96 protein-coding genes, 1 tRNA gene and 2 riboswitches are annotated in these 95174 nt (G+C 43.6%); of the genes, 30 read left to right on the forward strand and 67 right to left on the reverse strand.

Going from position 1 to position 95174, the window contains the following annotated elements:
* Positions 1–106 precede the first annotated feature (106 nt).
* The 7 genes from EP58_RS01120 to cyoE form a co-directional block, all read right to left on the reverse strand.
* Positions 107–1153 carry a SepM family pheromone-processing serine protease gene (locus EP58_RS01120; RefSeq protein WP_036089223.1) on the reverse strand — a complete coding sequence of 349 codons (1047 nt, stop codon included), beginning with the start codon at positions 1151–1153 and terminating at the stop codon, positions 107–109.
* Positions 1149–1649: a pantetheine-phosphate adenylyltransferase gene (gene coaD, locus EP58_RS01125; RefSeq protein WP_036089100.1), complete on the reverse strand. Its 501-nt coding sequence runs from the start codon at positions 1647–1649 to the stop codon at positions 1149–1151. The genes EP58_RS01120 and coaD overlap by 5 nt, the downstream gene beginning before the upstream one ends.
* Positions 1642–2214 (reverse strand): 16S rRNA (guanine(966)-N(2))-methyltransferase RsmD, encoded by a 573-nt coding sequence (rsmD, locus tag EP58_RS01130; RefSeq protein ID WP_036089101.1) that lies wholly within the window; start codon positions 2212–2214, stop codon positions 1642–1644. The genes coaD and rsmD overlap by 8 nt, the downstream gene beginning before the upstream one ends.
* Positions 2215–2286: 72 nt before the next feature.
* The gene (locus EP58_RS01135) at positions 2287–2568 is read right to left on the reverse strand and encodes a DUF2129 domain-containing protein (RefSeq protein ID WP_036080110.1); all 282 of its coding nucleotides are present in this window, start codon (positions 2566–2568) and stop codon (positions 2287–2289) included.
* Positions 2569–2583: 15 nt separating this feature from the next.
* Positions 2584–3033, reverse strand: coding sequence for a YlbF/YmcA family competence regulator (locus tag EP58_RS01140; protein ID WP_036089103.1), 450 nt, complete (start codon positions 3031–3033; stop codon positions 2584–2586).
* Between the two features lie 69 nt (positions 3034–3102).
* A complete protein-coding gene (locus tag EP58_RS01145) occupies positions 3103–4155 on the reverse strand; it encodes a CAP domain-containing protein (protein WP_036089104.1) in 1053 nt (350 codons plus the stop codon).
* Between the two features lie 122 nt (positions 4156–4277).
* Positions 4278–5186 (reverse strand): heme o synthase, encoded by a 909-nt coding sequence (gene cyoE, locus EP58_RS01150; protein WP_036089106.1) that lies wholly within the window; start codon positions 5184–5186, stop codon positions 4278–4280.
* Between the two features lie 325 nt (positions 5187–5511).
* Between cyoE and EP58_RS01155 the strand changes: the two genes are divergently transcribed.
* Both EP58_RS01155 and EP58_RS01160 read left to right on the forward strand, forming a co-directional pair.
* On the forward strand, positions 5512–6429 hold the full coding sequence (locus EP58_RS01155) for a COX15/CtaA family protein (RefSeq protein ID WP_036089107.1): 918 nt from the start codon (positions 5512–5514) through the stop codon (positions 6427–6429).
* 93 nt (positions 6430–6522) lie between these two features.
* On the forward strand, positions 6523–7245 hold the full coding sequence (locus tag EP58_RS01160; RefSeq protein ID WP_036089109.1) for a potassium channel family protein: 723 nt from the start codon (positions 6523–6525) through the stop codon (positions 7243–7245).
* Between the two features lie 49 nt (positions 7246–7294).
* Here the strand turns inward: EP58_RS01160 and EP58_RS01165 are convergent, their stop codons facing one another.
* From EP58_RS01165 to EP58_RS01240, 16 genes are all read right to left on the reverse strand, one after another.
* Complete coding sequence (locus tag EP58_RS01165; protein ID WP_036089110.1) at positions 7295–7708, reverse strand: VOC family protein; 414 nt, start codon at positions 7706–7708, stop codon at positions 7295–7297.
* A gap of 76 nt (positions 7709–7784) precedes the next feature.
* Positions 7785–8447 (reverse strand): MOSC domain-containing protein, encoded by a 663-nt coding sequence (locus EP58_RS01170; RefSeq protein ID WP_036089111.1) that lies wholly within the window; start codon positions 8445–8447, stop codon positions 7785–7787.
* Between the two features lie 68 nt (positions 8448–8515).
* Complete coding sequence (locus tag EP58_RS01175; RefSeq protein ID WP_036089113.1) at positions 8516–8839, reverse strand: magnetosome magnetite crystal formation protein family; 324 nt, start codon at positions 8837–8839, stop codon at positions 8516–8518.
* An 18-nt stretch (positions 8840–8857) separates the two neighbouring features.
* Positions 8858–9469, reverse strand: coding sequence for a YcnI family copper-binding membrane protein (locus EP58_RS01180; RefSeq protein ID WP_036089114.1), 612 nt, complete (start codon positions 9467–9469; stop codon positions 8858–8860).
* Between the two features lie 16 nt (positions 9470–9485).
* On the reverse strand, positions 9486–11099 hold the full coding sequence (locus EP58_RS01185) for a copper resistance protein CopC (RefSeq protein ID WP_052171322.1): 1614 nt from the start codon (positions 11097–11099) through the stop codon (positions 9486–9488).
* A gap of 192 nt (positions 11100–11291) precedes the next feature.
* Complete coding sequence (locus EP58_RS01190; protein ID WP_036089117.1) at positions 11292–11960, reverse strand: WxL domain-containing protein; 669 nt, start codon at positions 11958–11960, stop codon at positions 11292–11294.
* Positions 11961–12269, reverse strand: a complete 309-nt coding sequence (locus tag EP58_RS01195) for an LPXTG cell wall anchor domain-containing protein (protein WP_036089119.1) — start codon at positions 12267–12269, stop codon at positions 11961–11963.
* Positions 12266–12460 carry a hypothetical protein gene (locus EP58_RS01200; RefSeq protein ID WP_036089121.1) on the reverse strand — a complete coding sequence of 65 codons (195 nt, stop codon included), beginning with the start codon at positions 12458–12460 and terminating at the stop codon, positions 12266–12268. The genes EP58_RS01195 and EP58_RS01200 overlap by 4 nt, the downstream gene beginning before the upstream one ends.
* 8 nt (positions 12461–12468) lie before the next feature.
* Positions 12469–12681, reverse strand: a complete 213-nt coding sequence (locus EP58_RS01205) for a hypothetical protein (protein WP_036089122.1) — start codon at positions 12679–12681, stop codon at positions 12469–12471.
* On the reverse strand, positions 12671–13699 hold the full coding sequence (locus EP58_RS01210) for a WxLIP family cell surface protein (RefSeq protein ID WP_036089124.1): 1029 nt from the start codon (positions 13697–13699) through the stop codon (positions 12671–12673). Before EP58_RS01210 ends, EP58_RS01205 begins: the two co-directional genes overlap by 11 nt.
* A 16-nt stretch (positions 13700–13715) precedes the next feature.
* The gene (locus EP58_RS01215; protein ID WP_036089125.1) at positions 13716–15257 is read right to left on the reverse strand and encodes an AcpB/EbpR/MafR family transcriptional regulator; all 1542 of its coding nucleotides are present in this window, start codon (positions 15255–15257) and stop codon (positions 13716–13718) included.
* 241 nt (positions 15258–15498) lie between these two features.
* Positions 15499–16221 (reverse strand): GntR family transcriptional regulator, encoded by a 723-nt coding sequence (locus tag EP58_RS01220; RefSeq protein WP_036089126.1) that lies wholly within the window; start codon positions 16219–16221, stop codon positions 15499–15501.
* A gap of 94 nt (positions 16222–16315) precedes the next feature.
* Positions 16316–17020, reverse strand: coding sequence for a glucosamine-6-phosphate deaminase (locus EP58_RS01225; RefSeq protein ID WP_036089128.1), 705 nt, complete (start codon positions 17018–17020; stop codon positions 16316–16318).
* A gap of 13 nt (positions 17021–17033) precedes the next feature.
* The gene (gene nagA, locus EP58_RS01230; protein ID WP_036089129.1) at positions 17034–18173 is read right to left on the reverse strand and encodes an N-acetylglucosamine-6-phosphate deacetylase; all 1140 of its coding nucleotides are present in this window, start codon (positions 18171–18173) and stop codon (positions 17034–17036) included.
* A gap of 221 nt (positions 18174–18394) precedes the next feature.
* Positions 18395–19264, reverse strand: a complete 870-nt coding sequence (locus EP58_RS01235) for a PspA/IM30 family protein (protein ID WP_036089131.1) — start codon at positions 19262–19264, stop codon at positions 18395–18397.
* Between the two features lie 31 nt (positions 19265–19295).
* Positions 19296–19595, reverse strand: a complete 300-nt coding sequence (locus tag EP58_RS01240) for a lmo0954 family membrane protein (protein ID WP_036089133.1) — start codon at positions 19593–19595, stop codon at positions 19296–19298.
* 422 nt (positions 19596–20017) lie between these two features.
* Between EP58_RS01240 and EP58_RS01245 the strand changes: the two genes are divergently transcribed.
* Positions 20018–20263: a DUF3116 family protein gene (locus EP58_RS01245; protein WP_052164833.1), complete on the forward strand. Its 246-nt coding sequence runs from the start codon at positions 20018–20020 to the stop codon at positions 20261–20263.
* A gap of 64 nt (positions 20264–20327) precedes the next feature.
* Here the strand turns inward: EP58_RS01245 and EP58_RS01250 are convergent, their stop codons facing one another.
* Together EP58_RS01250 and EP58_RS01255 are read right to left on the reverse strand one after the other, a co-directional pair.
* Positions 20328–20531 carry a hypothetical protein gene (locus tag EP58_RS01250; protein ID WP_036089134.1) on the reverse strand — a complete coding sequence of 68 codons (204 nt, stop codon included), beginning with the start codon at positions 20529–20531 and terminating at the stop codon, positions 20328–20330.
* A gap of 105 nt (positions 20532–20636) precedes the next feature.
* Positions 20637–21095, reverse strand: a complete 459-nt coding sequence (locus tag EP58_RS01255; protein ID WP_036089136.1) for a DUF4064 domain-containing protein — start codon at positions 21093–21095, stop codon at positions 20637–20639.
* 165 nt (positions 21096–21260) lie between these two features.
* On the opposite strand from EP58_RS01255, the gene EP58_RS01260 reads away from it, so the two are divergent.
* A complete protein-coding gene (locus EP58_RS01260) occupies positions 21261–22097 on the forward strand; it encodes an alpha/beta hydrolase (protein WP_036089138.1) in 837 nt (278 codons plus the stop codon).
* The gene (locus tag EP58_RS01265; protein ID WP_036089140.1) at positions 22097–22981 is read left to right on the forward strand and encodes an alpha/beta hydrolase; all 885 of its coding nucleotides are present in this window, start codon (positions 22097–22099) and stop codon (positions 22979–22981) included. Before EP58_RS01260 ends, EP58_RS01265 begins: the two co-directional genes overlap by 1 nt.
* Before the next feature lie 45 nt (positions 22982–23026).
* Here the strand turns inward: EP58_RS01265 and EP58_RS01270 are convergent, their stop codons facing one another.
* On the reverse strand, positions 23027–24082 hold the full coding sequence (locus EP58_RS01270) for an AI-2E family transporter (protein WP_036089142.1): 1056 nt from the start codon (positions 24080–24082) through the stop codon (positions 23027–23029).
* 181 nt (positions 24083–24263) lie between these two features.
* On the opposite strand from EP58_RS01270, the gene EP58_RS01275 reads away from it, so the two are divergent.
* Both EP58_RS01275 and EP58_RS01280 read left to right on the forward strand, forming a co-directional pair.
* Positions 24264–24944 carry a FadR/GntR family transcriptional regulator gene (locus EP58_RS01275; RefSeq protein WP_036089144.1) on the forward strand — a complete coding sequence of 227 codons (681 nt, stop codon included), beginning with the start codon at positions 24264–24266 and terminating at the stop codon, positions 24942–24944.
* A gap of 4 nt (positions 24945–24948) precedes the next feature.
* Positions 24949–26145 carry a CynX/NimT family MFS transporter gene (locus EP58_RS01280; protein ID WP_036089146.1) on the forward strand — a complete coding sequence of 399 codons (1197 nt, stop codon included), beginning with the start codon at positions 24949–24951 and terminating at the stop codon, positions 26143–26145.
* Between the two features lie 440 nt (positions 26146–26585).
* Here the strand turns inward: EP58_RS01280 and EP58_RS01285 are convergent, their stop codons facing one another.
* From EP58_RS01285 to EP58_RS01325, 9 genes are all read right to left on the reverse strand, one after another.
* A complete protein-coding gene (locus EP58_RS01285; protein WP_036089148.1) occupies positions 26586–28223 on the reverse strand; it encodes a peptide ABC transporter substrate-binding protein in 1638 nt (545 codons plus the stop codon).
* Positions 28224–28373: 150 nt separating this feature from the next.
* Positions 28374–29567: a M20 family metallopeptidase gene (locus EP58_RS01290; RefSeq protein WP_036089150.1), complete on the reverse strand. Its 1194-nt coding sequence runs from the start codon at positions 29565–29567 to the stop codon at positions 28374–28376.
* Between the two features lie 24 nt (positions 29568–29591).
* On the reverse strand, positions 29592–30446 hold the full coding sequence (locus EP58_RS01295) for a MetQ/NlpA family ABC transporter substrate-binding protein (RefSeq protein ID WP_036089151.1): 855 nt from the start codon (positions 30444–30446) through the stop codon (positions 29592–29594).
* Positions 30447–30657: 211 nt separating this feature from the next.
* Positions 30658–31308, reverse strand: a complete 651-nt coding sequence (locus EP58_RS01300; protein WP_036064158.1) for a methionine ABC transporter permease — start codon at positions 31306–31308, stop codon at positions 30658–30660.
* Positions 31292–32323 carry a methionine ABC transporter ATP-binding protein gene (locus tag EP58_RS01305; protein ID WP_036089153.1) on the reverse strand — a complete coding sequence of 344 codons (1032 nt, stop codon included), beginning with the start codon at positions 32321–32323 and terminating at the stop codon, positions 31292–31294. The genes EP58_RS01300 and EP58_RS01305 overlap by 17 nt, the downstream gene beginning before the upstream one ends.
* A gap of 127 nt (positions 32324–32450) precedes the next feature.
* Positions 32451–32560, reverse strand: a riboswitch (SAM riboswitch).
* An 81-nt stretch (positions 32561–32641) separates the two neighbouring features.
* Positions 32642–32872 carry a DUF3006 domain-containing protein gene (locus EP58_RS01310; protein ID WP_036089155.1) on the reverse strand — a complete coding sequence of 77 codons (231 nt, stop codon included), beginning with the start codon at positions 32870–32872 and terminating at the stop codon, positions 32642–32644.
* 7 nt (positions 32873–32879) lie between these two features.
* Positions 32880–33971, reverse strand: a complete 1092-nt coding sequence (locus EP58_RS01315) for an MBL fold metallo-hydrolase (RefSeq protein ID WP_103034835.1) — start codon at positions 33969–33971, stop codon at positions 32880–32882.
* A 316-nt stretch (positions 33972–34287) separates the two neighbouring features.
* Positions 34288–34590 (reverse strand): HesB/YadR/YfhF family protein, encoded by a 303-nt coding sequence (locus tag EP58_RS01320; RefSeq protein WP_036064150.1) that lies wholly within the window; start codon positions 34588–34590, stop codon positions 34288–34290.
* 474 nt (positions 34591–35064) lie between these two features.
* The gene (locus EP58_RS01325) at positions 35065–35538 is read right to left on the reverse strand and encodes a Dps family protein (RefSeq protein ID WP_036089159.1); all 474 of its coding nucleotides are present in this window, start codon (positions 35536–35538) and stop codon (positions 35065–35067) included.
* A 178-nt stretch (positions 35539–35716) separates the two neighbouring features.
* Here EP58_RS01325 and EP58_RS01330 point away from each other — a divergent pair, with 178 nt between their 5' ends.
* The 3 genes from EP58_RS01330 to EP58_RS01340 all read left to right on the forward strand — a co-directional run bounded on the left by EP58_RS01330 (position 35717) and on the right by EP58_RS01340 (position 37439).
* Entirely contained in the window at positions 35717–36142 is a 426-nt protein-coding gene (locus EP58_RS01330; protein WP_036089161.1) for an Rrf2 family transcriptional regulator, read from the forward strand.
* Positions 36143–36226: 84 nt separating this feature from the next.
* Positions 36227–36964 (forward strand): SMI1/KNR4 family protein, encoded by a 738-nt coding sequence (locus tag EP58_RS01335; protein ID WP_036089162.1) that lies wholly within the window; start codon positions 36227–36229, stop codon positions 36962–36964.
* Between the two features lies 1 nt (position 36965).
* A complete protein-coding gene (locus tag EP58_RS01340; protein ID WP_036089164.1) occupies positions 36966–37439 on the forward strand; it encodes a low molecular weight protein-tyrosine-phosphatase in 474 nt (157 codons plus the stop codon).
* Positions 37440–37476: 37 nt separating this feature from the next.
* Here EP58_RS01340 and nfsA read toward each other — a convergent pair whose 3' ends face one another.
* The 4 genes from nfsA to EP58_RS01360 all read right to left on the reverse strand — a co-directional run bounded on the left by nfsA (position 37477) and on the right by EP58_RS01360 (position 40240).
* Entirely contained in the window at positions 37477–38214 is a 738-nt protein-coding gene (gene nfsA, locus EP58_RS01345; RefSeq protein ID WP_036089166.1) for an oxygen-insensitive NADPH nitroreductase, read from the reverse strand.
* 12 nt (positions 38215–38226) lie between these two features.
* Entirely contained in the window at positions 38227–38736 is a 510-nt protein-coding gene (gene trmL, locus EP58_RS01350; protein WP_036089226.1) for a tRNA (uridine(34)/cytosine(34)/5-carboxymethylaminomethyluridine(34)-2'-O)-methyltransferase TrmL, read from the reverse strand.
* Positions 38737–38741: 5 nt separating this feature from the next.
* On the reverse strand, positions 38742–39866 hold the full coding sequence (gene queG / locus EP58_RS01355) for a tRNA epoxyqueuosine(34) reductase QueG (protein ID WP_103034836.1): 1125 nt from the start codon (positions 39864–39866) through the stop codon (positions 38742–38744).
* Between the two features lie 303 nt (positions 39867–40169).
* A tRNA-Gly gene (locus EP58_RS01360) sits at positions 40170–40240 on the reverse strand.
* Between the two features lie 242 nt (positions 40241–40482).
* Between EP58_RS01360 and EP58_RS01365 the strand changes: the two genes are divergently transcribed.
* The 6 genes from EP58_RS01365 to EP58_RS01390 all read left to right on the forward strand — a co-directional run bounded on the left by EP58_RS01365 (position 40483) and on the right by EP58_RS01390 (position 46990).
* A complete protein-coding gene (locus tag EP58_RS01365) occupies positions 40483–42576 on the forward strand; it encodes an ArnT family glycosyltransferase (RefSeq protein ID WP_036089229.1) in 2094 nt (697 codons plus the stop codon).
* A complete protein-coding gene (locus tag EP58_RS01370; RefSeq protein WP_036089168.1) occupies positions 42573–43553 on the forward strand; it encodes a glycosyltransferase family 2 protein in 981 nt (326 codons plus the stop codon). Before EP58_RS01365 ends, EP58_RS01370 begins: the two co-directional genes overlap by 4 nt.
* A gap of 145 nt (positions 43554–43698) precedes the next feature.
* Entirely contained in the window at positions 43699–44310 is a 612-nt protein-coding gene (locus EP58_RS01375) for a TVP38/TMEM64 family protein (RefSeq protein WP_036089231.1), read from the forward strand.
* 9 nt (positions 44311–44319) lie between these two features.
* Positions 44320–45135, forward strand: a complete 816-nt coding sequence (locus tag EP58_RS01380; RefSeq protein ID WP_036089170.1) for a helix-turn-helix domain-containing protein — start codon at positions 44320–44322, stop codon at positions 45133–45135.
* Positions 45136–45215: 80 nt separating this feature from the next.
* A complete protein-coding gene (locus tag EP58_RS01385; protein WP_036089171.1) occupies positions 45216–46433 on the forward strand; it encodes a multidrug efflux MFS transporter in 1218 nt (405 codons plus the stop codon).
* Complete coding sequence (locus EP58_RS01390; RefSeq protein WP_036089172.1) at positions 46430–46990, forward strand: isochorismatase family protein; 561 nt, start codon at positions 46430–46432, stop codon at positions 46988–46990. The genes EP58_RS01385 and EP58_RS01390 overlap by 4 nt, the downstream gene beginning before the upstream one ends.
* 237 nt (positions 46991–47227) lie before the next feature.
* On the opposite strand, the gene EP58_RS01395 is transcribed toward EP58_RS01390, so the two are convergent.
* From EP58_RS01395 to EP58_RS01435, 9 genes are all read right to left on the reverse strand, one after another.
* On the reverse strand, positions 47228–49036 hold the full coding sequence (locus EP58_RS01395) for a glycoside hydrolase family 13 protein (protein WP_077917785.1): 1809 nt from the start codon (positions 49034–49036) through the stop codon (positions 47228–47230).
* Positions 49037–49054: 18 nt separating this feature from the next.
* Positions 49055–51460, reverse strand: coding sequence for a glycogen/starch/alpha-glucan phosphorylase (locus tag EP58_RS01400; RefSeq protein WP_036089173.1), 2406 nt, complete (start codon positions 51458–51460; stop codon positions 49055–49057).
* Positions 51461–51589: 129 nt separating this feature from the next.
* Entirely contained in the window at positions 51590–53017 is a 1428-nt protein-coding gene (gene glgA, locus EP58_RS01405; protein ID WP_036089174.1) for a glycogen synthase GlgA, read from the reverse strand.
* The gene (gene glgD / locus EP58_RS01410; protein WP_036089175.1) at positions 53014–54162 is read right to left on the reverse strand and encodes a glucose-1-phosphate adenylyltransferase subunit GlgD; all 1149 of its coding nucleotides are present in this window, start codon (positions 54160–54162) and stop codon (positions 53014–53016) included. The genes glgA and glgD overlap by 4 nt, the downstream gene beginning before the upstream one ends.
* On the reverse strand, positions 54152–55294 hold the full coding sequence (locus EP58_RS01415) for a glucose-1-phosphate adenylyltransferase (RefSeq protein WP_036089176.1): 1143 nt from the start codon (positions 55292–55294) through the stop codon (positions 54152–54154). Before EP58_RS01415 ends, glgD begins: the two co-directional genes overlap by 11 nt.
* Before the next feature lie 35 nt (positions 55295–55329).
* Positions 55330–57261, reverse strand: a complete 1932-nt coding sequence (glgB, locus tag EP58_RS01420) for a 1,4-alpha-glucan branching protein GlgB (RefSeq protein WP_206539779.1) — start codon at positions 57259–57261, stop codon at positions 55330–55332.
* 242 nt (positions 57262–57503) lie between these two features.
* Positions 57504–58499 (reverse strand): lipoate--protein ligase, encoded by a 996-nt coding sequence (locus tag EP58_RS01425; protein ID WP_036089177.1) that lies wholly within the window; start codon positions 58497–58499, stop codon positions 57504–57506.
* Positions 58500–58513: 14 nt separating this feature from the next.
* A complete protein-coding gene (locus EP58_RS01430) occupies positions 58514–59245 on the reverse strand; it encodes an MBL fold metallo-hydrolase (protein WP_036089178.1) in 732 nt (243 codons plus the stop codon).
* A 130-nt stretch (positions 59246–59375) separates the two neighbouring features.
* Positions 59376–60038, reverse strand: coding sequence for a class A sortase (locus EP58_RS01435; RefSeq protein WP_036089236.1), 663 nt, complete (start codon positions 60036–60038; stop codon positions 59376–59378).
* A 373-nt stretch (positions 60039–60411) separates the two neighbouring features.
* On the opposite strand from EP58_RS01435, the gene ltaS reads away from it, so the two are divergent.
* The 7 genes from ltaS to kdpDN all read left to right on the forward strand — a co-directional run bounded on the left by ltaS (position 60412) and on the right by kdpDN (position 69735).
* The gene (ltaS, locus tag EP58_RS01440) at positions 60412–62400 is read left to right on the forward strand and encodes a lipoteichoic acid synthase (protein WP_036089179.1); all 1989 of its coding nucleotides are present in this window, start codon (positions 60412–60414) and stop codon (positions 62398–62400) included.
* A gap of 128 nt (positions 62401–62528) precedes the next feature.
* The gene (locus EP58_RS01445) at positions 62529–63767 is read left to right on the forward strand and encodes a dicarboxylate/amino acid:cation symporter (RefSeq protein ID WP_036089180.1); all 1239 of its coding nucleotides are present in this window, start codon (positions 62529–62531) and stop codon (positions 63765–63767) included.
* A 429-nt stretch (positions 63768–64196) separates the two neighbouring features.
* Positions 64197–64265: a K(+)-transporting ATPase subunit F gene (kdpF, locus tag EP58_RS17850; protein ID WP_368665717.1), complete on the forward strand. Its 69-nt coding sequence runs from the start codon at positions 64197–64199 to the stop codon at positions 64263–64265.
* 19 nt (positions 64266–64284) lie between these two features.
* Positions 64285–65958, forward strand: coding sequence for a potassium-transporting ATPase subunit KdpA (kdpA, locus tag EP58_RS01450; RefSeq protein WP_036089181.1), 1674 nt, complete (start codon positions 64285–64287; stop codon positions 65956–65958).
* Between the two features lie 12 nt (positions 65959–65970).
* Positions 65971–68001 carry a potassium-transporting ATPase subunit KdpB gene (kdpB, locus tag EP58_RS01455; protein WP_036089182.1) on the forward strand — a complete coding sequence of 677 codons (2031 nt, stop codon included), beginning with the start codon at positions 65971–65973 and terminating at the stop codon, positions 67999–68001.
* A 13-nt stretch (positions 68002–68014) separates the two neighbouring features.
* A complete protein-coding gene (gene kdpC / locus EP58_RS01460) occupies positions 68015–68569 on the forward strand; it encodes a potassium-transporting ATPase subunit KdpC (protein ID WP_036089183.1) in 555 nt (184 codons plus the stop codon).
* A gap of 14 nt (positions 68570–68583) precedes the next feature.
* A complete protein-coding gene (gene kdpDN / locus EP58_RS01465; protein WP_036089185.1) occupies positions 68584–69735 on the forward strand; it encodes a KdpD-like non-kinase potassium sensor in 1152 nt (383 codons plus the stop codon).
* Between the two features lie 46 nt (positions 69736–69781).
* On the opposite strand, the gene EP58_RS01470 is transcribed toward kdpDN, so the two are convergent.
* Genes EP58_RS01470 through EP58_RS01480 form a run of 3 tightly spaced genes read right to left on the reverse strand, consistent with a single transcriptional unit; the run spans position 69782 to position 72342 of the window.
* Complete coding sequence (locus EP58_RS01470; protein ID WP_036089187.1) at positions 69782–70435, reverse strand: TetR/AcrR family transcriptional regulator; 654 nt, start codon at positions 70433–70435, stop codon at positions 69782–69784.
* Positions 70436–70450: 15 nt separating this feature from the next.
* The gene (locus tag EP58_RS01475; protein WP_036089238.1) at positions 70451–71617 is read right to left on the reverse strand and encodes an ABC transporter permease; all 1167 of its coding nucleotides are present in this window, start codon (positions 71615–71617) and stop codon (positions 70451–70453) included.
* Complete coding sequence (locus EP58_RS01480; protein ID WP_036089188.1) at positions 71617–72342, reverse strand: ABC transporter ATP-binding protein; 726 nt, start codon at positions 72340–72342, stop codon at positions 71617–71619. The genes EP58_RS01475 and EP58_RS01480 overlap by 1 nt, the downstream gene beginning before the upstream one ends.
* Positions 72343–72516: 174 nt before the next feature.
* Between EP58_RS01480 and EP58_RS17310 the strand changes: the two genes are divergently transcribed.
* Positions 72517–72645, forward strand: a complete 129-nt coding sequence (locus tag EP58_RS17310) for a type I toxin-antitoxin system Fst family toxin (protein ID WP_167333274.1) — start codon at positions 72517–72519, stop codon at positions 72643–72645.
* Between the two features lie 188 nt (positions 72646–72833).
* Here the strand turns inward: EP58_RS17310 and coaA are convergent, their stop codons facing one another.
* The 12 genes from coaA to EP58_RS01540 form a co-directional block, all read right to left on the reverse strand.
* Positions 72834–73754 carry a type I pantothenate kinase gene (coaA, locus tag EP58_RS01485; RefSeq protein WP_036089190.1) on the reverse strand — a complete coding sequence of 307 codons (921 nt, stop codon included), beginning with the start codon at positions 73752–73754 and terminating at the stop codon, positions 72834–72836.
* A gap of 75 nt (positions 73755–73829) precedes the next feature.
* On the reverse strand, positions 73830–74672 hold the full coding sequence (locus EP58_RS01490) for a TIGR03943 family putative permease subunit (RefSeq protein ID WP_036089192.1): 843 nt from the start codon (positions 74670–74672) through the stop codon (positions 73830–73832).
* Between the two features lie 15 nt (positions 74673–74687).
* Positions 74688–75707, reverse strand: coding sequence for a permease (locus tag EP58_RS01495; protein WP_036089193.1), 1020 nt, complete (start codon positions 75705–75707; stop codon positions 74688–74690).
* Between the two features lie 164 nt (positions 75708–75871).
* On the reverse strand, positions 75872–77200 hold the full coding sequence (locus EP58_RS01500) for a WxL domain-containing protein (protein WP_036089194.1): 1329 nt from the start codon (positions 77198–77200) through the stop codon (positions 75872–75874).
* Between the two features lie 161 nt (positions 77201–77361).
* The gene (locus EP58_RS01505; protein WP_036089196.1) at positions 77362–77808 is read right to left on the reverse strand and encodes a VOC family protein; all 447 of its coding nucleotides are present in this window, start codon (positions 77806–77808) and stop codon (positions 77362–77364) included.
* Positions 77809–77920: 112 nt separating this feature from the next.
* The gene (locus tag EP58_RS01510; RefSeq protein WP_036089197.1) at positions 77921–78994 is read right to left on the reverse strand and encodes an ABC transporter substrate-binding protein; all 1074 of its coding nucleotides are present in this window, start codon (positions 78992–78994) and stop codon (positions 77921–77923) included.
* Positions 78991–79800: an ABC transporter permease gene (locus EP58_RS01515; protein ID WP_036089199.1), complete on the reverse strand. Its 810-nt coding sequence runs from the start codon at positions 79798–79800 to the stop codon at positions 78991–78993. The genes EP58_RS01510 and EP58_RS01515 overlap by 4 nt, the downstream gene beginning before the upstream one ends.
* Positions 79797–80606 carry an ABC transporter permease gene (locus EP58_RS01520; RefSeq protein WP_036089200.1) on the reverse strand — a complete coding sequence of 270 codons (810 nt, stop codon included), beginning with the start codon at positions 80604–80606 and terminating at the stop codon, positions 79797–79799. The genes EP58_RS01515 and EP58_RS01520 overlap by 4 nt, the downstream gene beginning before the upstream one ends.
* 4 nt (positions 80607–80610) lie before the next feature.
* Complete coding sequence (locus EP58_RS01525; RefSeq protein WP_036089202.1) at positions 80611–81702, reverse strand: ABC transporter ATP-binding protein; 1092 nt, start codon at positions 81700–81702, stop codon at positions 80611–80613.
* A 14-nt stretch (positions 81703–81716) separates the two neighbouring features.
* A complete protein-coding gene (locus tag EP58_RS01530) occupies positions 81717–82259 on the reverse strand; it encodes a helix-turn-helix domain-containing protein (protein WP_036089203.1) in 543 nt (180 codons plus the stop codon).
* Between the two features lie 181 nt (positions 82260–82440).
* The gene (locus EP58_RS01535; protein ID WP_036089204.1) at positions 82441–84501 is read right to left on the reverse strand and encodes a Na+/H+ antiporter; all 2061 of its coding nucleotides are present in this window, start codon (positions 84499–84501) and stop codon (positions 82441–82443) included.
* Positions 84502–84515: 14 nt separating this feature from the next.
* Positions 84516–85112 (reverse strand): GTP pyrophosphokinase, encoded by a 597-nt coding sequence (locus EP58_RS01540; protein ID WP_052165020.1) that lies wholly within the window; start codon positions 85110–85112, stop codon positions 84516–84518.
* A 301-nt stretch (positions 85113–85413) separates the two neighbouring features.
* Here EP58_RS01540 and ytvA point away from each other — a divergent pair, with 301 nt between their 5' ends.
* Both ytvA and EP58_RS01550 read left to right on the forward strand, forming a co-directional pair.
* The gene (ytvA, locus tag EP58_RS01545; protein ID WP_036089207.1) at positions 85414–86187 is read left to right on the forward strand and encodes a YtvA family blue-light photoreceptor; all 774 of its coding nucleotides are present in this window, start codon (positions 85414–85416) and stop codon (positions 86185–86187) included.
* A 77-nt stretch (positions 86188–86264) separates the two neighbouring features.
* Positions 86265–86457: riboswitch (Lysine riboswitch) on the forward strand.
* Between the two features lie 106 nt (positions 86458–86563).
* Positions 86564–88051, forward strand: a complete 1488-nt coding sequence (locus EP58_RS01550; protein ID WP_036089209.1) for an amino acid permease — start codon at positions 86564–86566, stop codon at positions 88049–88051.
* A gap of 93 nt (positions 88052–88144) precedes the next feature.
* On the opposite strand, the gene EP58_RS01555 is transcribed toward EP58_RS01550, so the two are convergent.
* Entirely contained in the window at positions 88145–88603 is a 459-nt protein-coding gene (locus EP58_RS01555; protein WP_036089211.1) for a MarR family winged helix-turn-helix transcriptional regulator, read from the reverse strand.
* A gap of 192 nt (positions 88604–88795) precedes the next feature.
* Here EP58_RS01555 and EP58_RS01560 point away from each other — a divergent pair, with 192 nt between their 5' ends.
* Together EP58_RS01560 and EP58_RS01565 are read left to right on the forward strand one after the other, a co-directional pair.
* Positions 88796–89236, forward strand: a complete 441-nt coding sequence (locus tag EP58_RS01560) for a MarR family winged helix-turn-helix transcriptional regulator (protein ID WP_052164998.1) — start codon at positions 88796–88798, stop codon at positions 89234–89236.
* A gap of 44 nt (positions 89237–89280) precedes the next feature.
* Positions 89281–89811 (forward strand): YceI family protein, encoded by a 531-nt coding sequence (locus EP58_RS01565; protein WP_036089214.1) that lies wholly within the window; start codon positions 89281–89283, stop codon positions 89809–89811.
* A gap of 1275 nt (positions 89812–91086) precedes the next feature.
* Here EP58_RS01565 and EP58_RS01575 read toward each other — a convergent pair.
* Complete coding sequence (locus tag EP58_RS01575) at positions 91087–91761, reverse strand: DUF1129 family protein (protein ID WP_036089217.1); 675 nt, start codon at positions 91759–91761, stop codon at positions 91087–91089.
* 142 nt (positions 91762–91903) lie between these two features.
* On the opposite strand from EP58_RS01575, the gene rarD reads away from it, so the two are divergent.
* Together rarD and EP58_RS01585 are read left to right on the forward strand one after the other, a co-directional pair.
* The gene (gene rarD / locus EP58_RS01580; RefSeq protein WP_036089218.1) at positions 91904–92812 is read left to right on the forward strand and encodes an EamA family transporter RarD; all 909 of its coding nucleotides are present in this window, start codon (positions 91904–91906) and stop codon (positions 92810–92812) included.
* Between the two features lie 154 nt (positions 92813–92966).
* A complete protein-coding gene (locus EP58_RS01585) occupies positions 92967–93599 on the forward strand; it encodes an NAD(P)-dependent oxidoreductase (RefSeq protein ID WP_036089220.1) in 633 nt (210 codons plus the stop codon).
* A gap of 67 nt (positions 93600–93666) precedes the next feature.
* On the opposite strand, the gene EP58_RS01590 is transcribed toward EP58_RS01585, so the two are convergent.
* Complete coding sequence (locus tag EP58_RS01590; protein ID WP_036089222.1) at positions 93667–94308, reverse strand: DUF5105 domain-containing protein; 642 nt, start codon at positions 94306–94308, stop codon at positions 93667–93669.
* 137 nt (positions 94309–94445) lie between these two features.
* Positions 94446–95087, reverse strand: a complete 642-nt coding sequence (locus EP58_RS01595; protein ID WP_052164999.1) for a DUF5105 domain-containing protein — start codon at positions 95085–95087, stop codon at positions 94446–94448.
* Positions 95088–95174: the final 87 nt, after the last annotated feature.

Raw genomic sequence — 95174 nt, forward strand, 5'->3', positions numbered from 1 at the left:
AAATGATACATCATATTTTGCCACAGCAAAACACCCCAAACGTTAGATTTTTGGTCTAACTTTTGGGGTGCACATCACAGCGCGATCAAGGATTTTTTCTGTCTCGCTATTTCTCTTTCAATGTCTTCAAATAATCCAATGCATCTTGGAACGTCTTCACAGGGACGACTTTCATCTTAGAATCAATCGCTTTCGCCGTCTTCACTGCATCCTCATAATTGCTTGCAACACCAGGTTGCGCCTTTTTCATTTCAGGCGTTATCGTATCATCTGGCGCGAAGAAAATCTCCACATCATCGCGGTCCGCCGCTACAATTTTCTGGTCAATGCCGCCGATTCGCCCAACATTGCCATCTACATCAATCGTACCAGTTCCTGCAATATTATGCCCTTTCGTCCAGTCCGTTTTGCCGAAATGATTATAGATTTCAAGCGTGAACATCAAACCAGCAGATGGCCCACCAATTTTCTCGGAATCAATCGTGATTTTCGGATCCGTCACTAGTTTTTGATCATCCACAAGTGAAATCCCGATTCCAGGCGTTCCTTTTTTGTCGATATCGATTAATTCAACCGATGCTTTTTCAGACTTGTCTTGGTGTTTGTAACTCACTTCGACCTTGTCCCCCACTTTTTTACTGCGTACATAGTCAATAAATTCCGCGCTCGATTCAAATGATTTCCCATCGATTGCTGTGATTAAATCGCCAGCTTCCAACACTTTTGCCGCTGGTGCATCTGGCATGACACTTAAAACATACACGCCGCGATATTCGATTTTTACCGATTGCCCTGCTGCTTTGTATGCCACTTGAATCGCATTATTTTTAGATTGGTTCATGAGTGATAACTGACGAACATTGTACTCCTCATCGGTCTCATTTTCCCCGCGGACATCTGATTCTTTCTCAATTTCTTGGTACGGCAACATTTTCGCCGCTAAGTATGAATAAATATTGGCCTGCCCCATCGCGATTGTCACCAACCGAAAAACGCCCTCACTATTGCTCGGATGCCCCTCCACCGTCACTAGCGGACTCAATTTATCTGCACTGCCCGGTCGCGTCACATAATATGGCAATGGCACAAAAAATGCTACAGCCAACGCCAACACAATCAGGCCGGCTAAAAATTTTTTCCAATTCTTTTTAATCATCTTTTTTCTCCTGTATTCCTAGTTTATTTAACAACGCTTGGTGCACAATCGGTGGCACTAATTCCGCAATATTCCCGTTATACTGCGCCACTTCCTTCACAATACTCGAGCTGAGGAAAGAATACTGCGAACTTGTCATGATAAAAAATGTCTCGATATGATCATCCAACACGCGGTTCATCGATGTAATCTGCATCTCATATTCAAAATCACTGACCGCCCGTAACCCGCGCACAATCACGTCTGCCTCTTTCTTCTTCGTATAGTCCACCAGTAAGCCCGACGCACTTTCCACATGCACATTCGGCAAATGCTTCGTCACCTGCTCCATCAAATAAATCCGCTCGTCAACATCAAACAGCGACTTCTTCGACGAATTATTTAAAACCGCCACATACAACACATCAAAAACCTTCGCAGCACGCGTAATAATATCCAAATGACCATTCGTAATCGGATCAAAACTACCCGGACACACCGCCACTTTATTCATTTCCAGCCACTTCCTTCTCATATTCGAAAATCGAAAGCACCGTAATCCCGTAGCGCTCTTCCCGAATTTTTTTAAATCCAGCAACCTCATCAGGCAAAACCGCATCCGCGTCATGCTCACAAATCGCAAGCGCTGCGTCATTTACCAATTCAAGCTCCGAAAGCGACGCCATCAACTGCTCCAGCTGCTGTTTCTTGTAAGGCGGATCCAGAAAAACCAAATCAAACGCCCACTCATTTTTAGCCAAAACCTTCAACGCCCGTTTCGCTTCATTTCTAAAAATATGCGCCTGACTCTCCAAATGACACGCCGACACATTCAAATGCACCGTCTTAATCGCCGCCTGCGCCTGATCGATAAACACACACTCACTCGCCCCACGACTAAGCGCTTCGATACCAAGCCCGCCACTTCCAGCAAACAAATCCAGCACCTTTTCCCCATCAAAAAAAGGCCCAATAATCGAAAACAGCGACTCCTTAATCTTATCCGTCGTCGGCCTTGTATTCGTCCCCGGCACCGCCTTCAAATGATGCCCTTTACGTTCTCCTGCAATAACTCTCATATGTTATGTACCTCCAATATAAAACAGCACAACCCAGCCTTGCAAAAGCAAAGCCGAATCATGCCGCTGTTATTAAATACTAATTTGTACGTCATCCATGCGGTCACGGAATTTCATATCTTTCTTCGATTCGTATTCGGTGTTTAAGAATGGCCGATACGAGAGCTCCACACGTTTTACATAATGGAACCGCGTTAATTTAGCAGCAACTTCTTCTATCTCTGCCATATCGCAATATAAAACCGCATATTTTAATTTCCTAGAAACGTAATGCACATTTCCAAACCGCTTTAAAGAACGTACTTGCTTCAAATGATTCATCCAAATAATGATGGATTGACGTTCATTCTCCATTGCCTTTCCCCCTCTTTAAGCTGAACAGCCACAACCGCCGCCTGATCCGCATCCTCCAGTAGAACAAGAAGATTTCGTTTCAAAAAACGGGTTTCCAGTTGGGACTTTAATATTTTCCGAGACAGCATCTGCCAAAATAAAACTAATTTCGTCGAGCAAACTTTGTAAATCCATCTCCGCTTGCCGAAACGCCGCGACATGTTCATCCATATCAACATCACGTTTATACTGGCGAGCCAGACGATTCACTTCTTTATAATCTGGATGATAGCGACCAAAACGTTGCACTTCATCGTATTGTTCCTTTATCTTTGCCAAGCGCTTAATACGCTGTTGTGTAGGTAAACTCGTCGTCATTTGGTGCAGACATTCACGATATTGATCCGCTTCCGCCGACGCCAAAATCATCGATGCAAGGTCATCTGACATGTCAAGCAAAGCCAGATTTTCCATTGTAGCAAGCATGTTGCCACCTTCTTTCCATCGTAAATCAAATTACATGCTCCATTATAGCACGATTCACCGAAAAACGCTTTACTTTTGCAAGAAGTTCTGCGTATAAAATTTCCGATAAGTTCCAGCTCCCATATCCGTAAAGCTATTATCAAATAGGTTTTTGCGGTGCCCAGCCGAGTTTAACCAGCCTTCCACCGCCGCGGGGCCATCCAAATAATTGGAAGCAATATTCTCCGCCGCCTTCTGATAATCGATATTCGCGCGATTCATCCGATCGGCAAGCGTCCCGTACGTCGGCGAATCATGATCAAAATACTTGTTCTCATACATGTCCACACTATGCCCGTACGCCACTTTCGCAACATCCTCATTCCAGTCTAGTTGCTTCTTACCATAACGCTCGCGGAATATATTCGAAATATCAAAAACCTGCTGATCCGAGGCCTTATCCACCTTATCCCACTGTTCATCCGTCACCGTATCCTTAAAAATATCTCCTTGATACGTCATCTCATACGGATGCATTTTTATAAGCGATAGTTTATTAAAATACCGAACGCTAATCACTTTCGACTCAAACTTATCAAAATTTACCTGCGCATAAACACCGTTCCCCAAACTCACAAGCGGGCGAATATTCAGCTCGTCCTCCGACAACTCAAAACGATAATAATTATCCTCATAATTAAATGTAATCTCCGACTGCAATTTCATATTCAAAAAAACTTTCTCCGTCGGCATATCAATCTCAAATGGCTTCATCGGCAACTTATCACCCAGCGCATAAATCGTCTGCACCTTCTTGTTCGCCACACCGACCTGCATATACTGATCATCCGTTTGGTGGAAAATATAATTCTGATAACTATATGGAGAAGCATCGATTCGCTTCGGATCACCATATTTCTTCACAAGTAACGCCACATCTTTATTAATATAAGCCGCTAGACTCGCTTGGGTCTCCGCTTTAGGGTCACTTTCCGTGGTTTTATTTTTGTCCACATTTCCTTGCTGCACTGCCTTGTCATCCACAGAATTCACATCTGTAGGTGTTTCAAAAAATAGATCCGTATAGTAGCCCACAAAGAGACATACCACTACCACACAAATTGTTCGTAAAATAAATCGCATAGACTTCTGCACTCCTTCATGCTACTCCCTCTATTGTATCGGCTTTTCCCGAAAATTACTAGTAAGAAAATCTACATTTTTTCGCATAATAAAAGCCCAACTCTAAAGTCAGGCTCCACTTCTTATAAAAACACGCCGATAATAACCATCGATACGAAAAGAATCGTCATGTAATTAATCGAGTACACAAAACTAATACGCGCCCATTTCATACTGTCTTCCATCTTGAATCCATAGATACATAGCGCCAACCAAATCACATTCAAAACGGTGGCTAGAATCACGTAAACGAGACCCAACTCCCACATAAAGAATGGCAAAATAGTTAATAAGACAACCCAGAAAAGCGTGCTCCATTTCGTCCGTTCGATACCTTTAACAACAGGTAACATCGGGATTCCAGCAGCCTCATACTCCTCTTTCCGCTTAATCGCAATCGCATAAAAATGCGGCGGTTGCCAGCAGAACATCACAAGGAATAACATAATTGGCACAGCGCTAAATGTTGGCTCTACTGCAAACCAACCAATAAGCGGTGGCACAGCACCAGAGAAGCTACCGATAACCGTATTGCTGACCAGTTTCCGTTTTGCCCACATCGAGTACACCACGACATACAAGAAAATACCGATTAGACCGATAACTCCCGCTTGCCATGTTGTCATAAATAGCAGTGCCTCACCGACAACACCAAGTACCGCAGCCACAAGAAGCGCCCGTTTCCCTGAAATTTTACCCGTCATCGTTGGGCGGTTTTTCGTCCGTTCCATAATCCCATCAATATCGCGATCGATAACATTATTAAACGCACCCGACGCAGCAACGACCATTCCCGATCCCAAAATAGTAAAAATAAGAATATCGAGATTTTGAATAAAAGAAACCCCTGTTAACTGAAATGCCAGCCACATACCCGTAAAAGCCGTAATCGTGTTGGAATTAACAATCCCAATTTTCACAAGTTCCGTAAAATCTTTCACAGTGAACTTCGTAGCAGCGCCAATATTTGCCGTCTTCTCCATTTGATTCACTTGTTTTCCCCCTTAACTTCTGTTGCACTTTAAAACATTATTCACATAGACAATCACGCCTACATTGCTTATTTGTTCACAATCTCACTATGAACTCCATCCTAACCATTATCGGAAATAAACACCCTATTTGTCAAGCCTTTGGACTTCATTTGAGCACGAAGAACTGTATCTGTAACTTTTGGTTCTCCTTCATATTTCACAAGCCGTGCCCTTTACTTACACTAACAAACAAGTTAAAATAAGATGGTATATGGCAATACAAACTATTTTTGTATGCTCAGTTTTTAATTAATACATATCTGAAGGAGGAAACCATAAAAAAATGAAAACTTTTCTAAAAGTCTGGTCCGTCCTAACAATCCTCTGCATGACGTTCGTTGTGTTTGGTGGCGCGTTAGTAACGAAGACCGGTTCAGCAGACGGATGCGGGAATACGTGGCCACTCTGTAACGGTCAATTTGTCCGCCTAACAGACATCACACCCGAAAAAATTATCGAGGTTATGCACCGACTCACAACAGGAATTAGCTCGATTTTCGTTATTGTTTTAGCTATTTTAGCATGGATTTATATTAAAGATCGTCGCGAAACGAAGCCATTAGCTATTGTCGCCGTTGCTTTCCTAGTATTGCAAGCCTTTATGGGCGCCGCGGCCGTTATGTGGGGCCAAAACCCGTATATCATGGCGCTCCATTTCGGTATCTCTATCATTTGTTACGCTGCCATCGTGCTGCTCTGCCTGCTTATTTTTGAAGTGGACAATAAGTTCGACGCGCGCAACATGGTCATCGGCACGAAGCTAAAAGTCAACATCTACCTGCTCACCATCTACACTTACCTCTCTGTCTACACAGGTGCGCTCGTTCGTCACGAAAAAGCCAGCCTCGCGGTTCCAGCCTGGCCCTTTGAAAATGGAAAATTCATCATGCCGACCAACGTGCAGGATTACGTGCAATATTTACATCGGTTCGCAGCACTCATCCTCGTTGTCTGGATTTTATATGTCACGTGGATTGTGTTCCGCGAATATAGCCACTATCGCGTATTGAAATATGCGATGGTACTTGAAATCATCTTTGTTGCGGCTCAAGCATTTACCGGAATCATGTCTGTCGTAACAAACGTGAATCTCTATGTGGCACTAGCGCATAGCTTAATTATCACGATGATGTTCGCCTTGATGACTTATCTCTGCCTACTTGCTAGTCGCAGTAAGCAGAACAGATTACGTATTAGATAACACGAATAAAACCGCCAAACTCGCGTTCCAGATGAGTTTGGCGGTTTTTTGTGATAGAATAGATTATTATATCACCAGAAAGTAGGGAATCGGTTGAAAGCTCCACGTCGCACACTTTATTACGAATTGTTCATGCTTTTGTTAGTCCTGCTCTCCGTCCTGACTATTCCAATACATAGCAAAGCAGTTACTATTCTGAACACCGTTATCTGGGCTGTTTTTACAGTCGATTATTTCGCGCGTTTAATCCGTGCAGAAGATAAGAAAACATATATCAAAACGCACCTATTTCAACTCATTGCGATCTTACCGCTATACAGTTTCTTCCGTCTAGCTCGTATCGTTAGTTTGTTTCGGATACTTCAATTAACAGCCATTGGCAGACGCTACATTGCTCCACTTTATAGTTTCCTGCGCACAAATGGCTTCAATCGAGTGATTAACACGTTCGTGATCCTTGTCATCGTGATTCCAATACCGCTTATTCTTGTAGAACCAAGTATCAAAAACTACCCAGACGCCATCTGGTTTTCCATTGTAACAACAACGACTGTAGGTTATGGCGATATCGTTCCAGTCACAGGATTCGGTCGTTTTTTGGCGATTCTCCTGATGCTATTTGGAATCGGCTTCATCGGGGCACTAACTTCCACCATTCGTAGCTTCATTACAAACAACAAAAAACAACTCAGCAGCTCCGAAAAAATCACAAAAATTACGCGAAGCATCGAGCAAGCAGGTACCTTAACAGAAGCCGAAATCACCATGATTCAAACTTTCCTTCACAGCAAAAAAACACCCGAAGACACGCCATAAAAAAAAGAGTTTGCGACTCGTCCTACAACGAAACGCAAACTCTTTTTTGTTACTCAGATAAATTGAAAGACCAGCCAACACCATATTTATCCGTTAATTGACCGAATTTTTCTGACCAAAATGTTTTCTGTAATGGCATAATTTTCGTTGCGCCATCAGATAAAGCATCAAAATAACGCGTTAATTTCTCCGCATCCTTTGTATCCAACACCAGTGTTACATTATTTCCAGGGATGAACTCCATGAAATCAGGTGTATCCGAGAACATCACTGTGTCCCCTTCAATTTGAAGACTCGCATTCATGACTAAGTTTTTTGTTTTTTCGTCTATTTCAGGTCCGCCTTCTTCCTTGATTGAACCGTAAGTCATCAAATCCGTACACGTCGAACCAAATATCTCTCCATAAAAATCCAATGCCTCACGAACCTGATTCTTCATATTGATATATACACCTAATGTCATCTTTATTCCCACCTTCTTTTGATTTTACAACGCTTTCATTCGCTAAAATTATACCATACTACTAAAAAAAATAAAATTATTCCTCATTCACCATTGCCAAATTGATTAAACGCGTCTCCACATCAAAGCGATAGCGTTCAGCTAAGGCTTCCACTTCCAAAATACGGATCATCTCTTCTTCCGTGCCGTGTCCGTGAAGAATGTTTTCGTGACAATACGCAATCGTCACTAAATCATCTGGGCGTTCAATACATTCCACCGTATCTCCAAGGCAAATTTCCCCGACCTCAATCGTACGGCATAAATACCCTGTATAGCCTGTATTTCTAACTTCTTTGAATAATTCAGATAAATCATTGCGTTTTCCAATCGTTGCACACGGATTACGCGCCTCTGTTACTTGAATAATCGCTTCCCCAATTCTAAAAACATCACCAATGCAAACATCTTTCTCAAGCATTCCTGTTACTGTCAAGTTTTCACCAAACGCTGCAGGTGGCAACTCGATTCCAAACTGCTCATTCCAACGCGCGTAGTGTTCTGCGGGGTATATACAAACGGTACGATCCACTCCGCCGTGGTGTCTCAGGTCATGTTGCCCATCGTCTAAAAAACCATATTGCGTCAACATTGCTTTCTCAACTGGCTGCTTTACAATTCCCGTCATCATCGACTTCTTCTTGCCGACCGCCATCTCTTTTGGTTTACCAATAGCAAGTCCAATAATTTTCCCTTCCATGTCTTCACCCCTCTGATGCTTTCAATTTAACAAAAAAACGCCGAACTTTCAAGCTCTGGCGTCGTTTTTTATATTTTATTCACGGAGACCTTCACAATTCTGACAATAATCCAAATGAAGATAACCACGTTCACCACAACAATCACAAATAGCATAAACAGTACAATAAACGTCGTTCCTGAGCTATCTCCCGTTGAAAATCCGTACAAACCAACCACAATTAAAAACAAAATGTTCAGCGCTGTTGGAACTAAATCCACAAATAATACCGTTTTTGCATGTTTCTTTACATACTCCGATTTCACAAAAATCCAAACCAGCGCTGGAAAAACAATGGGTAAAAAGAAATGGCTAGCATAGGAAAGTATCGCCCAAACCTTATCGCTTGTCAAACATATCAAATCCTTTCCTTATTTTTTGCGTTTCATCACAAAAGTCAAAAGAGCTAGAACGAGTGCCAAAATAGCGATGCCTAGAGAAACCCATTGGATCACAGAAGGGCTTTCCTTGGCGTCATCCGTCTCGCTTTTTTCTGTCGCTTTTTTGCCGTGAGAATCTGTGGCGCTATCCGATACGGCTTTCGAAATCGTCGTTGTGGCGTGCGGATAATCAGCATCCTCATTTCCCGTCCACTCCACAATCGAGCCGTCTTCATAATACTGATAAGCATTCCAATCCACCGTCCCAGCTTTATCTGGATTTTGCGCAACGAAACTAAAACGCTGGAATTGGCCGTTTTGAATGCCGCCACCAGTCGCCGTCCACGTCACCGTGTTCTCCGTTTTATTCACGACAACATTCCAACCAGGAACCGGCTCATACGATTGAAAAGCCACGCCCGCCGGCACTTTTACAACCACTTTCACCGTTGCACTCTCTTTTTCCACCGGTACTTTCACTGTATACGTTTCCCAAGCACCCGTCGTCGATTCCGTTGGCGCCACCGTCACATGTGCGCTCGCAATCACAGGCGAAATCATCAACATCGCCCCCGCCAATAAACCTGTCACTAATTTTCTCATACTATCCTACACTCCCTCATTGTTTTATTTTTATGGTAAAACTTTTGTCGATCTCTGAGAAGTCCTTACTAAGCGCATGAACCTTGATTTCCCAACGCCCTGTCGCATTCAAATATAGTCCACTTGCCGCATATTCATTTTGTGCATTCTTTTTCGCTTCAAACTCCGTCGATTTCTTATTACCAGATGGAACGGCGGTCAACGTCACCTTTTGAAAATCCGTCCGAACTTGTCCATCTTGATCCGTGAACACGACAAGAAACGTATTATCCCCAACGACTGCCGGAGCAATTTTTAGAGAAACGAACCCAGAATCCGTCGCCACTTTTTGCGAGAAAGCTTCTGGTGGGGCTGGCGGTGGTGTTTGTACATTTGTCAAAAACGCCGCGACACCAAGAATCACCAAGCCTATGCCAAATTCAGCAATAATCGTTTTTGCCGACATCATTTTTCCTGTTTGTCGCATGTATAAATAGTGGATCAAACCAAGCGCTCCCATCACGAGAAACAGCACCACTTTCACCAAGATGACCTTCCCGTATTCCGTCGTAAATAGTTTCGCCATCGACCCTAAGTTCATCACGCTCATCAGCAACCCGCTCACGATAATCATCCCGACAAAGCTCGCAGCCCAAGGACTAAATCGGTTCCACGCGACCTTCGCCTCTGGTTGTTTTGGCAAGAGTAAGAACAGTACGACAATGCCGCCTACCCAAGCAGAAGCACTAACAAGGTGTAGAAAATCCATTGGAATCGCGATTGTCTTGTCTGGACTCCCTGCCGCATGCCCCTGCATCGCCTTTGCAAATAATAGTACCATAAACAAAGCAAGCGGTACTAGCCAAATCCAAAGCTTGACGATTCTATTTTTCTGGAAAATAAGAAACAAGCTCACCATCAACATTAGCAGGCTCACCATCTGAACCAGCCACAAATGTCCAATTCCCGAGCGCTGCACTAATTGCCCCATCGCCGCGAAATCCCAGCCGTTCCCACCTGTATAAATCTGAACTTGTAAAGGTAGAAATAACAGGAATCCAATGAGGAGTAGCCCGAGCCCCACATACAAAACACGAACCGCTCTCTGACGCAATTTTGGACTGACTTCTCCTCGGTAAAGCGCCAAGAAAAATAATAATACCCCTGCGGCTAAACTGAATCCTATGTATAAAATAATCTTCACAATCGTACTTGGCCAGGAAGAAGTCGCACTCGCCGTCGAAGCACTAGACGCCATAAAACCTTGAGTCGTTTCGCCAACTTTAAAAGAAATAACCCCTGAAACCGGATGCCCATCCGCCGATACAACGCGCCATTCCGCACTGTACACATCATCAGGTAAGCCGTCCTGTAGTCCAACTTCCACCACATGATCATTTTCCGAATTGATAAACGCTTTTCCACTCTCCACACGACGACCCTCAGAATCCCTCACAATAACAGAAGGATACTCATTTTGAATCATCTCTGTGAACGTCAAAACCACTTTTTTCGGCGACTCATCCAATGACGATTGATCCTCCGGCGTCGAACTTTGCAAATACGCATGCGCCTGTGCTACGGTAGTTGGGACACAAAACAAACACACCGCGATAACCAATCCAACACCCCACCACCAAAATTGCCTCATCGCTCTCAGCCCCCTTCTTTTCACAAAAACCATCTACCCTCTAAGATACCATGCAACTTTTATTTACGAAATTAATCTGCTTCACAAAAAAGCCGAGAGCCTCATCATGCAGACTCTTGACATTTTTTCATCTTCCAAATTCCCAAATCCATGTGTACGCGGCACGAATTCAAGTTTTTGAAAAATTAATTATTAGACAGAAGGATCCGCAACGATGTTCCAGTGAAGCGCTGCATTATAATCCCCAGCCTTCGCATCAGTCGGAATCACGAGCGCAACACCGTCCGTGCCACCAAGCAAAATCGAGTTAGATCCCATACCACCATTTTCGTCAGCAATCGCGATATCGATTTCATCCCCATCACCATGAAGTTTTCCACCAACTGCCGTGATTTTGTCATCAGCACCGTTATATACCGGCTTAAACTGCAACTCGGCACCTTGAACTAGCTCACCAGTTTGCGCTACTTTCAATGTCCAGCCATCACCAGTTCCACGCAAATCAGCTACGTTAATAAAAGCCGGAATCGCGTTTTCTCCAACGACATCATCTTTCGAAAAAATCGTTTCCTCTCTCCCCGTCAATGTATGATCATCAAAATTCAAATCCGACACATAGTTAATACGCAGCGGTCCTTCATTTGGATTCGTTGGCTCTAGGGGAATCTCCGGTAATTCTGGATCAATCGGATTGGTAATCGGTGGATCAATAACACCCGTTCCCGGTAACACATTCACCGTCGCCTCACTCGTTGCTTTGTCCGCCCCGTCAAATTCCGCGGCACCAACACCAGCCGCAAAAACACTTATCGTTACTCCAAAAACCGCTAACCCTGTCATCATTTTCTTTTGCTTCGTCATCTAATTTACCTCTTTCGCTCGCTTATTTTCTAGTTTCCTTAAGTACAATCCACCGAATAAAATTAATATTCCGCCTATAATAACTAAGAAAACAGAATTATTTACATCTCCCGTTACAGGTAATAAAACATCTTTTCTTGGCATCTCTTTTGGCACTTCCACTTCTTGTTTCGGTTGCTCCAAAATCCGAATCGTCATATCCGACTTGCCCGTAGTAGCCTCCACATAGGAATGCCCTGAAATAACGAGTGAAGCGACAACTATGAAAAGTATGCCCTTACCTATACCCGAATTTCCTCGCCTAATCAAAAACTCACCTCCTTTCCTGCCAATCTTGCCGCAATATAGGAACCCTGTTCCGTATATCCTTTAAAAACAACATACCCATCATGAAACTCCGCCTCAATCAAACCAATATAATCCAAACAAATCATCTGATCGTACACGTCGCCTCCGAAAGTCTGCTCTTCCTTATCCTGCAAAAATAATAACCCCTTCATCGTTTCACCTACTCTGGTCGTAAGTATAGTCCAACATCCCATTCATCAATATTCCTGACCTTCACCGCATCAAAACGCTGGAATTTCTTCTCTAGCATATGCCGTGGACTCAACTCCCCGTGATCATGAACCGCAATCCAACGATTATGGCGATTATTACGCCGATCCGTAAACTCTACCTGAAAAATAGCAATATCATCAAAATGGTGGTCAACTCTCATTTTCCTCACTCCTCGATTTTATTTCTAATTTCTTCTTCGTTTGACGCTGCTTCCAAAACAATACCATCACAAGACCTAGTAAAATAATGATAGCCACAACAAAACCTATCGTCGACCAACCGCCCTCATCCAAATCCAACGCCGTATTATTCAAATCATCCGCGGTCGCCTTATCTATTTTAAAATCGCGTTCCCAAGACCACGTATCTTCCCCAGACGTCGCTGTCAGTTTCAATGTATAATTTCCGGGTTTTAGCGGCTGATCCCGCGTATGAATCGCATAATCAAAATTAGAATTCGGTGCCATTCTCAACTTTTCAGATTTTTGCTCAAATAATGCTTTCGTCCCATTTTCACGGTAAACCTCGGCTTTAATCGCTAAATCCCGCAGAATAACCGCTTGATCGTTTTGTAAATTCGCCGTGATTTTGTTGCGATAATTCTGTTGCGCCGCCTTGATTTCACCTAAATGCAAATCTGGCTTGACCACCGTGTCGTTTTGCGAAAGCACCACGCCAATCGTATAGGAAAATCGATTTTGCAATTTGGCACCCGCATCATGCGCAGCTTCCTTCTCCGAAAACACAAGGCCACCTAATATAACGCCATCCTTCGCCACGTCTGGCATCTTCACCTTGATTTTGGCCTTCGTTTCCGTCTTTGCTTTCACAATAATTTCCTGATTCACAACCTCCGCAATGCTTCCAAATCCATGTTTCAGCGACTCATCGACCGGCTTATCCGTGGCATTATAATCCACAATCCCATTGCCATTCGTAAAAGCACTATTTGCCACAACCAAAATCGTTACATCCTTATCCGTCGCATTACGGAGCACCACTTCCAACTCCTGCTGTTGCCCAGGCCTCATTCTCAAATCAAAATAACTCGTCGCCTCGCCTCGCTGATTCTCCGGTAACACAGCTTTAACCGAAAAAGCCGGTTCCTGCGCAAAAACTGGCGCGCTCATCGTGTACATACCTATCAAAAACAGTAATACTAGTATTGTTTTTTTCATAAAATCCTCCGTTATCTTATCCTGTAATCAAGTTCTCGCTGTAAGCATCATACGTCATATGCATAATATCAGAAGGCATATCCACAATCAGCTTATTAATAAATTCCAACTCCCGAACCGTCGGAAAAGGTGAAATCCGCAACGATAAACAATTATTCAGGCTTTCATCAATATCATAATTATGCAAAAATATATCCACGCCACGCTCCTGAATCGCCGCTTCCGTCACCTCTTCATTAAACAAGAAATCATACTTTACACCGTGCGGAATATGTTGTCTCACACGCGTCATCAAGTAATTCATATATGTCGATTCCCCAGAAAACGAAAATAATATCTTCTTATTTCGATAGTTCTCTTCCCCGCGATACGCACATGTCAGCATCGTTAAACTCACAGCAACATCCTCACGATAGGCGATTGGCAAATCTTTCACATGTTCATTTTGCGTTAATTGATTCAGCCAGTATCGATACGTGTACGGATATTCTGATTTCGTATATACATTTAACTCGTAGGAATTTTTCTGAAATACAGCCGTTATTTGAGTAAGTAACACGAGATTTTCCGTAAAAGCAATGAAGCTCGTACGTGCATGTTCCAGCTTCCCGTCCGGTATTCCCAAATGCTTCAAATGCCGCTCCTCAAACAAATCCTCATATATTTTCACGCACGCATTATCCCGGCGCATCCGAAAGTGCTTCCCATCATTCAGCTTATAAACAACACTATCCAAACAAATAATGTACGCATACACCATCTCATCCTCTGGAATATTGACAAACTCAAAATTCGCCATCAACTCATCCGTATATAACTGCTGGAAAATCTGAAAACTTTTTTTCTGCGTAATCTCCTCTTTCAACGCAGGACTGAGTTTGATATAGTTTCCATTTTCAAGCCTCTGCGTAATGACACCCAGCCAAGATACCACGCGATGATAATCCAAGTGCAAGACACGATTTAAACGTTTTTCCGCTTTTTCCAATATTTTTTTATAAAATAGCGAAATCACTTTCTTATCCTCGGCACTCGTAGACATCACATCCGTTTGTTTCCGCTGATTCAAATAACTAAAATAAAAACAACGAATATCACTTTCCTTGCCGCCAAGTTGCAGCGGAGCCGTTTCCAAATGCAGCTTATACGGCTTAATAATTTTCACAAGTGTATTCGTGTAACGACGCAACGTCATTTCCGAAATCCAAAGCTTCTCACTCCACTGCGCCACCGAAAAATGCTCCCCGCGAAACATCGCATCCAGAATTTGAAACAGCGGACTATTCCCAATAAAGCTTTGAATAAAATCACTGATAGAAAAAGTCGCTTTCCATTCCAGTAAAATACTCTTATTCCCAATATTGGCGAGCCATACACCCTCTGGAAACACATCTTCTAAAATTTCCAAATCCTTTTTCAGCGTTTTTATACTGACATTGACCACATCTGCTAATTCCTCGATTGTGCTTGGATGGCGAGACTTTACAAGATAGTCTAACAAAATAACTAATCGCTTATTCTTTTTATCTGTCAGCAAGTCTAAATATAGTTTGTTCATTTTTTCTCCTCCTCGCAAGAACCTTATTATTTCATTTTTTAGGTATGTTTTTCAATAACTTTTTTTTCTTCATTTTGGAATAAAGCTATACTTTGTGGCTAGTGAAGTAACCCCAGACACCTGCAACTAGTTGATAATTCAATATCTCTTACAATCGTCCCCTTCTTTATACCATAAAAAAAGGCAAAATAAAACTGGAATAGCAGAGACACCGTTTCCCGTCTCCACTATTCCAGTTCTGTTATTGCTTCACTCTCGCTACAAATTGAAAACGATTTCCAACATATTGCGAACGCGTAAATTCAAATGGTCTACCATCTTGTAAAAACGTAATTTGGCGTAATTTCATCACCGGTGAACCGAGTTTCACATCCAAATACGGCGCGACTTTTTCAGAAACGAGTGCTGCCTCCATAATCTGCTCGGCTTCCCCAATATTTTGACCCAGCTTCGTTAAAATAGCCTCATAAAGCGAATCCATGATATCTTCTTTATTCAACAACGACGCAATATTTTCTGGGACAACAACGACTTCAAATAAAATCGGTATTTTATCACCGTAACGTATCCGTTCAATCCGCATCACATTGCTATTTTCCGGTAATTGTAGCGCCTCACGTTCCTGCGTACTTGCAGGTCTGATGCCGTAAGAAACAATCCGCGATGATGGCGTTTTTCCCTCGTGTATCATTAAATTCGTGAAACTGGTCACCGCTTCTAAATGTTCTGTCATCTTTTTCTCCGCGATATAGGTCCCAGCACCAACCCGACGTTGCAAAATGGTATCATCTACAAGCCCTTGAATCGCCTGGCGAACCGTCATTCGGCTCACATGAAACATCTCCGCTAACTGCCGCTCCGCTGGAATTGCTTTCCCAACTTGCCACGTACCATCTTCAATTTTCTGCTTAATCTCACCTTGAATTTGAATATAGATCGGAATCCCCGACGACTTATCTATCATCATTTACACCTTCTTTTTTGTAGAAGTGAATTATAACATACAACACCAAGCTACGCCATTCCTAGAACGATTTAGCTTGGTGCTTTTTTATTCCTTATAATAAAGATGCTGCGGCTTTATCTACAACAATCGTCACGTCTGGGTGGTTTTGCAAGACAGAGGCTGGGATACTTACGTCCACTTTGCCTTCCACCGTGTCTTTAATCGCTTGTGCTTTGCTTTCGCCAAATGCCAGTAAAATAATCTTTTTAGCGCCCATAATCGACTTGATTCCCATCGAATATGCATGTGTCGGTACATCTTCTTCGCGCTCAAAATAAATCTTGTTTGATTCGCGTGTTGATTCCGTTAGCAAAACTTTATGCGTTGGCGTTTCAAATGGCGTTCCTGGTTCGTTAAAACCGATATGCGCATTCGTACCGATTCCCAATACTTGAATATCAATTGGGTGATCTGCCAAAACTTGCTCGTAACGTGCACATTCAGCTTCCCCATCTTCCGCCAAACCGTCTGGCAAATAGCTTTCTTTAAACGGCTTTTTCGAGAACAACGCCTCATTCATATAGAAATGGTAGCTATTTGGGTCTTCTGCTGAAAGACCAACATATTCGTCCAAATTCACAGAAACCAAGTTCGATGTATCCACATCACTAGCCACAAACTCTTTATATAAATCCGTTGGCGTGCTTCCTGTTGCAAGACCTAACGTTTTTGCTTCACCAGCTTTAATGGCTTTCTCAATCAGTTGAAAAGCTTCTTTTGACGCTTCTGCTTTTGACTCTTTGACAATAATATTCATGACTTATTTCCTCCTATTGTTTGCTATGTTTTTTCCCGAATGAATAGGTTGCTTGAATTTCAAGCGCATCATTCAAAAGATTAAAGTCAGCATCTTTATCTACTGCAATACCGCCTTTTGAATCTAATTTAAATTCTTCTGCTTGGTTCACCGAAGACATCAATACAGCATCCTCAATCGAACAGCCAGTAAATTTCACCATGTTACGGAAAGCATCATCATACGTTAAGACACTTCCAGCAAGCGTTCCATCTTCCAAACGCGCTTGGCGATCCTTCACAAATACTTTTTGACCACCTAATTCATAGTCACCGTCCGGCATTCCTTTTGCACGCATTGCATCCGTAATAATATTGATACGTTTCGGACCCTTCACATTGTATGCCAGTTTAATCATGTCAGGATGCACGTGAATGCCATCCACGATCAACTCGGCATGAATGCTCGGTTCCAGCATAACGTGCCCGACAACGCCTGGTTCGCGGTGATGTAGCGGACGACACGCATTGTACATATGAGTCGCATGGCTCGCCTTACTGTGAATCAACTCCGCACGAACCGCATTAGAATGACCCACAGACGGCACAACACCAAGTTCGATACAAAGATCCTCAAAAGCTGGTGACGTGCTGTGTTCTGGCGCATATGTCACCAATTTAATCCGTTCCCCACTTGCCTTAAACCATTTTTTGAAAAGTTCCAAGTCAGGCGCGGTAATATATTCTTCTGGCTGAGCACCTTTAAATACAGGCGACACAAAAGGACCTTCCAAATGAATGCCGCCGATTAAAGGCTCGTCTTTCGCTACCTCGTCAATGACTTTCAACGCGTTCTCAATGTTTTCACTAGATTGCGTCATCGTCGTTGGGAAATACGTGGTAATTCCTTCGTTCAGCATACCTTGTACTTGTTTTTTTAATTTCACAGGGTCGGCATCCATCGCGTCGAAACCAAAGCCACCGTGCGAATGAACATCGATAAATCCTGGTACTAACTTCTGACCTTTGGCGTCTACAACTTCTTCGCCTGCCACTTCTTGATAGCTTGTCATCGGGCCAACTTCACGCACAGTCTTATCGAATCGCACAAAACCTTCCTCGATAACGGAATCGCCTGTGTATACTACTGCGTTCTTGATTACTTTTGAAGTCATTAAAAAACATCCCTTCTATAACTGGTCTATACCAATTATTATACAACTTATTAAAAAAAATGCAACCTCTTTACGTTCTTTCTTTACCCCTGATTCTAATAATTATGCGTTCACATGGTGAAAATAAGAAACACAATCCACTGTTTTCAAGCCAAAAATGTATAATAAAAAAGATACAGCACTTCTCCAATTCGAGAAAGGCTGTATCTTCGTGTGATTATTTATTCTTGCTCTTTTTTATCTTCGTTTGGTACGTCTTTCTTTTCAAGTTCAGGAATAAGGACTTCTTTTTCTTCTTCAGGCTTATCTTCCTTCGCTTGCTTCTTCGCGTCACGCTCCAAGTCCTCTAACATTTCTTCCATCGAAGCATTGTCTTTTTTCTTGAAGTTTTGTTTCTCACGCTCGATAATTTCATCGACCATTTGCGTGAAATCTTGTGTTTTTCCTTTGATTGCTTCTTTACCTTTTGCTGTTTTCTTCTCTAATTCAGCCATTAATTCATCAAACGTTTGCGATAATTCGCTTGTCATATCCGCTTGTTTTTTAGCCGTATTAGCAAGGTCGCGTTGTTTTTGTGCTTCATGATAGTCTGTTACACTGCCCCAGCTCATATCGTGGATGACTTTATCCATTTTTTCAGCTGTTTCGGCTGCATTTTTTTCAGCTGTTTCGGCTAAATGTTGTGTTTTTAGGTTTTTCCATTTCAAGCGCATTTCGTGCATTTTTAATTCTAGCTTCTCTAATTGCTCAGAAGCGTTGTCGTAGTGGCTTTGTGTTGTTGCCAACTGCTCTTTATATTGCGCTACTTCTTCTTTTGCAAAGTTCGCTAATTTTGTTTCGCCAGCTTCTTCCGCGATTCCTGCTTGATATTCGCGTTTTTCGATGTATTTTTCGATTTCTGTGCACTCTTTATAGAATAAAGATTTCAGCTCGCGTTGTTTGTCAACGGCACGCTCGATATCCTTCATTTCTTTCTTCGTTTGGTCCATATAATAGGATACGGAATTACGTTTCTTCTCTTCACGTTTCTCTTTCATTGCGTCCCAGTCGTTATTCACTGCTTGTTTGAATTTATTAAAAAAGTTTGTCATTGTTTTTTCCTCCAATTTGTTTAGTATCTATTTAGTAATCAAATGTATTCGTGTTTGTGGTTTTGCGCTTATTCTTTGTTAAGAAATAAATCAATGCTACGACAATGGCTACTGTGAGAACGCCGTGCAAATTAGATAAAATGATTAAGGCGCCCACACCGATAAGTACGCCGTACAGAATCTTCTCGCCTGTACTGTTTGCTATCATAAATTGTCTTAAAGCCCAATAACCAAGTGCAGCTCCAAGCGCCGCCATAATCGCGGGCCAAAGGAAAACAATGATGGCAATAATAAGTGCTGCGACTAATACTCCAATAATAATTCCTCTCATGATTATGTCCTCCTTGCTTTACTATACAACTATCATAAAATAGATTCCGCATTTCAGTAAGCTACTCGGGTTTGAACTTTCACTACAACTAGAGTCCTACTCATCTTCGCCATTGCTACATATTATGTATACGATATCCTCTTAACTATACCAAATATAGCCCTAACTTACTAGCTCCTCTTCCACCATTTTAGTTAGTAAATTAACTCTTTTGATTCGTTCGATACACTTTCTATCGATTCTGATTTTTTTTTTTTCTTTACAAAGGTTATACTCGAAATGGGGGTGATAAATCAATGAACTTATTGATTCTCTAAGTATCGGGGGTGATTGTTAGTTTTATTACAAGACAGACTTTTTGACGGATATGGATAGAGGATATTGCACGAGTGGGATGAACAGAAACAGAGGTGAAGGGGAAAATGAAGCGAGATATAAATAAACATCTGACTACTATTTTAAAGCATCTAGATGATGGCGGTCTGTCATTAACAAACTTCAACAAAGCAAGTACTCAGATAGAGAGAAAAACAAACCTTAGCAAAGATATAATTTTGGTTGTCCTCTATACGTTGGAAAGTTATGGTTATGTGTTTCGAGTATATCATTTGGAAGATATAACCTACCAAATTACACCGAAAGGGAAACGACTCATAGAAAAAGATTAGACATGCCGAGATGAAAAAAAGCCTACCGCGTAAGTGAAGATGCTTAGCGGTAGGCCATAGTACGCTATTTTGTTAGCGCCTGTCTCCTATTTTCATACGCAATGCTTGTCATCGCGCCTTCTGAAATCATATTGTTTTCCTCCAAATCAAGCGCTTCTTTTCCGTCCTCAAATGACTCTATTGTTTTTTGGTTCCATAATACATAGGCGATAATACCGCCAATCGCGCCTATTGCCGTTCCGAGCAACACCCAATTCTTCTCTTTCATGCTGTGCACCTCCCCTTCCTCATCGCTATCCTTCTTCCTTTTCCCACTCTATATGAAAATAAACCGCATCTACGAGAGACACGGTTTACAAAAATGAATCGTATTCTAGGCTATGAATGGATCTTTTGGCTTGCGGACGAAGCTTAGAATTGCTGCAATAACGAGCAATAATCCAGGCACGAATCCAGCAACGACAAAGCCGCCGATAGTTACAATAATACCTGCAATCAAGAACATAAATCCGGCAAGTACAGGTTTCTTATTCCCCGTAATACAAATCAAGCCAATAATCAGCAAGACAGTGAAAACAATCGTTGCGATGAGTGCTAAAATGGCGTATGTATGCACCATATCAAGGATTTGCTTGGCACTTGGGACATCTGCTACAGCAATTCCTGATTCCTCTAAACTTTGGTAATAGCTTCTCGTGAAAGAATCTACACCCTCTTTTGTACTGGCTGCACTGTCTAAAATAAAGCCGATCGCTGTAAAACCAACTAAGGTTACTAATCCGAAAAGCATACCGATGACAGCTAAAACAACCTCTGCTGTACGTTTAATCATATTATTCTACTCCCTCATTTCTTACGTGTTTGTTTTTAGTATACTATAAATACATTCCGGTGTAAAAATAAAGATGTCTTTTTTATAGGATAGAAGATGCGTTTTTCCGAAAAACCTTGTATACTTTATAAAGATGTTGTTATTTTAGAAAAGAGGATTTGGCCTATGTGGAAAAAAAGTTTATGGATGGGACTGTTATCAGCTATTTTTGTTGCGGCTTCCGTACTACTATTACTGCAATTGAACGGAACGCATCGTGAGGTGAATCAAAGTGCGACACCGACCATTTTTATTCATGGGTATCGCGGGACGGATCGATCGCTCCATGGGATGATTCGTCGTTTCGACCAGAAATATGATTGGGCCACGGATGCTTTAACGGTCAAGGTTAGCCCCACTGGTGATATTTCTGTAAAGGGAGCCTATAATGGCAAGCAAGCGGATAACCCACTTATTAATATTGTTTTTGCTGATAATCGAGCGACGGTGACGCAACAATCCTTGTGGACGAAAAAAGTGATGCGTTATTTGGAAGACCATTATGATGTGACCAAATTTAATGCGGTTGGGCATTCGATGGGTGGTGGCGCTTGGGTTTCTTATCTAGCTTCTTACGCGAATAACCCTGATTATCCTGAGGTCGAGAAGATTGTCTTTTTGGCGGTTCCATTTTATCCGGAAGAGTATGTGAATGGCGACCAGGAAGTGGATTTGCAAAACGCGAGTGCAATTCACACAAAGTTTGCCAAGCAGATGGAACAGAAGCTTAAGACTACGACGCGTATTATGATTATTGGTGGTAATTTGGAAGATGGCTCGAACAGTGATGGCGAGGTCAAAATTGATAGCGTGATGTATGGTAAAAAGCTGTTTGCGAATCAATATGTAGAGGCGCATACACTGACGGGTCCAACGGCCAAACATAGTAACATGCATGAATTACCAGTAGTGGATGAATATGTCGCGAAATTTTTATGGGGATTTAAGGAGTCGACGAAATAATGAAGAAGATTTTAATCGTATTTACTGTTTTAGCGGTCTTTGCTGTGGGATTTGGTTTTATCTTCGCCACGCATGATGCAGCGGAAAAGAAGCCTCAAACAACGGATAATTCGGTGAAGAAAACGGCCACAAAAGACGCGGCGGTAAAAGTAAAAAGTATCGATACACCAACATTATTCTTACACGGTTATTCGGGAACGAAGAACTCGATGGGGCACATGATGGATCGGCTCGCTAGAAATGGGGATGCTACACGTTCCCTCGTTCTTTCCGTCTCACCGGAAGGCAATGTGAAAGCGACTGGTGACTGGGATAAGTTTGCGACAAAACCGCTGATTCAGATCCTGTTTGAAGATAATAAGAGTTCTTTGACCAATCAAACGATCTGGTTGCAAAATGTAATGCGGACACTCAAAAATGAGTATCATATTCCTACTGTGAATGTCGTTGGTCACTCAATGGGTGGCGTTGACTGGGCGAGTTATTTGGAAGAAGGCAGTGACAGAGACGATTTTCCAACGGTGACAAAGCTGGTCGCGATCGGAGCTCCTTTTAACGGGCTGGTCATTGGTGAAGATGGCAAAACGGCGTATGACTTAACGGCGAATGGTCCTGAAACGAAAACGGAACGGTATCAAAATTTTATGACGAATAAAAAAGCACTACCTGCTACGCTGGAAGTTTTGAATATTGCTGGGGATGTGCAGGATGGTACGAAAAGTGATACGAGCGTCTCGCTAGCCAGCGCGTTATCTGGTAAATTTATTTTTGATCAGGTTGCTAGTTATAAAGAGCTAGTGTTCACTGGAAGTAAGGCGCAACATAGTAAACTACATGAAAACAAAGAGGTTGATAAGGCTGTGAAACAATTTCTCTGGTCCTAAACAAAAAGGCGCTGCGTCCAATGATACCGGATGCGGCGCCTCTTCTTATTTCGCTTTCTTCTTTTTGAAGCCCCAGAAACTGCGGCTTTTTATTTCGGCTTCATTTCCGCGTACACCTAATACATCGAATAGGAATACAACGACTGGAATACCGACGATCAAGCCCCAGACGCCGAAGAAATGCTCGGAGAAAATTAGGATGATGAAGGTGTAAAAAACCGGTAAATCCGTTTTTGATGACATTAGTTTTGGATTGAGGATGTAGGTTTCAATCGAATGCACAATGACGATCGTGATCAGGATGACAATCACGTCTGTAAGGCCACCTACGGAATAGGCGATAATCGACAGCGGGATGCACGAAATGATAACGCCCGCAACCGGAATCAAGCCCAGCAGGAATACCATAATGGATAACGTCAGCACTTGCGGGAAGCCCATCGCGATTAAGGCAATCGTTGTCAGCACTGTGTTTACGATGGCAATTAGAAATTGAGCTTCTAGAACAACGCCAAATGTGCCAACAAACTTCTTGCCAAAATAGGCCACTTCACGGAACACAGCTCCCATTTTGCTCGTTAGGAATTTGCTTGAGAAATGAACAACGCGTTCTTGTTCCAGTGAGAAAAATAGGCTTAGTATCAGAGCCATGAAGAAGGCAATCCCAATGCTACCAATGCCGCTTAGTGATCCAATAATGAATTTCAAACCAGAATTGATATACGCTTTAACGTTGGAATCGTTGAATAAATTCATCACATATTTAATAAAATCGTTATTTCCGGGGTTATTATAGAATTTCATAACACCGTTGAATGTGGACACGATTTGCTGGATGATAATCGGCAAGTAATGCGTAAAGGCGATATACAAGAATATCACAATCAATATGTACAAGACAATAACGATTAATTTCCGCGGTACTTTCACCCACCTTAAAATCACTTTTTCTAGTCGCGTAATTAAAAAGGTGAAGATAAATGTTAATAAAATCAAGTCTATCATGCTTCTCACTAAATAGAGTACAAAAATGAGGAGCGCAAAAATAAGAACTCGTTGTAATCCAGTATTTAATTTAAATTTCTCCCATAGTTCTTCCATAGAACACACTCCTATCGCTTCTTATCATATTCTAGCACATTTTTGCCGATCATGAAAAATTTAGTTAATTATTCTACTGAAAATTTGAAAAAGAGTGCTTTCAGGGCTTTACATTTGAGTAAAAAAGTTGTAACATATCCTATGAACCAATCATCCTACCTTTAGAAGGAGTGTCGCGATAATGCTACATAAATTACAAAAAAAATCACTGGTTGAGCAAGTCTCTAGCCAGATTCAAGAGATGATTAAGAACGGCGTCTGGCGCATTGGGGATCGCTTGCCTAATGAGGCGGATTTGATGGAACAGTTTGGCGTCAGTCGGAATACGTTGCGCGAAGCCATCCGAGCTTTAGTTCACGTCGGGCTACTTGAAGTGAAGCAAGGCGATGGGACATTTGTTCTGGCAACAAGCGAACTAAGCGCCGTACTACAAAAAAGAATCCAGAGCGCTGCGGTACTGGAAATTTTAGAGGTGAGGCATGCACTTGATCGGGAGGCTGTTTCATTAGCTTGTTTACGGAGAACTGAAGAAGATTTAGCTCAGATGGCTAAATATCGCGATCAGTGTTTGCAATATACGACGGAAAATAATTTGGAGAAGTTTGTGGAAGCGGATTGGCAATTACATCAAACCATTGCTGCGGCCTCCTATAATCCCCTTTTGATTGATATGTACGCGCATTTATTTGAGGAAATTCAGATGTCGATTACGAGCACGACGGAAATGAATGATGCGAATGGTGCTGGTCATAATGATCTTATTTTAGCGATTCAAAATCAAGATGCGGCCTCGGCTGTGCATTGTGTAGATATGTACATTTCGCACTTTAAGCAAATTGTGTTACCGAAGAAAGGAGAGTGACGTAATGGACGAGGAAAAACGGAAAATGCGGCGTCGTATTTTTTTAATTATTGGCATTTTACTTGTAGCAGCAAACCTTAGGGCTCCAATCACCGCGCTGAGCCCATTGCTTAGTTATGTTCGCGTGGATTTGCCGCTATCCAATACGATGACTGGGTTTTTGACGACGTTGCCACTCCTTGCTTTTGCTGGCTTGTCCCCTTTTGTGTCTAAATTGGCGCGAAGATGGGGGATGGAGTTTATTGTCTTTTTTGCGGCTTGTTTGATGGTTGTGGGGAGTCTCATTCGCCCGTTCGGCGGGATTCCGTTGCTTTTATTTGGAACGTTTCTCATCGGGCTAGCTATCGCAGTTGGGAATGTGCTGTTACCGAGCCTCATCAAAAAAGAGTTTCCTTTTAAAATGGGATTGATGACGGGGATGTATTCGATTTCGATGAATGTGTGCGCGATGTTGGCATCAGGCATCAGTGTGCCAATCGCGGTGAATTCTGGATTCGGTTGGCGAGGGGCACTCGTTGTATGGTCCGGTTTCGCGATTATCGCGCTTCTAGTCTGGTTGCCACAGTTGAAATATAATCAGAAAAGCCTCCCTCAAGCTGTAGCGCAAAAGCCTAGACAGAGTATTTGGCGGTCCCCTTTAGCTTGGAAAATCACAATTTTCATGGGGATGCAGTCGACTTTATTTTATGTCATGGTCGCTTGGTTGCCATCGATACTTATTAGTCAAGGAATGGCGAGTACGCAGGCTGGTTTCATGTTATCGTTATTCCAGCTCGGGATTATTCCGTTTACATTTATCGTACCGATTATTGCCAGCAAAATGAAATCGCAGCGACCAATCGTTATTATGATGACGGTGTTATTGCTTGTTGGAACCGCTGGGCTAATATTTGGCGCAGGTGATGTCTGGCTTGTTGGTCCATCGGTGTTTATGATGGGTGTGGCTTCTGGGACGGCTTTTAGTGTGTGCATGATGTTCTTTAGTTTGCGGACGTCAACGGCAACCGAAGCTGCGGACTTGTCTGGAATGGCGCAATCGGTTGGGTATTTACTCGCCGCTGCTGGCCCGACGTTGTTTGGTGCGCTTCATGATCTGACGGATAGCTATACCGTGCCGCTTGCGATTATCGTGGTTGCTGCATTGTTGTTATTTGTAATGGGAATGGATGCTGGGCGCGATAAGAAAGTTTTTGGGAGATAGGAAAAAGGCTAGTAGAATATCCAAACAAGACAAAATCGCCTTACCCGTTTTTGGGTAAGACGAGAATATTGCTTTACACAAATCGAGCGAAAGCGTTTGTATTCAGGGGATTTGGTGGAATGAGGATGGCAAACTCATTCCATTCTTTTGCATATTGAGGTTCTAATTCGCTTTGCTTCAAAGAACCACAACAAAGCGGAGCATACTGGTGTATGTGATGACTGAAAGCAGGGAGAGGGTAGTTTCCTCGACCATGCGAGAAGTTAAGCGAAACGGCTCTTGTGTAGCAGAACCGTAGAGATGTACCGCATCCTTGTTCTAAATATAATGAAGGACCGCCTATTCGCGATGCTCCTAGGCATATTGGGGCTGTAACTCATTGCATTTCGAACAGCCCCAACAATGCGAGCGCTTGTCGCCGATTTATTTGGGTTATGCATTTATTTTTCTAGATATGCCCATCTAAAGCTGTATGGTGCGCCGAAAAGATGTTTTACTACGCCTTTTACGTATGGTTTTTCAAGGACGGCTGTGGCGTTTTGGTATAATGGTGCGATTGCTGCGTCGTCATCGAGTAGCACTTTTTCGGTTTGGAGCATGGCTTGCCAACGGGCTTCTGGATTCGTCGCAAGTGTTGTGGAAATATCGGTTGTCAATTTGTCGTAAGCTGGGCTTGAGTAGCTCATATTGTTGTAGTTGTTGTCTGTTTGCCAACTTGCGATGTAGGTCATTGGGTCTTTGTATGCTGGTGCCCAACGCGAAAGTTGAACCGTATAATCTTGCGCCTTATCAAGTGCTAGCCTGTTTTTGTAAGGCACTGTTTTTAAGTTGATTTTGAGCCCGTCGAGATTGGTTTGTAGCTCGCTTTGAATGAACTCGAGGGTTTTCTTCGCGAATTCTTGGTCGTCACCTACTAGTTCGAGCGTGATTTCGCTTTTACCGAGTTGTTGCTTCGCTTTCGCAAAATGTTCTTTGGCTTCTGCGACGTTATATGTGAGGTGATCGCCACTATCTTCGCGGAAGTCTTTGCCTGTTTTCGGATTTTGGGCAAAACCGTTTGGAATTTCGCCGTTAATTGGTACCGCACCATTCGCGATGACCGTGTCGGCTAGCGCTTCTTTGTTAATCGCTTTTGCAATCGCTTTTCGTAATTCTACATTCGCAACATCCGATTGTTTTTGATTGAATTTTAACCAATATACGTAGGAATCGGGTTCTGCAACGAATTCTTTATTGTCTTTGTATTGGCTCGCGTAATCGCCTGTTAATGGGGCACGGTCAACTTTTCCTGTGTTGTAGAGATTGACTGCTGAGCCTGGTTCTTTGGCTACTTGGACATCGATGCGATCTAATTTGACGTTTTTCTTATCCCAGTAGTTATCGTTTTTGATGAAACTCCAGCTTTTGCTTGTGCCCGACCAATCGGACATTGTGAATGGGCCGTTGTAAAGTAAATGATCGGAATCTTTGGCAAAGTCTTTCCCTTCTTTGCTCACGTAAGCCTCTTTTTGTGGATAGAACGGGCCGAATGTGAGTAGTGAGTTGAAGTACGGCACGGCCTGTGTCAGTTGGATTTCGATGGTTTTGTCATCCAGTGCTTTCACGCCGAGTTCTTTTGGATCTTTTTTACCGTCGATAATATCGCTTGCATTGGCAACGACATCGCGGTATAAAAAGGAATACTGGGCGCCCGATTTTGGATTGACGACTTTGCGCCAAGCGTAGATGAAGTCATCGGCTGTGAGATCTGATCCGTCTGACCATTTCGCGTTGTCGCGGATTTTGATGGTGTATATTTTTTGATCTTTACTTATTTGAGGCATGGCTTCGGCTGCTGCTGGGATGATTTGGTCCTTGGAATCAAGCGTATAAAGCCCTTCAAAAACTTGATTCATCGCGGTGAAGCTGACGCCGTCTGTTGCAAGTGATGTGTCCATGAGTGGAATTTCTGTGGATTCGATGACGCGCAAGACTTGTTTATCTGAGGCATCGCTCGCCGTGTCTTTTCCTCCTCCGCATGCTGCTAATACGAACATGCTGGCTACTAGAATCAAGCTGATAATATATCTTTTTTTCATATGTAAAACTCCCCTTTTTTGTGTGACTGTTTCTATCATACGCTATTTTGACGCGAAAATAAATACCTTTTTCTAAATTAATAGAATTATTTTATAATGTTTATCACGTTAAAGGAGATAAGCAGTTGACCTATCTCCTTTTTTGGCAGACTAGATTTGTTTTGTATCTTCGTATTCTTGTTTTATATCGACTAATAGCGCTTCGTTCGTGTAGAGTTCTAAAGCGGTTAGCGCGAGCAGTTTGGCGCCTTTGATTAAGGCCTTGTCTCCAGCAGCGGATCTTGCGGCTTCGCGGAATTCAACGGTATGCCCAACGAGGTCACTGGAACCAATTTTGATATAAGGGTGGATGGTTGGGATAACTTGGCTAATGTTTCCTGCATCTGTGGAACCAATGCCGCGACTATCGGTAATTAGCGGTTCGTCTAGTTGCTCCGCGATACGTGCGAACAGGCGATTGAACTGTTTATTAATCAGGAAATCATCGACGCCATTCTGGATATTCGTCACTTTAAACGTTGTACCAGTTTGAATCGCAGCACCTTCTGCGACTTGAATGACGCGCTTCGTGATATCATCGAGACGGCGACGTTTGTCAGCGCGCGTGAAAAAACGGGCACGGGCGTAATCTGGAACGATATTCGGCGCTTGACCACCATCCAAAATAATGCCGTGAATGCGCACATCGGAGGTCACGTGTTGACGTAAAGCATTGACGCCGTTATAAAATTGGATAAGGCCGTCCAGTGCGTTAATGCCATCTTCTGGGTTAGCCGCGGAATGGGCTGGTTTCCCGAAGAACTCGAATTCTAAAACGTCCACGGCAAGCGATGGTGTCGTTAACGCGGAGTCGCTGGATGGATGAATCATGAGCGCGGCATCAATACCTTGGAGGAGATTATGCTTCACAAAGCTTCCTTTCGCACTGCCATTTGGTCCACCTTCTTCGGCTGGCGTTCCAAGTACGACTACTTCCCCACCCGTTTCCTCGATTACTTCGGCGAGTGCGATGGCTGCGGCAACGCTCGTTGTGCCAATGATGTTGTGCCCGCATGCATGTCCAAGCCCTGGTAGCGCGTCATATTCCGCTAAAAAGGCAACTGTAGCGCCTGGCTTCTCTGCTTTTTTACGAGCGAGGAAAGCGGTTTTGTGGCCTGCTACGTCTAATTCCACGGTGAAACCAGCTTTTTCAAGGATGGTCGCCAGTTTTTCGCTTGCGTAGAATTCTTCGTTGCCGATTTCTGGGTGGTCGTGAATATCGTGACTTACTTCAATATAGAAGTCTTGATGCGCGTCAATATTTGTTTCAATGGCCTCAGACCATGTCAGTTTTGCTTGTACCATGTGCAACGCCTCCGTATTTCGAATTTATTTTTTTGACCACGTTTCTTTATACGTTTCTAGCTCATCAAGCGGGATAAATGCTGGGATGGAGCTACCTTTATATGTTTTTTCGATAAATTTCTTCATGTCATCGGAGTGGTAAATTTCCACAATTTTTTTCAAAGCTTCGCGATCTGTGTCCCCTTTTCGAACGGCAATAATGTTAATATAAGGTTTCGCCGTATCTGACTCTAGGAAAATCGAGTCTTTCAGCGGGTTCAGTTTCGCCTCAACAGCCACACCGTTATTGATTGTTGCCGCATCCACATCGTCTAGCGCGCGCGGAATTTGACCAGCTACCATTGGCTTAATATCGAGCTTTTTCGGATTTTCTTTGATTGCTTCTGGTGACCCGTTCCCATCAAAATCATCAACCAACGTGATAAGTCCCGCCTCTTGCAGCAAAAGCAAAGCACGGCCGTAGTTCGTAATATCATCAGGAACAGCGATAGTAGCGCCATTTTTAATATCCTTAATGTCTTTCACTTTGTTCGAATAAACGCCCATTGGAGCAATGACCGTCGAAGCAAGCGGTACAAGATCTAGCTTATTTTCTTTAATAAAAGAATCGAAATAGGCAACCGTTTGAAAAGCATTCGCATCCAAGTCCCCGTCAGCAAGCGCGCGGTTCGGCAAGACATAGTCACTAAATTCTTTCAATTCGATATTAATACCATCCTTCTCAGCAATCCGCTTAATTTCAGGCCAAGTCCGATCCCCAGCACTCACACCAATCACCAAATTCTTCTCGTCCCCCTGCGCCTTCTCATCTGAACCACCACAAGCCGTAGCAACAACAGCCAACAATACCAACGTCAAAACTAAAACCAACTTCTTCATCCAAAAAACTCCCCTATTATTTATTATTTTATCTTTTCTTAAAATCATGTTTAAGTGTCCTTCACGATTGAACCTCCAAACGGAGGTGGCGCCGAGAAATGCTTAGATTCTAGGCAAAGCCGAGCAACGGAGTGGAGCGTACGATTTGTACGAGAACCCCGTAGCACAGGTTTTAACGACGAAGATGAGCGTTTCTCGGCGTCGCCGGCGCCTAACGGCGGCGGATTTTGCGAGAAATGAAGTTCCCCAGCGACTGGACACTTTGGACAATAACGACCAAAATAATGACTGTAACGAGCATCGTGATATTATCATAACGCTGATACCCATACGTAATCGCCAAGTTTCCAATCCCGCCTGCACCAACAACTCCTGCCATTGCCGTAGCACCAACGAGACCAATCGTCGCGGTAGTTAGCGTCAGAATCAATGAGCTAAGACCCTCTGGCAACATAAATCGCCATATAATTTGCCACGCGTTCGCGCCCATCGCTTGAGCTGCCTCGATAATCCCTTGATCCACCTCTAAAAGCGAGTTTTCAACAAGTCTTGCAATGTAAGGTCCTGCGTAGAAAACAAGTGGAACAATCGCGGCTTTCACGCCAATGCTCGAATCGACGATGAAACGCGTCACAGGAATCAATGCGACTAGTAAAATAATGAATGGCACCGAACGCAAAATGTTGATAATTGGGTTTAAAATATTGAAAATCACTGTATTTTGCAAAATGTGACCTTTTCGCGTTACGACGAGTAAGACACCGAGTGGTATCCCTATAAGGCAAGCAAATAAGAGTGACCACGTAACCATGTATAGCGTTTCAATAAATGCCGTGCTTAGCTGTTCAGATGTGACTTCCATGCGCTCCCACCTCCTCTAATTTGACATTTTGCGTCGTTGCGTAAGCGAAGGCTTTTGCGATTTCTTCTGGCTCACCTGTGACTTCCACGATCATGTAGCCAAACGCAATCGCCTGAATTTCAGAGATATTCCCACTTAGGACGCTGACATTGACGTCAAATTGTTTGGCAATATTCGAAAGTAGCGGATTTCCTGATGATTCTCCCACAAATGTGAATTTCCAAACGGTTGCATCGTGATTTTGAATCAGCTTCAGTGCGCTGGCTGGAATATCGTCATTGATTACCGTCTTGACAAAGTTTTTCGCCGTTTGGCTTTGTGGTTTTGAAAAGATATCGAATACTTTGCCTTCTTCGATAACTTTACCGCCTTCCATCACCGCTACTCGATTGCAGATTTCGCGTATCACGGACATTTCGTGGGTGATGAGCAGAATCGTGATATTGTATTCTTTATTGATTTTTTGTAACAGTTCGAGAATCGCGCCTGTTGTCTCTGGATCTAATGCGCTCGTTGCCTCATCGCACAGGAGCACCTCTGGATTTGTTGCGAGTGCACGTGCAATCCCGATACGCTGCTTTTGGCCGCCGGATAATTGGTCGGGATAATTCTTTGCTTTATCTGCTAAGCCAACAAAGTCCAACAATTCCAGCACTCGCTTTTCGCGTTCTTTTCGGTTTGTATGTATTAAAGCTAGCGGTATCGCGATGTTATCGAAGACCGTTTTGGAATTCAATAAGTTAAAATGTTGAAAAATCATGCCAATCTTTTTTCGTTCTGCGCGAAGTTCTTTGGATTTTAATGTTGTTAAATCGGTTCCTGCCACAGCCACGGAGCCTTTTGTGGGCCGCTCCAGTAGGTTTACCGTGCGAATCAAGGTACTTTTTCCTGCGCCACTAAAGCCCACTACGCCGAATATGTCGCCTTTTTCGATGGTTAAGCTAACGCCGTCTAACGCGGTAATTTCTTTGCCTCCGCTTTTGAATGTTTTTGTTACATTTTTGAATTCGATCATCCTATCACTCCCTTAATTGCCTTACCCACAAAAAAATCTCCCCTTAAGTTAATAAGAGGAGATTCTAGTCCAAACATCTATGTACCGAATAATTATACAGTCATATGAATGCAGTCTTTGTCGTCTCACCTTATCTACCAAGCAAATGGAATGCTTGTTGGAATTGGCACAGTATCAATACATGATCTGTTGCCGAGGTTTCGTAGGGCCAAATCCCTCCACCTCTCTGGATAAAATGTGTAAGTCGTTATTTATTTTTTATAACTATATCGTGTATTTCGGATACTGTCAACCACTTTTGGAAAAGTTCTTTGTTTATTAATCGTTTTTTCTGCGCAATTGTTCGAGTTTCGCTGCGATGCGTGCTTTGTTTTCCGCTGTTGTTTGGGCGTCTAGTGTGATTCTCGTGCCATCGATTAGAACCGAACTGCCTTCGTGAATATTTTTTGGCAGTTTGGTTTGTGGGATTGTCCATATTTGCTCATCTGGTTCGAGTAGAAAAACCGCTTTTCCATCCTCGATACGGTCTAAAATCGCTTTTTTGCTCATGGTACACCTACTTTACGGTTGCTTTGCCTTGTTCTTTGATTTGTCGAACAATGCCGTCGCCTATTCCGTTTATTTTTTTCAATTCGTCAATTGATTTATATGGTCGTTCGGCTATAATTTTGTCTGCTAAAACGGGGCCAATGCTCGGTAGATATTGCAGTTCTTCTGCGGTTGCTGTGTTAATATTAATTGTATTTGGCATCGGAACCGCCTCGCCTGGTTCTTCTGTTGTTTGTTTGCCAGTGCTATTTCCAGGTTCCGGTGTGCCGGATTTTTCTGTCGCGACGTGGATTTGTTTGCCATCCGTCTCGATTGTTACCGTTCCTTCGACATCCGTTCCATACGTTTTGATATCGCGATCCTTGAGCCACTGAATGACTTCGCGGTGCGGGTGCCCGTAGGAATTTCCTTTTTCAGCAGAATACACGGCGACTTCCGGTTTGACTGCATCTAAAAAGTACGGCTGATTCGATGTTGACGAACCGTGGTGTCCCAAATCGAGAATCTGGGCGTTTAAATCTAGGCCGCTGTCGACCATTTCTCGTTCGCGTGACTTTTCTGCGTCTCCTGTAAAAATAGCCGCAATATCTTTGTATGTTAGACGAATCGCGATGGAATCGTTGTTAGCGTTATCCGATAATTTATCCGGACTCAGCACCTGAATCCCAAACGGTCCGAATGTAGCTTTTTCACCGCGTCTTGGCTCCTTATATTTCGCGTCCGAAGCCAGAGCGGCATCAATCACGCGCTCATAAATCGAGCTATTGAACACGAGTCCATCCATCCAAATTTCTTTCGGCTTATACTGTTTGATGACTTTATCCGCGTTGCCAATATGATCTGAGTGCGGATGTGTTAAAAGCAACAAATCAATTTTTTCGATATTCGCTTTTTCTAGATATGTCAAAATCCGATTATCGTCATGGCGGCCAGTATCAATCAGAATCGTTGTGCCATCATCGGCTTGAATAAGCGTGCTATCCCCTTGCCCGACGTCAAAAAAAGTGAATTTCGCGCCGTCTAACGTATTTTCGGTAACGCTGGATGTTTGTGTATTATTTGAGCATCCACCAATAAGCATGACTAAAATAATCCCCATGATGCTCCATTTTGCTAATTTCTTCAAAATCTCAACTCCCTAATTCTCTTCCCCTTAGAATAGCAGAATCGCTTCTTGGAGTAAAGAGTTGCCGGAAAAGTTGGGAGATTTACACCAAATAAAACGAGCCCTATAAAGGACTCGCCAAAATTTCGAAAAACCACTTCACATGATTTCCTACCAAACCTCAGCGGATCGACAAATGCTTAGTTTCTAGGCAAAAGCACTGTTCCAGTGCGGAGCGTACTAAAGTACGTGAGCGCTGAAACAGTGCTTTTAACGACGAAAATGAGCGTTTGTCGATCCGCTGAGAGATTTATTTTACTTTCTCGAAAAATTTGAAGGTTACTTCTTCGCTTTTTGGATTGTAATCAATGATCCAGTCATGATCTTTAAAGTACCAGTAATCATGATCTTCTACGTAGAATAAAATATCGCCGATTTTGTGTTGCAATGCCATTTCCGTGGGTTTTTCAGATACTAATCCGATTGAAAAACCAGGATGTAGGGAACTGTTGGAGCCACCATATTTTGCGAATAATCTAATTCCATTTCCATCGGCCGTGTTAAACTCATTTCTAAACCAGTGTTGTGCTTGATCGCTTACTTCGATTTGCATTGTCATCACTCCTCTTCCCTATTTCGATTACTGCAAGGATAGCAGATATCTACTCACTTCGCATGTATTTTGCTTACAACTAGATAACTGTATGTACCACTTTTTTTGAAAAGTTAAACTTCTTTTTTGATAAAAGCTTAAAATATAATTTAATACCTCAGTATGATTGATAGCTAAACACGACAAAAAATCGCCAAACCTATTATGCCAGGTAAGACGAAAATTTTGCTTTAAACAAATCGAGCGAAAGCGTTTGTATTCAGGGAGTTTGGTGGAACGAGGATGTATCACATCCTTGTTTTAAATATCTAGAAGGAACGCCTATTCTCGATGCTTATAGGTATAACTCATTTCGAACAGCCGGGAAGGATTACATGCTCGCTTCGCTCTCATGCATATTGGGGCTGTAGCTCATTTCATTTCGAACAGCCCCAACAATACGAGCGCTTGTCGCCGATTTATCTGGGATATAATCTATTTCTCTAGAGGTCCTTTTCCTAGGAAGGCTTTGAACATCCAGATATGTTTGTCAATCGATGCTTTGAAGCCGATGAGCATGTCTTGTGTCACGTCGTCGCCTTCTTTTCCTGTTAGTTCGATGCCTTGTTGGTATTCGTCACGTAATAATTCTAACGTGCCAACAAGATCTGCCATGAACTGCTCGATTGTTTTTGGTTTTGTGTATGGTGCTTCTTCTACGCTTGCGTTTTCTGAAAACTCTTTTAGGGTGGAGAATGGTGCGCCACCGATTGCTAGTAAGCGTTCTGCCACTTCATCCATTTGTTCGCCGAATTCGCTGTAAAGGTCATCCATTTTTTCGTGCAGTGTGAAGAAATTGTGCCCGCGCATGAACCAGTGGATTTGGTGAATTTTCACCGTAAATACGTTTAAGTTCGCCACCTGATGGTTTAAAAATTCTTTTGTGTCTACTGAATTGATTGTTTTCATTTATAATTCTCCTCCTTATTTATAATAACTATTATCTAATAACAATTATAAACTAGTTTTACCGATTTGTCCAATCGTGTTATGCCTCACAATCACTTGTACCACTATGCGTCATTTTAAAACATGGTTGACATCTTCTTATTTTGTAACTACAATGGTTACAAAGGAGTTGGTTTGGATGAAAATAAGTAGCCGTTTCACCGTTGCTACCCATATTTTATCACTAATTGCTACCCAAGAGCCACCATTAACCTCTGAACGAATTGCTGGGAGTGTTAATACGAATCCAGTTGTGATTCGGCGCATCAGTGGTCAGCTGAAAAAGGCTGGGCTTATTGCAGTCAAGGCTGGGACTGGTGGCGCGACGCTTTTGAAGCCTCTCGATCAAATCACGCTTTTGGAAGTGTATAAGGCCGTGGATAGTGTCGAGGATGGGGAATTGTTTCAATTTCATGAGAATCCGAATCCGCATTGTGAGGTTGGAGCGCATATTCAAGGTGCGATGGAGCAGACATTGCGTGACGCACAAACCGCGATGGAGCAGGTTTTGGCGGATAAAACGATGGCGAATGTTGTGGAATCGATTCGTGCGGAACTGGCATAAAAAAAGAACGGAATCATTTTTGATGTTAAGGCGCGTCAAAAATGATTCTTTTTGGTATACTGGGTGTAGAAAGAGGTGAATCGGATGAGTATTTGGTTGCGTGGGGCGAGTCCTGCTTTGGATAGTGAGATCGAGACTTGGGAAGAAACGCATCATCTTTCGCTACCGGGCGGATATAAGGATATGTTGCGTGTACATAATGGTGGTTTGCTTGCGAAAAATCATTTTCCGGTTGCGGAGCCGACGTCGTATGGACTCGCGGATGCAGAAATTTATTCGATCGCGGGGCTTGATGGGTTGCAGCGCCACATTTTGGAGGAGCAGGATGTGGATTTGCCGGGTAATCAGGTGTATTTTCATCAAGATGGGCATCGGTATATTGGGCTCGATTATCAGACGGCGGAACCGCGCGTGATTTATGTGGATTTCGAGACGTTGCAAACGCTTGTTGTCGCGGAAAATTTTGCGGATTTCGTGGAATCGCTGTACTTTTCTCCTTTTGATGTGGCTTTTGCGCCGAATTATCCGCTTGAAAAATTGGAGCAGATGTTGGCAATGGCGAATGTGCAGAAGGCGTTGGAAATTTTGCAGTTGCTGGAGGATCGTGCGGAGAAGGATTGGTATTTGACGCAGATTGATGGTTTGCTTCATTCTGAGGAAGCGCCTTTTCGGCAAATCGGGGTGACGTTGCTTGAGAATCAGATTTATTATTTCAGGAGAAAATTGGATGCTACGCGTGTTGATGAGATGTTGCGTTGGCTGGAATCACAGCATTTTTGGCCGGAAAAGGTCGCGGAGTTAAGAAAGGAATGGGAGGATTAAGATGGTAGTTCGTGTGTTGTTTGTGTGTTTGGGAAATATATGTCGGTCTCCGATGGCGGAAGGAATGTTTCGTGCAAAGGTTAATGCGGCGGGGCTGACGGATCAGATTCGAATTGATTCGGCGGCGACGGGAAATTGGAATTTAGGTAATCCGCCACATCGCGGGACGCAGCAAGTTTTGACGAAGCACGGCATTGATTATTCGCAAATGCGTGCGCGCCTTATCGGTCAGGATGATTTTTCTGATTTCGATTATGTGATTGGGATGGATAGCTCAAATATGGCAGATTTGGAGGCGTTGAAACCGCTGGACAGTGATGTTGTCCTGAAAAAATTGATGGACTTTGCGCCTGATGAAAAAGAGTCGGAGGTTCCCGATCCTTATTATACGGGGAATTTCGAGGAAACAGAACGGCTTGTGAGCGCTGGTTGTGAAGGGCTTTTACACGCAATTCGTGAAAAATTCGATATGTAACAAAAACGACGATTCAGGCTCGAATCGTCGTTTTTTCTTATTTTTTTCCAAGGTTCTTGCTCGCTAGGAAATCTTTGATATCCTGTCTTGTCGTGTGTCGCAAACCGCGTTCGATTTGATCAGTCCAGCCTTCTACGCGTTTACCACCCGTTCGCGCGGCATAATAATCGCGAATCGTCGCGTCATAGTTTTTGAAGTCTTCCATGTCTTTTGGTTGATAGTGATTTTCGTGGTAGACAAGTTCCGTCGCAAGCCTTGGTTTGGGTTCGGAACTCGTTGTTGGATGGCCAATCGTCAGGCCAAATAAGGGTGTCGCGTAGTCCGGAATATGTAGTAATTCGGAAACTTTTGCAAGATTGTTTCGGATTCCGCCGATGTAACAAATACCTAGCCCCATCGATTCTGCTGCGATTGCCATGTTTTGAGCGGCCAGTGTTGCGTCCACGGTTGCCACGAGGAAACGTTCCATCGTTGACAGCGATTCTGTGTCTGCACCGCGCGCCTTCCCGATTTCATGATGCCTTGACAAATCTGCGACAAAAACGAAGAATTGGCCTGTTTTCACGACATAATCTTGATTTCCTGCAATCACAGAGAGCTCCTGACGCAGTTTTAAATCGGAAACACCGATAATCGAGTAGGCTTGCACAAAACTCGACGTAGAGGCCGCCTGTGCGCTTTTTACAAGCAAAGCAATCTCGTTCTCCGTCAATGCCTGATCCTTGAAATCACGCACCGAATAATGACTTAAAATTCCTTCAATCGTTTCGTTCATTGGACTCATCCCCTAGTCTTTAAAAATTTTACGATCATAGTGTGGCAGTTGATCCAGCGTCCCGAACTGTTGTTGACGCAAGCATTCATAAATCAAAATAGCCGCCGTATTCGACAGATTGAGCGACCGAATATGGTCTGTCATCGGAATCCGCAAACACGTATCCTCATGCGCCTCTAAAACCGCATCCGGCAAGCCCGTCGTTTCCTTCCCAAAAATAAAGAAGTAATCCTTATTCGTGTCTCGATAATCCACATCACTATACAAATGGCGTCCAAATTTTGTAATAAAATAAAATTCGCCGCCCGCATTCACTTCAAAAAATTCCTCTATCGAATCGTAGTATTTCAATTTCACGTGATCCCAATAATCAAGCCCAGCCCGCTTCAACATCTTGTCATCCGTCGAAAATCCGAGCGGTCGAATCAGATGCAAATACGTATCTGTCCCCGCACATGTTCGTGAAATGTTCCCTGTATTTGCCGGAATTTCCGGTTGATAAAGCACAATATGATTTGCCAATTTCTTCACCTTACTCCTATTAAATTCTTTGCCCGCGTCATTTCTGCTACAACTTCTGCGTCATCGTCATGCGCCTGCATCAACGCCTGTTCCGCGTCTGCCCCGCCAATTTTTCCGAGTGCCCAAGCCGCCGTTCCTCGAATAACCGGTCGCGGATCTTCCGTCATACACCGAATCAGCTCTGGCACCGCCGTTTTATCCTTATAGCGCGCCAACACAATAATCGCATTACGCTGAATCGGCTTCTTCCCACGCCACGAGCCCGCCATCGGACCAAATTTTCCCTTGAATTCCTTATTCGAAATCGACAAAAGCGGCTTCAATTCAGGTTTCACCAATTCCGGATCAGGCTCCATCGCCTCGTGAAAATGGAAATCATGCCCACGATTATACGGACACACCACCTGGCACGTATCGCAACCGTATAACCGATTATGCAACACTTCGCGATATTTTTCATCCAAAAAGCCTTTCGTCTGGCTCAAATAACTCAGACAAATTTTCGGATTCATCTTCCCTTCCCCGAGCAAACTCCCCGTAGGACAGGCCTCCACACACTTATTACAATCGCCACACAAATCTCCCATCGGCTTATCCGGCGCTAAAGGCAAATTCGTCAGCGTCTCGCCCAAATAAACAAATGAACCAAACTCCGGCGTTATCAAAAGCGTATTCTTAGCACGCGAACCAAGCCCAGCCCGTTCCGCCACTGCAACATCGGAAAACTCTCCCGTATCCACCATCGATTTAAAGCGAGCCTCCGGAACACGTTCGGTGATAAAAGTCTCGAGTAGCATCAATTTCTCACGAAGCACCGTATGATAATCCGTTCCCCACGAAGCCCGAGAAAAAACACCACGACGCGCCTCTTTCCGGCTCACCGGCTCATTCTTCATTTTCGAAGGATACGCCAACGCAATCGCAATAATCGACCGTGGCTCCTTAAAAATCAGATCAGGATACACACGCTCATCGATATTCGGATGTTCAAAACCAGTTAAAACATCCTCCTTCGCCGCGACTTCCAGCCTTGTTTTCAATTCCAAAAAAGGATCAGCCGAAGCAAATCCTATTTTTTGAATACCTATTTCATCTGCGTACTCAATGATGTCTTGTTTTAATCCGTTCATATCTATATTCTGCAAGGTTCGCACCTCAGTTCTTTTTATCTTGTTTTTTTGTCTTTTTATCTTTTGTCTTTTTGGGTAAGAGTTAGATATGGCTTTAAACAAATCGAGCGAAAGCGTTTGTATTCAAGAAGTTTGGTGGAAGCCGGAAGCGGAGCGTACTCGTGTACGTGAGAACCGGAAGTCCACCAAACTTCTTGAATGCGAACGCTTGCCGCCGATTTACAGCGCATATGATCCACACAAAAATAAAACGCAATGCTTCGCTTATAAAGGTCGAAACACTGCGTTGATAACATATTTAAGAGCGGGTGATGAGAATCGAACTCACGACAACAGCTTGGAAGGCTGTAGTTTTACCACTAAACTACACCCGCATAGTTTAGAACAAGTTGTTCTAGCAACATTTAATATATTATCACTACTACGCGTGTTTGGCAAGGGGTTTTTTAAAACTTTTTTCAAATTCTTTTCGAAAAGCTAAACGGAGTTGAAATGCATCTATTATTAGACTACTTCTTCCCTCCTAAAATAAACATTTAAAACTATGTTCCCACTCTGTTCACTCATTTTTCACATTTGCCAGATACACTGGGATTATCAGTAAATGAAGGAAGTGATGGAAATGGTGAAACAACGACGGATTGATTGGTTTTTAATTGGTATTGCAGTGCTCGCTGCGTTTCTGAATTTTTGGGCTGTATGGAATGATGATACGGTAAACCCTTATTATACGGCGGCGGTTACGAGTATGACGGAGAATTGGTCTAACTTTTTCTACGGGGCGCTTGATCCTTCTGGGTTTGTAACGGTGGATAAGCCGCCTGTCGCGCTCTGGTTACAAACGATTAGTGCTCTTATTTTTGGGATTCATGGATGGAGCGTTATTTTACCGCAAGCGCTCGCAGGTGTAGCCTCGGTTCTATTACTTTATTTCCTCGTAAAACCGACATTTGGTAGCTGGGCCGCTCGAATCGCAGCACTTGTAATGGCTACGACGCCGATTGCTGTTGCAGTTAGTCGGACGAATAACGTAGATAGTATTCTCGTTTTCGTACTATTACTAGGTGCATGGGCGTTATTTAAAGCAGTACGCAGAGGAAAAATCGGCTTTTTATTATTGGCATTCGTTTTAATCGGTGTCGGATTTAATGTCAAAATGTTACAAGCTTACATGGTTGTTCCCGCCTTTTTATTATTTTATTTAATCGCAGCAAAATTAAACTGGAAGAAAAAACTGCTACATTTGGTGATTGCGCTCGTAATGATGCTCGGTGTTTCCGTATCATGGGCGGTTATCGTGGACAGCACCTCAGCGGACTCACGACCTTACATCGGCAGTAGTCAGACAAACTCCGTGTTAGAGCTTGCATTTGGCTATAACGGGATGGAGCGACTTCTAGGGCAGGAAACTGGTATGAGTACTGGTGGCGGTCAAGATGGAGCAAATGTACAAGCTGGAGCACCCGGCAGCTCCACTAATAACGACAATATCGCACCTGACGCAAGCACGGAATCGGCTCAAAATGGGCAATCAATGTCCGGTCAACCGCCACAACCTCCAAGCGGTTCCACAAATGGCATGAATGGCGGTGGTCCTGGTGGAAACGGTGGCGGCCCTGGTGGCGGCTCCAAAATGATGGGTGGTACAGGCATGTTTGGTACTGGTACAGCCGGCCCATTACGTCTTTTCCAAACGGCACTCGGTGATCAAATCAGTTGGTTATTACCAATGGCATTGTTCGGCACGGCGGCTATTTTCATCGCTAACTGGAGTCGTAAACGTCGCTTCTTCCAATGGAATACGGAGCAAAAAGAGATGGCTTTCTGGGCTGCGTGGCTTATTCCAGTTGCCGGATTCTTCAGTATTGCTGGCTTCTTCCATCACTATTATTTAATCATGTTAGCTCCTGCAATCGCAGCGTTAACTGGTGCTGGATTTATGGCCCTACTCAAACTTTATCGCAAAAATAAAGGCGTGCCTGGTTACTTATTACCAAGTGCAGTAGTCGCAACAACAGGTCTACAAATGTTCTTCATCGCACAATATTCGATGCTTTGGATGGGATTCGTCGGCGTGATTGGTCTAGGTCTTGCAACGACACTATTCATCGTGAAGCATAAACAACCTGCATGGACTTCTTGGATCGCCGTAGCCTCCTTGGTTGCGCTCCTTTTAGCCCCGACTTATTGGGCATTAACGCCGATGATGTACGGTGGCAACAGCGCGCTTCCAGAAGCTGGTCCACAACTGAAAACAAGTAGTGGTGACGGTTTTGCCGATGCAACGGTGAACGAAAAATTGATTTCCTATCTAGAGGAAAACAGTAGCGGAACGGAATTCTTATTTGGAACAACAGATGCTTCCACAGCAGCACCTTACATTATCAAAACTGGTGAATCCGTGATGGCACTTGGTGGGTTCAACGGCACCGATCCAATTTTGACAGTGAAGGAATTGAAGCAAATAATCAAGGATGGCAAAATAAAATACTTCTATTTACCATCGAATAATAAGGCGAGTAATTCAGATGTTGTGGCTTGGATCGAGGAAAATGGTATGAAAGTGGATAGCTCGGAATGGAGCGACGAAACGACGACAGATGCAACAACGAGCGCGACAACAGGGGGAAATTCGCAACGTGGCGGCATGCAAGGTGGACAATCTGGTGGCACACTCTACAAACTGACGGAGGAGGATGGAGGACAATGACGAAAAAAATCTCTGTGGTTATCCCGCTCTATAATGAGGCAGCGGTCATGGAACAAACGTATCAGCGCTTGAAAAATGTGATGGAGCAGTTGGCCTTGGATTACGAACTCCTCTTCGTGAATGATGGGAGTAAAGATAAGACGCTAGCCATCGTTCAGGCGATTAGTTTCGCCGATCCACACGTGAAATGCCTCGCTTTTTCTAGGAATTTTGGGCATCAAGTGGCAATCACGGCTGGGACGGATTACGCAAGTGGCGATGCGGTCATTATTATCGACGCTGATTTGCAAGATCCGCCAGAGCTAATTCTAGAAATGGTGCATAAGTGGCAGGAAGGTTACGATGTCGTCTATGCGCAACGGTCAAAACGAGATGGTGAGACTTTATTCAAAAAATGGAGTGCCAAGATGTTCTATCGGATGCTGCATAAACTGACAGATGTGGAGATTCCCGTTGATACTGGGGATTTCCGCCTCATGGATCGAAAAGTTTATACGGAGCTGAAAAAGCTGAATGAGAAAAATCCATTTGTTCGTGGTTTGGTGAGCTGGCTGGGCTTTAAGCAGATTGCAGTAGCATATGAACGTGATGCACGGGCGGCTGGAGAAACGAAATATCCCCTCAAAAAAATGCTCAAACTCTCCATCGACGGTATTACTTCTTTTTCCCACCAGCCGTTGAAACTAGCGAGTTACGCAGGTGTCGTCTTATCGGGCGCTGGTTTCATATACATGTTGATCGTGCTGTTTCAAGCGTTATTCACAAGCACGACGGTGAGCGGTTGGTCTTCGATGATTGTTATTCAGTTATTGTTTAGCGGATTTGTCCTCGTGATTCTAGGTATGATTGGCGAATATATCGGTCGGATTTACGATGAGGTCAAGGATCGACCGCTGTATATCGTCGCCGAACAGTATGGCTTTGAAAAATCGCGCGTGCAGAGTGAAGCAGTATTTATGAATCAAAAAGCGAATTAACCAGACGCAAAACCATAGTTTCTCGTGATGCCCAAATATCGCGGAAAATATGGTTTTGTTTTGCTTCAGTAGCTTGAAAATGCAATTTTGCGGGTATTATGAGAAAATAATAGAAAACTGTTAGGAATTGGGTGGGGTAGCTATGATAGATTGGTATAATTCGATGAAAGAGTTTTTCTCATATGATAATGTGATGCAGTGGATGCAGTCGTATCGGGCATTTGGGCCGTTATTAGCATTTTTCTTGCCGTTTATTGAAGCTTTTCTGCCATTTTTACCGTTCTCTTTGTTTGTGATTGTCAACGTGAGCGCGTACGGTTTATTTTGGGGCTTCGTGATTTCGTGTAGCGCGGCGATCCTTGGGAGCTTGTGCGTCTTCTGGATTGTGCGACGGTTCGGGCAAACTCGTTTTTTGCGGTTTGTGACGCATCATCGGCACGTTCGCAAAGTCATGGATTGGATTGATGAACATGGATTTGGTCCGATTTTTATTTTGCTTGTGATGCCGTTTACACCGTCTTCTGCAGTCAATGTGGTCGCTGCTTTGTCGGAAATCCGCTTTTTCCAATTTTTGATGGCGCTTATCGGTGGGAAAGTGATTAAGGTTTTTGCGATTAGTTACATTGGATATGATCTGCGGGACATCTTGCAACATCCTGTGAAATTGCTTATTTTGATCGTGATTGTCGTTGTTTTGTGGTACGTCGGCAAGCGGTTGGAGCGTTGGATGGGGTCGAAAAAGAAGGATATCGTTTAGGAGGTTAGGATGAACATACATGAGCTATTTTTTCACATTCATTATTGTAACGGCGGTGGTTCGAAGTTGATTTTGGCGAAAAAGTTGACGCGGACATTGCAACACCATGCGTTGATTCTAGTGACTAGCGGGACTGGTACGTATGACATTGCGGATAAAGTCGGGACTTTTCGTGAGGGAACGCTTTTCTATATGCCTGCAAATGTGTCGCATTCGATCGAAACGAGCGGCGCTTCCCTGTTTACCGTTCATTTTAGTTACGCGCGTGTTGGATTTAGCGATACCGCTTGGACGATTCAGCCGGAACAAGATTTGCTGGCTTTTTCTCCTGTGATGGCACTTCAAGATTATTATGCTGTGAGTGAAACTTTTGAGAAGTTAGTTACTAGCTGGCACGCAAAGTTACCTGGCTATGAATTTGTGGCCAAAACATTCTTACAACAACTATTTCTCGCGATTGATCAGAATCTTCGGGCACAGCATAAAAATGACGCCACGCGTTTAAAAGTGGAGAGGGTGATTGCTTATATGCAAGACCATGTGCAGAAAAACGTTACGCTCACAGAACTGGCGAATCTTGTCCAGCTCTCCCCTACTTACTTATCCCGAATTTTCAAGGAAACGACTGGCTATTCTGTGATTGCTTTTTTCAATAAAATGAAGGTGGATTATGCGAAAGAATTGATGATGAACGGGATGAAAAAGGTGAAAGATATCGCCGGACAGCTTGGTTTTAGCGATGAATTTTACTTTAGTCGGCTTTTTAAACAGCTGGAAGGAGTCAGCCCAACGGAATATTATCATAGGAATATCCATGGCTTTTAAAATTGTGCATGGATTAGCGATGTTTCCTCGTTTATACTTAGGTTGTTATTGTCTAAGATAACAAAAGGAGATGCGGTCACATGCCGATTTGGAAGCGAAATTTAATTGTTTGTTGGTTTGGAACGTTTGTTACCAGCATCGGGATGAGTCAGATAGCTCCTGTTTTACCGCTTTACATAAAGCATCTCGGCGTTGATAATACGGCGCTTGTCGCTCAGCTAGCCGGCGTGACATTCGGCATTACTTTTATTATGTCCGCTATTTTTTCACCGATTTGGGGGCAGGCGGCGGACCGATTTGGGCGTAAACCGATGTTGTTGCGCGCAAGTCTTGGGATGGCGATTATCATTGGCTGCATGGGATTTACGCACAACGTCTATGAACTGATTGCTCTGCGTACGTTGCAGGGTGTCGTAACTGGATTCGCAACAGCTTGTACAGCACTCGTCGCCACGCAAACCGATGAGGCGCACGCGGGTTGGGCACTCGGAACGCTTTCGACTGGCGCCATCACAGGTTCGCTGCTCGGTCCACTCGTCGGCGGCATCATCGCGGAACATTTCGGTTTGCAAAATGTCTTTTTCATGACTGGCGGACTCTTATTCGCGGCTTTTATTTTAACGGCGCTGTTCGTGAAAGAGAATTTTGTGCGGTCGGAGAAAAAAGTGATGAATACGAAAGAAGTTTGGCGTGCTTTGCCGAACAAAAGCTTTATTTTGACGATGTTTGTGACTTTTTTTACGCTGACTTTAGCGCTTTACTCAGTGGAACCTATCATCACAGTCTATATGCAACAACTATCGAGGGGGGCGTCGCATATCGCGCTACTTTCAGGGCTCGCATTCTCTGCGTCAGGCCTAGCGAGCATCCTTGCAGCACCGCAACTCGGCAAACTTTCGGATAAAATTGGGGCACAACGCGTTATTTTCGTCGCCCTGATTGTGGCGGGTGTCGTTTTTATTCCTCAAGCCTTTGTAAACCATCCGTGGGAACTGATTGCGTTGCGATTTATACTTGGTCTCGCGGTCGCCGGTCTCAATCCTTCCGTCAATATTTTGATTAAAAAAATGACACCACCGGATTTCACTGGTCGCGTCTTTGGTATCACAAATTCGGCGGGTTATCTAGGAATTTTCATGGGATCGGTTTTTGGCGGTCAAATTGCGGCATGGCTCGGCATCCAATACGTCTTTTTCATTACCAGCGCCCTGCTTTTCGTCAACGCTGTCTGGGTTTATTTTAAAGTGTATAAAAAGCTAAATGTAAAACACCAACTAGTAAAGGAGCAAATAAAATGAATTTATCAATCGAAAAAACAGCACTTGTCCTCATCGACTTACAAAATGGAATTATCGGACATCATAGCGCGCCGTATACGCCAGAAGCTATTATCGAGCGTGCAGGAGCGCTAGTCAAAGCCTTTGTAGAAAAAGGCGGATTCGTGGTATTAGTTCGTGTTTCGACGTTAGATGGGAAAGATATGCTACATCCAATAACAGACACGGAGCAAGGCCCAGCCTCGTATCCAGCAGGTTGGGATGCGATTGTCCCGGCACTTGCGGAAATAGATGGCACGTATACGATGACAAAACGGCAATGGGGCGCGTTTCATGGTACAGACCTTGATTTGCAATTACGTCGCCGTGGTATGGATACGATTGTGCTCGGTGGTGTGTCTACTGGCATCGGCGTGGATACGACAGCCCGCGAAGCCTTCCAACTTGGCTATAATCAAGTTTTTGTGGAAGATGTGATGGGCGCTGCGAACAAAGAAATGCATGATTATGTATGCCAAACTATTTTTCCAAGAATCGGAAAAGTACGGTCTAGCGCGGAAGTTATTTCGTATCTATAAAAAAGAGACGATGCAACATGTATGTTAGAATGCAGCAGACTGTAGAAAACTGCTTTACATGATATTTCTCCAAACTTCAGCATGTCGAAAAATACTTAGTTTCTAGGCAAAAGCGAGTACCAGAGCGGAGCGTACTGAGGTACGTGAGCACTGGAACGGAGCTTTTAACGACGAAAATGAGTGTTTGTCGACATGCTGAGCATGTATTTTAGAATGCCGTAACTTCTCTTTTTCACTCTAGATGAAGAAAAATCCATAGGCTGCGATGCTCGTTTCGTGAATATTCGCGGCTTCTAAAACCGGCCGCCAGTCATCGCGCTCTGGATAGATTGTCGTCACGTCCACTTGTTGCTCCTGGCCTGTTGGATTCATCACAAATAGGTGCCAATTATCGTCGTCAATGTAACGAATCACGCCGAATAATGGGCCTAACGCGAATGGATAATACCGACCTTTTCGCAGCGCTTCATGCTGGTTTCGAAGTCGAATCGCCGCATGGAAAAAGTCGCTAATATCAGCGTCTTCACGCCCCCACGGATAAAATTTGCGATTATCAGGATCGGCACCACCTGTAAGCCCCGCCTCATCTCCGTAATACACGCACGGCACACCAGGCAACATCATCAAGAGATAAATCGCCAAACGCAACTTCGCCTTATCTTCCGACAGCATCGTAAAAATCCGCGCGGTATCATGCGTCCCGATATTATTCAAGTTCGCCTGCAACGCCTCATTTGGATAATTCTCCTTCAATGCCATCATTTTTTGCGCCGCTTGTTGTGCCGTCAAGCTTCCGTTAATCAAGTCAATAATAATTTGGCGGAACGGGTAGTTCATCACGCCTTGCAACATACCACCCTCTAAATAATGTCGCCGGTTATCATACGCAATTTTGTTCGTGGCATCTTCCCAAACCTCACCGATTAACACGCGATCTGGATATTTCATCAACGTCTGGCGAATCCCGCCAATAAACGCATCCGGAAGCTCATCCGCGACATCTAACCGCCAACCAGCAATCCCGCGCGACGTCCAATAATCGATGACACTATCCGATCCACCATAAATCAACCGCTGAAAATCCGCATCCTGCTTGTTCACAACGGGCAAATTACTAACGCCCCACCAAGCATCGTACTGATCCGGAAACTGGTGGAACGTAAACCAAGAATGATACGGCGAATCCACGCTTTGATAAGCCCCAACCGAATCAAAATTCCCATACCGATTAAAATACACACTATCCTCACCAACATGGTTGAAAACGCCATCTAGAACAACCCGCATCCCCATCTCGCCAGCCTTATGAATCAGCTCCGCCAAAATCGACTCATCGCCAAACATCGGATCAATTTTCTTATAATCAGACGTATCATATTTATGATTACTCTTCGCCTCAAAAATCGGACTCAAATACAGCCCCGTGATGCCGAGCTCCTTCAAATACGTCAGCTTCTGCGTAATCCCGTCCAAATTCCCGCCAAAGAATTCCCAGCGCACAATTTCACCTTGCGCATTTTTAATATAATAAGGCGTGTCCTCAGATCTCGCATAAATAAACGAATCCGGCTTCGGCGAGCGCACATGATCATCCGCATTAAAAAACCGATCCACAAAAATATGATAGAAAACCGCATTCTGATACCATTCTGGCGCCTTATCCGCATACTGGAAACACGTCAGCTGATACGTGCACATATCATGATAATTCTCCGTGAAAAAACCTTCCCCACCATGCAAATCATGATTATTAAAATAGTACGTCGTCCGCGTCTGCGTATCAAAATCCTGCTGAATTTTAAAATAATAAAAATAAAGCCCCGTTGCCGCATATGGCTGGAAGGAAACCTGGTAAGCATTACCCTGCGTAGGGTTCATCTCAAAACTTTGCTCCTCCATGCCATCTTTGTGAATCTTAAGTTCCACTTTGGAAACGTAAGGAAGCGCGACATCGATTCGAAAATCAATCGTCGCGCTCACATTCACTGCGCCAAAAGGTCGTTTGTAAAGCTCATTCCATGAATCAAATAAGACTACTTTCACCACTGGCTAAACTCCCTCTCGTCACAGATTTTTATTGTGGTGCACATTCCAAATCTCATCCGCATAATGCATAATCGTATAATCCGACGAAAACTCGCCCGCATGTGCAATATTCAAAAGCGACATCTGATTCCACTTCTTCCGATCACGATACAGCCCGTCAATCCGCGACTGCGCGTGCACATACGACTCATAATCCTTCAACACAAAATACTCATCATTGTACTTCAAAAGCGAATCAAAAATCTCGCGTCCTTCCGCCTCAATGTTCGGAATCGTTCCATCAACCAGCGCATCCAGACAACGTTTCAAGCGCGGATTGTGATCATAAATCTCCTGTGAATGATACGAATTAGAATCATAAAAATGATACAATTCCTGATCCTGCATCCCAAACAACAGCATATTCTCATCGCCTACTTTATCCCGAATTTCCACATTCGCCCCGTCAAGCGTCGCAAGCGTAATCGCCCCGTTTAGCATCAATTTCATATTACTCGTTCCCGACGCCTCTTTCGTCACAAGCGAGATCTGCTCACTAATGTCCGCCGCTGGAATAATTTTCTCCGCCAATGTCACGCCGTAATTTTCCACAAAAACGACCTTAATTTTGTTATCAATCGTTGTGTCGTTGTTGATCAAATCCGCCACCGCATTAATCAGCTTGATAATTTCCTTCGCGTACGAGTAACTCGGTGCCGCCTTCGCCCCAAAAATAAAGACGCGCGGTACTATCTCTTCCTCCGAATGCGTTTCCTTCAACTTCAAATACAGCGATAAAATATGCAGCACATTCAAGAGTTGGCGTTTATACGCGTGAAGTCGCTTGATTTGAACATCAAAAACCGCATTAGGATCAATCTCAATCCCCATCGCTTCCTTCACGTAATCCGCCAACCGTTTCTTATTCGCCAATTTGACCTGTTCTAATTTTTCAAGCAGAACCGTGTCCTCTTTAAAGGCTTTCAGTAAGTATAGCTCATTTGGCTTCTTCTTCCATTCGGTGCCGATATAGTCGCTAATCAAATCGCTCAAACCTTCATTGCTCAGAAGCAACCACCGGCGATGCGTAATGCCATTCGTCTTATTATTAAAACGAGCCGGATACGCCAAATAAAAATCATGCAGCGCCTTCTCTTTCAAAATTTCCGTATGCAGCTTAGCCACACCGTTAATACTGTGGCTACCAATAATCGCCAAATGCGCCATGTGAATAACGCCATCTTGAATCACCGCTGTACGATGCGTAAAATTCTCCCCATAAAGCGGCGTCATGCTTTCCAGATGTCGGCGATTAATCTCACAAATAATCTGGTAAATCCGCGGCACTAGATTCGAAACCATTTGCTCCGGCCACTTCTCAAGCGCTTCCGCCATAATCGTATGGTTCGTGTACGAGCACGTTTTCATCGTAATCGCCCAAGCAGCATCCCAGCTCAAACCCTCTTCATCAAGCAAAATCCGCATCAATTCAGGGATACACATCGTCGGGTGCGTGTCATTAATATGAATCGAAATCTTCTCCGCCAAATGCTCCATCGGCACGCCCAGCTTCCGGTAATACCGAATAATGCTCTGCACACCCGCCGACACGAAAAAGTACTCCTGCTTCAAGCGTAGCAAGCGACCATCATAACTCGAATCATCCGGATAAAGCATCTCTGAAATACTATGAATCGACTTCCGCCGCTCTTCCGAAAAGTAATCCATTTCCTCACTCGGCGGAATTTCAGCCGACCAAAGCCGCAAATTGTTCACCGTGTCATTTTCATAACCCGTCATTGCCGTATCGTAAGGCACTGCCAAAATATCCTCCGTATGCGCATAAATCGGCTTAATATTGCCATCCTTGTCCTCTTCCAAATGCACATCACCGAAAAAGCGCACAATCTCCGCCTTATTCTCGCGCCGCGTTTCCCACACATTCGCATGTCTCAACCAATCATCCGGCAGCTCCACTTGGTAACCATTCACAAACTTCTGCTTAAACAAGCCATAGCGATACCGAATCCCGTTCCCATTTCCAGGCACATCACACGTCGCCATCGAATCCATAAAGCAAGCCGCCAATCGGCCTAGCCCGCCATTTCCAAGTCCAGGATCCGCCTCAATCGCCTCTAAACTGGCAAATTCCACGCCAAGCTCCGCCAATCCCTCACGAACCGTATCCAAAATTCCTAAATTCAACAAATTGCTTTTTAATAACTTCCCAGGTAGAAACTCAATCGAAAAATAGTAAACTTGCTTTGCCTGATCCTGCTGATATTCCTTCTTCGTCTGCATCCAATTTTGAGCCGTGTACTCCTTGACTACACTTCCCAATGTGATGTACTGTTCCAATGGCGTCAAATCATGAATTTCAGAGGCATAAAGACTCGTCAATGCACGACTATACTCTTTCTTAAAATGCTCCTTACTAATTTCCAATATGATTCCTCCTTATCGGGCTTAAAAAAACTATGTGTTTCCGCCAAACCACAAGCGCGGCGACAAATGATTAGATCCTAGGCAAAAGCGAGTACCAGCGCGGAGCTGATCGTGTGTCGCCGCGCTTGATCAGTGTTCCTCGTAAATACCCTTATACTTTTCCGCTGAAACTTTCCAGCTGAAATCCTTGTTCATCGCTTGTGTCACGAGTTGTTGCCAGACAGCGGGTTGCGTATCATAAAGCGCGATTGCCGATTCCAAAATATTTCTGAAAACACCAGCCTCATAATTATGAAAACTAAAACCAGTTCCCTCTCCTGTATACTGATTAAAAGGCTGTACGGTATCTTTCAAACCACCCGTTTCATGCACAACAGGAAGCGTCCCGTACCGCATCGCAATCAACTGCGCAATCCCGCACGGTTCAAACCAAGACGGCATCAACAACATGTCCCCAGCCGCATACAACTGTTGTGCAAAACCAATATCAAAATCAATATTCGCCGACATTTTTTCAGGATACACATGCTCGAAAAAGCGATACGAATCCTCAAAACCTGTCTCGCCCATGCCAAGAATCGCGATTTGAATATCCTTTTGCAATAACGCATCTAGGCTTTCCTCGACTAAATGGCATCCTTTTTGATGGGTTAATCGCGAGACCATGATGATTAGCGGCACATCCGTACGAACCGGTAATCCCAAACGTTTCTGCATCGCCGCCTTATTCGCCGCTTTTCCAGACATATCCGCCTGACTAAAAGCGTTTGGAATGAGCGGATCCCTCGCCGGATCATTCAACTCCTGATCAATCCCGTTCAGAATCCCCGTCAATTTCCAAGCATTCGCGCGAAGCAAACCATCCAAACGCTCCCCATAAAGCGGCGTCTGAATTTCCTGCGCATAGCTCGGACTCACCGTCGTAATCCGATCCGCAAACTGAATCGCGCCCTTCATAAAGTTCACATCATCATAATACTTAATCCCGTCCTCATGCCACGTCTGCATCCCAATCCCGAGCAATTCCTCCAACACACGCGGCGAATAAATCCCCTGGAACTGCAAATTATGAATCGTGAGCACCGTCCGAATCCCGCGATACGCCTCAATCCAATGATACTTATCCGCAAGTAGCAACGGAACAATCCCTGTATGCCAATCATTCACGTGTAGCCAATCTGGAATAAAATCAATTTTCTCCATCATTTCACAAACCGCCATCGAGAAAAATGCATAACGCTCTGCATCATCATAATCCCCATACACATTCGGGCGGTCAAAATAATACAAGTTATCAATAAAGTAAAACGTCACACCGTCACGCACCAGCGTCTTCACACCACAAAACTGCTTGCGCCAACCAACGTCCACCGTAAACTGCGTCACATCAACCATCTCATCCTTAAACTCCTGCGCCATCTTCGTGTGAAACGGCAACACCACGCGAATATCCACGCCCTGCTTCACCAACTCTTTCGGCAACGCATACGCCACATCCGCCAAGCCACCCACTTTCACAAACGGAAAGACCTCCGCTGCTGCAAATAAGACTTTCATCCGACTTCCGCCCCTCTGCTCGTCTCAATCTGTTCATCCTTTTTAACCACAATCGGGTTCTCACGCGTACCTATCAACTCGACACCCGGCGCAATCACGCTCTTCTTATCCGCAATCACGTACTCCAATCGCGCACCCGCACCGACTCGCGCACCCTGCATCACCATCGAATGCTTCACACGCGCGCCCTCTTCCAGCACCACATTCCGAAACAGAAGCGAATGCTCCGCCGATCCACGCAACAAGCAACCGTTCGCGACCAAGCAATCCTTAACATCCGAATGCTCCGCGTAAAAAGTTGGCACCTCGTTCTTCGCCTTCGTATGGATTTTCTGATTCTCTTGGAACAACGCCGACAAATGACGATCCTCCAACATATCAAAATTCCCTTCAAAATACGAGTTCACCGAATAAATTTGGCGCAAATAACCCGTATACTCAAACCCATTCGCATTCGTATGTTCCACCGCCTGTTTCATCACCGCATCCAGCGAAAAATCACGCCCGGTTTCCCGATAATTCGCAAGCAATTTCAACAACAATTCCTGCTTCAACAAATAAATTTCCAAGCTAAGCGCACTACTTTCAGTCACCCGCTCCGATTTGCCCACTTCCTCATGCGCCAAAATTTTACCTTCCGGCGTCACATCAAGCGTCATCAAATTCTCATGATCCCCCGCCTCAATCGGCGCCGTTAGCTTTTTATAAACGACCGTAATATCCGCTTCCTGCTGCTTATGATGTTGCAAAACACCCTTCAAATCGATATTACAAATCATCTTACTTCCCATAATAACCACGTATTCCGTCGCCGATTTCGTCAAGAAGTTCAGGCTATTATCATAATTCTCCTGCGAAAAATCATCCGCATTCCGCTCATCAAACACGAACAAACCACCGTACATCGTGTTCAAATCCCATTCCTTCCCGCTCCGAATATGATCAAATAACGAACGATTATTCTCATTCAAAAACATCGCAATCGTATTGATACCAGCATTCGTCATATTCGACAACGGGAAATCAATCAAGCGATACCGACATGCAAATGGCATCGCCGCAAGAGGCCGGTTTTTCGTCAAAGGCTGCAGTCCTTCTTTATTTTCCGATAAGTTTAAGATTCCACATATTTTATTAGCCTTCATCTTCCGACACTCCTATCATTTCATGGTGACCAACAACCTCAATCTCGTCGCCACCCAAAATTTCCACATTATCCGCAATAACCGCATTTTCGCCTACAATCGCGCGTTTTAACACGACATTTTTCCCAATCACCGCATTTGGCATGATGACACTATCCTCAATCACGCTATTCTCGCCAACCTTCACATTTTGCGACAATATCGAATGCTTCACCTGCCCATTAATAAAACAGCCATCCACAATCAGCGCATTTTTCACATCCGCCTGCTTCGTAATATGCTGTGGCGGCGCAATCGGGTTTTTCGAATAAATTCGCCATTCCCTATCCCGAATATTCAACTCGTGGCAAGGATTAATGAACTCCATATTCGCCTCCCACAAACTCGAAATCGTCCCAACATCCTTCCAATAACCCGAAAAACGGTACGCGAAAATAGGCTCGCCATTATTCAAATACGCTGGCACGATATTTTTACCGAAGTCACTCATATCAATATTTTTAGACTGCGCATCTTTCAAATACTGCTTCAACAAACTCCATTTAAATATATAAATCCCCATCGATGCCAAATTACTCTTCGGCTCAGCAGGTTTCTCATCAAACTCAATAATCCGCTCCGTATTATCCACGTTCATAATCCCGAACCGCAACGCCTCTTCCATCGGCACCTCAATAACAGCCACCGTCAACGCCGCATTTTTCGCCTTATGATAATCGAGCATTTTCTCATAATCCATTTTATAAATATGATCACCCGACAAAATAAGCACATACTCAGGATCATGACTATCGATAAAACTCACATTCTGATGAATCGCGTGCGCCGTCCCCTTAAACCACTTCTCACCTTCCAAACTAAGATGCGGTTGCAAAATCGTCACGCCACCATTTTTATAATCCAGATCAAAATAAGACCCATCTCCAATATGATCGTTCAACTCGAGCGGCTGGTACTGCGTCACCACGCCCACCGTATCAATCCCTGAATTCGAACAATTGCTCAGCGAAAAATCAATAATGCGATATTTCCCGCCAAACGAAACAGCCGGTTTTGCCATCGTTTTCGTTAAATCGCCGAGCCTTGAACCTTGTCCACCTGCTAAAATCATTGCAATCATGTCATTTTTCATAATTATCTGGGACTGCTAACGAAAGCAAATCCCTCTCACCGCCCTTTTTTATATCCTTTTATCCGTTTCGGTTTTATAATCAGTACACTCATTGCTGGCATTATTACTTCAATACTATAGGCTTGCCCGTTATGCCCCTCATGACTCGTGCGCATTTCCGGCTGAGCCACATGCCACGTTCCGCCAAAATCATGCGACTCCGTATTCAATAGCTCCTCGTAAATCCCTTCATAAGGTACGCCAATCCGCACCCGCTGTCTTTCCACTGGCACAAAATTACACGCCACAATCAAGAAATCGCGAGGCTTTACACCTTGGCGAATAAACGTCAACAACGACTCATCCCGATTATCCGCATCCAAAATCGCCATTCCTGCCGGATCATGATCCAGCTCAAACAACGCCCGATGCTCCACATAAATCTCATTCAACGTCCGCACAAAAAACTGATACTGGTGATTCAAATCCTGCTCCAAATCCGTCCATTCCAATTCCTCCGCAAACTTCCATTCCAAAAATTGCCCCGTCTCATTGCCCATGAAATTCAATTTTTTCCCAGGGTGCGTCATCAAAAACGCCTCCAACGTTCGGATCCCAGCAAATTGATTATAACGATCGCCTGGCATTTTGTGCATCATCGACTTCTTGCCATGCACCACTTCATCATGGGACAGCGCCAAAATATAATTCTCCTTAAACATATACATAAACGAAAACGTCACGAGGTTAAAATGATCCTTGCGAAACAACGGGTCCATCTCGAAAAATTTCAAAATATCGTTCATCCAACCCATATTCCACTTATAATTAAAACCAAGTCCGTTCGTGTCCACCGGCATCGTCACACCAGGATAAGCCGTACTTTCCTCCGCGATCATCAACATATCCGGATACCGCTTAAAAACCTCGGTGTTTAACTTTTGCACAAAAGCGACACCCGCCTTATTCACGTTGCCGCCATCCTCGTTTGCTTCCCAATACCCATCGTCATAATCCAAATAAATCATGGCAGACACCGCATCGACCCGCAAACCATCCAAATGGCACATCTCAATCCAAAACAGCGCATTCGAAATCAAAAAACTATGCACCTCAGCCTTAGATAAGTCAAAATTAAGCGTTCCCCAGCGCACATTATCCGCCTGAAACGACTTCCAATACTCAAATTGCGGCGTCCCATCAAAATAAGACAACGCATTATCATTCCGGCAAAAATGCCCCGGCACCCAGTCCATAATCACGCCAATATTCGCCGCATGACACGCATCCACAAAGCCCATAAAATCTTCCAAGCTCCCGTAACGCGCCGACAATGCATAATATCCCGTAATCTGATAGCCCCAAGACGCGTCCAGCGGGTGTTCCATGAGCGGCATAAACTCAATATGCGTAAAGCCCATCTCCGCCACATAAGGAATCAACGTCTCCGCAAGTTCCGAAAACGTGTAAAACTCCGCATCTCTGCCATCCTTTGGTTTCCGCCAAGAACCCGCATGAACCTCATAAATATTCAGCGGCGCCTGATACACACTTTTGCGCTTCCGCTTCGCCATCCAGCGCCCATCCGACCACTTAAAATCCGGTAATTTCGTCACAACCGCCGCATCTTTCGGCCTCGTCTCAAACGCCAATGCATACGGGTCCATTTTTAATTTCCTGTGCCCATTCGCATCTTCCACCAGAACCTTATAATGCTGTCCCGGCTCCGCATCCGTCGAAAACCCTTCCCAAATCCCAGTCTCACCAATTTTCCTCAATTTCATTCCAGCATCCCAATCGCAAAAATCGCCCACAATGGCAATTCCCCTCGCGTTAGGAGCCCAGACACGAAACGAGAATCCTTCCTTACCGCGTCCATCAACTGCAAACTGACATCCCATCAGCTGATAACTCTGAAAATGACTCCCCGTATTAAATAAATATGTATCCGCTTCTGACATGTTCCCGATCTGCAATTTATTGCTCACTTCACCACACCCTTTTTGAATAATCTGTTTTTTCTCTTTCTCAAAACAAAAAAATCATTCTGTCGCGTTCATTATGAAGTCAATCGGAAACCGTCAAACCTAATTTCCTTATTTCTAATATACCAGATTTCTTCCCTTTTTGAAAATAATACCACCAGTAAAATATATAACATTTTCATATTTTTAGAAATACGTCCAAAATAAAGAGCCTAAGCGCCGTAGCCTAGACTCTCCCGTCCTATTTAATAAACCAAATCTAAAAAATCTTCCATTGTAATGTTACCAAAATAATGTTTTATCTCCACATCGGATAACGCTTTTTCAATCGCTTTTCGCTCGTAATTAACACCACGAAGCTTATCCTCAATCTCCGTCACATCGCCAACCCCGAAGAAATCACCGAAAATTTTCACGTCCGCAATCACGCTCTTCACAACGTCAAGACGCACATCGATGCCACCGACTGGAAAGCGCTTCGTCCGCTCCAAGTTAAACTTAGGTGACTTGCCATAATTCCAATCCCAGTTATTATAACGCTTCTCAGAAATCGCATGAATCTTCTCCCAGTCCGCCTCCGTGAGCACATACTCCTTCACATCCGCGACATTCTCCACATCGAAAATATCGAGCAACAACAAATCGCGAAACTCCTCCGTCGTCATCTTGTTTTCCATGAACTCCGAAATGTTCGCAACCCGGCTACGCACCGACTTAATGCCCTTCGATTCGATCTTATCCTTGCGCACCTTCAGCGACGCCACAACATGATCCAAATTCAGATCAAGCATCAACGTTCCATGTGAAAACATCTTGCCCTTCGTTGCAAATTGCGCATTCCCAGACACTTTGAAGCCATCAATCAGCAAATCATTGCGCCCTTTCAACTCTGCATTCACACCTTGCTTCTTAAGCGCCGTCACAATCGGCTCCGTAAATTTCGCGAAGTTGTGGAACGAATCCCCATCATCCTTCGTAATAAAGCTGAAATTCAGATTCCCCTCATCATGATAAACCGCGCCACCGCCCGATAAACGACGCACAACCTTGACGTTATTTGCCGCCACATATTCCGTATTAATTTCCTCAATCGTATTCTGATTCCGCCCAATAATAATCGACGGCTGGTTAATATAGAACAGCAACACCGGCTCATCCAACTCGAGCTCCGTCAAAATAAACTCTTCCACCGCCAAATTTATCGTCGGATCCAACACATTCTTATTATCAATAAAATACACGCCTTACGTCCTCCTTAAAACTCAATAATCAGGCCTTTTTCAGCCAACACAATTTGCCCATCAAATGCCGACGCCGCTTCCGCTTTTAGCGTCGCCAACTCACCAAACTGCGGCAAATGCGATAACAATAACGTCTTCACGCCAGCATCCTGCGCCAATTTTCCAACTTCCGTGCTCGCCATATGAATCTGACTTTTCCCAGCCAAATCCTTATAAAAATTCGTGTCCGCCATCAACAAATCCGCCCCCTTCGCAAAAGGAACAAACGACTCCTGATACGCCGAATCAGCCGTGAATACAAACACCTTCCCATTCGCCTCCATCCGCATCGCATAACAAACAACCGGATGCACCGTCTTCAAAAACGTGATCGCAAAAGGCCCAACATGGAGCGGCTTGTTCGGATCATACGCCATACCCTCCGACACATTTGGCATTGAAAGATAAGAGAAGCCACGCGTATCCTCATCATGCCCATACATCGGCAACACCGGAACATCCGCGTTCATCCCACCAATCAAACGATAATGCTGCAAAATCCCAACATCCGCCACATGATCCGGATGATAATGCGAAATAATCGCCGCATCAATCTCGTTCGGATCCACATAATTCTGCATAATAGAAACGGCACTCGCACCGACATCAATCAATAATTTAAATCCATCCTCTTCCAATAAATAACTTGACGTTCCCTCATCCACTTTCGGAAAGCCACCCCAATGACCAAACACAGTCAACTTCATGCCGCCACGTCCTCTCTCGATTTAGTTTACCTATTTATCATACACTAAAACGGAGGTGGAGGGTAGATTTTGCGACTGAAAAAAACACGCCACACAGAACCAAAATCCCATGTGACGCATTCTAAAAATCTTATTCAAAATACTTTTGTTTCGCTTCTTTCGTCAGCTTCTCTGTCGAAACCAATTTCCCAGTCGCGATAAAACGTTGATCGGTCTCTGTCGCAACATCACACGTGACTAGCGTAATCTGCGGTTCTTCCGTGTCATCAATCACGCCGACTTCTGTATCTTTCACGATTTTTGTATTTGTTACTTCATAGGTGTACAGATTCGTCAAATCGGTCAAATACACTTTGGCGCCTTCTTTCACATTCATTACTGGGCCAAATAGCATCGAACCGTTGCGCATATGATGTCCGGCAAGTGGGTAATTTCCTTTCCCCATCACCTGATCTGATCGCATTGTCGTCGCACCAGCAAGTAGGTTCGCTGTGTTTGTCCCTTTTAGGACCATCAAACTGAGGTCAACGCTCGGAATGGCAATCGAGCCTACAACGGCATTTTTGTCATAATCTGCGGCACCTTTCACCACCGATGTCATCGAGGGCAATTCGACGCTCGCAAAATCAAAGTTCGCGTCTCTGTTATTATTTTTTTCAAGCGTTTCTGCACTGTAATTCGTTACCGAGTCCCGTCCACTTAGGTACTTCACAATCCCGCTTTTAATGAACGGCGAAAGTACAAGAAGTAACCCGACTATTAAAATGATAATGGCAATCGTTTTCTTCAATATATATTCCTCCTTGCTGTTCTTTTTATTATATAGTAGGTTTAGTGTCAAATGCAACCTAGAAAAGTGTTCGATATTATTCTCTACGTTCTTTTTTATACACGTAATCTCCTTCCTATATTCCCCAGTCTATTTCCAAATAAACCACCCAAGATTCCCCCTCCGAGCATCGATATTCCGCGCCGTTGAGGCATTCCTAGATGAACTCGGTCTCTAGACGCATGTTTTTTAGTTTTGTTTTTGTTAAAGTTATGTTACAATTAGATTAACTTGGGTTTGGAATTAGCGTAACGCTTCTTACATATAGAGCCCAGTTTTTTTTATTCTATTAAAGATGAAAGTACTTACTCACACAGAGTATTAGGAGAGGTGAACTATGAACGAATGGAAACAAAAAGTCCTCAGCTTCTTAAGTAAGAACTACGGATTTTTTATTCTAGCCGTCATTCTATTCTGGCTAAAAACGTATATTGCTTATCAAACGGAATTTAATCTTGGTATCGAGAATGCCATGCAACAATTTTTATTACTTATTAATCCGCTGAGTTCGGCTGTGTTCTTTATGGGACTTGCCTTATTTGCGAAAGGTCGACGCTCGTTTGTCTGGATTATTATCATCGATTTACTATTAACTATCGTCTTGTTTGCGAACATGGTTTACTACCGGTTCTTCAGTGATTTTATTACGCTGCCAAACATTAAAGAGGCGTCAAGCCTTGGCGAACAGAGTGGTAGTATCGGCGCTTTAATGAACTGGACCGATGCGCTTTACTTCTTGGATATCATTTTCCTGATTGGTTTATTGGTATTCCGTGTTGTGAAACCGAACAAAGAAGCGCGTATTCGTGCTCGTAAAACAGTTGGTGTGTTGACGCTAGGTGTGGCGATGTTCTTTGCTAACTTAGGTCTTGCTGAAATCGATCGTCCTGAGCTGTTAACGCGTACTTTTGACCGGACGTATATTGTGAAATATCTTGGTATGACGAACTTCCAGCTGTATGATGCAGTGAAAAGTACACAGAACTCGACGCAGCGTGCCCTTGCTGATAGTAGCGATGTCAATGCCGTGTTGAACTATACAAAATCGAATTATGCCGCGCCAAATCCAGAATACTTTGGTAAAGCGAAAGGCAAAAACGTGATTTACATTCACTTGGAGAGTTTCCAGCAGTTCTTGATTGGTTACAAGCTTCATGGTGAAGAAGTTACGCCATTTATCAACTCGTTCTTTAAGGACAAAAATACATTTAGCTTCACGAATTTCTTCCATCAAACTGGACAAGGAAAAACTTCCGATGCCGAAATGATGCTTGAGAATTCTTTATTCGGACTTCCACAAGGTTCTGCCTTCTCAACAAAAGGTAAGAATACGTATCAATCAGCGCCTGCGATTTTAGGTCAGCAAGGTTATGATTCAGCGGTTTTCCACGGTAACTATAAGAGTTTCTGGAATCGCGACGAAATTTACAAGCAATTCGGTTATAATCATTTCTTCGATGCCAGTTATTATGACATGAATGAAAAAGATGTTTCCAACTACGGTTTGAAAGATAAGCCTTTCTTCCAAGAATCAGAGAAGTATATTCAAACACTGAAACAGCCGTTTTACGCGAAGTTTATCACGCTGACGAACCACTTCCCTTATCCGATTTCGGAGGAAGAAGCAACGATTAAACCAGCAGAGACTGGTGATGCTTCCGTGGATAGCTACATCCAAACCGCGCGTTATTTAGATGAATCTGTGAAAAGTTTTGTCCAGTATTTGAAGGATAGCGGTTTGTATGAGAATTCGGTTATCGTGATGTACGGCGATCACTACGGTATTTCTGATAATCACGCGCAGGCTATGAGTAAAGTGCTTGGTACGGATTACGATGCTTACCAAAACGCTCAAGCGCAACGTGTGCCATTCATGGTTCGTGTTCCTGGTGTGGAAGGTGGCGTGAAAGATACCTACGGCGGTGAAATCGATATTTTACCAACGCTTCTTCACTTGCTAGGTACGGATACGAAAAACTACGTCCAATTAGGTAATGACCTGCTTTCTAAAGATGCGAAACAAGTCGTGCCATTCCGAAACGGCGATTTCATTACTCCTGCTTACTCGATGATTGGTGGCAAGTTCTACAATCAGAAAACAGGTGAGGAAATCACAACTGAGACGGACGCTATGAAAGCAACGAAAGACAATGTAGCTAAAGAGCTCGAACTTTCCGATGAAGTGTTACAAGGCGACCTGCTTCGTTTCTACACACCGGAAGGCTTCAAGAAAACAGATCCTTCGAAGTACAACTATAACAACAAGAATAAAACAATCAGCACAGACAAAGATAGTACAGACGGCACTTCGACTGAAACTAAATAATCATCCAACCTCCCGTTCTAAGAAACTTTTAGGATGGGAGGTTTTCTTTTGCACTTCTTTTAAAAAGCGCTTCCCTTTCGTGCTTTAAAATGCTATTCTAGAAAAAGATAAAGGGAGGTTTACTACATATGAAAATACTGAAAAACTACGCATTCAGCTTATTCTTAATCGCTGGAATTATCGTCGGAGGTGCGGCTGGCCTTATTTTTGGAGATAAGACATCGGTGGTTCGGCCGATTGGGGAATTATTTCTTAACTTGATGTTTGTCGTGATTGTGCCGCTGGTGTTTTTGAGCGTTTCGAGTGCGATTGCGAACATGCAAGGAATGAAGCGGCTTGGGAAGATTATGGGGACTATTTTTGCGGTATTCTTTACGACGGCTTTGATTGCTGCGGTGATTGCGTTTATCGGGACGACGATTTATAATCCGCTAAAAGGCGTGGATATGACGCAGATTATCAAGAACTTGCCTGCTGCTCCAGAGGCGGCTAGCTCGACAATTGGCGAGACGATCGTCAAAACGTTCACAGTGCCTGATTTTCTGGACTTATTCTCTAAATCTAACTTATTGCCCTTGATTGTGTTTTCGATCCTCTTGGGGCTCGCTACGTCGATGGCAGGCGCGAAAGGAAAACCAGTGGCTGATTTCTTGAACGCTGGAACGGAAGTTATTTTGAAAATGGTGAAGGTGATTATGTACGCCGCGCCGATTGGTCTTGGTTGTTACTTTGCAGATACAGTTGGAAAACTCGGACCGCAGATTATTAATGGTTATTTGAATTCTTTCTTACTTTATTTAGTACTCGCGGTTATTTATTATTTCGGCGCTTTCACCTTGTATGCTTTTATCGCGGGTGGTCCGCTAGGTGTCAAAGTTTACTGGAAAAACGTTATTACACCTTCGATTACAGCGATTGCTACATCATCGAGTGCGGCGTGTATTCCGGTTAACTTGCAGGCGACGAAAAAAATGGGTGTGCCGGATGATATCGCTGAAACGGTCATTCCTCTTGGGGCTAATACGCATAAGGATGGCTCTGTGATGGGCGGAATTATCAAGATTATCTTCCTGTTCACGTTGTTTGGGAAGGATATGACTTCGCCGATGAGCATTCTTGCAATTATTGGTGTCGCTTTCCTTGTTGGTGCCGTCATGGGCGCGATTCCAAGTGGCGGTATGACTGGGGAATTGATGATTTGTGCGGTGTTTGGTTTCAATCCTGAGCTCGTTGGGACGATTATGATTATTAGCACTATAATTGATATACCTGCAACATTATTGAATTCCACAGGAAACACGGTTTGTGCGATGCTTGTCAGCCGATTTGTGGAAGGTAAGAATTGGCTTTCGAAACAGTTTGCTTAGATTTACTTGCAAGGCGAAGAGAGGTTTTAGGACTTCTTTTCGCCTTTTTATTTTGCCTAAAATGGAGGCTCCTCCCCGATTCAAAAAATTATTCAAAATTATGGTTTACTTTTCTCAGATTTAGGAGTATGATATGTCGCATAGCTCGAAATAGAAATAATAGTTCACTTTATGAAGTACTGGTATAACTAGATTTCCATGGTTTTTCGGCAGCTATATTTTCGTTTAAAAATCGATTTTTAACAAGTGCATATGGCGTGAATCACAGGATACAGAACTTGTATTTCGCGATAAGAAAAGGGAGATGAAGCATCGTTTAGCTAGTTCCTTACTTATGATCCGCGGATGATGAATCTGGGGTGTTTTTTTATTGGAATCTAGCTTAAAACTTAGCCTAGGGAATTGTGGGAGGTTTATTGGATGATACTAATGCTGGTATTTGCGATTTTGTTGTTGGGTTACTTGGTTTATGCGTTAATCCATCCGGAGAAATTTTAGTTGAGGGAGATAGGGAGACATGGAGATTTTACAAATTGTTGTTGTCATTTTGATTTTGTTTTGCTTAATCAAGCCGCTTGGGACTTACATGTACAAGATTTTTGCGGGGGCACCGACAAAGGGAAATCGCTTTTTTGAGAAAATAGAAGCCGGGATTTTTCGGTTGGCTGGCTTGAGCGAGCGCCCTGCGATGACTTGGAAACGGTATGCTTTTTCGCTCGTTTTAGTCAACGGGATTTTGATGATTGTTGGTTTTGTGATTGTTCTTATGCAAGGGCTTTGGGCGAATCCTGCTGGTTTGAAGGGGCTTGATCCGACGCTTGCTTTTAATACGGTGATTAGTTTTATGACGAATACGAACCTGCAACATTATAGCGGGGAAACGGCGCTGACGAACATGACGCAGATGATTTTTATTACGATGATGATGTTTACGTCGGCGGCAACTGGAATTTCGGTGGCAATTGCTTTTATTCGTGGGATTACGAGTAAGGGCGAGACGCTGGGCAATTTTTATGAGGATTTCACGAAGGCGATAACGCGCTTATTGTTGCCACTGGCTTTTATTTTGACGCTTGTTTTGGTTGGGCTCGCGGTACCGCAGACGTTCGCGAGCTCGCATGTGGTGACGACGCTGGAAGGTGTGAAGCAGACGATTGCGCTTGGTCCGGTGGCGTCGCTTGAGGCGATTAAACACTTGGGCACGAACGGTGGTGGCTTTTTCGGGGCTAACTCGGCGCATCCTTTTGAGAACCCGACGCCGCTCACGAATGTGCTCGAAATGCTGGCGATGTGGTGTATCCCTGCTTCCTTGACCTACACGTACGGCCGCTTCGCTAAAAATCAAAAGCAAGGCTGGGTCATTTTTTCAGCGATGTTTGTCTTGTTTATCGTGTTTCTCGGACTTATTTTCATGTCGGAAAAAGTGGGAAATCCGGTGTTGACGGAGCTTGGTGTTTCGAACGCGCAGGGCAGCATGGAAGGCAAGGAAATGCGATTTGGACTTGGTGGTTCTACGTTGTTTAGTACGATTACGACGGCGGCTACGACTGGTTCGGTGAATAATATGCATGATACGTTGACGCCGCTTGGTGGTATGGGGACACTCGCGCTAATGATGCTGAACGTGGTGTTTGGCGGTGACGGTGTTGGCTTGATTAATATGTTGATGTACGCGATGCTAGGCGTGTTTTTATGCGGGCTTTTGATTGGTCGCACACCTGAATTTCTCGGTCGCAAAATTGAGCCGCGCGAGATGAAGTTGATTACGCTGACGCTTCTGATACATCCGATTATTATTTTGATCCCTACTGCGGTGGCCTTGCTTACATCAGCAGGAACGGATGCAATTTCCAATCCTGGTTTTCACGGGATGACGCAGGTTTTATATGAGTTTACGTCTTCTGCTGCGAACAATGGTTCGGGATTTGAAGGGCTAGGCGATAACACGGCGTTTTGGAATATGACGACGGGTATCGTGATGTTTTTAGGTCGGTATCTCTCGATTGTACTTTTACTCGCAGTCGCTGGTTCGATGACGCGTAAGCAGTTTATCCCAGAAACGATTGGTACTTTTAGAACGGATAATGGCTTGTTTACTGGAATTTTAGTGATGGTTGTGCTCATTATCGGCGCCCTCACCTTCTTGCCCGTTCTCGTACTTGGACCGATTGCAGAAAGTTTAACTTTATAGGAGTGTGTGAAAATGGAGAAAAAAAACGTATTATTTAACCGCGAAATGATGCTCACTGCTATAAAAGATAGCTTTGTGAAATTAAATCCAGTAGCGATGATTAAAAATCCAGTCATGTTTGTTGTCGAAGTTGGGACTTTTATTGTCCTATTGCTCATGCTTTTTCCGCAATTTTTCGGAATTAGCGCCTCGGTTGGCTATGAGTTGACGGTATTTCTGATTTTATTCGTTACGATTTTATTCGCTAATTTTGCAGAGAGTTTGGCGGAAGGTCGCGGGAAAGCTCAGGCCGATTCGCTCAAAAAAACGAAGCAAGATACAACCGCAAAACTTATTCAAAAAGATGGTTCGGTGAAGGAAGTCGCGGCCTCGACATTGCATAAAGAGGACATTGTGCTTGTCGAAATGGGCGATTTGATTCCGAGTGATGGTGAGATTATTGAAGGGCTTGCCTCGATTGATGAGTCCGCGATTACTGGGGAATCCGCGCCTGTCATTAAGGAAAGTGGCGGTGATTTTGCCTCGGTTACGGGCGGTACGATGGTGCTGAGTGATTCGATTAAAGTTCGGATTGAGAGTAATCCCGGTGAATCTTTCCTCGATAAAATGATTTCGATGGTCGAAGGAGCTAAGCGTCAAAAAACGCCGAATGAGATTGCGCTCACGATTTTGCTGATTACACTCACGATTATTTTTATGATCGTTGTGATTACGCTCTATCCGATTGCTCGTTTTAATGGTGTCGAGCTGTCGATTCCAACGCTTGTTGCGCTACTTGTTTGCCTGATTCCAACGACGATTGGTGCTCTGCTTTCGGCGATTGGTATTGCTGGAATGGACCGGGTGACGCGTTTTAATGTCCTTGCGATGAGCGGGAAAGCCGTGGAGGCTGCCGGTGATATCAACACGATTATTTTGGACAAAACGGGAACGATTACGTTTGGAAATCGGATGGCGAGTGAATTTTTGCCTGTGGGTGGTCATTCGGTGGCGGAGATAGCTGAAATTGCAGCGATAAGTTCGCTAAAAGATGATACGCCAGAAGGTAAGTCGGTCTTGGCACTCGCAAAGCAAATGCACATCGCGTTCCCTAGTGATGACGCGCAAATTGCTGAGGAAATCGAGTTCCAAGCAGAAACACGGATGAGCGGCATTACACTACAAGATGGTCGCAAAATTCGAAAAGGCGCGGCGGATTCGATTAGCCGCTGGGTCGAGAGTCTTGGTGGCATTTTGCCCGCAGAAATGCAAGAAGTTGGGGATAGCATCGCGCGCCTTGGTGGTACGCCGCTCGCTGTCTCGGTTGATTCGGAGGTTTACGGCTTTATTTATTTGAAAGATACCGTGAAACCTGGAATGCAAGAACGATTCGCCGAGCTCCGAAAAATGGGAATCAAAACGATTATGTGTACCGGTGACAATCCATTGACCGCCAAAACGATTGCGGCAGAGGCTGGCGTCGATGATTATATCGCAGAATCAAAACCCGAGGATAAGATTCAGGTCATTAAAGATGAACAAGCGCTCGGCAAACTCGTTGCGATGACTGGCGACGGAACCAACGATGCGCCGGCTCTGGCTCAAGCAGATGTCGGTCTCGCGATGAATTCTGGAACGATCGCTGCAAAAGAAGCGGCTAACATGGTCGATCTCGATTCTGATCCAACAAAAATCATCGAAGTCGTGTCGATTGGTAAGCAGTTACTTATGACACGTGGCGCGTTGACAACGTTCAGCATTGCAAATGACATTGCCAAATACTTTGCGATTATTCCAGCCATGTTTGCCATCGCGATTCCTGCCATGGACAAGCTGAATATTATGCAACTCGACTCCCCTACTAGCGCGATTATTTCGGCACTGATTTTTAACGCCGTCATTATTCCGATTTTGATTCCACTCGCGATGAAAGGCGTCAAGTATGTACCGATGAAAGCTAGCAAACTGCTTAAAAAGAACCTATTCGTCTACGGACTTGGCGGCGTCATTGCCCCATTTTTCGGTATTAAAATCATTGATATGGCCGTTTCGGTCTTTATGTAGGAGGGAAAACAAGATGAAAGCACTACGATTATGTCTCGTGTTCACCGTCATTTGCGGGCTGATCTATCCGCTCGCTGCAACCGGCGTCGCACAAGTTATATTTCCAAGCCAAGCGAACGGTTCTTTGATTAAAAAGGATAACCAGGTCGTCGGCTCCAAATGGATCGGTCAAAATTTTGCATCAGAAAAATTCTTTCACGGCCGCGTTTCATCGATTGAAAATGATGCCAGCGCAAGCGGTTCGATGAATTTAGCACCATCAAATCCAGAACTGAAAAAACGCGTGGAAGCATCGATTAAGCGTCTAGAAAAAGAAAATCCATCGATGCCACGCACGAATATCCCTGCTGATTTAGTCACGAATTCAGGCTCAGGACTCGATCCTGATATCTCGGTTGACAGTGCAAATTTACAAGTCGCACGTGTTGCCAAAGCAAACAACCTAAAACCCGACGCTGTTCAAAAGCTGGTAGCAAATAACACGACAACGCGCTCCCTCGGTATTTTTGGTGAACCGCGCATCAACGTTCTTGAACTAAATCTAGCCTTGGAAAAACTACTTGATTAAGGAGGTCCACCGCCATGTCCGAAGAAGCTGATTTTTCCTTTCGCCGTAAAAGTCCAGAAGAAATCCTTGCCGAAATCGAGCGCTTGAAAAAAGGGAAGCTGAAAATCTACATCGGCTCGGCTCCGGGCGTCGGCAAAACCTATCGGATGCTCTCAGAGGCTCAAGATTTGCGTAAAGAAGGCATCGATGTCGTTATCGGTCTTGTGGAAACGCATAATCGCCCAGAAACAGCAGCCATGATTGGTAATCTCGAAACGATTCCTTTAAAAGAGATTCCCTACAAAGGCACCGTTTTCCAAGACCTAGACGTTGAAGCGATTCTAGCACGCAATCCAGATGTTGTGGTGATTGACGAACTCGCGCACACCAACATCCCCGGCTCCAAGCATAGCAAGCGATATCAAGATGTGCTCGAAATCCTCGATCATCGCATTAATGTGTTATCCGCCGTCAATATTCAACATTTAGAAAGTCTACATGACGCTGTGCAAACCGTTACCGGTGTCAAAGTTCGTGAACGTATTCCCGACCATCTTTTGGACACAGCAAGCGAAGTCATCCTGATCGACGTCTCCGCTGAAACGCTTCAAAAACGGCTTCGTGAAGGAAAAATATACGCCAGTCATAAAATCAACCAATCACTCGAAAATTTCTTTACGCAACGCAACTTGTCCGCCCTTCGTGAAATGGCGCTTCGAGAAGTTGCCGATGACGTCGATGACAAAACGGACAAAACCGAAGCAAAACTCCGCGCTGCTGCCGTAAATGAGAAAATTCTTGTTTGCGTTAAAAATGACGACAATGCAGAAAAACTAATCCGGCGTGGCTGGCGAATTGCCAATCGCTTGCGTGCCGAGCTATTCATTCTAACCGCCATACCCGGGAGCCTTAGCGATTTAGATCCCTATACACGTAAAAAATACGAATCCTGGAAAAAACTTGCGAATGAATTCGATGCCCATTTTCTAATTGAAACAAACCATAATCGCAAAATTTTCAGCGTCATTACAGAGGTGGCCAAAAAACATCACATCACGCAAATCATCCTGGGTCAATCGGTAAAAACACGATTGGAAGAGCTCACAAAAGGCTCCGTTGTCAACGCGATTATGCGAGAAACAGACGGCATCGATATCCACATCGTCGCAGATTCCAGAAAAAACTAAAGAAACAGGGTGGATATGCTAAATCTGGCGCATCCACCCTGTTTTGTTAACTAATACCATTTAAAATACAACTCACCGTCCGCTCAATCTCCGCCTCATCGTCCCACTCCGCGCTCGGCATAATCATAAACCGCGTCACCAAAAAGCCAACAATATTCGTAATCAACGTCCGCATAATCGTACTATTCGGCATCTCATTTATTTCCCCACGCTCTTTATAAAAGCCAATAATCCGATCAAACTGCCCCTTCACATGCACCATAAATACCCTCGAAAACTGATCCCGCATCTCCTCGTGATACAGCAATTCCTGCATATAAATCTTGATCACCTGACTATTCTCTCGCGCAAACTCAAACCGATTCCGAACAAGCGTCATTAAAAAAGTCCGAAAATCAGGATATTCCTGCTCAAAAACCTCCGCCACAAAAGCCTGCGCTAAAAACGGAGCCACGCTATCAATCATAATCGGCACCGTAATCGAGGTCAACAAATCCTTCTTCGTCTTATAATGCCTAAAAATCGTCCCCTCTGCAACACCAGCACGCTTCGCAATTTCACTCGTCGATGTCGCTGCAAAACCACGTTCCGCAAACAATTCAATCGCCGCCGCCACGATTTTTTTCTGCTTCTCACTCATTTTTTTATCCTGCTCTGCCACCTCTAACATTTGCGTCAGAATGTCCTTACTTTCCGCCATCGCCGCCAGTCCTTCCTATATTTTACGATATTTTTTCAATGCAAAAATGTTTAGAATCATGAATACGAGCGCAAATCCGACCAAAATGTAGAAATCCGTTGCAAAACCACTGAATCCTTCTCCTTTTACCATAATCGACGTCAAAGCATCCGCACCATAATAAAGCGGCATAATGTGAGCGATCCACTGCAACCAATCCGCCATGCCCTCCAGCGGGAAAATCCCACAAAATAGCACTTGCGGCACAATCACAATCGGGATAAACTGCACAATTTGGAACTCATTATTCGCAAACGTCGACAGCAAAATCCCGAGCGTCAAAGCAACCATAGCCAGCATCAACGTGATCAGCAAGACATACCAAATCGACCCCATCTGCACCATATCTAGCACATGAATCGAGTACAGCGCCACAATAATCGACTGCGCTAGGGCAAAAATACCAAATCCGAGCAAATATCCCGTTTCCAGCTCCCACCGCTTAATCGGCGTCGCCATCAACCGTTCCAAAGTCCCCGTTGTCCGCTCCCGCAAGAAAGAAATTCCAGCAATCAAAAAGACAAAGAAGAAAACAAAGAACCCAATAAAAATCGGTCCAATCGTATCAAAAAACGTCGTGTCCGCATCCCCGTATATATACGCCGTGTCAATCGATAACTGCTGCTGTTCTGGAATCTTCAAATTCACCGCCGGAATATCCAATTGTTGCCCTGTTTGCGCCGCATACTGTTTAGCAATTCCCGCCAACGACTGCTGTATCTTCGCACTCGCCTCCTGCATCGAAACGCCCAGCTGCTTCATCGCGTCCTTTTGCTCCGCCATCAAAGCCGCCTGCAATTTCATCTGAATCTGCTTACTAACACCAGGATCACTATTCTCAAAAGTCAGCATCACATCCGCGCCATCCTGCTTCACGAAAGCATCCAGCCCGTCTGACTTTATCGTCCCCTTCACGTCTCCAACAGAGCTATACTGCTTCACCGACATATCCGTATCCTTGAGCTGCGTTACCATCGATGACGACACACCTTCCACGCCAATTTTCGGCTTCACCGTATCCCCATCAAACAAATAATTAATCAACGTAATCAAAATAAGCGGCGCAATAAACATCAAAGCCAGCGTCCTTTTATCCCGTCTAAACTGATTCGCAATCCGCTTCACAATCGCCATAACTCGCATCATGATTTCGCACCCCCGAATTGTAAAAAGGCATCTTCCAATTTCCCAGTCGACGTCTGCGCTTCCAATTCCGCTGGCGTCCCAACCGCGATAATTTTCCCATCACGAACCATCGCCAACCGATCACATTTCTCCGCCTCATCCATCACATGCGTCGTCACGAGAATACATTTGCCTTCCCCCTTCAACATGTCCAGTTCCTCCCAAATCGACTTCCGCAATTCCGGATCAATCCCAACTGTCGGCTCATCCAAAATCAGCACATCAGGATCCTGCAACATCGAAATGGCTAGCGACAAACGCCGCTTCATCCCCCCCGAAAAATCGCTCACCTGCTTATTCAATTCCCCTTCCAAATTTACAAGTTTCGCCGCATACGCAATCCGTTCCTTCCGTTTCGCCCCTTTAAGCGAATACAACGCCGCAAAAAACTCCATGTTCTCCTTCGCCGTCAAATCAATGTATAGCGCATCCGATTGCGCCATGTAACCAATATTGGCAATCACACTAAGATCCGGCATCCGCTTATCCAGCACCGTCACCTCGCCAGAATCCCCTTTTTCCATTCCGACAATGACTTTCACAAGCGTCGTTTTCCCAGCCCCAGAAGGACCAATCAATCCAAAAATTTCACCCTTCGCCACTTCCAGTCCAATATCCGTTAAAATCTGTTTTTTCCCGAATGACACATCAAGATCTGCCACCCGAATCGCTACTTCTCCCATTTCTAAAACCTCCTCTAGGTTAAAAACCGAAAATGAGTGATTACTCACTTTTATTTTAACCTAAAAAAAATAAAAGTAAAGTAAAAAGCTGTAAACAGGGGTAGAAAAACATCCAAATGCATTAGAATAAAAATTTACAATAAAGACTTAATTTAGTCAGGGAGGCGTGTTCCATTGATTCTGATTTTTTCCAGCATTGTTGCTCCGATTCTTGTAGGTATAACGCTCGTCACTTATAAGTATTGGTTAGAACATCGTGGCAAATCGAGCTCATATTTATGTACAGCAATTAGTCACGTATAACCACTAAAGGATTACATGTTCACTTCGTTCTCATGCATATTGAGGCTCTAATTCAGCAAGAAATGCTTCATAAGAGCCACAACAAAAGCCCCGACGTCTCTAACCAGATTCGGGGCTCTTCTGTGTGTCCATTGATTCTTTTTCCTAACACCATCTTAACACATTTTTTCCTTTTTCAACACCTTGCGCTACTTCCTTAAATAAACATCCGATATCAAATGGTCTGCGCCTTTTTTCAAAATAAGTTGGGCGCGATATTTCGTCCGTTCAATGTTTTCCCTCAAATTCACGCCATTAATTTTATCCCAAGTATCTAAGGCGAACTGGCGTGCTTCGGCCTCACTGATTTTTGTATAGCGGTGGAAATAGGAGCTTGTATCTTGAAAAGCGGTCTCGCGCAGCATGAAGAATCTCTCCAAATACCAACGCTTAATCTCGCTTTCTTCCGCGTCCATATAAATCGTGAAATCAAAGAAATCACTTGGAAAAACGGCTTGTTCAGGGTCCACTTGCAACACATTAATCCCTTCTACAATGATGATATCCGGCTGACTAATCATGCGCGTCTCCTCCAAGATATCATACGTAAAATGCGAATAAAGCGGCACTTCTACGTTCTCCTTATTACTTTTCAAATCGCTCAAAAAAGCAACAAACCGACTCCGATCATAGCTCTCTGGAAAACCTTTACGCTCCATCAAGCCTTTCTCCTCGAGCACCGCGTTTGGATATAAAAAGCCATCCGTCGTGATCAACTCGACTTTACGCGTTTTCGAAAACCAGCGATCAAGCATGATTTTCAGCACCCGCGCCGTTGTACTTTTGCCAACAGCCACACTACCTGCGATACCGATCACGAACGGTGTGTGCGTCGCATGTCGTTTCAAGTATTCCATTTTTTCACCGTGAATGAAGATTTGCTCATGATAATGAATCGCGAGTAATTTCACGAGTGGTAAATATATTTCAGCGATATCTTCGAGTGAGATTCGGTCGTTTAAACCACGTATATCTTCCAATTCTTCCGCCGATAACATCTGGTCTTTACTTACTTCCAGCTTACGCCAATCCTCGCGCGGAAAATGAAAGTAGGGGGAATAATGATTCATAGTCATTCCATCCTTCTCTAGTTTGTTTTCGTTTTCACAGGTTTAAGCATAACGTATCTGACTCGATTCCGCAACCTAATATTTGCGATAAACATACACATCTTTCGGCTTCGGAATTTCACCGTATTTCGTCACCTTGACAGCCGGGATATCCATTTTAAAAGGAGCATAGTATTCCTGCTCAATCACGCCGCTCACCTTCACCCACGTATCATTACTCAGGTCCGTCTCCTCATCCGGCATATGCACAAGCATTCCGTAAACGCCAGAATCCGCAACACAATGAATGATGCCAAAACGGAATACAAACAAATTCGCGCCCTTCGTCACCGGATCGTTATACACAAAGCCAGTAAATTCAACCCGCTTCCCTTCAAATTCACCAGGATAACTATAAATAATTTCCATCGTCATCAAATAATTCTCATCCGTTACCTTAATTGGATCCTGATCAATAATTTGGGTCTTCTCTTTCGCAATCATCTTCTCATAATCAGACTTGCCAAAATAACCACTCGTATCCGGCTTCAAAAACTGATTCATCGCATACGGATCATCGCCCGCCGCATTATTTTTAGGAAAATGGAATCCTTTTGCATCCACAATCGTCGAATTCAGCGTCGCAATCGGAAACATAAATCCAGCAATCAGCGGATAAACAAGCAGTCCATACACCAAAATCTTTTTCCAAAACGTATTCTCGCCGTCATGCGTGTGCCCCATATGCGCATGATCCTGCTCCAAATCCTCGTCGCGGAAAATCATGATAAGCTGCACCAAACCGAGGAAAAACGCAGCAATCATCGCAGCTAGAGACAAATAGGAGTATTTCATATTAATATACTTACTAATATCGCCCGTCACGTGCAGTTGCATCAAGTAGAAGGCGAATCCGAATAAAATAAACACACGAAACATCAAAACGCCCTCTTTCTAAATAAATAATGCATAGACAAACACCGTCACCGTAACGCCGATCACGATAAATGCCACAAACTTCGCTTTAAAAGTCGCCAGCATCATCATGAGATTTTTAATATCGAGCATCGGTCCAAAAACAAGAAACGCAACAATCGATTGCGTCGAAAAAACACTGCGGAAAGAAGCACCAATAAACGCGTCCGCCTCCGAGCAAAGCGATAAAACAAACGCCAAAACCATCATTAATAGGATTGACAAAACTGGCCCGTGCCCAATCGAAACGAGCGTCGACGTCTTAATATACCTCTGCATCACCGCCGCTAGTAACGCGCCAAACACAAGAAATTTCCCAACTGAGAAAAATTCATCCACCGCATGTTGCAACGTATGCCAAATCCTATCTTTCATCGGCATTTTAGCATCATCATGACTATGATCGTGATGATGCTGGTGTGCCGTCTCCATTGGCATCGTATGCGCCGTTCCCGAAGCAACCGCCCCGCCCATTCCGGCAATCGCCATCACAGCAGGTGCCTCAGCCTTCTCCCTGCGCTCACCCGCCGTTTCATACAATAGAAACTTTTCCTTCAAACCCTCACCTTTATAAAAATAAGCAATCGCGTTCCCTACAACCATCGCGACGACTAAACTCCCTAAAACACGAAGCAGTGGCACTTCCCACGTACTTCCAAACGCAACATAGGTCGAAAATAGCACGACTGGATTAATGATTGGCGCCGTCAACATAAACGCGATTCCCGCATGAAGCGGTACCCCTTTTGCAATCAAATTCCGGACAATCGGTACTATCCCGCACTCACACGACGGAAAAAGCACACCGATAACCGAACCAACAATCACCGCTAAAAATCGATTTTTGGGTATAATCTTAGCAATAAACGCCTCAGAAATAAACATTTGAATGAAACCTGCAATAAAAACACCAATCAACACAAACGGCAAAGCCTCAATCATAATCGAGATAAAAATCGTATTCATTTGTAAAAAAGAATCTGGTAAATTTTGAAACATATGTTCACTTCCTTGCCTCTTTCAGTTTTGCTAAGCTAACCTCTTGATTTTATGCTTCTTGGGGCAAGAAATCAAGTTGTACATGTCATTTTGAAGTCATACAAATAAAGATAGTAAGTAAAGCCAATGTATCGCGACTCTACCTACCATCTCTCTATACTTTATTAACCTCCAATTTGTACATCTAAATCATCCACTTCTACGTAAGCACCATACCCGATTTTTGTCCTCCCCCAACTACTTTCATATTTCAGTTTATTTACGTTTCCTATTACATCAACGTTAAATAGTTGATGATTAATAAAATAATAAGTCGTGCTGTTGCCGTCTAGTCTCACACCAGAGAGGCTAGAATAGCTACCTGTTGAATTGCCAATCAAATTTCGTAATTGGAGTGTTGCTGCGTCTATCCATTTTATTTCGAGTAAAGCTACATCATCAGGACTCAGTATGCTTAATGTTCTACCAAGATTTTGATTGTGTGCATTAATACGTTCCAATGGTTTAGAAGAAATCGTAGGAGCCCAATCTGATAATATTTTACTATTCATTATTTGATTCCCACTAATATCCACGGTGACCAGTTTTGCTAGCTTTGTTGCTGGAACAATGCCCTCGTTCGTAATTCTGTTGTTATCCAGTTTTAGCGTCTTTAAATTGCTTGCATACTCGATTCCTGTTAAATCCACAATACCTTTATCCAATGCTGTAAATTCCGTTAAGGTTTCCATCTTTGTTTTTGTGATTTGATTGTCATCCGTTACACGAAGCGCCTCTTTTATAGCTGTGCGCAAATGACTATCGGGAATTTCGACTACTTCATCTGGAATGGTCGTCGATGGATCTGCGACGATATTCCAGTTTAAGGAGGCTTGCTGTTTCCCAACCGTGGCGTCTTTCGGAATCGTTAGCGTCACGCCGTCCATTCCGCCAAGTAACGCCGAGTGACTCCCCATTCCAGCATTTTCTCCTGCAATCAGTAAATCTATCTCATCGCCGTCACTAGCAAGCTCGCCACCGACCGTCTCGATACCTTTGTCAGCGCCATTATATTCTGGTTGGAACCCAAGAACACCGCCACGAACAAGCTCACCATTTTGCGATACTTTTAAAGACCAACCTTCTCCAGTCCCACGTAAATCGGCAACATTGATAAACGCTGGTAGCTCTTGATCGGTTTTCGTCTTCACTTTTTCAGCGTGTAGCGTTTCTTTCCGACCCGTTAATGTGACATCGCCAAAATTCAAGTCTGATACGTGGTTAATTCGCAATGCACCAGGATTCGGATTGATTGGGTCAACTGGCACGCTAGGCTCTCCTGGATCGATTGGATTTGTGATTTCAGGATCAGTCGTGCCTGTCCCTGGTAAAATTCGAATGGACGCCTCGCTTTCGGCACTGTCTGGTCCATCAAATGTTGCTGCTAACACCGAATTTCCCGATGTTGTCGTAACCAGTAAACCAGTCATGACAATGATACTTAATTTCTTCATAAATGTGTCGCACTCCTTTAAAATTTTACTTTAAAGGTTAATGATACCTGTACGCTCACCGTTCCGCCATCACTTCTTTTACAGTTTTTCGGAAAATTACGATAGAAAAAAGCAACGAGCATACATCTAATTTTAGATTTATACTCGTCGCCTTTCACATGTTATTTAGCAAATCGCGAATACGGTTGCGCGTGGAACATCCATGTTAAACCGTATTTATCTTTAATAATACCCATTCTACCGCCCCAGAATTGTTCTTTTAGCGGGTCGATAATTTCTACACCACTTTCTGTGACATTCTTGTATAGCGTCTCTAGTGCCGCAACTTCTTCTGCGTCTTCTGAATTGAAATCAAGCATCAACGTAACGCTTGAGGAAAACGGTTCGCCTTCACCAAAACGGTCGCTACAGAAAATCGTATTTCCCAACACAACAAATCCGCCATGAATCGTTGTATCTTCTAAATTATCTGTTGTTACGCCCCATTCTTTCGCCATGTTCGCATCCATTTTCATGCGCTCCAATAAAGTTGCTCCAAACACGTCTTTATAGTATTCCATCGATTCTTTCGCATTTTCAAAACTTAAATAGGAATGTAATTTTGCCATCTTATTTTCCACCTTTCAAATGAAGTTACATCTGGATTATAAGGGATGGATCGATGAATTACAATCTATAACCTAGCTGCACACAAAAGTTGGGTGATTTCACAGAAATGGTCTACTTACGATACATTTTGAATTCCAAGAATAATTCATTATAATGCGCCAACATTTTCTTTCCTAGATTATCGTAAACCTCTAAGTTTTTCAATTGGTCTAGGTCTGGATAGAAGCGTTCATCACTCGAAATTTCTTTTGGCAAAAGTTTCACCGCGGCTTCATTTGGCGTCGCATAACCAACATATTCCGCATTTTGCGCTGCATTTTCAGGTTTTAGCATGAAATTGATGAATTTATGCGCCCCATCGACGTTTTTCGCAGTTTTCGGGATGACCATATTATCAAACCATAGATTCGAGCCCTCTTTTGGAATCACGTACTCCAAATCCTCATTTTGGTCCAGCATCTCGGCAGCCTCACCAGAGAACGTCACCGCAACTCCGGCCTCATTTCCAGCCATCAAAATCTTGATTTCATCCCCAACAATCGCCTTCACATTCGGCGTCATTTCCTTCAATTTCATCAACGCTTCCTGCAATTGCGCCTCATCCGTACTGTTCAGCGAGAAGCCAAGGCTGTTCAGTCCCAGCCCCATCACCTCACGCGCACCGTCAATGAGCAGAATCTGATTTTTCAATTCCGGGCGCCACAAATCATTCCAACTCGTGAACGGGATGTCCTGAATCATTTTCTTGTTGTAAATAATGCCCAGCGTGCCCCAGAAATACGGCATCGAATACTTGTTTCCCGGATCAAACGACAAGTCCATAAAACGCGGATTCAAGTACTTCATATTCGGCAATTTCGCCTTATCGAGCGGAATCAACAAATTCTCCTCCCGCATCTTACTAATCGCGTAATCACTCGGCACCGCGATGTCAAACGTTGTCCCGCCTTGCTCAATCTTCGTCATCATCGCCTCATTCGAATCAAACGTCTGGTAAATCACTTTGATACCAGATTCTTTTTCAAATTTTTTCAGTAAGTCGGGGTCCACATAATCGCCCCAATTGTAAATTGTCAGCGTGTTGCCGCCTGAATAGCCTTCCGATTTGTTCAGCGAATACGTCAGCACCATCATCAGAAGCGCCGCAACAACGACCAGACCAAAAACACGAACTAATTGCTTCATTTTTTCGGCACCTCCATCGCTTGTGCGGCCTTCGCATTGCGCTGATTAATGAAGTAGTAGCCAATCACGAGCACAATCGTAAATAGGAATAGCAAGGTCGACAACGCATTAATCGATAGCGAAATCCCCTGGCGCGCCCGCGAATAAATCTCTACAGAAAGCGTCGAAAAGCCATTTCCCGTTACGAAGAAAGTCACCGCAAAATCATCGAGTGAATACGTTAAAGCCATAAAGAATCCGGCAAAAACACCAGGCGAAATATACGGCAAAATCACCTTGCTAAGCACGTTCCACTGGCTTGCTCCCAAGTCACGCGCCGCATCAATCAGCGTCGGACTCATCTCTTGCAATTTTGGCAAAACCATCAAGACGACAATCGGAATACTAAACGCAATATGCGATACGAGTACCGAAATAAAGCCCAGTTTCACACCTAAAATCGTAAAGAAGATCAGGAACGAAGCACCAATCACAACATCCGGACTAACGATCAGCACGTTGTTCAAGCTCAGCAATGAATTTTTGGCAAACGGGCGCGGCATGTAGCGAATCGCCAGTGCACCGAGAACGCCAAGAATCGTTGCTACAACAGAAGAAAGTAGCGCAATCACGAACGTATTCAACACGATGATTAACAGTCGCGTATCCTGAAATACTTCTTTATAATAATCCCACGTAAAGCCACTAAAATGATTCATCGTTCCGCCCGCATTAAAGGAGTAGAACATCAAATAGAAGATTGGCGCGTACAAAACAAAGAATACGACGGCTAAATAAATTTTTCCCAACTTGTTATTTTTCTTCATTTCACCGCCCCTTTCTTCCGTTTGGCACCACTTACAAACATAATAATAAACATCGCAATAATCAAGAATACGCCAATTGTCGAGCCCATTCCCCAGTCCTGTGTCACCAAGAAATGCTCCTCAATCGCAGTCCCAAGCGTAATCACCCGGTTTCCCGCAATCAGACGCGTAATCATAAAGAGCGACAAGGCCGGAATAAACACCGCTTGACATCCCGCTTTGACCCCATCTAGCGTAATCGGAAAAACAACCCGCCAAAAAGTAGTCCAGCGCGTAGCACCCAAATCCTGCGCCGCGTGTGTGAGCGACGGATTCATCTCCTCGAGTGCATTATAAATCGGCAAAATCATAAACGGAATAAAAATATACGTCGACACAAACAGGAAACTAAAGTCCGTAAACAAAATCTGCTGCGTGCCGATCCCGATAAATTCTAAAAACTTGTTTGCCGTCCCGTACGTCCCAAAAATCCCCATAAACGCGTAGGCTTTCAACAACAAATTAATCCAAGTCGGCAAAATAATCAACAATAACCAAAGCTGTTTATGCTTCAATTTTGTCAAAACGAGCGCCGTCGGATATGAAATCAATAAGGTGAATAGCATAATCAAAAACGCATACCAGAACGAGCTCACCGTCATTTTTAAATAAACCGGCGTAAAGAAATTCACGTAATTCGAAAACGTAAAGTTGCCATCGATATCAAAAAACGAATAGTAGGCGATCAACACGATCGGCGCAATAACAAACAGCAAAATCCAAAAGGCATAAGGAATCAGATAAAAAGTCCGCGCTCGTCTCGTCATCTCATTACGCCTCTTCGTAACTTTCTAGACGGGCATCAAACTCTTCTTCGGTTTCCCCAAGACGCATAATATGGATTGCTTCTGGATCAAACGCCAGTCCTAATTTTTCACCAATTCGTGCTTTTTTAGTCGAATGCACAAGCCACTCATTCCCGTCCTCATCGATACAACCAATCTCATAGTGAACGCCGCGGAACAAGACCCAGTCAACCGTCACGCGCAGATTCCCTTTTTCCTCCGCCGTAATTTCCAAATCCTCCGGTCGAATAATGACTTCGACAACCTCATTCGGATTGAAACCTTGGTCGACACACTCAAACCGGCGTTCCACAAACTCGACCTCGAAATCCTGCACCATTTTACCAGAAACGATGTTCGACTCCCCGATAAAGTCCGCCACAAAGCGATTAATCGGCTCATCATAAATGTCCATCGGCGTCCCACTTTGCTGAATCTCGCCCTTATTCAACACAAAAATCTCATCGCTCATCGCGAGCGCCTCTTCTTGATCATGCGTGACAAAAATAAACGTAATGCCAAGCCGACGTTGCAAATCACGCAACTCATATTGCATCTCCGTCCGCAACTTCAAATCAAGTGCCGACAACGGCTCATCTAGCAAAATAACTTCCGGCTCATTCACAATCGCGCGCGCAATCGCCACACGTTGACGCTGACCACCAGACATTTCCGTAATCTCACGCTGCTCATATCCCGCCAAATTCACAAACCGCAACGCCTCCGTCACTTTTTGCTGAATCACGTCTTTCTTCAATTTCTTAATACGCAACCCAAAAGCCACATTCTCAAACACATTCAAGTGCGGAAATAGCGCATAATCCTGAAAAACCGTATTGACCGGTCGCTTATTCGCCGGAATATCATTAATCACCTTATCATTCAGAAAAATCTTGCCATCACTTGCCTCCAAAAAACCAGCAATCAGCCGCAAAATCGTCGTTTTACCACAACCAGACGGCCCGAGCAGCGTATAGAATTTCCCTTTTTCAATCTCAAAACTTACATTATCAAGTACTGGTGGATCATTATCGAACTGCTTTGTCACATTTTCAAAGCGAATAATTGTTTCTGCCATTTGCGTCTTCCTCCTTACAAATACGAATCCGTCGCCACCAAAATCAGCGTCGCCGGCACGTCTTCCTCATTACAAATTTGGTGTTCATCCGAAGCATGGAAATAAATTGCCTCGCCTTTTTCCGCCGTATATATTTTCCTACCTAATTTGATAGTCACTTTCCCCTCTAACACATAGGCAAACGTCTCTGATAACGAAGGCTCAAATTGTTTAAAAGCCCCTTTTCCAGAGAGCGTTAAATACACTGGTTCGATTTCCTTCTCGTTCGATTCAGGTACCAACCACTTTACTTGATACCCTTTTTCCTCATCTTCAAAAAAAGTATGCTCACTCGCGCCGTACACAACCTTCTGCTCCTGCTCTTCCTCATCAAAAAATTCTTTCGGCGTACAGCCCAGCACCTCTAAAATATCAAATAACGTTTCAATAGAAGGCGAGCTCAAATCGCGCTCCAACTGTGAAATATAGCCCTTCGTCAGATCCGTTCGCTCCCCAAGCTCTTCCTGCGTCAAATTCTTGCTAAGTCGTAAATTCTTAATCCGCTTGCCAATATCCATAGTCGCAACCTTCCCATTAGTTTAGTAGAAGTAAACTCCGAGTCATTATTGTTTAGTAATAGTAAACTCCATGTTTACCACAGCACCGCTAATTATACATCATTCCCCCCTACAATCGCAATACTTTTTTTGCAAAAAAACAAGCCTGTGAAAGTTTGATACTCCCATCAGGCTTGCCTATTCAAGCTAATTCTTCATTTCCAAAATAATACGTTTCATATAAATTCAAGTTCTGCCTCAACTCACGCGCCAAATCCCTTGAAATTTTGCCTTGTTCAAATAGGTTTTGGATAACATCACGTTCAATTTGAACCGCTTGAAGTTGCACATCTTTTTTCGCTTGCTCGAATTTCTCCCTGGATTTGATACTGCCACGTTCTTGACGCATCTGCTCCATAATCCGTTTATTCTCATTGATGAGCGGCCAAATCACCGCTTGGTTCGTATCGTTCAACAAAGCCATCAAGTTCTCATTGACAACACGCGTATTCTTTTCACGCAAATCCCTAATCTCGCCAATCATTTCTTGGTATTGTTCCGGATTTTGCTTCATCTCGCTCATTCTTTCCTTCGCCTTTTGCCACTGCTTCGGATGCATCACTTGGCGCATCAGCCGTTTGAACATCATACCCATCATACCAGAGCGCGAACGGCCTCTACCTGATAGGGCTTTTTCCATCGCATCTAGATAGTTATTATAACGATTAGCCGCCTGCTTACTAGCCTTGCCCTGCGTCAACAATTTCTCCGTATTTTGCTTTTCCCACTCTACAATTTGTAATCGCAAAGCATGTTGCTCTTTATCGATTTCTCGTTGTTTGCCCGCATCTATATCTTCTTTCTGAATAGCACGCATACGCCCGCGGTAATCGTCCATCACAACCTGTGTCGCCGCCTTGTTTTCCGATGTTATTTCTCGATTTAATTGCTCTACGACATGCCGACAAACGCTCAGCTTCATTGATTTCTCCGCGCGAGGACTATCCGACTGACTCTCATCTTTTCGAGCTAAAATCGGTAAAATCGCCGTGGCAATAATCAGCGAGCATAAAATAACGCCGGATGCGATGCAAATAATCAAAGATCGCTGCGGAAACGGACTGCCATCTCCGAGTACAAAGGGAATCGAGAGCGCCGAAGCAAGCGTTACCGCGCCACGAACACCGGATAAAGAGGTAAGCACCGTCGCTCGTAAATTCGGCTTACCCAAATCATTTCCCTTCATCAAATGCGGAATCAGCCAACCTAAATGAATCCACAAAAAGCGAATCCCAATCAAGCTAAACGTGATGAGAAGGACGTAAAACACGACTTGCCAGTTACTCACGCCCGAATTTTGCCAAACGACTTGAATAATATCTGGCAATTGTGTTCCTAAAATGATAAAAACTAAACCGTTCAACACGAAAATAATAACCGACCACGTACCTTGTGAAACCACGTTCAATTTCACCGTCATCGGATCCATTTTCCGCTTCTCGAACGCATGCATAATCCCAGCCGCAACGACCGCTAAAATACCAGATACATGCAGTTCCTCCGCCACCAAATAAATCACAAATGGCGTCAAAATTTGAATCAACATATGTAGCGTAACATCCTCCATGCCCAAACTACGAATCCATTTTAGAAATTTAAATTTAATGAAAGTCAGCACGAGACCGCAAATAATCCCGCCAACCGCGATAATCACAAAGCTAACCGAAGCACTCCAAATCGAGAACACTCCCGTTACCATCGCCGCAATCGCAAATTGGAAGGCAACCAAGCCCGAAGCATCGTTCATGAGCGCCTCGCCCTCTAAAAGATGCGTGATTTTTTTCGGCAAATCGATGCGTCCAGAAAGCGAACCTACAGCCACAGCGTCCGTCGGTGCAAGTGCTGCTGCCAGTGCAAACGCCGCCGCGAGTGGAATCGTTGGAATCATCCAGTTGACAAAATACCCAATCACGAGCACCGTCACAAACACAAGCCCTAACGCCAACATTAAAATCGGCGCGCGCAGGTTCCACAACGCCTGCCGATCCGTTCGCTTCCCATCATTAAATAGCAATGGCGCGATAAAAAGCACCAAAAACAGTTCTGGATTCAATTTCAACTCGAACGCAAGCGGCATGCAAGCCACCAAAACACCCAATCCGATTTGTATCAACGGTATCGACACAAACGGAATGAACCGGTTTACAACGTTCGAAATTAAAATCGTCGCCAGCATGATTAATACGTAATAAAATATGTCCACCCTTTTTCAACCCCTTATTCGCCTTCAACCTCAGTTTTATATTGGTCAATTTCGTCATTTAAATACTTCATTTTCTCATCTAAGTGCTGGATAATTGCCGCAGCTTCATAAAGTTCCTGCGTCAGATGCGCCGGCGCCGTCGATTTATATTTATAGTAAATCTTATGCTCCAAACTCGCCCAAAAATCCATCGCAACCGTTCTAATCTGAATTTCCACACACATTTTGCGCGAGGTATTCGTCAAGAAAATTGGCACTTCACAAATCAAATGCAGACTCCGATACCCATTAGGCTTTGGATTCTCCACATAATCCTTCACATTCAAAATAGTCATATCATCTTGGTTCGCCAACATCTCATAAATCTTATAGATATCCGACACAAACGAACACGTCACTCGGATGCCGGCAATATCATGCACATGCTCATAGGCATTCTCCGGCGTAATATCAAGTCCTTTTTTCTCCAATTTCGCCGTCAAACTCTCAAAACTCTTCACCCGTGATTTCAAATGCTCCATCGGGTTATAATCATGCAGAAACTGAAACTCATCATTCAATATTTTTAATTTTGTATTCACTTCTTCTAAGGCAAAACGATGCATTAACATCACATTACGCCATTCTTTCAACTCATTTACGGAAGGTTGTTGTTGCACAAAAATTACTCCTCTCTCCACTTCACTATTCTACCCTCCTATGTTACTACATTTTGCACATTTTCGCACAGTAATTCGTCAAATAAAAGAGCTTTCTTACTATATTATCATCATTTTATCAGAAAAAAAGCTATTTTTAACAATACCGTACCTTTATGAACGGCAGATGAATTTTCCAAAAAGCCATTTCTATTTGCTGTCATTTTTGGTATGATGGACATATCTAAAAATCGAAAACGGGGGCTTGTTTGGCATGTTAAATAAAGAAGCAGAGTTGCAATTCAATATTATTCTAAAAGCATTAAATATGACCAGTGTTGGCGTTATCATTACGGACGGCGATTTACCGAAAAATCCAATTATTTATGTGAATAGCGGCTTCGAACGAATCACCGGCTACACCTCCGAAGAAGTTATGGGGAAAAACTGCCACATGCTCCAAGGTCGCAAAACAGACAAATCCGCGCTAGCTAAAATCGGCCAAGCCATTAAAAATCGCACAACCGTAAGCGTCTTCCTCCAAAACTACCGCAAAAATGGCGATATCTTTTTCAATGAATTGACGATCGATCCGATTCACGACGAAGCATCTGGGAAAAACTACTTTATCGGCATTCAACGAGATGTCACGCGCGAAGAAAAATACAAAATGCTGCTCGAAGATTCGATTGAAGAAATCGTCAAAATGTCGACGCCAATCGTTCCCGTCCAAGAAGGCGTCGCTGTTCTTCCCTTAGTTGGCGCATTATCGACAGATCGCTTTGAAGAAATGACGCAAAATGTAGCTTCCTATCTTGAGGTAAGTCACATCGATTATTTAATTATGGACATTTCTGGGCTAGCTGATTTCAATGAAGAAGTGGCCGCGAATTTGATCAAATTTTTAGCCTTAACGAAATTAACGGGCGTGAGCCTCATGTTGACCGGTGTTTCCCCACGATTCGCGATGTTGATGGTTAATTACGACAATCGCCTACCAAGCATTCCCACTTACAGCACCGTTCGTGAAGCCTTAAAAAACGTTTAAAATACAAAAAAGCCTTGCAATTCCTCGCTATATTCGTTACTATAGAACATGAAAACTTAATAAAATCCTCATCCAAACGGTGAGGTAGAGGTTGCGAAATTCACAAGTAACGCTGACGAGGTGCATCACACACCGATGACTCATCGCGAAAAGGATGCTCGCCGAAGTGAAGACAGGTGTATGACTGCTCTTTAGCTGGGACTGTTGTCGAAAGAAACAGGACTGCCGTTTTTGCCATTAGCTTGACGAAACGGATGTGCTATCTAACGCTTTTTGATGTTGGTATCTATAGACTGATCTCGAAAGAAGCACACGGGATCGGTTTTTTTGTTCCCAAAACCTCATTTTCAAACAGAGAAGAAAGGGAGTTTTACTTGTGAAAAAAGAACATCAACAAGGTCACATTCGTAGAGATTTAAAAACGCGTCATTTATCGATGATCGCGATTGGGGGCTCGATTGGAACAGGATTATTCCTAGCGAGCGGAAATGCCATTGCAGTAGCAGGTCCCGGCGGCGCACTTGTCGCTTACGCTGCGATTGGCTTAATGGTTTACTTTTTAATGACGAGCCTCGGGGAAATGGCGACATACATGCCTGTCTCGGGTTCCTTTAGTACGTATGCCTCCCGTTTTGTTGATCCAGCATTTGGATTCGCACTCGGCTGGAACTATTGGTTTAACTGGGCGATCACACTTGCCGTTGATATTTCAACTGCCGCACTCATTATTCAATTTTGGTATCCAGATGCACCGGCTTGGCTGTGGAGCGCCGTATTCCTATTGCTCATATTCGGCCTAAATGCCCTATCCGTCAAAGCTTATGGGGAATCAGAATACTGGTTCTCGATTATCAAAGTAGTCACCGTTATCGTCTTTTTAATCATCGGTGTGCTAACGATTCTTGGTATTCTTGGTGGTCATTTCATCGGTTTTGAGAACTTCACAATGGGAGATGCACCATTTAACGGTGGATTCTTCGCGATACTCGGGACCTTCCTGCTCGCCGGTTTCTCCTTCCAAGGAACGGAGCTCGTAGGTATTGCAGCTGGCGAAAGCGCGACACCTGAAAAAAGCGTGCCTAAAGCTATTAAACAAGTATTCTGGCGTATCTTACTCTTCTATATTTTTGCGATTTTCGTTATCGGGATGATTATTCCTTACACTAGTCCAAATTTACTTGGCGGCGAAGCAACAGACGTAGCGATCAGCCCGTTCACGCTCGTTTTTGAAAAAGCTGGTCTGGCCATTGCAGCCTCTGTGATGAACGCGGTTATCTTGACGTCCGTGCTATCCGCTGGTAACTCAGGACTTTATGCTTCGACGCGGATGTTATGGTCCATGGCAAAAGACGGGAAAGCACCGAAATTCCTATCCAAAGTAAACCGCCGCGGGATTCCGATGGCAGCTCTTATTTTGACAACAATTGTTGGTGCAATGACATTTATCACGACGTTAAGCGACAATGGTGCCGTTATTTACACTTGGCTTCTAAGCGCATCTGGTCTGACCGGTTTCATCGCTTGGGTCGGCATCGCGATTAGTCATTATCGTTTCCGACGTGCATACGTGAAACAAGGTCTGAACTTAGACGACCTGAAATATAAGGCCAAATTCTTCCCATTCGGCCCGATTTTGGCGCTAGTACTGTGTTTATTAGTTATCGTTGGGCAAGATTACAACGCCTTCTTACATCCAGATATTACAAACCCACAATGGTGGCAGAAAATCGCGATTTCCTATATCGGATTACCGATTTTCCTAGCATTTTGGCTTATTTACAAGTATACGCAAAAATCAAAAGTGATCCCACTCGACGAATGTTCTTTTGATGAACACTCATATGCAGATGGAAAACGTGACTGAAAAAAGCAGATTGGCTTGATGCCAATCTGCTTTTTTCAATCTCTCAATGCGCTGACATTTGCCGTCTTCGATAGAGACGTTTCGCAGTTTTTCCTAGTCTGTTTTTAACAAACTTTCAATTCTCCGGTTAATCTCAATCAACTTATCTATATCCGCATCATCGATTTCATCCAACGCTTTCATCATGGCTTTATAAGCAAAAGCGTTTTGCGTCGAGCGCTCTGACATCTCTTTGCCCTTTTCCGTCAATTGCAAGCGCCAAGCATCTGCGTTTTCCACGAATTCCGTATTCATTTTTTCGACTAGTCTGGCGTGAACTAAGCCATCAACATTTGCCGAAATGACTTCTGTCGATGTGAATAGTTTCTTCTTTAAATCATCTACCGTCGATTCTGGACGTCCATACAAAATATTAAGTATCGCCATTTGTTGCAATGACAGGCCTAAACTCAATGCGTTCTGTTCCGCATGTTTCGCGGTAATCCGGTTGATTGCCCAATACGAGCCCAACACGTCCCGTACCCGATTTACTCTATCTTCACTCAATTCCATCTATCATCACCTCTTCCTCTTCTATTTTACGCTACTTTCTATTATACACAATCATCTTTACATAAACTTAACGAAATCCACTTTTTTTAAAATTTTTTTCTAAATCTCTTGACTTACTTTTTATAAGTATGTTATTATTTGTTTGTAAGATATTTCGATATTAAAACATTTTGTTGAAACGAGGTGGTTTCCTTGGACAATGTTGATCTGAAATTGTTTACCGTTTTGTTAAGATCAGCAGGCTGGATTCAAAAACTCACGGCCAGATTGGTCGAGGAACATGGTATTACGCCAAGTGAATTCGGTGTTTTAGAGCAGATTTATCATCTTGGACCACAACAACTGCAAGCTATCGGTCAGAAAAATCTGATTTCAAACGGCAACACGACGTACATGGTCACCAAACTTGAAAAGAAACAATACTTAGTTCGCACAGCAGACCCGAATGATCGCCGTATCATTTATGCAGAGCTAACAGAACAAGGCACAGCTTTCATCAGCAACTTATTTCCGCAGTTCGAAGCATTGATAAAAGCACAACTCGATGTGTTAGACGAGGAAGAGAAGGAAACCTTAATAATGGGACTAAAAACAATCGGTCTAAACGCCGAATCCCACTGGCGAGCAAAATGAAGATGGCGCCAACAAAAAATTATATTAATTGGAGGAATTTTAAAATGACAGTAGAAAAATGGAATGTAGACCCAGCACACAGTTCAATCGAGTTTCAAGTAAAACACATGATGGTATCTAAAGTGAAAGGCGTTTTCAAAGATTTCAGCGCTGATTTAACGCTTGATCCAGAAGACTTAACAACGGCTAGCCTAACGTTCACCGTTGATGCGGCGTCTATCGATACGCGTCAAGAAGCGCGCGATGGTCACTTGAAGAGCCCGGATTTCTTCGATGTTGAGAACTACCCATCGATTACTTTTAAATCTACTAATATCGTTGCAGATGGCGGTAACGAGTACAAAGTGACTGGTGATTTGACGGTTCGTTCCGTTACAAAACCAATCACGCTAAATGTGGAGTACGAAGGAACAAGCAAAGACCCAATGTCAGGCAATATGGTTGCTGGCTTTGAAGGAACTGGAAAATTCAATCGTAAAGACTTTGGCCTAAATTACAACGCAGTACTTGAAACTGGCGGCGTACTGATTGGCGACGAAGTAAAACTTAACATCCAAATCGAAGTTTCCAAATAATGCAAAAGGTGAAGTTAAGACGCTCAATCTACAATGGTACCTATAGAATGGACACTTCAAAAAAGAAGTGCATTCTATAGGTTTTTTTTATACTCAAATAAAGCAATAACTCCGCTAGAAAGGAAGCAATCATGAGCAAAAAACTATTCTCGAACGCCGAAATCCAAAAAATAAAACAAAATCCAAATGGAAGAAACGTTTCGAGCAATGTGCCAGCCACTGGAAAAAGCCTATGAAAAAGACAGTGTCATTGGTTTGATGGACAATCGCAAAAGGCTCAAAAAATCTCAAACGAGTACTGACACTTGAAGAATCAATCCAACGACAACAAGCAAGAACAGCTGTATTAGAAGAACAAGTAGAGGTTTTAAAAAAAGCTTGAGAAGATAGAAGGAAGGTGCTTCACAAGAAAAAACAGATTAACAACGGATATGAAATTTCAATAGATTCAAACACTGGTCTCAAATAACAACTTTTCTCGTTGCGTTAGCTATTTCTGTAGCTTATTAGAGGTATCTAGATCAGGCTATTATCGGTATGTACAGTGTCAATCGCAACGAACACAGCTAGAAAATCAAGACGAGGCCTCGCGCGATATTATACTAAAAGCTTTCCATCGTCACGGTTTTAAAAAGGGCGCTAGAAGTATCAAAATGATACTAGAGAATGAATTTGGCATCATTTTCTCCATCTATCGCCACATCTACACCATACAAGTTTCTAGTAGTTATTGGACTTCGGCTTCTTTTGCAACCTTATCCTTGCATGTCGCCTTCTATGTGATTTCTGTTTGTCGGATCAGAGATTTGCCTTGAGCTTCCTTCAGATTCCACGTCGCCATGGACACCCTTGCTGTTGGCTAGGTGCTTACCACTACCAGATCGCACTCGGGACTTTCATCCGTTAGAGTTTGCCCAGCATGGGCAAACAAAAAATGGCTCCTGTACAATACAGAAACCATCTTCTAGCAAGTGCTTAATTCTTTTTTTACAAGCGTCCGTGACATGGGTACCACTTTATTTAGGGGGTAAAAGGGCGCTTTTTGTTTGTTAGTGTTACTTGCTTTTTTTATTTTTTTTGTAATTTCGGTAGGTAATTAGTGTCATCAATATGAAATATATCATGGCTCCTAATGATAAGAGTATAAGGCTTTTATCTGCTTTTGTGATTGTCATATAGCTTAAGAATAGAAAAAATATTATGCTTCCGAATATATGTACAATTAATGAAAGACGCATATGATTTATCTCCTTTTTGATTATGAGTATCATAACTTCACCTTTTATTTTTCTGGATTTTTTTCCATACGAGTGCCGCTGTCATAAATCCTCCAACGCCTAGTATCAATTCAAACAAAGCTCCGCCGCTCATTACGGGGCCTAGGTCTGGCAAAATCATCAACAAGAATACAAGTACAAAAACATACATAACGACAATACCACTGCCTATTAAAAAGTAGGCAGCCATTGATTTCGATTCTGTGACCGAATAATGCTTCCACAATATGTACCCGCCTATTAAAATACACACGATACAAATAAAAACCATCAAAACGGTCAACACAAATGTCCCTGCATAAATAACACTATCTTTAGTGACCAGGCCGATAATCCCCATAGCGACTAAAAAGAGACTTATGCCCAAAATTCCTATCAAAACAAACAACGGAATCTGACTCGTATAATCCGTCTTTGTATTTGGTGATTGCTCCGCCTTTTGCTTCGTCAATTGCCTACCGTAAGCTGTTGCATCCATCCCTAGAACCTGAGCGGGATTTGCTTTTTCTGATGCTACGAGTTGATCCATCGCCTGCAACACAAATGCATCTTTCTCCTGCTCTGACACATTTTTCTCAGCGCCAATGATCCATTCCACCGTCTTCATGTACGCTTTTTTATCAGGCGTCAACTGTTCTCTTTTCTCATCAATCACTTGCTTTTTCGTTAGCATAAATCACGCACCTACTCCCATAGTTCTCCCCTTATCATATGCGAAAAAAAATATTTCAGCAACTTATATTAAATTTCCGCCTTGTCCCCTCCAAATATGTGTTACAATGGTTCTATTATTTTTTAATAGAAAAGGTGAGGACATGCATGCAGAAAAAGAAAAAACATTAGGTATATTAGCTGCTATCGGGGCTTATATTATCTGGGGAGTATTACCGCTATATTGGAAAATGGCTGGGGCTGTCCCGGCTAGCGAAATTCTAGCGTACCGAATTATTTGGTCGTTCGTATTTATGGTGGCGATTATAGCGATTCTTGGCAAAACAAAAGAGGTATGGACGGAAATCATCTCGATTTTCAAACGTCCCAAACTGATTCTAGCGATTTCCGTTGCTTCCGTTTTAATCACGGCCAATTGGTTCATTTTTATCTTCACCGTGAATGACGGTCATGTAATCAGCGCGAGCCTTGGTTACTATATTAATCCACTCGTGAACGTCCTGCTTGCAACAGTCTTTCTAAAAGAAAAACTCAGCCGTGGCGAAATGTTAGCCGTGCTATCCGCTGCAATCGGCGTACTTATTTTAGCCATTCATCAAGGCGTTTTCCCATGGGCGGCAATTTCGATGGCTGTCACATTCGGACTTTACGGCTTGATTAAGAAATTAGTTCCCATCAGTGCGTGGGGCGGGTTAACGATTGAAACGCTTATTATGACACCATTCGCGATGATCTTTTTGCTATTTTTCGCGCAGGATGCTTTCATGCAATTCGGTTTGGATACTAATCTCGTTCTTTTCGGAGCTGGCGTCGTTACAGCCATTCCACTACTGCTCTTTGCAACAAGTGCGAGACGAATTTCCTACGTCATGCTCGGCTTCATCCAATACGTTGGGCCAACACTCATGCTCATCCTAGGCGTCTTCGTATTCCACGAAGCCTTCGATAGCACACAACTCATCGCGTTCCTATTCATCTGGGCCGCACTGCTTATTTTCACGGTCTCCAACATCGTCATCACACAAAAAATGAAAAAAGTGACTCTATCTTAATACAGCAATGAGGCAAGGTCTACCAACGACTTCTTGCCTCTTTTTTTATGCTCGAAAAACTTTATCCTTTACATTTCACAGGATTATCGGTATACTAAAATCAATCGTTGTAACAATAATAGTTACAACTAAAATCATGAGGAGGTCATTTATTATGAAAATCGGTATTATCGGAGCAACAGGTCGCACAGGTTCACGCGTATTGACGGAGGCCAAAAATCGAGGGCATGAGGTAACAGCCATCGTTCGCAACGCTAGTAAACTAGAGGACACATCATTGCCCGCGATTGAAAAAGATATTTTCAGCCTCACAAAAGAAGATGTCGCCGCTTTTGACGTTTTAGTGGATGCTTTTAGCGCACCAATCGAGGTATCAGATAACCATTGGAAATCGATCGACCATCTGATTACGGAACTAAATGGAACAACAACGCCTCGTCTCATCGTTGTTGGCGGTGCAGCAAGCTCGCTAGTGGACGATAAAGGGACGCGCGTTCTAGACACACCATCATTCAAAGAAGCTCCCTATTACGCAACAGGAGCCGCACAAGCGATTCAATTAGACCACTTAAAATCAGATGCGACTTTTGACTGGACGTTCATCAGCCCAGCAGGATTATTCGAACCCGGCGAACGCACAGGTACTTACACAACAGGAACAGACGAGCTCATTGTTGATGCAAAAGGAAACAGCTACATCAGCATGGAAGACTACGCCATCGCACTTGTAGACGAAGCCGAGAACGCGAAACACGTACGCGCTCGTTTCACAGTCGGACAACGATAATATCAAAAGAAGCCCGATGAACGCTGCATGTTACGCGTTCGTCGGGCTTCCCTTATTGGCTCAAATATTAAGATTGAACCGTGCCAGTGAAGAAGGCTAAATAAAGATTTTGTGCAAACTTGTCTGCATCTTTAATTTTCCACTGATCTTTGTTTGATTCTAGATTCATTTTCACTTTAACGGCTTTCTCAGAAACTTTTGCTTTTGCGATGGTTTCTTGATACACGTCAAGCATGGCAGTAGCGGCTTTTTTCGCATCGGTTTGAATCGATGGGTCGGCTTTTACTTTAGCTTGTAAAGCGGTTGTCATTTCTGCTTGCACGCCTGTCATATCAAGGCCGTTTACAGAGATTTCAACGGTTGGTTTGTCTTTATCGTCATTTGTTACTTTTGTTGTATATTTTGTGACTTCTTTTACGCGTTTGGCGAACGTATCGTATAATTTATCAACCTCATCATCGATACTACCATCTGTAATATTTAAGCTACTCGTGAACCCTTTTTTGAAACCTGTTTTGATTTCTTTTTCTAAGTTCTTCGCATCTTCCCCAAATACGTCCTCAAACTTATCTGTGTCTTTGTTGAAGATGATTGTGTTAACAGCGATATCTGCCGCTTCTTTCGGCTCTACCGCACTACTTCCACATGCAGCTAGGGTAATCGCAGCTGTTAAAACAACGACAAGCATTAAAGCTAACTTTTTCTTCATGTGATACACTCCTTTTTCCCAACCTTATTTTCATACTCTTCCTATTTTAAAGGAATCCCAGCAGATTACAAGTATTTAGACGGGAATGTTTCGCATAATAGTTTCAAGTCAGCTAGCCTCTTTGCGACGCAACTCTTTTATTGTGCGGTTCCAGTAAAGAACGCTCGGTATAAATTGTTGGCAAAATCTTCGTCATCCTTGATCTTCCACTGATCTTCATTAGCTTCTAGATTCAGTTTTACTTGAACTGCTTTTTTGGACGCTTTTGCTTTTGGAATCGTTGTTTTATAGCCATCAATGACCGCTTTTGCAGATTTTTTTTTGTCTTTTTCAATGGATGGGTCTGCTTTCACTTTTGCTTTAAAAGCGGCCAATCTTTCTGCCTGCATGCTTGCCATATCCAGACCGTTGACAGAAATTTCGACAGTTGGCTTTTTCTTGTCGTCGTTCGTTACTTTTGATGTATATTTGGTTACTTCTTTCGCACGTTTTGTATAGGCATCGTATAAATCGCCTATTTCCTCATTCATACTACCATCCGTTATTTTTAAGTTCGCTGCAAATCGCTTTGTAAAGGTTTCTTTGTTGTTTATTTGCAGAGCGGTGGCACTTTTACCGAATGTATCTTTGTATTTCTCGACATCTTTATTGAAGATAATCGTATTCACAGCGATGTCTGCGGCTGCCTTTGGTTCCACGGCATTGTTACTCCCACATGCACTTAGAGTAATCACAGCTGTCAAAACGACTACGAACATTAAAGTAAGTTTTTTCTTCATGCAGTACACTCCTCGTATAATAAGTTTATAGCTTCTTAATTGTTCTTTGAAAATTTCATATAACAGCCTGTCGGCTTGTAAATGGTT

It is taken from the genome of Paenilisteria newyorkensis (assembly GCF_000766145.1).
Lineage (GTDB): Bacteria > Bacillota > Bacilli > Lactobacillales > Listeriaceae > Listeria_A > Listeria_A newyorkensis.

Coding starts and splice junctions, on each gene's coding strand:
- EP58_RS01555 (WP_036089211.1), bottom strand. CDS start 88,603: ATGGAATTGAGTGAAGATAGAGTAAATCGGGTACGGGACGTGTTGGGC.
- EP58_RS01505 (WP_036089196.1), bottom strand. CDS start 77,808: ATGGCAAAATTACATTCCTATTTAAGTTTTGAAAATGCGAAAGAATCG.
- EP58_RS01145 (WP_036089104.1), bottom strand. CDS start 4,155: ATGCGATTTATTTTACGAACAATTTGTGTGGTAGTGGTATGTCTCTTT.
- EP58_RS01525 (WP_036089202.1), bottom strand. CDS start 81,702: ATGGCAGAAACAATTATTCGCTTTGAAAATGTGACAAAGCAGTTCGAT.
- EP58_RS01385 (WP_036089171.1), top strand. CDS start 45,216: ATGCCGATTTGGAAGCGAAATTTAATTGTTTGTTGGTTTGGAACGTTT.
- EP58_RS01390 (WP_036089172.1), top strand. CDS start 46,430: ATGAATTTATCAATCGAAAAAACAGCACTTGTCCTCATCGACTTACAA.
- EP58_RS01295 (WP_036089151.1), bottom strand. CDS start 30,446: ATGAAGAAGTTGGTTTTAGTTTTGACGTTGGTATTGTTGGCTGTTGTT.
- EP58_RS01495 (WP_036089193.1), bottom strand. CDS start 75,707: ATGTTTCAAAATTTACCAGATTCTTTTTTACAAATGAATACGATTTTT.
- EP58_RS01265 (WP_036089140.1), top strand. CDS start 22,097: ATGAAGAAGATTTTAATCGTATTTACTGTTTTAGCGGTCTTTGCTGTG.
- rarD (WP_036089218.1), top strand. CDS start 91,904: ATGCATGCAGAAAAAGAAAAAACATTAGGTATATTAGCTGCTATCGGG.
- EP58_RS01430 (WP_036089178.1), bottom strand. CDS start 59,245: ATGAAGTTGACTGTGTTTGGTCATTGGGGTGGCTTTCCGAAAGTGGAT.
- glgA (WP_036089174.1), bottom strand. CDS start 53,017: ATGAAAGTCTTATTTGCAGCAGCGGAGGTCTTTCCGTTTGTGAAAGTG.
- EP58_RS01510 (WP_036089197.1), bottom strand. CDS start 78,994: ATGAAGCAATTAGTTCGTGTTTTTGGTCTGGTCGTTGTTGCGGCGCTT.
- EP58_RS01470 (WP_036089187.1), bottom strand. CDS start 70,435: ATGGCGGAAAGTAAGGACATTCTGACGCAAATGTTAGAGGTGGCAGAG.
- EP58_RS01170 (WP_036089111.1), bottom strand. CDS start 8,447: ATGGAAGGGAAAATTATTGGACTTGCTATTGGTAAACCAAAAGAGATG.
- EP58_RS01205 (WP_036089122.1), bottom strand. CDS start 12,681: ATGAGAGTTGACCACCATTTTGATGATATTGCTATTTTTCAGGTAGAG.
- ltaS (WP_036089179.1), top strand. CDS start 60,412: ATGAACGAATGGAAACAAAAAGTCCTCAGCTTCTTAAGTAAGAACTAC.
- EP58_RS01225 (WP_036089128.1), bottom strand. CDS start 17,020: ATGAATATTATTGTCAAAGAGTCAAAAGCAGAAGCGTCAAAAGAAGCT.
- EP58_RS01585 (WP_036089220.1), top strand. CDS start 92,967: ATGAAAATCGGTATTATCGGAGCAACAGGTCGCACAGGTTCACGCGTA.
- kdpC (WP_036089183.1), top strand. CDS start 68,015: ATGAAAGCACTACGATTATGTCTCGTGTTCACCGTCATTTGCGGGCTG.
- coaA (WP_036089190.1), bottom strand. CDS start 73,754: ATGAATCATTATTCCCCCTACTTTCATTTTCCGCGCGAGGATTGGCGT.
- EP58_RS01135 (WP_036080110.1), bottom strand. CDS start 2,568: ATGGAGAATGAACGTCAATCCATCATTATTTGGATGAATCATTTGAAG.
- nagA (WP_036089129.1), bottom strand. CDS start 18,173: ATGACTTCAAAAGTAATCAAGAACGCAGTAGTATACACAGGCGATTCC.
- queG (WP_103034836.1), bottom strand. CDS start 39,866: ATGAACGGATTAAAACAAGACATCATTGAGTACGCAGATGAAATAGGT.
- EP58_RS01340 (WP_036089164.1), top strand. CDS start 36,966: ATGGTAGTTCGTGTGTTGTTTGTGTGTTTGGGAAATATATGTCGGTCT.
- EP58_RS01475 (WP_036089238.1), bottom strand. CDS start 71,617: ATGCGAGTTATGGCGATTGTGAAGCGGATTGCGAATCAGTTTAGACGG.
- EP58_RS01325 (WP_036089159.1), bottom strand. CDS start 35,538: ATGAAAACAATCAATTCAGTAGACACAAAAGAATTTTTAAACCATCAG.
- EP58_RS01500 (WP_036089194.1), bottom strand. CDS start 77,200: ATGAAGAAATTAAGTATCATTGTCATGACTGGTTTACTGGTTACGACA.
- EP58_RS01490 (WP_036089192.1), bottom strand. CDS start 74,672: ATGTTTCGTGTGTTTATTTTATTCGGATTCGCCTTCTACTTGATGCAA.
- EP58_RS01445 (WP_036089180.1), top strand. CDS start 62,529: ATGAAAATACTGAAAAACTACGCATTCAGCTTATTCTTAATCGCTGGA.
- EP58_RS01280 (WP_036089146.1), top strand. CDS start 24,949: ATGGACGAGGAAAAACGGAAAATGCGGCGTCGTATTTTTTTAATTATT.
- EP58_RS01305 (WP_036089153.1), bottom strand. CDS start 32,323: ATGATCGAATTCAAAAATGTAACAAAAACATTCAAAAGCGGAGGCAAA.
- EP58_RS01250 (WP_036089134.1), bottom strand. CDS start 20,531: ATGAAAGAGAAGAATTGGGTGTTGCTCGGAACGGCAATAGGCGCGATT.
- EP58_RS01330 (WP_036089161.1), top strand. CDS start 35,717: ATGAAAATAAGTAGCCGTTTCACCGTTGCTACCCATATTTTATCACTA.
- EP58_RS01590 (WP_036089222.1), bottom strand. CDS start 94,308: ATGAAGAAAAAGTTAGCTTTAATGCTTGTCGTTGTTTTAACAGCTGCG.
- EP58_RS01220 (WP_036089126.1), bottom strand. CDS start 16,221: ATGATAGATAAGTCGTCGGGGATTCCGATCTATATTCAAATTCAAGGT.
- EP58_RS01370 (WP_036089168.1), top strand. CDS start 42,573: ATGACGAAAAAAATCTCTGTGGTTATCCCGCTCTATAATGAGGCAGCG.
- EP58_RS01275 (WP_036089144.1), top strand. CDS start 24,264: ATGCTACATAAATTACAAAAAAAATCACTGGTTGAGCAAGTCTCTAGC.
- EP58_RS01310 (WP_036089155.1), bottom strand. CDS start 32,872: ATGAGCAAAAAAGCGATTTTAGACCGTATCGAGGATGGAAAAGCGGTT.
- EP58_RS01255 (WP_036089136.1), bottom strand. CDS start 21,095: ATGATTAAACGTACAGCAGAGGTTGTTTTAGCTGTCATCGGTATGCTT.
- EP58_RS01520 (WP_036089200.1), bottom strand. CDS start 80,606: ATGACGAGACGAGCGCGGACTTTTTATCTGATTCCTTATGCCTTTTGG.
- EP58_RS01180 (WP_036089114.1), bottom strand. CDS start 9,469: ATGAGAAAATTAGTGACAGGTTTATTGGCGGGGGCGATGTTGATGATT.
- EP58_RS01315 (WP_103034835.1), bottom strand. CDS start 33,971: ATGGGGATTATTTTAGTCATGCTTATTGGTGGATGCTCAAATAATACA.
- EP58_RS01335 (WP_036089162.1), top strand. CDS start 36,227: ATGAGTATTTGGTTGCGTGGGGCGAGTCCTGCTTTGGATAGTGAGATC.
- nfsA (WP_036089166.1), bottom strand. CDS start 38,214: ATGAACGAAACGATTGAAGGAATTTTAAGTCATTATTCGGTGCGTGAT.
- EP58_RS01270 (WP_036089142.1), bottom strand. CDS start 24,082: ATGGAAGAACTATGGGAGAAATTTAAATTAAATACTGGATTACAACGA.
- kdpB (WP_036089182.1), top strand. CDS start 65,971: ATGGAGAAAAAAAACGTATTATTTAACCGCGAAATGATGCTCACTGCT.
- rsmD (WP_036089101.1), bottom strand. CDS start 2,214: ATGAGAGTTATTGCAGGAGAACGTAAAGGGCATCATTTGAAGGCGGTG.
- kdpA (WP_036089181.1), top strand. CDS start 64,285: ATGGAGATTTTACAAATTGTTGTTGTCATTTTGATTTTGTTTTGCTTA.
- EP58_RS01240 (WP_036089133.1), bottom strand. CDS start 19,595: ATGAGAGGAATTATTATTGGAGTATTAGTCGCAGCACTTATTATTGCC.
- ytvA (WP_036089207.1), top strand. CDS start 85,414: ATGTTAAATAAAGAAGCAGAGTTGCAATTCAATATTATTCTAAAAGCA.
- EP58_RS01320 (WP_036064150.1), bottom strand. CDS start 34,590: ATGCAAATCGAAGTAAGCGATCAAGCACAACACTGGTTTAGAAATGAG.
- EP58_RS01515 (WP_036089199.1), bottom strand. CDS start 79,800: ATGAAGAAAAATAACAAGTTGGGAAAAATTTATTTAGCCGTCGTATTC.
- EP58_RS01155 (WP_036089107.1), top strand. CDS start 5,512: ATGAAAACTTTTCTAAAAGTCTGGTCCGTCCTAACAATCCTCTGCATG.
- EP58_RS01190 (WP_036089117.1), bottom strand. CDS start 11,960: ATGACGAAGCAAAAGAAAATGATGACAGGGTTAGCGGTTTTTGGAGTA.
- EP58_RS01285 (WP_036089148.1), bottom strand. CDS start 28,223: ATGAAAAAAAGATATATTATCAGCTTGATTCTAGTAGCCAGCATGTTC.
- EP58_RS01210 (WP_036089124.1), bottom strand. CDS start 13,699: ATGAAAAAAACAATACTAGTATTACTGTTTTTGATAGGTATGTACACG.
- EP58_RS01185 (WP_052171322.1), bottom strand. CDS start 11,099: ATGAGGCAATTTTGGTGGTGGGGTGTTGGATTGGTTATCGCGGTGTGT.
- EP58_RS01480 (WP_036089188.1), bottom strand. CDS start 72,342: ATGGGAGAAGTAGCGATTCGGGTGGCAGATCTTGATGTGTCATTCGGG.
- glgD (WP_036089175.1), bottom strand. CDS start 54,162: ATGAAGGCTAATAAAATATGTGGAATCTTAAACTTATCGGAAAATAAA.
- EP58_RS01575 (WP_036089217.1), bottom strand. CDS start 91,761: ATGCTAACGAAAAAGCAAGTGATTGATGAGAAAAGAGAACAGTTGACG.
- EP58_RS01140 (WP_036089103.1), bottom strand. CDS start 3,033: ATGCTTGCTACAATGGAAAATCTGGCTTTGCTTGACATGTCAGATGAC.
- EP58_RS01300 (WP_036064158.1), bottom strand. CDS start 31,308: ATGGAAGTCACATCTGAACAGCTAAGCACGGCATTTATTGAAACGCTA.
- EP58_RS01245 (WP_052164833.1), top strand. CDS start 20,018: ATGAAGCGAGATATAAATAAACATCTGACTACTATTTTAAAGCATCTA.
- EP58_RS01530 (WP_036089203.1), bottom strand. CDS start 82,259: ATGGATATTGGCAAGCGGATTAAGAATTTACGACTTAGCAAGAATTTG.
- EP58_RS01365 (WP_036089229.1), top strand. CDS start 40,483: ATGGAAATGGTGAAACAACGACGGATTGATTGGTTTTTAATTGGTATT.
- EP58_RS01565 (WP_036089214.1), top strand. CDS start 89,281: ATGACAGTAGAAAAATGGAATGTAGACCCAGCACACAGTTCAATCGAG.
- EP58_RS01540 (WP_052165020.1), bottom strand. CDS start 85,112: ATGTTAATGCATCGTTTTGCCTTAGAAGAAGTGAATACAAAATTAAAA.
- EP58_RS01235 (WP_036089131.1), bottom strand. CDS start 19,264: ATGACAAACTTTTTTAATAAATTCAAACAAGCAGTGAATAACGACTGG.
- coaD (WP_036089100.1), bottom strand. CDS start 1,649: ATGAATAAAGTGGCGGTGTGTCCGGGTAGTTTTGATCCGATTACGAAT.
- EP58_RS01215 (WP_036089125.1), bottom strand. CDS start 15,257: ATGAACAAACTATATTTAGACTTGCTGACAGATAAAAAGAATAAGCGA.
- kdpDN (WP_036089185.1), top strand. CDS start 68,584: ATGTCCGAAGAAGCTGATTTTTCCTTTCGCCGTAAAAGTCCAGAAGAA.
- EP58_RS01380 (WP_036089170.1), top strand. CDS start 44,320: ATGAACATACATGAGCTATTTTTTCACATTCATTATTGTAACGGCGGT.
- EP58_RS01260 (WP_036089138.1), top strand. CDS start 21,261: ATGTGGAAAAAAAGTTTATGGATGGGACTGTTATCAGCTATTTTTGTT.
- EP58_RS01165 (WP_036089110.1), bottom strand. CDS start 7,708: ATGACATTAGGTGTATATATCAATATGAAGAATCAGGTTCGTGAGGCA.
- EP58_RS01200 (WP_036089121.1), bottom strand. CDS start 12,460: ATGAAGGGGTTATTATTTTTGCAGGATAAGGAAGAGCAGACTTTCGGA.
- EP58_RS01595 (WP_052164999.1), bottom strand. CDS start 95,087: ATGAAGAAAAAACTTACTTTAATGTTCGTAGTCGTTTTGACAGCTGTG.
- EP58_RS01415 (WP_036089176.1), bottom strand. CDS start 55,294: ATGAAAAATGACATGATTGCAATGATTTTAGCAGGTGGACAAGGTTCA.
- EP58_RS01290 (WP_036089150.1), bottom strand. CDS start 29,567: ATGGTACAAGCAAAACTGACATGGTCTGAGGCCATTGAAACAAATATT.